Origin of the sequence: Pseudomonas sp. DE0010, from assembly GCF_007680745.1 — a bacterium.
GTDB lineage: Bacteria > Pseudomonadota > Gammaproteobacteria > Pseudomonadales > Pseudomonadaceae > Aquipseudomonas > Aquipseudomonas parafulva_B.
Window position 1 is genome coordinate 170,448 of record NZ_VEJQ01000003.1, and the last position, 90,868, is coordinate 261,315.

Sequence of the window (90,868 nt, forward strand, 5' to 3'; positions counted from 1 at the left end):
GACACTGCCGCGCGCAAGCAGGAAATCTGCAAGCGCAGCTACGACATTCTGGTCAACGAGGTGGGCTTCCCCGCAGAAGACATCATCTTCGACCCGAACATCTTCGCTGTCGCCACCGGCATCGAGGAACACAACAACTATGCCGTGGATTTCATCGAGGCCTGCGCCTATATCCGCGACCACCTGCCGCACGCCTTGACCTCGGGTGGGGTGTCCAACGTGTCGTTCTCGTTCCGGGGCAATAACCCGGTGCGCGAGGCGATTCACTCGGTGTTCCTCTACCACGCCATCGTCAACGGCCTGACCATGGGCATCGTCAATGCCGGTCAGTTGGAAATCTACGACCAGATCCCAGCGCCGTTGCGGGAAAAGGTCGAGGATGTGGTGCTCAACCGCACGCCACAGGGCACTGATGCGCTGCTGGCCATTGCCGACGACTACAAGGGCGGCGGTGCCACGCGGGAAGTCGAGAACGAGCAGTGGCGCTCGCTGCCGGTGGAAAAGCGCCTGGAGCATGCGCTGGTCAAGGGCATCACGGCGTTCATCGTCGAGGACACCGAGGCGTGCCGCCAGCAATGTGCACGGCCGATCGAGGTCATCGAAGGCCCCTTGATGAGCGGCATGAACGTCGTCGGCGACCTGTTCGGCGCCGGCAAGATGTTCCTGCCCCAAGTGGTCAAGTCGGCTCGGGTGATGAAGCAAGCCGTTGCGCACTTGATTCCGTTCATCGAAGCCGAAAAAGGCGACAAGCCCGAGGCCAAGGGCAAGATCCTGATGGCGACGGTCAAGGGCGATGTGCACGACATCGGCAAGAACATTGTCGGCGTGGTGCTCGGCTGCAACGGCTACGACATCGTCGACCTGGGGGTGATGGTGCCCGCCGAGAAGATCCTGCAGACGGCACGGGACGAGAAATGCGACATCATTGGCCTGTCGGGCCTGATCACACCGTCGCTGGACGAGATGGTGCATGTGGCGCGCGAGATGCAGCGCCAGGGCTTCGAGCTGCCGTTGATGATTGGCGGCGCCACCACATCCAAGGCCCACACGGCCGTGAAGATCGAGCCCAAGTACAGCAATGACGCCGTGATCTACGTGACCGATGCGTCCCGCGCCGTCGGCGTGGCGACGCAATTGCTGTCCAAGGAGCTCAAGGCGGGTTTTGTCGAACGCACACGCCAGGACTACGAAGAGGTACGCGCGCGCACGGCCAACCGCAGCGCCCGGACCGAGCGCCTCACCTACGCCCAGGCAGTGGCGGCCAAACCCCAGTACGACTGGGCCGGCTACCAGCCAGCCGTACCCTCCTTCACTGGTACCAAGGTCCTGCATGACATCGACCTGCGCACCCTGGCCCAATACATCGACTGGACGCCGTTCTTCATTTCCTGGGACCTGGCGGGCAAGTTCCCGCGAATTCTCACGGACGAAGTCGTTGGCGAGGCGGCGACTGCCCTGTATGCGGACGCCCGCGAGATGCTCGACAAACTGATCGACGAAAAACTCATCAGTGCTCGCGCAGTGTTTGGCTTCTGGCCCGCCAACCAGGTGGCCGATGACGACATCGAGGTGTACGGCGAAGACGGCGCTGCGCTGGCGACCTTGCACCACCTGCGCCAGCAGACCATCAAACCCGACGGCAAGCCCAACTGGTCGCTGGCCGACTTCGTGGCCCCCAAGGCCAGCGGTGTGACCGACTACGTGGGCGGGTTCATCACCACTGCTGGTATCGGTGCAGAAGAAGTCGCCAAGGCGTACCAGGACAAGGGCGACGACTACAGCTCGATCATGGTCAAGGCCCTGGCCGATCGCCTGGCCGAGGCCTGCGCAGAATGGTTGCATGAGCAGGTGCGCAAGGATTACTGGGGGTATGCCCGTGAGGAGCAGCTGGACAACGAAGCGCTGATCAAGGAGCAGTACCGTGGCATCCGTCCGGCGCCGGGCTACCCGGCATGCCCCGACCACACCGAGAAAGAAACCCTGTTCCGCCTGCTCGACGGCAGCGCCATCGGCGAAACCGGCCCAAGCGGCGTCTTCCTGACCGAGCATTACGCCATGTTCCCGGCCGCGGCTGTCAGCGGCTGGTATTTCGCCCACCCGCAGGCGCAGTACTTTGCGGTGGGCAAGGTGGACAAGGACCAGATCGAGCGCTACAGCACCCGCAAAGGTCAACCCGTGAGTGTCAGCGAGCGCTGGCTGGCGCCCAACCTCGGGTATGACAGCTAAGGCACACCCGAATCCAGTTGTTCCCGTGGGGCCCCGCTGGAAACAAGGCGCGTCAGTGTTGATGCGCCATGTGATCAGTGAGCAGGATTAGGGGTGAGTCCCCCAATACACTGCCGTGATGACGACAAGCGCGACCAGGCACAGGATTGCCCAGGTATCGACGCCATGGCTGGGCTTGCGCAACTTCGTTGGGTTGGTCATGGCATTGCCTCTTGTAGTGATTATGGGAATGCACCGCACAATCGGCAGTTAAGACCAGCAAAGACCTTTGCTCAAGCAGGGTTTTTCAGTATTCGACCGGTGACGTCAGGAACGGGTACTGATAGCCAGCCGTGCGCCCTATCGCGCTGTAAGCCTTGAAGTCCACGCCGTGGTCGGCCAGCTCCAGTCGTTTGAGCCATTGCCCGGCCTTGGCCTGGTCGATGCTCTGCAGCACAGGCAGGCTGTAATTGCGCAGGCCGTCGCGCCCAAACGGCAGGCCGTGGGCATCGTCATACAGCATGACCATGGCCCAGCCCCCAAGGCTGAAATGCCCGCCCATCAGAACACTCAAGCGCCCATCCAGACGCGCACGCAACGCCTCCCCCGAGCTGTTCACCGCACTGAACATCACATCCTTGCCTGGCTTGAGCCCCGCCTCCTCGAATGCCCGCATGGCCCCAAAAGCCATCTCGTCGTTGGCCGACCATACAAGCCGTGTCTGTGGGTAGCGTTCGAGCAGAAATCGCGCCTGCTCGTAGGCGCGCTGCCGGCTCCACCCGCCGTACACCACCTGCCGCAAGCGCACCTGGGGGAAGTCGGCCAAGGCGCGGCGCATGCCTTCTTCCCGGCGCTGCGAGGCAGGCGTAGTCTTCACGCCTGAGAACGCGACCAAATCCACTGGGCCACTGGTGGCAGGCAATTGCGCGATCATTTCACGCAACATCTGGAAACCGGCTTGTTCATCATTGGTGGTCAAAGAACCCAACGGCTGCGCGAATTTGTCAGGCCGAGCGCTGACAGCCCGCGCCTGGCTAGGCGTCAAGCCGTTATTGACCAGCAACAGCTTGACCCCCGCCCCTTGCGACAGGCGCATGATCTCGGGGGCGATGTACTGCTCATTTACCAGTACCAGGTAATCTGGTCGCCTGGGCCCATCGAGGGCCGCCCGGGCCTGGCTCAGGGCAAGATCGGTCCGGCGCTCGCCATACTCCACACGCAAGTCCATGCCCAGTTCGTCAGCGGCGGATTGCATGAACCGGCTGTAGCTGGTCCAGAATGTTTCGTCTGGCGAGCCCGGGTTGAGGAAAACCACTGACACCGGCTGCGCACCTGCGCTCAATGGCAGGGCGAAGCACAGGCAAAGGCAGCGGTACAGGGCCTTGAGCATAGGCTGACGTCTCTGAAGCAAACCCAGGATTATACCCCTCGGGTCAGAACTGGCGCATAAATGGCAGTCAGTCTCACATAGTCCGTTTGGTTCTTTTCATATGCAAAAACATCACTTTTGCGCATAAATACAACCTGCTATGGTGCCCCGGCTCCGAACCGGAGTGCGCGGCCGTGCGCGCGAATAGCTGCATGCCTGAGACAGGACTTTTATGTACGTATATGACGAATACGATCAGCGGATCATCGAGGACCGCGTCAAGCAGTTCCGTGATCAGACCCGCCGCTACCTGGCCGGTGAGCTGAGCGAGGAAGAATTCCGCCCGCTGCGCCTGCAGAACGGCCTATACATTCAACGATTCGCGCCGATGCTGCGTGTCGCCGTTCCTTATGGCCAACTCAATGCCCGGCAGGTGCGTACCCTGGCCAAGATCGCCCGCGATTACGACAAGGGCTACGCGCACATTTCCACCCGCCAGAACGTGCAGTTCAACTGGCCGGCCCTGGAAGATATCCCCGACATCCTGGCCGAATTGGCGACCGTGCAGATGCACGCCATCCAGACCAGCGGCAACTGCCTGCGCAACACCACCACCGATCAGTTCGCCGGTGTGGCTGCCGATGAAGTCATCGACCCGCGCCCCTGGTGCGAGATCGTCCGTCAGTGGACCACGTTCCACCCTGAATTCGCCTTCCTGCCGCGCAAGTTCAAGATCGCCATCAACGGTTCGAAACAGGACCGCGCGGCCATCGAAGTGCACGACATTGGCCTTGAGCCGGTGCGCAATGACGCTGGCGAGCTGGGCTTCCGCGTCCTGGTTGGGGGCGGATTGGGCCGCACACCAGTGGTCGGTTCGTTCATCAATGAGTTCCTGCCCTGGCAGGACCTGATCAGCTACCTGGACGCTATCCTGCGCGTCTACAACCGCTACGGCCGCCGGGACAACAAGTACAAGGCGCGGATCAAGATCCTGGTCAAGGCCCTGACACCTGAAGTCTTCGCCGAAAAGGTCGAGGCCGAAATGGTCCACCTGCGTGGCGGCAGCAGCACGCTGACCGAGGCGGAAGTGCAGCGCGTGTCGCGTCACTTCGTCGACCCGCAGTACCTGGCGCTGGACGATGTCGACTTCAGCGCCCTGGACAGCGAACATCCAGGGTTCGCGCGCTGGCGCTCACGCAACACCCGCGCCCATAAACGCCCTGGTTACGTGGCCGTGACCCTGTCGCTCAAACCCACCGGCGTTGCCCCAGGTGACCTCACCGACAAGCAGCTCGACGCCGTAGCCGACCTGGCAGAACGTTACAGCTTCGGCTTCCTGCGCACCTCGCACGAGCAGAACATCATCCTGGCCGACGTCGAGCAACGCCAGCTGCATGCCCTGTGGCTGGAGCTGCGCGAGAGCGGATTCGCCACCCCGAACATTGGCCTGCTGACCGATATCATCTGCTGCCCAGGCGGTGACTACTGCTCCCTGGCCAACGCCAAGTCGATCCCCATCGCCGAATCCATCCAGCGTCGTTTCGACGACCTGGACTACCTGTTCGACATCGGCGAGATCGACCTGAACATCTCCGGTTGCATGAACGCGTGCGGGCACCACCACGTCGGTCATATCGGCATCCTGGGCGTGGACAAGAAGGGCGAAGAGTTCTACCAGGTATCGCTGGGCGGCAACGCCGCGCGCGACGCCAGCCTTGGCAAGATCCTGGGCCCCTCGTTCGCCCAGGACGACATGGCCGATGTGATCGAGAAGCTGATCGCCGTCTACGTCGAACAACGCACCGAAGAAGAGCGTTTCATCGACACGTACCAACGCATCGGCATCGACCCCTTCAAGGAACGCGTGTATGCAGCGAATCATTAAGCACAACCAGATCGTCGACGAAACCTGGCACCTGCTGCCTAAGGAAACTTCGTTCGACGAACTGACCAACTGCGACGACTACATCGTGCCCTTGCAGATGTGGCGCGACCATGCCCATGCCCTGAAAGCCCGCGACGGTGGCCTGGGCATCTGGCTGGACAGCGATCAGGAGGCTGAGGAGATTGGCGAGGACGTCCAGCACTTCCAGGTCATCGCCCTGAATTTCCCTGCCTTCACGGACGGGCGCAGCTATTCCAATGCGCGCCTGCTGCGCGACCGCTACGGTTACAAGGGTGAGTTGCGCGCCATCGGCGATGTGCTGCGCGACCAGCTGTTCTTCATGGCCCGTTGCGGTTTCGATGCATTCGCCATCCGCGCCGACAAGGACCCCGAAGACGCCCTGCAGGGCTTGAAGGACTTCTCGGTCACCTACCAGGGTGCCACGGACCAGCCGCTGCCTTTGTTCCGCCGGCGCTGAGCCCATTGTTCGTCACGGCCGTGCACCTGCCACGGTCGTGACGGGCAGCCCCCACACTCGACCACACCGATACTCCGCACACATCGACATTGTTGTCGCCGACGCAATTGTGAAGTCTGCCCGGTGATGATTCTCGCTTAGCCCCAGGCACGCTACGCTTTTCGGACACATTCATGCCGAGGAGTCGAGCAATGTCCCGTCCACCCCTGCCACCTTTCACCCACGACAGCGCCATTGAGAAAGTCCGTCTGGCCGAAGACGGCTGGAACAGTCGCGATGCTGCCAAGGTGTCGCTGGCCTATACCCCCGATACCGTATGGCGCAATCGCGCCGAGTTTCCCCGCGGGCGCGCCGAGGTTGAGGCTTTTCTGACCCGCAAATGGAACCGCGAGCTCGATTATCGGCTGATCAAGGAGCTTTGGGCCTTTACCGAAAACCGTATCGCCGTGCGCTATGCCTACGAGTACCGCGATGACAGCGGCCAATGGCACCGGGCGTATGGTAACGAGAACTGGGAGTTCGCCCCGGACGGGCTGATGCACTCTCGGCACGCGAGCATCAACGAGCACCCAATCGCAGAAAGCGAGCGCAAGTTCCATTGGCCGCTCGGCCGACGCCCTGATGATCATCCGGGCCTCAGCCAGTTGGGGCTCTGAACCACGGCCAGGCGCACAGGGGCGCTTTGAGGCCTGGAAGCGGTGTACAGTAGCTGCACAACAACATCGCCGAGGAGCCCGCCCATGACCGTGACGCTGTCACCGCTGCATATCGATTGCGACTTCGATTCTGGCAACATCGAAGTCATCGACGCCAGCAATCCTGCCCAGGTCCGCCTCGCCATCCGGCCGGACACCCACAGTGGTCACTACCAGTGGTTTCACTTTCGCGTCAGCGGCCTGACGCCTGGGCAGAAACACCGGTTCAGCCTCGACAACGCTGCTGGCTCGTCCTACAAGAATGCTTGGACTGGCTACAACGCCGTGGCCTCTTACGACCAGCAGGCCTGGTTTCGGGTGCCCAGCCAATTCGATGGTACCGCCCTGGGCTTCGAGATCACGGCGCAGCAACCGCAGATCTGGTTCGCCTACTTCGAGCCCTACCCGCGTGCACGCCACAATCAACTGATCGAACGTGCGCTCGCCCTCCCCGGCATCACATTGCTGGCCAGCGGCCGCAGCATCCAGGGTCGCGACATCCCGCTGCTGCGCGCAGGCGACGGTGCAGCGGGCAAGCGCAAGGTATGGTTCATCGCCCAGCAACATCCCGGTGAGCACATGGCCGAGTGGTTCATGGAGGGGCTGATCGACCGTTTGCAGGCTGGCGACGCCACTGTCCAGCAACTGCTGAGCCGCGCTGATCTGTACCTGATTCCTAACATGAACCCTGACGGTGCCTTCCTGGGCCATCTACGCACCAATTACGCCGGCAAGGACCTTAACCGCGCCTGGCAGGACGCCAATGTCGAGCTCACTCCGGAGGTGTTCTTCGCCCAGGCGCAGATGAAACAATATGGCGTGGACGCCTTCATCGACGTGCACGGGGATGAAGAAATCCCCCATGTATTCACTGCCGCCTGCGAGGGCAACCCAGGTTACACAGCCCGCCTCGCCCACCTGGAAGAAACCTTCCGCAACACGCTGATGAGCCTGACGGCAGACTTCCAGACCACCCATGGGTACACCCGTGACGCGCCAGGTAAGGCCAACACGACGTTGGCATGCAACGCCGTGGGGATGGCGCACGACTGCTTGTCACTGACCCTGGAGATGCCGTTCAAGGACCACGACGATGCCCCCGACCCGCGCACGGGCTGGTCAGGGCTGCGCTCCAAGGCATTGGCGAGCGCCGTATTGGATACGCTCGCCGCGATGGTAGACGACCTGCGCTGAGCCTGTGCCTGCCCTCAGAACTGGACGTCCAGTACCACGCTGTCCGAGTAGCCGGCCGCCGGCGGCGTGGCCTGGTCGGTATAGACTCGCGCATTGTAGTTGAATACCTGACTGCCAGTGCCCGTGCCCATGCCCGGGTTGACGTCGGCCTCGGCACTGGCCCGCCTGGCGCTACCGCTCGCGCCCCAGCGAACGGTGCCTGCGCCCTTGTAGATGTCGTACGCCAGGTAATTGTTGGCAGCCGACTTCATGCGCCGCCGCCCGCTCAGCACGTTCTGCCCATCGCTGAGCCCGACGCTGTAGGCACTGCCTTTGGTACAGGAAACGCTCAGGCTCTGGTTGACCGTTGCGAAGGCGCTGACCACAGGCGCAGAACCGAAGTTGATATTCGGGGTAATGATCTGGCAATCATTGGTCACCGTCAGGCTGACGGTCAGGTACTGGGTGCCTGATCCGGTATCCCGCCCGATGCACAACCCGCCAAGCGAAATACCTTCACAATAGTTCCAGGTCCAATCCAGCTTGAGGCTCTCCTGATAGAGACCTGCCGCCACGTTACTGCCGATCTGGGTGCGAAGGTACAACGGTACAGTCTTGGGCGTACCGTTGAGCAAGCCCAGCAGGTCGAGGATACCCGTGCGTCCGTACTCGAATGCAACACCGCGGCTGATGGGAAAGTTGGTGGTGGCATCGGCGTAGAGCGTATACGGGATGACATCCCCTGTAGGGCCAAGCAACCCCCCCGTGGACGGCTGTACCGTCAGCTTGAACGAGTCGGCGTTGCTGAGCACGCTCAATACCGTGCCATTGCACTGTAAACCGGCGTTCGCCGTGGATGCTGTCTGCACGGCGGTGCGAACCTGCGTTGAATTGAGGGCGCCAAACAGAGCGGGCGCGGTGGCCACCGACGCGCACTTGGCCAGGGCAGGGTCTGCGCAGAGCGCTAGAAGCCCTGCGCAGAGCCAGGCTTGATGGCGGCTCACTTGCACACCAACGGCCCGATCAGTGGGATCGAGCCGGTGCTTTCTGGCAGGGTGAAGTCGACCTCGCACTGCCCTCCCCCCGCCAGTTCGACCTGCAAGCGGTTAGTAGCCTGCAAATTTTCCAGGTAGACCAGACCATCCCAGCCCACCACGGCCTGCGCGCCGCTTTGCACGTGTCTGACGCGGCTGCCCAGGCTCAGCGGTCGCTGATTGACATCCACCAGTTCCAGGCTGGCTGCCTGCACCTGCTTGAGTTCGAAGTCGAGCAGATAACCGCTGCCACGGCGAACGGCAACGCGTTGCTCGACTTGCGGCGCCAGAATGTCAGGCGGCAGATCCATCGGGTCTATTTCATATTTGCCTCGGTAGTAGGCACTGCTGTAGGGCACAAGCAGGTGACCCCGTTTATCGGTGCGGCCTACCGGCTGGTTTTCGTAACGCACGGGCACATCGGCGTAGCCAGAGGTGCTGACCACGACGAACGCATCATCGATGCGGTTGGCCGCGAACAGGCCGGCGTCCATCCACACGATCGAGCCGCTGGCATCAGCCCACCGGGTCATTTCTCCACTGCTGCCGTAGACACCCGCCTGCAGCTGGACCGACTGCAGGCGCCAGGTGGCGTCGGCCTGGCGGTAAGCCTGGCGATCGCTACCGGTGGCATACCCGAGGTTGTAGCCCACCCCGGTGCCCACCGGAACCGCCCGGCTGTAGTTGACCCGCTGCTGGTGCTGGCCGTCTTTGTTGCGTTCGATGCCCAAGGCCAGGGTGCCGGTCATGTCGAACGGAATCACCAGTTGCGCCTGCGCCGCCCATTGGCGATCACCCACCTCTCGGTTAGCAGAGAAGTAAATACTGCTGTTGCCCCACAGGGGCCTGCTGTAACTGAGGTTGATCAAACGCGTGCGGGTGCCGTCACCGGCGCGTACATCGAAATAACCGGCGCCGAGGTTCCCATACTGGTTGAGGTTCAAACTCAGCGTCACCTGCTCACTGCTCCTGCTCAGCTGCATGTCGCGCCGGTCGATGCGCGTGAGATCAGCGTAATCGCCATGGCGTTGCAGCCGCTGGTAGCTGAACCCCAGGCGTTGACTGTTGTATTGGTAACCCAGGGCGGTTTGCTGACCTTGGTTGCCTTCCAAACGGCTTTGGGCAAGTGCAGCATTGAGCACCCCGAACTGCCCTAGGCGCATGTTCGTCCCCAGGCCCCCGAGCATCAGGGACTCGGCCGTTTGCGCATGGGCCTCCAGCGTGAAGGTATCGCTCAGGCCGTGGCGCAGGCTGGCCGAGGCCACGCCCGGGCCGTATCCGAAGTCGCGCACCCCGTAGTCACGCCTGAGACTGCCGGCTGCCACCGCATAGTCGGTCAACCCTTTTTGCAACAGGCTGCTGGTCACATAGAACGGCAGGGTCGTGGACACTTGCCTGCCCAGGGTGTCGGTGGTCACCACCACTGCCTCGCCGGCACCGTTTATGAAAGGGACGTTGGTCAGGGTATAGGGGCCAGGCTGCAACTCGGTGGTGCTGGTCCGGTAACCATTGATGAAAAGCTCAAGGGACGTTGGCACGGCTGCTTCGCCTGCAAAGGCGGGCAACGGGTAGGTCACAAGGTCTGGCCGGGCGGCAAAATCCCTGGATAGCTGCAGCCCGCCCAGGCGCACTGAGCTACTCCAGGGCAATGCGGCGGTGATCAGGTCACCGGCCTCGACGGTCAGCATCCGTTGCTCGTCGGTGAAGCGCCAGGTGGTGTCGTAACGCAGGAATCCATCACCGGTGCCACTGCGCGTAACGCCGTTGAACGAGCGCCGCAACTGGCCAGTGCTGGATACGGTCCCCCAGCTGTCGAACACGCGTAGCTCATTCCAGGCGGCGAGATAGGTGCCGCTGTCATCGGTATCGTTCAGGTACAGGTCATAGTTGAACAAGGCACCGAAGCTGCTGCGCGCATCGGTAGGTGGGTAAAGCGTGCGCTCACCGACTTGCTGGTCCGGCAACCAGCCTGGGGGCACATCCAGCCGCAGTTGCTGGTTCTGGCTGTCGTATTCGGCATGCATTCCAGCAACGGCGTCCAGGGCTACGTCGCCCAAGGGGTCGCCGGGCAACGCAAGGCCTGCTGCGCGCAGCACGTCACTTTCTATGTAAAGGCGCCCGGCCCTTTGCTGCACCGGCACCAATTCAGCCTTTGGCATCTGGTTCACCGTGAGGTCCAGGTACAAGGTGGCATCGGCAACCGCCGAAAGCTCGGTTGGCGGTGGCGGCAGGTCGTCCGCCAGCACCAGGGTAGAACCGGCCAGTGCCAGCCCCAGGCACCCCAGGCGCTTCGTTGCGAACCTCTTCACGCATCGGTCCTGACCATTGCCGGGCCCTCCCTGGCCCTATCACTTGCCTGTAACTTATCGACCCTGGTTGATGACGGCCGCCTCACCCTGGCCGTTGATCCGACCTTTGAGTATTCCACCGGCCCCCACGGCCAGCGGGGCCGGCCAGCGCATGCTGGCCCCGGGCAGTACATAGCCCAGTAGCCCTTCTGCAACAGGTTTGGCCTGGTTGCCTTGCTGCACCACCACATCCGTCAGGCGTGCATGCACAGGGCCAGTGTTTCGCAACTCGATGTACGGCTTGCCCTGTACCATCACCGGCTGCCAGGTCAGCTGGGGCTTGCCTACACCTTGCTCGTTGCGCTCGCCGTTCGGGTCCGGGCGGCCCCACAGGCCTTCCCCGTAGACGAATAGCGGCACCGAGTAGCGCATCTGCAGGCGGATCGCGGCCGTGGTCCCGGCCTCTGCCTTGTCCACGGGCACTGCGGGGGGAATTTCGTCGATGATGATGCGGTAGGCCTGTTCCTGACCGGCGGGTGCCGCACCTGTGCGCGTCAGGCGAATGAGTTGCTTCTGACCGGGTGCGATAGTGGCCACCGGCGGGCTGCCGATGATTTCACGTTGTGCGCTGAACTGCTCCTCGAAGCGGCCCTGACGCCAGGCAAATACACGCACTTGAAGGCTTGCCGCCGCGGTCCCGCGATTTTCCAGCCACAGCGCCCCTGCCTTCTGTCCCGCTTCCAGCACAGGGTCAATGGGCCAGATCAGTACCGACGTGGCGGCTAACACCGGCTGGCCAGCCACGCTGCACATCAGCAACAAGGCTCGGATCCATTTGCTGCGTTCTCTCATATAGCCCTCCCTGGACGGTATGTTGGCGAATCGACCGGTCACCAGGTCAATGTCACTTGGACTACGTCGGTGTAGGTGCCGGCAGGCACCGTTCCGGGTAGTTGGAGCCTTCCGTAGACTGGCAGCCTTACCGCTGCAGGGTCGGCATAACTCACGTTCACGTTTTGCCCAATGCCTATGCCCTGCGCCAACGCAGCATCCTGGTACAACTGGTAGGGCACTACCTGCGTGCCTCCCGTACGCTTGAGGTTGCGCACGCCTGCGTTCGCGTTCTGGCCAGCATCCAGGCTCATGCTCAGCACTACCCCCGGCGTGCACTGCAGCGTCACGCTCGAACCGCCCAATGCCGTATTCAGCACGGCCGTGGACAAGGCTGACTGCGTGCCGTAGTTCAGGGTGCCGTACTGCGTGGCGCCCCCTATGACCAGGCAACCGGCGACAACTTGCGCATTTACCGCGAAGGTACTGGTGGTGGCCGCACCCAGGGGGCCAGCCAGCATCAGCATGCACCCGGCAACGCTCCCTGCACGCCAAACGCGCATGCCTCAGAACGACAGCTCGACGGCGACGGTGTCGGTATAGACCCCCGCGGGCAGACCTGCCTTGCCACGTGCCTGCCCATAGAGGTTGACGGTTTGCGCAACCCCGGTGCTGGTCGGCAACGTGATCGTGCCGTCGATGGCCAGCAACTGCGTGCGCCCCGCATCGGTATAGAAGTCATAGGGAACGAAATTGCCGGCGCCGTCTGCCAGAGCACGGGTGCCCCCGGTGGACTGACCATCGTGGGCGCCTGCGCGTACCCGAATGGCCGGCACCGTGCCCGCTGAACACAGCACACTCAGCGCCCCGCCGCTGCCGCCGAGCACCTGCGCGTTGGCCGTACCGAACAAGGCATCCTGGGTACCGAAGTTCAGGCTGCCGAAATTCAGGCCCGAGGTGCCTGAGCTGCCGTTGACCTGGCAAGCCGCAATCAGGGTCAGTGTCGAGTTGATGGTACCGGTGACGGTGGCTGCCGGCGCCTGGGACGCCAGCGCCATGCCCAGCCCGGCGAGGATGCAGCGTGAGAGGTGGGTTCGCATCGATATCTCCTTGATGGGTTACCAGTCCAGGGTCACTCTGAGGGTGTCGCGATACAGGCCAGCGGGTAGCGCACGGGGCTGTGCGACCAGCACGCCATATATGGGAATGGGCATCTGCCGGGTGCTGCTGATGACGAAGGGCCGAGCCTGCCCGACTGGATAGTGGCTGCGGCCGGCAGGATCGACGGCCAGTTGGTAAGGGATCAACTCGCGCCCATTGCTCAGGCGGCGTATCCCGTCGTCGCCGTTCATGCCCGCATTGATGCTCACCTTGAACGCACGCACTTCAGGCGTGCAGCTGATCTGCAAGCTGCCCTGGGTGCCGACGTCATCCACCCGACTGCGCACGGGCTCGTCCCAATTGGGGCCTCGGGCACCGAAATCCATCAATCCAGGGTTGGCCAGTGTCGCCGGTTGCGTTTCATCGCTGCTGATCTGGCAAGCAGCACTGATGATCAGTTGCGCCTGGATGAAACCGGTGCTGGTGCCGTGCGCCGCGCCGCCCGGTACGAGCAAGGGACTCAGGGTCAGCAGCAGCATCGAGGATCGGTTCATGGCCTCACGTCCTTGTGCATGGGTTGACCTACCAGGTGACCGTCACTTTGAGCATGTCGCCATACCGCCCTGCTTCAGGGACCCAGGCCAGCTTGTCCAGCCTCGCGTACAACGGCAGGTCGACCCAGCCGCTGCCAGGCACCCGTGATGATTGCGGCTCATCGACCATCAACGGCTGGCGTCCGGCCGCATCGCGGAATAACCGGTAGGGAATGGGCCTGGCGCTGGAGCCTGACATGGCCAGGAACCGCACCGCCCCGCTCCCACCATGCTGGCCAGCGTCCACGCGTACCTGATAGGGCGTGTCCGGGTTGCACTCCAGCCGCGGCACAGAAGGCCCCAACAGCGTTCCACTTCGAGGTGCTTGCGGGCCATCCAATCGTGACACTGCACCAAAGTCGATGCGCCCCAGCGCCTGTGCTCCCGCCTCCCGGGCAGGGTTGACGAGCATGCAGCCGCGCTCCACCAATACCCTCACTTCGACCAGAAAATCTGCCGCCAGGGCACCGCCAACTGGCAGCAGGCCCACAAGCGCGGCAAACAAGCGATTGTTCACGTTAGCGTCCCTGCCATTCAACACTCGTTTCAAGCCTAGCAGCGGGCTCACCTTCGAACCGGCCGACACGCCTGTTTTTTGGTATTAGCAAAAAAGCAGTAACGGCCATGGCAAGACCTGGACAGCGCGAATCAGCCTTCATGCAAGGTGGGTTTCAACGGCCAAAGCACGGCAGGCGAAGCGATATTCTGATAGGGTGTATCACCATCATCCTGCCCCAGACTCGTGCGGCTTGCAGGGTCCCAAATGACAGGAGCGTTTTCTTCGATGACCACCGACCGAACACTTGCACAGGCGATCGAACGCTGCGCTCAAGAGCCCATTCAAGTGCCGGGTAGCGTTCAGCCTCACGGTTTTGTTCTGGTGCTCGATCCGGAGCATCTGCAGGTCCTGCAGGCAAGTGACAACATCGTGCAGTGGCTGGGAGCGCCCGCCGAATCGGTGCTCGGTTGCAGCTTCGGCGAAATCGTCCAGGCCGGCTTCGACCTGCGCCAGCACTTGGCGAGGCTGCCGGAGGACGAGGTCTTTCCTTTTCATATCGGTGATGTGCGCTTGCACGACAGGGCATCTTGCCGGGAGGAGCTCCATCTGCTGGCGCACCGGCACGACCAGGTGCTGATCGTCGAGTTCGAGCCGCTCAGAGTGCCCGAGGACCTGACTGCTCAAGGTGACTACTACCCATTGGTGCGCACCTTTGTCAGCAGCCTGCACCTAGCGGGTAGCCTGGAGGAATTGCTGCAGCAGACGGTTGTACAGCTCAAGCGCGTGACCGGCTTCGGACGGGTCAAGGCCTATCGCTTCGATGCCGACGGCAATGGTGAGGTATTGGCCGAGGTTGCCGACGCAGGTTATCCAAGTTTCCTGGGCCTGTGCTTCCCTGCCTCGGACATACCGCGCCAGGCGCGTGAGCTCTATCGGGTCAACCGCATCCGCGTCATCGAAGATGCCAACTATCAGCCGTCACCCTTGGTACCGCCACTCAACCCGATCACTGGCAACCCCCTGGACATGAGCTTCACGAGCCTGCGTAGCGTATCGCCCGTACACCTGCAATACATGCGCAACATGGGCACGCTGGCATCGATGTCCTTGTCCATCGTGGTGGATGGCAAACTGTGGGGACTCATTTCGTGCCATCACGCACAACCGCGATCGGTGGCCTTGCGCACACGTACCGCTTGTGAACTGCTGGCCAGCGTCCTGTCCCTGCAGATCGAATCCCGTGAAGCCCATGCCAGCACTCAACAGTTACTGGAATTGCGGCGGTACATCGTGCGGATGATTTCTTCCATGGCCGACCACGACAGTGTCAGCGAAGGCCTGCGTACGTTGCCCGATGTGCTCCTGGCGTTTGCAGGTGCTCAAGGCGCTGCGATCATTTCTGCCGAGCATTGCGAGCTGGTCGGAATCACCCCGCCAGAGGCACAGGTCAATGCGCTGGTCCATTGGCTGGCGCGCCAAGGTGAAGATGTTTTCCAGACGGATAATGTACGCCGTGACGTCAGCGAGCTGCCCGAACTTGCCGAGCATGCCGGCGGCGTATTGGCAGTGGCCATCTCTAAAATCCACTCGCACTACCTGCTGTGGTTCCGCCCCGAGCAGGTGCGCAGCGTACAATGGGCCGGGCAGCCTACCAAGGAAGTGGCACCGCTGGGCAACCTCGCGCCTCGCCATAGTTTCGAAAGCTGGCAGGAGCAACTGCACGGTTACTGTGCACCCTGGGACCCGTTGGTCATCGAGGGCGTAATGGAGTTGCGCAATGCGGTCCTGGGTATCGTGCTGCGCAAGGCTGAAGAACTGGCGCAGATGGCCAACGAATTGCGCCGCTCCAACAAGGAGCTCGAGGCATTCTCGTACAGTGTTTCCCACGACCTGCGTGCGCCCCTGCGCCATATTGCGGGCTATACAGAGTTGCTCGGCGAAATGGAAGGCGCCGGTTTGAGTGAACGGGGCAAGAGGTTCTTGCAACACATCGGCGAAGCGGCGCATTTTGCCGGCAACCTGGTCGACAATTTGCTACATTTCTCGCACATGGGCCGCTCTGCCCTGCGCATGTCGGAAGTGGACCTCAACGCTCTGGTCGAAGCCATTCGCGCTGAACTGGCACCCGACTACGCCGGGCGTGAGATCATCTGGGACATCGCGCCGCTGCCCCGGGCCTATGGCGACCCGGCATTTATCAACCTGGCATTGAACAACCTGGTGGCAAATGCCATCAAATACACCCGTGGACGGACACCTGCCCGCATCGAGATCACAGCAGTGCAGCACCCAACCGAGACCGAGGTCTGTATCCGGGACAATGGCGTGGGCTTCGACATGGCGTATGCCAGCAAGCTGTTCGGCGTCTTCCAGCGCTTGCATCGCATGGAGGATTTCGAAGGCACGGGCATTGGCCTTGCCAGTGTTCGCCGCATTATTGAAAGGCACGATGGCCGTGTCTGGGCCGAAGGCCAGATCGACAAAGGCGCCAGTTTTCATTTCACTTTACCGCGCCCATCCGCGACACACTGAGGTACCGCACCTATCATGCTAAAACCCATCCTGCTGGTCGAGGACAACCCTCGGGACCTGGAGCTGACGCTCCTGGCCTTGGAGCGCAGCCAGTTGGCCAACGAAGTCATCGTGCTGCGCGACGGCGCAGATGCCCTGGATTACCTGTTGCGCCGCGAGGCCTACGCCGACCGCGACGACGGCAACCCTGCCGTGATCTTGCTCGACCTCAAGCTGCCGAAAGTCGATGGGCTGGAGGTACTGAAGGCGCTGCGTGCGTCCCCGGAGCTGCGCAGTATTCCGACCGTGATGCTGACCTCGTCCCGCGAAGAACCCGACCTGCTGCGCGCCTACGAACTGGGCGTCAACGCCTATGTGGTCAAACCCGTCGAGTTCAAGGAATTCGTTGCCGCCATTTCCGACCTGGGCATCTTCTGGGCGGTACTCAACGAGCCTCCACCCGGCTCGTTGCGCCTGAACCGTCGCGGCAACTGAGGCCTGCACCACGATGCAGTCTACCCCGCTGAACCTACTGATGGTCGAAGACAGCTCGATGGACGCCGAGCTCACCCTGATGCGCCTTGAGCGCAGCGGTCTGCGCATCCAGTCTCACCTTGTCTTCGATCACAACGGCGTCGAGCATGCCCTTCGCCAAGGGCGCTATGACCTGATCCTGTGTGATTGCGTACTGCCTGGTTCATCCGGCACCGAAGTGCTCTCGATCGCCCAGCGCCTGGCCCCTGATGTGCCCTTCATTTTCCTCTCCGGCATCTACGGAGAGGAACATGCGGTAGAGATGATCCGCCTGGGCGCCACCGATTACGTGCTCAAGAAAAACCTGCCGTTGTTGCCCAAGGCGGTGCGCCGTGCGCTCACCGAGGTGCAGGAGCGCCAGCGCAGACGCCGCGCCGAAGAGGCCTTGGCGGAGGTGGAGGCACGCGCGCGCATTGCTATCACCGCTGCGGGCATGGGGACCTGGGACTTGAGGCCCCAAGAGGGATTGCTGGCGTGGGATGAACGCTGCAAGGCATTGTTCGGCCTGCCACTGGACACCGAGATGAGCCTGGAGGTGTTCTACGCTGGCATCTATCCAGACGACGTAGAGATGGTTCGCAAAGCTGTCGACCAGGCCATGCTCCCGGAAAGTGGCGGCAACTATCGCGCGGAGTTTCGCATCGTGCCGCCCGATGGCCAGGAGCCCCGGTGGGTGCTGAGCAGTGGCCAGAGCCAGTTCGTCGACGGCAAGTGCGTACGTTTTTCCGGCGTTCTTCAGGATATTCACACCCAGCGCGTGGCCACCCAGGCATTGCGCCAACTCAACGAAATGCTCGGCGAGCGTGTCGAGCGACGTACCCGCGAGCGCGACCGTGCCTGGGAGCTCTCCCAGGACCTGCTGGCCGTGCTCAACCACGACCTGACTCCGGTGGCGCTAAACCCAGCCTGGGAAGCCAGTCTGGGCCTGTCGCGGGAACGCCTGAGTCAGTCTTCGCTGCTGCACCTGCTGCCGGAGGCGGATCAGGAACTGCTGCTGACCGAACTGGCGTCCCTGGCCCATGGGCGCACCAGCGCGCGGTTTGTCGGCCGGATTCTTCACGCAGGCGGCCAGCAGCGTTGGCTGTCGTGGGTTGTGGTACCCGAAGACACCCTGCTCTATGTGGTCGCGCGGGACATTACCAGTGAGCGTGAAACGGCAATGGGTTTGGCCGAGGCCAATGCCCGCTTGCGCGAACAAATCAGCGAGCGTGAGCGAATCGAGGCCGCCCTGCAACAGATGCAGCGTCTGGAGGCTGTGGGCCAGCTTACCGCGGGCGTGGCCCACGACTTCAACAATTTGCTGACCGTGATCCTGACTGGGGCGAGCTTTCTGGAGCGCGACCTGGTGAAAGCCGATGTCGAGAAGGCACGAACCAGGCTTACTCACATCAGGGAAGCGGGTGAACGAGGAGCCAAGCTGACCTCGCAATTGCTGGCATTTTCCAGGCGCCAACGGCTCGAACCCGTGCCGCTGAACCTGAACCGCACGCTTGATGGACTCGAAGAACTGCTACGCCGCACCCTGGGCGGCAATGTCTCTGTACGCCTGGATCTGGACAAATCACTCTGGCAGGCGCTTACGGACCCGACCCAGACCGAGATGATCATCCTGAACCTGGCGATCAACGCCCGCGACGCCATGCCGGAGGGCGGGCAACTGACTTTGTCCACGCGCAACACGCGCATCGATGACTTGCCACGCCGCCCGGAAGATCCAGACCCTGGCGAGTACGTCATGATGAGCATCCGCGACACGGGGTGCGGCATGAGCGAGGAGGTACTGGCCAAGGTCTTCGAACCGTTCTTCACCACCAAGGACATCGGCAAAGGCTCCGGCCTGGGCCTGGCGCAGGTCTTCGGGTTTGCCAAGCAGTCGGGCGGCGGGGTGCGCATTGATACCGCACCGGGTAGAGGCACCGAAGTGGCCGTCTATTTGCCTGCGGTGAAGGATCAGGTCGTGAGCGAACCGGAACCGCTGCCATTGACCCATACCATCACCGAGAGCGGCTACAACCGTAATGTGCTGCTGGTGGATGACGACCATCTGGTACGCGACATGCTAGGCGATGTCCTGCGTCAATATGGGTATCAGGTTCGCCAGGCACACAGCGGGGAGCAGGCACTGGCCCTGCTGGACGATGATATCGACTTGCTTCTCACCGACTTCGCCATGCCTGAGTTCAATGGCGCTCAGCTGGCCATGGCGGCGAGAGAGCGCTACCCCAACCTGCGCGTGGTGTTCCTGACGGGTTATGCGGAGCTCCAAGGGCTGGACTTGCCCGATAGCCTGGTCATTCAAAAGCCGGTACAAGCTGACGAACTTGCCAGGGCACTGAACGAGATGCTGGGTACAGCGAGCTGACGCATAGGTTGAGGATCCGCCATGGACGGCTTTTGAGAAGAGGCGTTTTGCAGGATGCGCCTCTCGATCAAAGGCAATCTGCCGGAAAATCGCGAATCTCAGAAACGACGAATTCAGCGCTGGCTGCCCATGCACTGAAAATAGAAATGTAGAAAATGGCAGGGGCGGCTGGATTCGAACCAACGCATGGCAGGATCAAAACCTGCTGCCTTACCGCTTGGCGACGCCCCTGTATCGGATGCAGCTGAAGCTGCTCTGACAACCCCAAGTAACTGACAACGCGTTGTTGTCTTGGAATGCGCGGCACTTTATCAACAATGTTGGAGCTTGGGAAGCCCTCTGTTAAAAAAATTACCAAAAAACAGCGAGTTAGTCGTCAGCAACAATGCGGCACTACCGTTCGTCGCATTCCTGCCCGTTCTCGTCAACGCAATCGCAAACCTTCATTCCAATGGTTATCGCCACCGTCATGCCCATGGAGGATGCCATGCCTGTTTCACACGATCTGTATCAAGACCTGCACTACCCTCGTGAAATCGTTCAACAACGTCGTCAGACCGATAAAACCCTGGACCGCTTGCTCGACGAATATGTCGACATCGACAACCAGGTGCTGGCGGCCGAATCCATCTCGGCAGGCAATTTCGAGGACGAAGACCTTCGTCGTCTCAAGGAGCGCCGGTTGACCGTGAAGTACATGATCGAGCGTCAACTGCAACCCAAGGCATAAGGTGCCCGGGTGCTGTGACCTATCGCAGCAAGTGATCACTGGCGGTCACTTTCTCGATTGGTCATACAGCCAAGGCTAGTGCAAGATTCTCGCTACCGTCTGTTACAAGGAAACGAGCCTTTGCCCGCCTGGATACCTGCCCCGCTGCGCCACCTTGGCAAGCGCTTTAGTCACTGTGCAGCAGCGCCCAGCAATGACTTGGCTGCCGCTTTCGATGACAAGGCCCGCCGATGCGGCTTTACGCTCAGCGAGAGTCAACGGCAGGCCATCACCTGCATGTCGCAGCAGGTTGAACAGCACAGAGCGGGGCACGCTACGGGCGTGTACCTGCACGGCCCGGTCGGTCGTGGTAAAAGCTGGTTACTCGATGGCTTCTTCCAGTGGGTGCCCAGCCCAGCCAAGCTGCGCTGGCACTTCCATGATTTCTTCGCCCGCTTGCATCAGGGCGTGCATCGTCACCAGGCAAGTGGTGACGCCATCGGCATCACGCTCGACGAATTGATCGGACAGAACGACATCCTGTGTTTCGATGAATTTCATGTGCATGACATTGGGGATGCCATGCTGTTGACGCGGTTATTCGAGGCCCTGTTCGCACGGGGCACATTGCTGGTGCTGACCAGCAACTACGCACCTGAAGGGCTGTTGCCTAATCCGCTTTACCACCAGCGATTCCAGCCTGTGATCGACCTGATCAACCACTGCATGGTCATCAAGGAAGTCGGCGGTGAAACGGACTTTCGTAGCCTGCCGGCTAACCGTGCACTGCAACGCTTCACGCAGGGCCGTTACATCTGGCCCGGTACCGATATGCAGCGCCAGTCCCTGCACATGCCGACGGCCCAAGGCGATACCCTCATGGTCAACAATCGTCCGCTACGCCTGCAGGGCGCTGAGGGCAACCAGATCAGGTTCACTTTCGAAGACCTGTGCGAGCAGCCCACAGCCGTGATCGATTACCTGGCACTGGCCCGGCAATACTCCCACTGGATCATCGAAGGCCTGGGCGACCTGGGGGCATGCTCGCTCGCTGCCCAGCAGCGTTTCGTCAACGTGGTCGACGTGCTCTACGACCAGGATCGACAACTGACTCTCATTGGCTCGCGCCCGCTGGCAGAAAGTCTTGAGGGATCGCTTGCAGACCTGATGCGCACGCGTAGTCGCCTGGGCCAGCTACAGCAAGTGGGCCCCGCAGGCGCCGAAAGCTGAGCGGGGCCGGACTAGCCGTCTTAGCTCGCCCTCGCAAGCCCTGAGAGCACCGCTTCGATTTCTTGGAGGACTGCCGGATCGTCCACTGTAGAGGGAGGCGTGTACGCTTGGCCGTCGGCGATCTTGCGCAGTACCGCGCGCAGAATCTTGCCTGATCGGGTCTTGGGCAGACGCTTGACCAGCCGGACCTGATTGAAGCAGGCCAATGCGCCAATCTCTTCCCGTACGCTGGCCACAAGATCGACGAGCAACTGCGATTCCACAATGCCGGCACCGTCCTTGAGCACCACCAACGCGAGTGGCACCTGCCCTTTTATGTCATCGTGAACGCCGATCACTGCGCACTCGGCGACAGCAGGATGACGCGCGACCAGATCCTCCATCTCGCCCGTGGAAAGACGATGTCCGGAAACATTGATCACATCATCTGTGCGACCCATGATGTAGACGAACCCGTCCTCATCCAGATAACCGCCGTCACCTGTGTGGTAGTAGCCGGGGTACGTACTTAAGTAAGCCTGGACATAGCGCGGGTGATCACCCCACAACGTCTGGCTGCAGCCTGGCGGCAACGGCAGTGCGATGACGATTGCGCCCTGGTGATTGGGCCCGACCAGATGGCCGTCGTCATCGAGCACCTGCACATGGTACCCGGGCACCGCGCGATTGCTCGACCCTGCTCTTGCTGCGCTACCCTCGAGGCCCACGCAGGGCGCAGTCACCGGCCAGCCGGTCTCGGTCTGCCACCAATGATCATGCACCGGCTTGCCGCTTACCCGCTCCAGCCATTGATGGGTACTGGAATCGAGTTTTTCGCCTGCCAGGAACAACTGGCGCAACGAACTCAGGTCATGCTTGCGTAGCAGTTCGGCGTCAGGGTCCTCCTTGCGGATGGCACGCATGGCAGTGGGCGCACAGAACAGCGCATTGACCTTGTACTGCTCCACCACCCGCCAGTAGGCAGAAGCATCCGGCGTGCGGATGGGCTTGCCTTCGTAAAATACACTCGTGCAGCCGCACATCAGCGGCCCATACACGATCAAGGAGTGCCCCACCACCCAGCCCACGTCGGAGATGCCCCACCAGACATCGCCTGGCTGCATGCCGTAGACGGTGCGCATGGCATAGTTCAGCGCGACGGCATTGCCGCCATTCTCGCGAACGATGCCTTTGGGTTTGCCGGTGGTACCTGAGGTGTACATGATGTACAGCGGGTCTGCCGCACCCAGTTCAACAGGTGCCACTGGCTGCGCATCGACTACGGCCTGAGCCCAATCCAGGTCTCGCCCTGCCTGCAATGGCGCTTGCGCCTGGGGCCGCTGCCAGACCAATACGTTGCGCGGGCGGTGGCGGGCCAGCGCCAGGGCGCGATCAACCAATGGCTTGTACTCGATGACCCGCTCGAACTCCAGCCCACAGGAAGCGGTCAGCAGCAACACCGGGCGCGCGTCATCGATGCGCAACGCCAGCTCATTGGCCGCAAACCCGCCGAATACCACCGAGTGAACAGCACCAATGCGCGCGCAGGCCAACATGGCCATGGCGGCCTGGGGCACCATCGGCATGTAGATGATGACGCCATCGCCCTTTTGTACTCCAAGCTGGCGCAGCAAGCCGGCCAACCGCGCGACCTCTTCGCGAAGCTGAAGGTAGGAGAATGTCTGCTGTGTGCCGGTCACCGGGGAATCGTAAATCAGCGCCAGCTGATCTCCCCGACCCTGCTCGATCTGATGATCCAGAGCCAGGTAGCAACTGTTCAAGCTTGCGTCAGGGAACCACTGGTGAGTGCCATCGGCATTGTTCTCGAGGACTACGGTGGGTTCGCGGTACCAAGCCACCGAGCGCGCCTGCTCTGCCCAGAAGGCGGCGGGGTCGGCAATGGATTGGGCGTAACTGTGCTGATAGCTCATGGTGAGTTGACCCGATGTTGTTGTTCTTGAAGGGCGAACGCTGAGTATGGATGCCCTGCACCCAGACGCCAGGCGCGATATGGCCTAACCGACCTGCATTTTTGCAACGTGGGCAAAAGTCGTTCAATGCGGCGACGAACTCACTAGAATAGCGACCAGTTTTTTACGGTGAGCACCTCAATGGACATCGATCAGGCCCGCACTTTTCTGGAAGTGGTGCGCAGCGGCAGCCTAGTGGCGGCTGCAGAGCGCCTGTACGTATCGCAGACAGCGGTCACCGCCAGGTTGCAGCGGCTTGAGCAGCAACTGGGCTGCACCCTGTTCACAAGAAGCCGAAGTGGCGCCCGCCTGACCAGCCACGGTGAGGCCTTCGTCGGGTATGCCAATCAGCTGGTGCAGACCTGGGAGGCGGCACGACGCGACTTGCCCTTGCCGCCTGGCTACCAGCAGGTACTGCACCTTGGGGGCGAGGTGAGCCTTGGTAACCCGATGATGCTTGACTGGGTCACGGCGCTGTATCAGGAACTGCCTGGCCAGAGCATCCACAGCGAAGTGAGCGACGGCGAGTCATTGCTGCGCAAGGTGGAGATGGGCCTGCTCGACGCCGCTCTGGTGTACCAGCCGATCTACGGGCCGGGCTTGCAGGTCGAGCAGCTGATGGAAGAAAAGCTGGTGCGAATCCGGCGGGTCGAACGGCCGGAGCCGTACATCTATATCGACTGGGGCGAGGCCTTCCGCCGGCAACATGACGCCGCCCTGCCCAACTGCGCCCGTGCCGCGCTGCGTTTCAACCTGGGGCCGCTTGCCTTGCAGTTCATCCTCGACAAGGGTGGTAGCGGCTATTTTCGCACGCGGGTGGTGCAGGCTTATCTGGACAGTGGCGTCTTCGAGCGCGTACCGCATGCGCCGGAATTCACCTACCCCACCTTTCTGGTCTACGCCCGCGAGCGTGACAGCGAAGCGTTGCAACAGGCCCTTGGCATCCTGCGCCGGCTTATCGCAGCCGAGGCCAGCGACTGGTCACAACGCTGGGACCCGACGCTCTGAGGCATTGGCGCTGCTTAGCAACTGGCGCTTGAGCCCGGCGATCAGGTCAGTCTGGGTGACCACCCCTACCAGCACGTCACCGTCGAGCACCGGCAGGCAGTGCAGCCCCTGCTCGCACAGCAGCGGCAACAGGCGCTCCAACGGGTGCTGGCTGCTGACACTCACGACCCGGCGGCTCATCACCTGTGCCATGCGCACGGGCTTGCGCCCGAACAGGCCCCGCCAGCTCAAACGCGCCTGCTGCATGGCCGGGCCTACCAGGTCGCTCAGGCTGACGATCCCCACCAAGGCGCCGTCCTGCAGCACCGGCAGGGTCTTGACATGGTGGCTGTCGAGCAGCTTCCAGGCTTGCTGCAAGGTGGTCTCGGGGCTGACGAACTGCACGTCCTTCGACATCACCGACGCCGCCGTTATGCCACCGAGACTGCGCTGCAGCGCGTGCTGCTCGGTGGCCAGAATGATGCGCTCCAGCTCGTCGCGGGTAACGTCGACGAACTCGCCCAACTCTTCCAGCGCCTGATCTAGGTCCTCACTGCGGATGCCGACGCGCTCACTTGGCAGCGGGTCGTGAGTGTGGTGCAAATCCTTGCGCGGTGCAGCCCCTTTGGGGTAGCGCACACCGGTCAAGCGGTTATAGACAATGGCCACCGCAACAAGAATCAGCGCGTTGAGCAGCACCGGCTCAAGCAGATGGTCACCCAAGGCGGTCAGCCCTGGGTCGGCCAGAACCGCACTGACCGCCACTCCCCCACCGGGTGGGTGCAGGCAGCGCAGCAAGCACATCACCAGGATGGACAGACACAGGGCAGCGGCGGCGACCCAAAGCCCTGGACCAAAACCGTCTCGCATTGCCAAGCCAACGATCGCGGCCAGGGTATAGCTGCCAAGCACGGGCCAGGGCTGTGCAAGGGGACCTGAATGAACGGCGAACACCAGCACCGCGGAGGCCGCCAACGGCCCGAGCAGGTGCAAGGCGATATCCGGGCCATACGCCAGGCTCGTCAGCCAGCCTGCGAGAAACAGGCCGGCCAATGCGCCGATACCGGCACGCAGCCATTGGGTGGGAGGGATGTTCAGGGATGGCGGTAATAACCACTGCAAAAGACGTTCGGTACGCGAGGCAGGCATGTCGTTTCGGGTTCTGTAGGTCTGGACGGAAGAGGAAACGTAGGCCTTGGCCCGTCGGCCAGTGAAGGCTACATGCAGCGATTCTGCCGAGCGACGTCCATTTGGGCTAATTCAAAAAAATGTGGCAGTAGTGCATTTTTTTTGCAGTACAGCCGTTTGCCAGCGGCAACGGGGCCGACCTGTGGGACGCCGCGCTGGTCACAGGCTCCGGCGCGGCAACTGGATATCCACACGCAATCCACCCATAGGACTCTCAAGCAGTTGCAGTTTCCCGCCCCAAGCCTGGACGATGTCACGCACGATCCCCAACCCCAGACCGTGCCCATCGACTTCCTCGTCAAGGCGAGAACCCCGTTCAAGCACTTGCACACGCTGCTGGTAAGGGATACCAGGGCCGTCGTCGTCGACCCACAGCTGATAGTGTTCCTCGGTGGCTGCGATGCCCAGGTGCACCTCGCTGTCCGCCCATTTGCAGGCGTTGTCCAGCAGGTTACCCAGCAGTTCCAGCATGTCTTCGCGATCCCAGGGCAGCAGCAGGCCAGGTGGCACGGAATGGCTCAGCAGCAGGCCCTCGCCATGGATCATGCCCAAGGTGCTCAGCAACCCCGGCAACTCGTCATCACAGGCAAATTGCGCACCCGGCAACGCATCGCCGGCCAGGCGTGCGCGGTTGAGCTCACGGGCCAGGCGCTGCTCGATCTGCTGCAACTGCTCGCGCATCTGTGCGCGAACCTCAGGCAAGCCCTGCAGGCGTTCGCTGGACGCCAGGCTAAGCAGCACCGCCAGCGGCGTTTTCAGGGCATGGCCCAGGTTACCCAGTGCATTGCGCGAACGTCGCAGGCTGTCTTCGGTATGGCTGAGCAAATGGTTGATCTGCCCAACCAGCGGCACCAGCTCACTGGGCACTTGGGCGTCGAGCTGGGAACGTTGCCCCTGCTGCAACTGGGCGATTTGCTGGCGCGCCCGCTCCAGCGGGCGTAGCGAGCGGGTGACGGTCATGCGCTGAAGGACCAGCACCAAGGCCAGCGCGACCAGGCCCATGCCCAGCCCAATTTGCTGAAGACGCCGGAAGCCTTGTCGCACAGGTGAGTAATCTTGGGCGACACTGATGGATATGTCCTGCCCCAGGCGCCGGTAATCGGCACGCAGCGTCAGCAACTCCTGCCCCTCTGGCCCAAGCTCGTGCCGGTCCGACAGACCAGGGGCCGACGGTTTGGGCAGGTTCATGTCCCACAGGGAGCGTGAACGCCACGTGCCCTGGGCAAAGTCGATGCGAAAGTAATAGCCGGAAAACGGTCGCTGATAGGCAGCCGAGATGCGTTGCTCGTCGAGCTGCATGCCCGCAGGCCCGCGCACCAGCGCCACCAACAGGTTCTCGCTTTCATTGCGCAGGCCGTTTTCCAGGTAACGTTGCAACCCGGCTTCGAACAGCCACAGCGTCAGTTGCGCCAGTACCACCCCTACTACCACCAACACGGCCACCAGGCCCAGGCTGAGCCGCGCCTGGATCGACTTCACGCAGCGCTCCCGGCATACAGGTAGCCCTGGCCGCGTCGTGTCTCGATCACCGTACGGCCTAGTTTACGGCGCAAATGGTTGACGTGAACCTCAAGCACGTTGGAGTCGCGCTCGGTCTCGCCGTCGTAGAGGTGCTCAGCCAGATGGCTTTTGGACAGGATCTGCTGGGGGTGCAGCATGAAGTAGCGCAGCAGGCGAAATTCTGCGGCCGTAAGCTGGATATCGACGCCCTCGCGGCTTACGCATTGACGACGTTCGTCCAGATGCAAGCCGGCAGCTTCGAGCTTTGGCTGGTTGGCAAGGCCACGCGCTCGGCGCAGCAGCGCCTGGATGCGTAACTGCAATTCTTCGGGGTGAAAGGGTTTGCTGAGGTAATCGTCGGCGCCGGCCTTCAGGCCTTCGATACGCTCGGCCCAGGAGCCACGCGCTGTCAGAATCAGCACAGGTGTCAGCAGCCCGCCTGCACGCCACTGAGCCAGGACTTCGAGGCCAGGCAACCCTGGCAGACCAAGGTCCAGGATGATCAGGTCATAAGGCTCGCACTGGCCCTGATAGACCGCATCTCGGCCATCGGCCAGCCAATCGACGGCGTACCCCTGACGCTGCAGCGCAGTGGTAAGTTCGTCGGCCAGCGGGACATTATCCTCGACAAGCAACAGGCGCATTCAGTCATCTTCCTCGTCTTTGAGCAGGGCACCGGTGGCAGCATCGAGCTTGATTTCCCGTACTACGCCGTCCACCGTTAGCAACTCGACCTCGTACTCATAGCGGTCGTCGTCTTCTTCAAGCTCTGCCTCCAGCAAACGCGCCCCTGGGTGACGGGCCATGGCCGTTTCCAGCAAGTGTTCGAGCGGTAGAATCACACCCTTCTGGCGCAAAGCCAGTGCCTCATCCTGGTCCAGGTCACGGGCAGCGGCCAGCGAGCACGCTGCCAGCAGGGCGAGGGCCAGGTAGCGCGCCGCCCGTGGTGGTGGGTTCATCAGTTGTCTCGCTCATCCTTCAGCAGTTCACCGGTCTTGGCATCGAAAGCCACGTCCCACTCCACATTCTGGGTATCGCGCAGTTCGACCTTGTACACGTAGCGGCCGTATTCGTCTTCAAGTTCCGAGTCCGTGACGGTGGAACCCGGGTGCTTGGCAATGGCGGCCGCCTTGAGTTCGTCCAGGGACTTGATGGTCTTGGTGTTGACCAGTTTGACCACTTCATCAGGCTGCACATCCTTGGCGAATGCAGCATTGGCACCCAGCGACAGGGCAGCGGCGGTGAACAGTGCAGTCAAGGTTTTCATCGTTCGTTTCTCCATAATGCTGTACACGTTGTCTACGCAATCAACATTAACCAGCAGTCCTTAACTCAACCTGAAAACAGCTGGCCGCATGATAGCGTAGCCGGCAGGTCAACAGGGCACGTCTCGAACGGCTGCATCACTCTATAATGCGGCGCCCGTCGCCGCAGAGGTCCGCCATGAGCGCTATACACGTCAAGTACCCCGCCCTTACCCTGAAGGCTGGCCAACGCGCCTTGAGCCAAATTAGAGAGCGCGGGCTGCAGGCGGCTGACGTCGGCGTGCTCCCGGGCGCAGCAGGTGGGCCAAAACCGCTGGGCATTCAGGGCCTGGACCTGGCGCTGTTCGGCCAGTTCCTGCCATCGGCCCCTCGCCAGCGCGCACTGATTGGCGCATCGATTGGCGCCTGGCGCTTCGCAAGCGCCTGCCTTGACGACCCGGTTGCCGGGTTGCGGCGGCTGGGAATGCTCTACACCGAGCAGGATTTTGCAAAAGGCGTTACCCCAGCCCAGATAACACGCAGTTGCCAGCGCATGCTCGACGAGCTGTTGCAGGGTCGCGACGGCCAGGTGCTGGCGAGCCCGGCGTACCGGTTGAATATCCTGGTCGTCAAAAGTCATGGCCAGCTCGCTCACGATCATCGCGGCCGACTGGGTATGGGCCTTGGCTCGGTGATCGCCAGTAACCTGTTGGGCAGATCCCGCCTGGCCCGCCATTTCGAGCGGATCATTCTGCACGACAGCCGCAGCCTGCCACCGCTTGATGCCCTGACGGATTTCCCGACGCGCTGCCTGCCGCTGGACCTGGCAAACCTGCGCCATGCCCTGCTTGCCTCGGGATCGATCCCCATGGTCATGGAGGGGGTACGGGACATCCCAGGGGCCGGGACCGGCATGTACCGCGATGGCGGGCTGCTGGACTATCACCTCGATCTGCCCTACGGCGGCGATGACCTGGTGGTTTACCCGCACTTCACCGACAAGGTCGTCCCTGGCTGGTTCGACAAGGCCCTGCCATGGCGCAAGGGCGATGCCAGGCGCCTGCAGAACGTACTGCTGCTAGCACCCTCGCCGGCCTACCTGGCAACCCTGCCTCACGGGAAGCTGCCCGATCGAAACGACTTCAAACGCTTCATGGGCGACGCACCGGCGCGCAAGCGCTACTGGTACAAGGCCATCGATGAAAGCCAACGCCTGGGCGACGAGTTTCTGGAATTGGTCGCCACCGGGCGGCTGCATGAACGACTGCAAGCCTTGTGAGAGGCATGCTGGTAAACTGCGCGCATTACTGATTCAGACAGAGTTTGACTGCGTGGAAATCTTCAAGGAATTTACGTTCGAATCCGCCCACCGCCTTCCCCATGTGCCCGAAGGCCATAAATGCGGGCGTCTGCATGGGCACTCGTTCAAGGTCGGCCTCCATCTGACGGGTCCGCTCGACCCGCATACCGGCTGGATTCGCGACTTCGCCGAGATCAAGGCCGTGTTCAAGCCCATCTACGAGCAGCTTGATCACAACTACCTGAACGACATTCCTGGCCTGGAAAACCCCACCAGCGAAGTCATCGCCAAATGGATCTGGGATCAGGTCAAACCGTTGCTGCCAGAGCTGTCCAAGGTGCGTATCCACGAGACTTGCACCAGTGGCTGCGAATATAGCGGCGACTAGGCCCAAAGGCAGGTTTTTCAAGCGCTGACGCCTACGTCCACGGCGCCTTGCCCAGCCTGGTTTCGCCGCGCAGTTGCACCGCGGCGAATCTGAGCATGGCAACGCATTACCCGATCAGCACCGGGCAGCCGTCTCAAGCACATGGATCATTAGCGAACCCTGATGGCCCTGGCTGCCAGCGATTAACCGACGACGGTGTTGGGGCAAATGCAACGTCACAGGTCCGCTATTCACGTGCTGCAACTGCACATTGTGGACAGGTGTCCCTTCTTCCAGGATGGTGGGATCAAGCCCCTCGAGCTTCCAGAGAAAGTCTGGGAGAGCTCGCCTGCTGGTCCAGCGCTTGGCCAGGCTTGTTGTCCAACCGCGTTGTTCTCTAAGGGTAAAGTCAAGTCGCCTGCCGTGACTGTCGAGCGGCCACAGCTCGTAGACATGGCTTTCTCCATCACCGTAGGCGGCAAACCAGAAGCGGTCGCATGCCATGCGCCATTCGCCGATGTGCCAGCGATCCTTGAAGAAATCGGTAGTCTCAACGGTTAACCCGGCCCTGGGAGACCATTCGCTGCCTTCGTCGAACCTTGCCGTGACCAAGCCTTGTTCCGTTGATTCACCTTCAGGCCGCCACCAGGCACGTCCAATGAAACTGTATTGAGGCTGGAATGTGTACCGGGCACCAGCACTTTCCTGCCCTGCTCCCCACGCCCACTCGCGGGCCTGATGCGCATAGTCGAGTATCTCCAGCGCTATCCGGCCAGGTTGGCCGCTGACCGTATTGATCAGCGATGCGCCGCCTTTTTCATAGCGCCTTACGCCATGCCCTTGAGCATTTTTCAAAATCAGGTTGCACAGTCGTGCACCGCGCTTGATGCCGGCATAATATTGCTTCCACGGACCATAGATGGGTGGGATTGGCAAGCCGAGGCTGCCCGGCGCTCGGCTCATTCGCGCCCTTGACCGCCGCATAGCCCGACAATGAGGATGGGTTGTTGTAGAGGATTCGGTTCAACGGTCGCCAGTCTCTGTCATAAGGTCGGATCTCATAGCACAGCGTGGCCTCTTCCTCCCCTGAAGCGGCAACGTAAGCCCCGAACCAGAACAGCTCGCCGTACTGATGACCGTCCTTGGTATAGTCCTCTGGCGACAGACGCAGTGGTCCTTGCCCCTCGGGCTCGGCTCGCCAGTAGTTGTACCAATGATCGTTGTGGATGCCCGCGCCATCGACGTGAAGCCACATGGGTGCGAGCTTGTCCTGGCAGTCCCACCATTGATCCGGATGAATCAGCTCTTCGGTCAACTGCCACCAGCAGCGGGCAAGAAACGAGAGTTCAGGGTGATAAATGTAGTCGGTCATGATGGCTCACTCTTGAGACGGAATGTAAGCCAAACGCTAAGCAACGCCGGCCGCGCGTTGCAGAACGAAGCGTTCTACATCAAGCCAGCCGAATCGATCGACATGTGTAGACCTAACTCGCCCTGACCGTAGGGGTTATTCCAACGGCCTGCGATGAGGAGGTACAGGGCGGCCGACCACCTCGAGACTGAGTGCACCCCGTCGCCCCTGGTGGGTGGCGAGGTAAGGGCGACCAAACTGCTTGTATCGCCTGACTGCTGCCCCGGCAGGGTCAAACAACAGTAGATTGCTTTTACGCTGCCCAACCTCCAGATGCCGGGGATCAAGGCCATCAATGCTCCACAGCGGCGCGCTCTCCGTTCCTGCCGCCTGGGGACTACCGGACATACCTATAAAGCCGAAGTCTTTGGTCATGACATATTCGAGCCTGGGCCACAGATCAACGGTGGACTCGAAATAGGCCGGCCTGATCTCGTAACTGAACAGATCGTGAATCTCGTAGACCCCAAACCACAGGACAGGGCACAAGATGCCGACGTTCCTGAAAGGCGGGCTGGGTGACGGTTCCAATGCGCCTTCAGGTTCTGTCCGCATCCAGCCATCATCACCGTCACCACTTTCGAAACGTACCCACAGCGGCGCCAGATGCTCCAGGGCCGTGTCCCACGCTCCATCTGCAATGCGGGCACCGTCTACCTGCCACCAGCAACGTGCGTGAAAGCACAGATCGGGCTTGAAGGTATAGCTGTCCATCGAGATGCTCCACTCAATCGTCGGACGCACAACACTAGTGGCCAGCCAAGCAGCGAAATAGAGGGAAAGGTGGCTACTCCAAAGCGCTATTGAGAAACGAGGGCGCGATGTAGCGCTGGTAATGCGCCTCTGACAACAGAAAGAACTCACGATCAATCGCATCGCGCAGTTGTGGCAGTTCCCAGTCGCGGAACTCGGGCAGCAAGGCCATGCCGTAGGCCTCCAGGTCCCGAATCATGCGCGCGCCCCTGGCGATGAGCTGGTAGGCCCAGCAGTACTCGGACTGCTGCTCGACATACCGTATGGCACGTTGTTCCAGTTGCTGGCGCAACAAGCCTTTGTCGAACACCTCGAGTTTGGCCATCATCACCTGAACCAGCAGTTGCTCCAGGCGTAACCAGACCGCGCGCTTTTGCGCATCGTCATAGCCATTCCAGTGGATGACCTCATGGTGGAAGCGCTTGCACCCTCGGCATACCGTGTCTCCGTAAACCGTGGAACACAGGCCGACGCAGGGCGTTTTGATGGACTTGTTGGACATGAAATACAACGGCTTGAAGGAGGAGTACGCGGCCATGTTAGCCCTTTGTCTAACCAGGGTCACCCGTTAAAGTCATCATCGCCGCCTTACCTTCCAGCGTTTTTTACCGTAGAATCATCCGGCCTTTTCGAAGGCAACAATGTCCGTTGGAAGCTGTTTTCAAAGCGTCACGAGCACAGTTGATCCGGCAGAACGACGTTGGTTCGGGCCTGCATCCCCGCAGGCCCGAACCAGCCCTCATCAGATGTTCGTTCTGCAGGCGTAAAACTTTGAAAGCAGCTTCCGCAAGGATTCCTTGCGACCCTGGCCAGGCGGCCCAAGAAGCCATGACGGCGCCTGGGTGCAAGGAATGCTGGATGAGCGTCCCGGACCCCTTAAAGGGGCCACTGATGAGGGAAATAACTGTGCTTGAAGCCTACCGCAAACACATCGAAGAGCGCGCCGCTCTGGGTATCGTGCCCCAGCCGCTGAACGCCGAACAAACTGCAGGCCTGGTCGAGTTGCTGAAAAACCCGCCGGCCGGCGAAGAAGCCTTCCTCGTAGACCTGCTCACCAACCGCGTACCGCCTGGGGTCGATGAGGCCGCCTATGTCAAGGCTGCCTTCCTTTCGGCCGTCGCCAAGGGCGAAGCCACCTCGCCGCTGATCGATCGCAAGCACGCCACCGAACTGCTGGGCACCATGCAAGGCGGCTACAACATCGAGACGCTGGTCGCGCTGCTGGATGACGCCGAGCTGGGCGCCGTCGCGGCCGAGCAGCTCAAGCACACCCTGCTGATGTTCGATGCCTTCCACGACGTGGCTGAAAAAGCCAAGGCCGGCAATGCTCATGCAAAGGCCGTGCTGGAATCCTGGGCTGCCGGCGAGTGGTTCACCTCGCGCCCGGCCATCGCCGACAAATACACCCTGACCGTGTTCAAGGTGCCTGGCGAAACCAACACCGACGACCTGTCCCCTGCCCCGGATGCCTGGTCGCGCCCTGACATCCCGCTGCACGCCCTGGCCATGCTGAAAATGGCCCGCGACGGTATCGAGCCGCAGCAGCCGGGCTCAGTAGGCCCGCTGGCTCAGATCGAAGCGGTCAGGGCCAAGGGTTTCCCAGTCGCCTACGTAGGTGACGTGGTAGGTACCGGTTCTTCGCGCAAATCCGCCACCAACTCGGTGCTGTGGTTCTTCGGCGACGATATCCCGTACGTGCCCAACAAGCGTGCCGGCGGTTTCTGCTTCGGCACCAAGATTGCCCCGATCTTCTACAACACCATGGAAGACGCCGGCGCCCTGCCGATCGAGTTCGATTGCACCGACCTGGCCATGGGCGACGTGATCGACGTCTACCCGTTCAAAGGTGAAGTACGCCGTCACGAAAGCAATGAGCTGGTCACCACGTTCGCGCTCAAGACCGAAGTGCTGCTCGACGAAGTGCGTGCTGGTGGCCGTATCCCACTGATCGTCGGCCGTGGCCTGACCGAAAAAGCCCGTGCCGAGCTTGGCCAGGGCCCATCGGACCTGTTCAAGAAGCAAGAGCAGCCTGCCGACACCGGCAAGGGCTTCACCCTGGCGCAGAAGATGGTCGGCCGCGCGTGTGGCCTGCCGGAAGGCCAAGGCGTACGTCCAGGCGCCTATTGCGAGCCGAAGATGACCACCGTGGGTTCCCAGGACACCACTGGCCCCATGACCCGTGACGAGCTCAAGGACCTGGCCTGCCTGGGCTTCTCCGCTGACCTCGTGATGCAGTCGTTCTGCCACACCGCGGCCTATCCGAAGCCCATCGACGTTACCACCCACCACACCCTGCCAGACTTCATCCGCACCCGTGGCGGCGTGTCGTTGCGCCCAGGGGACGGCATCATCCACAGCTGGCTGAACCGCATGCTGATGCCCGATACCGTGGGTACCGGTGGCGACTCGCACACCCGCTTCCCGATCGGCATTTCCTTCCCTGCAGGCTCCGGCCTGGTAGCCTTCGCGGCCGCCACCGGCGTGATGCCGCTGGACATGCCAGAGTCGATCCTGGTGCGCTTCAAAGGCAAGCTGCAACCTGGCATCACCCTGCGTGACCTGGTGCATGCCATCCCTTACTACGCCATCCAGCAGGGCCTGCTGACCGTCGAGAAGAAGGGCAAGAAAAACGCCTTCTCCGGTCGCATCCTTGAAATCGAAGGCCTGGACGAGCTGACCGTCGAGCAGGCCTTCGAGCTCTCGGACGCTTCGGCTGAACGCTCCGCCGCCGGTTGCACCATCAAGCTGCCGGAAAAAGCCATTGCCGAGTACCTCAAGTCCAACATCACCCTGCTGCGCTGGATGATCGGCGAAGGCTACGGCGATGCACGCACCCTGGAGCGTCGCGCCCAGGCCATGGAAGCCTGGCTGGCCAATCCAGAACTGCTGTCGGCCGACGCCGATGCCGAATACGCCGAAATCATCGAAATCGACCTGGCCGACGTCAAGGAGCCTGTGCTCTGCGCCCCGAACGACCCGGACGATGCTCGCCTGCTGTCCTCGGTACAGGGTGAGAAGATCGACGAAGTGTTCATCGGTTCGTGCATGACCAACATTGGTCACTTCCGCGCCGCTGGCAAGCTGCTGGAAAAGGTCAAGGGTGGTATCCCGACCCGTCTGTGGCTGGCTCCGCCGACCAAGATGGATGCTCATCAGCTGACCGAAGAAGGCTACTACGGCATCTACGGCAAAGCCGGTGCGCGGATGGAAATGCCAGGCTGCTCCCTGTGCATGGGTAACCAGGCGCGGGTGCAGACCGGTTCGACCGTGGTGTCGACCTCGACCCGTAACTTCCCGAACCGCCTGGGCGACGCCACCAACGTGTACCTGGCATCGGCCGAGCTGGCTGCGGTGGCTTCGATCATCGGCAAGCTGCCGACCGTCGAAGAGTACATGCAGTACGCCAAGGACATCGACAGCATGTCTGCCGACGTCTACCGCTACCTGAGCTTCGACCAGATCGCCGAGTTCCGCGAAGCGGCCGCTAACGCCAAGATCCCAGTGGTCCAGGCGTAAGCCAGGCAGCCATCCACTGGCTGCATGAAAAAAGCCCCGGCAGTGATGCCGGGGCTTTTTTTTCATTCAGAACAGTCAGGCACCGACTGAATCACGCCCAGACGCCTTCTTGAACGTGACGGGCCGGCGATGGCGAGCACGCCTGTCAGAAACTATCGCCAGGAACGCGCACCCAGCCCTCCATCAACACACGCGCGCTGCGACTCATGATGGCCTTGGTCACCGACCACTGCCCATCGATCAGGCACGCCTGCGCACCTACCCGCAAGGTGCCCGATGGATGCCCGAAGCGTACAGCGCTGCGCTCACCGCCGCCTGCAGCAAGATTCACCAGTGTCCCCGGAATGGCCGCAGCCGTACCGATCGCGACGGCGGCAGTACCCATCATCGCGTGATGCAGCTTGCCCATGGACAAGGCGCGCACCAGCAAGTCGATATCTCCTGCCCCCACGTGCTTGCCACTTGAGGCGAGATAAGCCTGTGCCGGCGCCACGAATGCCACCTTGGGGGTATGCTGGCGTGCGGCAGCCTGCCCTACATGTTCGATCAGCCCCATGCGCAGCGCACCATGGGCCCGTATCGCCTCGAACCGCTCAAGGGCAGCCGGATCCCCATTGATGGCATCCTGCAATTCCATACCGCTGTAACCAAGATCGGCTGCATTGAGAAACACCGTTGGGATACCGGCATTGATCAACGTCGCCTTGAAGGTGCCAACCCCCGGCACTTCAAGCTCGTCGATCAGGTTGCCGGTAGGAAACATCGCCCCGCCTTCCCCATCATCATCGGCGGCCGGATCAAGAAACTCCAGCTGCACTTCGGCGGCAGGGAACGTGACGCCATCAAGCTCAAAGTCGCCGGTCTCCTGCACCTGACCGTCGCTCATCGGCACATGAGCAACGATAGTCTTGCCGATGTTGGCCTGCCAGATACGCACCGTGGCGACACCGGTGTCGGGTACCTGCGCGGGTTCTATCAGGCCGCTGCCGATGGCGAACGCACCCACTGCTGCGGAAAGGTTGCCGCAGTTGCCGCTCCAGTCTACGAAAGGCTTGTCGATACTGACCTGGCCGAACAGATAGTCCACATCATGATCAGGGCGCTTGCTGGCGGACAGGATCACGACCTTGCTGGTGCTGGACGTCGCACCGCCCATGCCGTCGATCTGCTTGCCATAGGGGTCGGGGCTGCCGATCACCCGCAGCAGCAAGGCATCGCGTGCCGGGCCGGGCGTTTGCGCCTGCGCCGGGAGGTCCTGCAAGCGGAAGAACACGCCTTTGCTGGTGCCGCCACGCATGTAAGTAGCCGGAATCTTGATTTGAAGTGCATGTGCCATGGATTGAAGCCTCTTGGATGGCCCGGTGGCCCGAGCCAGTGCGGGCGACTGGGGGCCGCAAGGCGGCCCCGTTGCGTTAAACGGTCGCTTCGAGGAAGTCCTGGGCAAAGCGTTGCAACACCCCGCCCGCTTCGTAGATCGACACCTCTTCGGCTGTATCCAGGCGACAGGTCACCGGTACGTCAAAACGCTCTCCTGTGCGGCGGGTCACCGCCAGGGTCAAGGTGGCGCGGGGAGTACGGATGCCTATCACGTCATAGGTTTCGCTGCCGTCCAGGCCCAGCACCTTACGGTCGGTACCCGGCATGAATTCGAGGGGCAAGACGCCCATGCCCACCAGGTTCGTGCGGTGGATGCGTTCGAACCCCTCGGCGACGATGGCCTCCACGCCCGCCAGACGAACCCCTTTGGCAGCCCAGTCGCGTGAAGAGCCCTGACCGTAATCGGCACCGGCCACGATGATCAACGGCTGCTTGCGCTGCATGTAGGTCTCGATCGCTTCCCACATGCGCATGATCCGCCCTTCGGGTTCAAGGCGTGCCAGCGAACCCTGCCTTACGCTGCCATCTTCATTGCGCACCATCTCGTTGAACAGCTTGGGGTTGGCGAAAGTGGCGCGCTGAGCCGTGAGGTGGTCCCCACGGTGGGTGGCATAGGAGTTGAAGTCTTCTTCAGGCAAGCCCATTTTGGCCAAGTACTCCCCCGCCGCGCTGTCGAGCATGATGGCATTGGAGGGCGACAGGTGATCGGTGGTGATGTTGTCCGGCAGCAACGCCAGCGGGCGCATGCCACGCAAGGTGCGTTCTCCCGCCAGGGCCCCTTCCCAGTAGGGCGGGCGACGGATGTAGGTGCTCATGGGGCGCCAGTCGTACAGCGGCGCTACCTTGGGTCCACGGTCTTGCTCCACGGCGAACATGGGGATGTAGACCTTGCGGAACTGTTCGGGCTTGACCGCAGCGCGGACCATCGCATCGATTTCTTCATCGCTGGGCCAGATGTCCTTGAGGCGAACTTCACGGCCATCCGATGCCACGCCCAGTACATCTTTCTCGATATCGAAACGGATCGTACCCGCGATGGCATAGGCCACAACCAAGGGCGGGGACGCCAGAAACGCCTGTTTGGCATACGGGTGAATACGGCCATCGAAGTTTCGGTTACCCGACAACACCGCGGTGGTATACAGGTCCCGTTCGATGATTTCCTTCTGGATGGCCGGGTCGAGGGCGCCGGACATGCCGTTGCAGGTGGTGCAGGCGAAGGCGACGATGCCGAAGCCCAACGCTTGGAGCTCCGCCTCCAGGCCCGCCTCTTCCAGGTACAGCTGCACTGCCCTTGAACCAGGGGCGAGGGATGACTTGACCCAAGGCTTGCGCGTTAGCCCCAGCCTATTGGCATTGCGCGCCAGCAACCCGGCAGCGATCACGTTGCGCGGGTTGCTGGTGTTGGTGCAACTGGTGATGGCTGCAATGATCACCGCCCCGTCCGGCATCTGACCGGGTACCTGCTCCCAGGCACCTGCGATCCCCTTGGCGGCCAGCTCGCTGGTGGCCACCCGGGCATGGGGGTTTGAGGGGCCCGCCATGGTGCGCACCACGCTGGCCAGATCGAAGTCCAGCGTGCGCTCGTAGACCACCTCGGTAAAGCTGTCAGCCCACAGACCCGCGGTCTTGGCGTACGTCTCTACCAGTGCGACCTGCTGTTCCTCGCGGCCTGTCAGGCGCAGGTAGTCGATGGTTTGCTGATCGATGGCGAACATGGCCGCAGTGGCGCCATATTCAGGGGCCATGTTGGAGATGGTGGCGCGGTCGCCGAGCGTCAGGGCACGTGCGCCTTCCCCATGGAACTCGAGGTAGGCGCCGACCACCTTCTGCTTGCGCAAAAATTCGGTCAGGGCCAATACCAGGTCGGTTGCCGTCAGGTTGGGCGCCAGTTTACCAGTGAGCTGGACGCCAACGATTTCCGGCAGGCGCATCCAGGAGGCGCGCCCGAGCATGACGTTCTCGGCCTCAAGCCCGCCCACGCCGATGGCGATGACCCCCAAGGCGTCCACATGCGGGGTGTGGCTGTCGGTGCCGACACAGGTGTCCGGGTAGGCCACGCCGTCATCGCTGTGTACCACGGGCGACATCTTCTCCAGGTTGATCTGGTGCATGATGCCGTTGCCAGGCGGGATGACATCGACGTTCTTGAACGCTTTCTTGGTCCAGTTGATGAAATGGAAACGGTCTTCGTTACGGCGATCCTCGATGGCCCTGTTGCGTTCGAACGCCTGGGGGTCATAGCCGCCACACTCGACGGCCAGTGAGTGATCGACGATCAATTGCACTGGCACCACCGGGTTGACTTGGGCAGGGTCACCGCCTTTGTCGGCGATGGCATCGCGCAAGCCGGCCAGGTCGACCAGCGCGGTCTGACCCAGGATGTCATGGCAGACGACCCGGGCCGGATACCAGGGGAAATCGAGGTCGCGCTTGCGCTCTATCAGCTGGGCCAATGACGCCTGGAGCGTGCCAGGGCTGCAGCGGCGCACCAGGTTCTCGGCCAGCACACGCGAGGTGTAGGGCAAGCCCTGATAGGCGCCGGGCTTGATGGCCTCGACGGCAGCGCGGGCGTCGAAGTAATCCAGGTCAGTGCCTGGCAAGGCTTTGCGGTAGGCAGTATTCATATCGTTATCAGGCTCGGTCACGGATGGCGTTCAAGGGTGCGCGTGCGGGCAGACATGCTGGGCCACCCCGCGAGGCCAACACGACCTACGCGGGGTGGGCGACCATCAGCGTTGCTCGATCAGCACGAACTGACGCTGTTCGACGCCGATGTATTCGGCACTCGGACGGATGATGCGATTGTTTTCACGCTGCTCGAACACATGCGCTGCCCAGCCGGTAAGCCGCGAACAGACGAAGATCGGGGTGAACAGCTTGGTCGGTATGCCCATGAAGTGATACGCCGAGGCATGGTAGAAGTCGGCGTTGGGGAACAAGCGCTTCTGCTCCCACATGGTCTTGTCGATGGCTTCGGACACCGGGTACAGCACCGTGTCGCCCACTTCATCGGCAAGGCGCTTGGACCACCCTTTGATCACCTCGTTACGCGGGTCGGACTCTTTGTAGATGGCATGGCCAAAGCCCATGATCTTGTCTTTGCGCTCAAGCATGTGCAGCAACTCGGTCGTCGCTTGTTGCGGGCTCTGGAAGCGCTCGATCAGCTCCATGGCCGCCTCGTTGGCACCGCCATGCAGCGGGCCGCGCAGCGAGCCGATGGCGGCGGTGACGCAGGAGTACAGGTCGGACAAAGTCGAGGCACACACGCGAGCGGTGAACGTGGAGGCGTTGAACTCGTGCTCGGCGTAGAGAATGAGCGATACGTTCATCACCTTCACATGCAGCTCACTGGGCTGCTTGCCATGGAGTAACTGCAGGAAGTGGCCGCCCAAGGTGTCCTGGTCACTGACACAGTCGATGCGCACGCCGTGATGGCTGAAGCGGTACCAGTAACACATGATCGCCGGGAACACGGCCAGGAGCCGGTCGGTCTTGTCGCGCTGGGCATCGAAGGTGAGCTCGGGCTCCAGGGTTCCGAGCACGGAGCAGCCCGTGCGCATCACGTCCATCGGGTGAGCGTCGCGCGGGATGCGCTCCAGTACTTCTTTCAACGCCTGGGGCAGGTCGCGCAGGCCCTTGAGCTTGTGCTTGTAGTCGGCAAGCTCGGCCTGGCAGGGCAGCTCGCCATACAACAACAGGTAAGCCACCTCCTCGAATTCGGCGTGGGCAGCCAGGTCGCGGACGTCATACCCGCGATAGGTCAGCCCTGCGCCGGCCTGACCGACCGTCGACAGGGCCGTCTGACCGGCAACCTGACCGCGTAGGCCTGCGCCGCTGAGTACTTTTGCTTCGGCCATGGTGCTTCTCCTTTCTTGAACTTGTTATGGAATGCAGGCTGGCTAACCCTCATCTACCCCTGAACCAGGGCGCTGCAGCGCGCGCAGTGGGCAGGTCAGCCTTTTTTCTGGGCAAACAATGCATCGAGACTTTGCTCGAAAGCGTGATAGCCAATGGCGTCGTAAAGCTCCATGCGTGTCTGCATGGTATCGATCACGTTCTTCTGGGTGCCATCACGGCGCAGGGCGGCGTAGACGTTCTCGGCAGCCTTGTTCATGGCGCGGAACGCCGATAGTGGATACAGCACCAGCGACACATCGACCGAGCACAGCTCTTCGGTGGTGTACAAAGGCGTGGCACCGAACTCGGTGATGTTGGCCAGGATGGGGGCCTTGACCCGGTCGGCGAACGTCTTGTACATCGCAAGTTCGGTGATGGCTTCGGGGAAAATCATGTCCGCGCCGGCCTCGACACAGGCGGCCGCCCGATCCAGCGCAGCATTGAGCCCCTCGACCGCCAGCGCATCGGTACGGGCCATGATCACGAAGCTGTCATCAAGGCGGGCATCGACCGCCGCCTTGATGCGATCGACCATCTCCTGCTGGGTGACGATTTCCTTGTTCGGACGGTGGCCACAACGCTTGGCGCCCACCTGATCCTCGATATGAATGGCGGCGGCGCCGAACTTGCTCATGGCGCGCACGGTACGGGCAACGTTGAAGGCCGAGGCACCGAACCCGGTGTCCACGTCCACCAGCAGTGGCAGGTCGCACACATCAGTGATGCGCCTGACATCGGTCAGCACGTCGTCCAGGCCACTGATGCCCAGGTCAGGCAAACCCAGGGAGCCTGCTGCCACACCGCCGCCGGACAGGTAGATAGCCTTGAAACCGGCACGCTTGGCCAGCAAGGCGTGGTTGGCATTGATGGTGCCGACCACTTGCAGCGGGCGCTCGGCGGCCACTGCGTCGCGAAAACGTTGGCCTGGGGTACTCTGGACGGTCATTGTTCACCTCGTGTGCTGTGGGTGTGGTCGCCTTGGTAATGGCGCTCGATGTTGCGCTTGGACGCAGCGATGTGACGACGCATCAACAGCTCGGCCAACTCGCCGTCACCCTCGGCGATGGCGTCCAGGATGCGGTGGTGCTCGGCGAAGGCCTGACGCGGCCGATTGGGCGTAGCCGAGAACTGGATACGGTACATACGCACCAGTTGGTACAGTTCGCCGCAGAGCATCTTGACCAAGGTCTGGTTGCCGCTGCCCTGAATGATGCGATAGTGAAAATCGTAGTCACCTTCCTGCTGGTAGTAGCCCACGCCCGCCTGGAAGGCAGCATCGCGCTCATGGGTTTCCAGCACCTGGCGCAGCTCGTCAATGTCGGCGCGGCCCATGCGCTCGGCCGCCAGGCGGCAGGCCATGCCTTCGAGCGACTCGCGGATTTCATAGAGCTCGATGAGTTCGGCGTGACTCAGTGAAACAACCCGTGCGCCCACATGGGGCACACGAACCAGCAGGCGCTGGCCCTCGAGGCGGTGAATGGCTTCACGCAGCGGGCCTCGGCTGATGCCATAGGTGCGGGCAAGCTCCGGCTCGGAAATCTTGCTCCCTGGGGCTATATCACCCCGTACAATGGCCGCCTGAATTCGCCTGAAGACATGCTCGGACAGGGTTTCCGTTTCCTCGTTGCCAGTAGAGCTACCCGTGGAGAGCGCCTGCATATTGTTGACACCTTTCACAAAACATGGCGTTAAATCTAACGAAAGGTCTCGTAATAGTCAAAGCCATAAACCACATTGTCAACAATTCAGCCAACAAGAAACTACCCCCCGATCAAACTGTCAGATCGCGCACCGCTGGCGTCAATACGTCGGCGTGATAGAATGCCGCGCCTTCGATGGAGTATGGATAGCCCGTCTGCCCCGCCCGCATGGTGCCGGCAGATCAACGAGGAAGCTTGTGCAGCCGTTGCCAGTCGCCTTACCCCGAACTTTGCACAATACCGCGCCAGGACTATGAAACTGACACCCTTTGCTTTGCTGATTAGCCTCCTCCTGTTGCCGGCCCTGAGCCAGGCAGCCGGCAAGACCGTGTACGGTCTGAACGAATATGCTCGCCTGGGCGACCTCGACCTCGAAGTGGCGGCCAAGCTCGACACCGGGGCCAAGACAGCCTCGCTCAGCGCCCGTGACATCAAGCGTTTCAAGCGCAATGGCGAAAGCTGGGTGCGCTTCTACCTGGCCATAGATGCTGCCCATTCCCACCCCATCGAACGCCCGCTGGCGCGCGTGAGCAAGATCAAGCGCAGGGCGGGCGACTACGACGCCGAATCGGGCAAGGCCTACACCGCACGCCCCGTCATCGAGCTGGACATCTGCATGGGCCAGGCCAGGCGCACCATCGAAGTCAACCTCACCGATCGCAGCGCTTTCCAGTTCCCACTGTTGATCGGCTCGGAGGCCTTGAAGCATTTCGACGCCCTGGTCGACCCAAGCTTTAAATATGCGGCCGGCAAACCTGCCTGTGCCACCGACGCTCCCAAAGCAGAGTAATTCCGATGCGCTCTCTTACCCTCCATCTGAAAGTCCTGATCACCGTCCTGGTGTTGCTGGGCGTAGCGGTCACGGCTTATCAGATCTTCGTACTTGGCATCCCGGTGACCGAGGATGAAACGGACGATCTGTGGAACATCGATGCCAAGATCGAATTTGTGGCCAGCACCAAGGACCCGGTAAAGGTCCAGATGTTCGTGCCGCCCCTGAATCGGGATTACGTGAGCCTCAACGAAAGCTTCATTTCCAACAACTATGGTGTGAGCGTCAACCGCGCCGACGGCAACCGCAAGGTCACCTGGTCCGCGCGGCGCGCCAGCGGCAACCAGACCCTTTACTACCGGCTGGTGCTGACCAAGCGCTATAGCACCGAGAAAGCCAAGGTCAAGGGCCCGACCTTCCGCGACAGCCTCGCAGTAGAAGGCCCCGAGAAGATCGCCGCTGAAGCCTTGATGGCACCGATTCGCCAACATTCGGCCGATGTCGAAACGTTCGTTGGCGAAACCATCAAGCGCGTCAACAACCTCAACGACGACAACGTCAAGCTGCTGCTGGCAGGCGATACCTCACCGATGAAGAAGGCGCAGGTCATTGACCTGCTGCTGTCCATCGCCCACGTGCCGATGGAGAAAGTGCACACGATCCGCCTGGTGGCCGACACCCCGCAAACCCCGGAACTGTGGTTGCGCAGCTTCAACGGCAATGACTGGCTGTATTTCAACCCCGAGACCGGTGAGCAAGGCCTGCCCAACGATCGGCTATTGTGGTGGACCGGTGATGACAACCTGATCACGGTCGATGGCGGCAAGCGGGCCAACGTCACCTTCAGCATGAACAACAGCGAGATGAACGCCATCCGCCTGGCCAAGCTGACAGACGAGAACACCGACGCCGACTTTCTCGAATACTCCCTGTACGGGCTGCCGCTGCAGACCCAGCAAACCTTCATGATCATGGTCATGATTCCCATCGGCGTGCTGGTGATTCTGGTGCTGCGCAACCTGATCGGCATCCAGACCCTGGGTACCTTTACACCGGTCCTGATCGCCCTGGCCTTCCGAGAAACACAGCTGGGCTTCGGGATCGTGCTGTTCACCGTCATCACCGCGCTGGGGCTATCGCTGCGCTCCTACCTCGAACACCTGAAGCTGCAGATGCTGCCCCGCCTTTCGGTGGTGCTGACATTCGTCGTGGTATTGATTGCCGCCATCAGCCTGTTCAGCCACAAACTGGGCCTTGAGCGCGGCTTGTCGGTCGCGCTGTTCCCGATGGTGATCCTGACCATGACCATCGAACGTCTGTCGATCACCTGGGAAGAACGCGGCGGCGGTCATGCCATGAAAGTGGCCATCGGCACCTTGTTCGCCGCCTCTCTCGCGCACCTGCTGATGATGGTACCGGAGCTGGTCTACTTCGTGTTCACCTTCCCGGCCGTGCTGTTGATTCTGGTGGGCTTCATGCTGGCAATGGGTCGCTATCGCGGCTACCGCCTGACCGAGCTGGTCCGCTTCAAGGCATTCCTGAAGAAGGCGGACGCCTGATGTTCGGCCTGATCAAGACGTGGAAAGCCCTGGAGGCCCGGGGCATCATGGGTATCAATCGGCGCAATGCAGACTATGTACTCAAGTACAACAAGCGCCACCTGTACCCGATCGTCGACGACAAGATCATCACCAAGGAGCGCGCCCTGGCAGCCGGCATCCATGTGCCGGAAATGTACGGCGTCATCGAGACGGAAAAGCAGATCGAGAAGCTTGACGAGATCATCGGCGGGCGCAGCGACTTCGTGATCAAGCCGGCTCAGGGCGCCGGGGGTGATGGCATCATGGTCATCGCCGACCGTTTCGAAGACCGTTACCGGACGGTGTCCGGCAAGATCATCAGCCATGAGGAAATCGAGCACCAGATTTCCAGCATCCTCACCGGGCTGTACTCGCTCGGCGGCCATCGCGACCGCGCCCTGATCGAGTACCGCGTCACCCCGGACCAGATCTTCAAGAGCATCAGTTATGAAGGCGTACCGGACATCCGCATCATCGTCCTGATGGGCTATCCGGTCATGGCCATGCTGCGCCTGCCCACCCGCCAGTCCGGCGGCAAGGCCAACCTGCACCAAGGCGCCATCGGTGTGGGCGTGGACTTGGCCACAGGCGTGACGCTGCGTGGCACTTGGCTGAATAACATCATTAGCAAGCATCCCGACACCACCAACGCAGTGGACGGCGTACAGCTGCCGACCTGGGACGGGTTCATGAAGCTGGCCGCCGGCTGCTATGAGCTGTGCGGCCTGGGCTACATTGGCGTGGACATGGTACTGGACCAGGAGAAAGGCCCACTGATCCTCGAGCTCAACGCTCGCCCAGGGCTGAATATCCAGATCGCCAACGATTGCGGCCTGACGCAACGCACCCATGCGATCGAGGCGCATCTTGAGGCACTGGCCAAAGAGGGTGTGACCGAAGATGCCGAGCAACGCGTGCGCGTTGCCCAAGGCCTGTTCGGCCACAGGCCCGGTCACTAAGGACCGGGGTTGGCCACCAGCCCCGGCCAGATGAAGATGGCGAATGTCGCCCTGATGCTAGGCGCAATGCCTGCACCGGACTACAATCGCCGTCCTCGCTTTTAATCGCCGTCCCTACTGATGCCGACCTGCACGTTGTACGCCCTGCCCTACCAGCCTGACCCGGCTACCTACTTTTCCTGCTTGCGTGATGCTCCAGGCGCCATTTTGCTCGACAGCGCTCGCCCCGGCGCTGAACGCGGCCGCTTCGACCTGCTGAGCGCGTGGCCAGTGCAGCAGTTGCAGGTGCTGGCGGACGAAACAGGGCGCGCCTTCCTGCAGCGGTTGCGCGCTGCGCTGGCTCGCTTGGGCGCTGCACATCTACCGCCAGAGAGCGAGCTGCCGTTTGCCGGTGGATTGATCGGTTACCTGAGCTACGATTTTGGCCGTCGGCTGGAACACTTGCCGACCCAGGCAGTGGACGACCTCGGTCTGCCGGATGCCCAACTGGGCGTGTACGCATGGGCGTTGGTTACCGACCACGCCACCCGTACCAGCCAACTGGTGTTTCACCCAAGCCTGGACCGTGAAGAGCGTGAGCGACTGGTGCGCCTGTTCGAGGGGTGTGAACCTCGGGCCAGCGGGGCTTTCAAGCTGCTCGCCCCGATGACTGGTGACCTTGCGCCCGAGCAGTACCATGCAGCCTTCAAGCAGGTTCAACGCTACATCCAGGCAGGTGACTGCTACCAGATCAACCTGACCCAACGGTTTCGCGCTGCTTGCCAGGGCGATCCCTGGCGAGCTTATCAAGCCCTTCGCCAGGCATGCCCAACGCCCTTCTCCGGGTTCCAGCAATTGGCAGACGGCAGCGCCTTGTTGAGCTTCTCGCCCGAGCGGTTCATTCGGGTCAGCAAGGGTCATGTGGAAACCCGTCCGATCAAGGGCACCCGTGCGCGGGGTCACGATGCGGCCGAGGATGCGCGCAATGCCGAGCAACTGCAGCAAAGCCCCAAGGACCGGTCGGAAAACCTGATGATCGTGGACTTGTTGCGCAATGACCTGGGCCGCACGTGCGAGATTGGCTCCGTCAAAGTGCCTGAGCTGTTCAGCCTGGAAACCTACCCCAACGTGCACCATCTGGTCAGCAGCGTGACAGGCACGCTGGCGGCCGGCAAGGACGCACTGGATCTGATCGGCGACAGCTTTCCTGGCGGCTCGATCACCGGCGCGCCCAAGATCCGCGCGATGCAGATCATCGATGAGCTTGAACCCACTCGCCGAGCGCTTTACTGCGGATCGCTGCTGTATGTCGATGTACGCGGCGAGATGGACAGTTCTATCGCCATCCGTAGCCTGTTGATCAAGGACGGCCAAGTCAGTTGCTGGGGCGGTGGCGCCGTGGTGGCCGACTCCGAATGGCAGGCCGAGTACGAGGAGTCCATTGCCAAAGTGCGGGTGCTGATGCAGACCTTGCAGGGGCTTTGAAAGCTGGTTTACCCGTGAACCGCTGAACGCAGCTTGGCGTGTCCCGCAACCAGGATGGGTTTTTTGTTACCATTGCCTCACTACGAGCGCCCAGCGCCACAGCCAAGATGGAAACCGCCTGATGAGCCAACCTTTCGATGTCGCTGCCCTGGCAGCGGCCTACGCGAACAAGTCCCCACAGGACATTCTCAAGCTCGCCTTCGAGCATTTCGGCGACGATCTGTGGATCTCCTTCAGCGGTGCCGAAGATGTGGTACTCGTGGACATGGCCTGGAAGCTGAACAAACAGGTCAAAGTCTTTAGCCTCGACACCGGGCGCTTGCATCCGGAGACCTATCGCTTTATCGAGCAGGTGCGCGAGCAGTACAACCTGCCCATCGAAATCCTCAGCCCCGATCGCAGCAAGCTCGACCCGTTCGTCAAAGACAAAGGCCTGTTCAGCTTCTACCGTGACGGCCACGGCGAGTGCTGCGGCATCCGCAAGATCGAGCCCCTGCGCCGCAAGCTTGCGACCGTCAGTGCCTGGGCCACGGGGCAGCGCCGCGACCAGAGCCCCGGCACGCGCAGCCAGGTCGCAGCCCTGGAGATCGACACCGGCTTCTCCACTCCGGAGCGCACGCTCTACAAGTTCAACCCTCTGGCTCAGATGACCAGCGAAGAAGTCTGGGGCTACATCCGCATGCTCGAGCTGCCCTACAACAGCCTGCATGAGCGCGGTTTCATCAGCATCGGTTGCGAGCCCTGCACGCGCCCTGTGCTACCCAATCAGCACGAGCGCGAAGGCCGCTGGTGGTGGGAAGAGTCGACCCAGAAGGAATGCGGCCTGCACGCCGGCAACCTGATCACCAAGGCCTGAAACGCGGGCGATACCTTTGAGAAGGGCCGCGTGGCGGCCCTTGCGTCCGAGGATCAGTGCACCGGTAACTCGACACCTTCGAACAACACCTCCAGCTCCTGCTTGTTGTGACACTGGATGGCCTTGGCCATCACTTCACGGGTCAGGTGCGGCGCAAACTTCTCGATGAAGTCGCACATGAACCCGCGCAGGAAAGTGCCACGCCGGAAGCCGATCTTGGTGATGCTGGCTTCGAACAGTTCGCTGGCGTCCAGGGCTACCAGGTCACCGTCCAGCTTGGCGTCAACTGCCATGCCTGCAACGATTCCCACGCCCAAACCGAGGCGGACGTACGTTTTGATCACGTCCGCGTCCGCCGCCGTGAACACCACCTTGGGCGTCAGGCCGCGGTTGCTGAAAGCTTCGTCCAGCTTGGAGCGCCCAGTAAAGCCGAACACATAGGTAACGATGGGATATTCGGCCACCGCTTCGAGGGTCAGCTTGGGAAGCTTGGCCAATGGATGGCCCTGCGGAACCACCACGCAACGGTTCCACTTGTAGCACGGCATCATGATCAGGTCGCCGAACAGCTCGAGCGCTTCTGTGGCGATAGCGAAATCCACTGTACCGTCTGCGGCCATCTCGGCGATCTGCATCGGGGAGCCTTGATGCATGTGCAAGGACACTTCCGGGTACTGCTTGATGAAGCCACTGATCACCGGAGGCAAAGCGTAGCGAGCCTGGGTATGGGTGGTAGCGATGGAGAGCGTGCCCTTTTTCTCGTTGGAGAACTCCTGGGCGATCTGCTTGATGCTCTCGACCTTGCGCAGGATTTCGCCAGCGGTGTTGATGATGCGCTCCCCTGCTGGGGTCACACGCGTCAGGTGCTTGCCGCTACGCGCAAATACCTCGACGCCCAACTCGTCTTCGAGCAGTCGGATCTGCTTGCTGATCCCCGGCTGCGAGGTATACAGGCTTTGTGCTGTCGCAGAGACGTTGAGGTCATGGTGCGCTACTTCCCAGATGTAGCGCAGTTGTTGAAGCTTCATAAGGTTCCCTCAGTTCAGCGTGGGTCAGCGGCAGCGGGCAGCGACGATATATAACTATATTAGTGGTAATCGTAATAAATCTAGAACTATTTTGTTACATCGCCCGGAATATTCCCACAGCGTAATTCAGCCTTTCCTACGGCCTAGATGCTGTGCCAAGGGGACCATGTAGACCGGTACAGGCGAGAGCTGGAGCAACCTGACCGCCGTCCTACCCAAGGGCACGTCCACGCCCGCCCCGGCGCTGTGACTGCCGAAGACAAGCAGGTCGACACTCAGGCGCTGGGCCTGATCCAGGATGACTTGCGCAGGGTCGCCCTGGCGCACGCGCACCGCCTTGAGCACCGCTAGATCGGCTTGTTCCCCCAGCTCCTCACGAAAATTTTCCAGTACACGCTGCTCGATGTTGGCCATCACCGTACCCACACCCTGGCTGTGCAGCTGGTCCAGGGTGTGTTCGTCCAGGTAACTTTGCAGGAGGGATTCGGCAAACTGGCCCATCGGTTCGACCGCATGAATGACGTACAACTCGGCACCGAATGTGCGCGCCAACGCTAGCGCATGCTGCATCACGAATGGCGCATAGACGCCGAGATCTGTGGCGTACAGCAGAGAGCGGATCATTCGACCTCCTCGACTGCCATGGCGGCAGGGCAAACTTGAGCTTAGCAGTGCATCGGCGCCTCGCTTGCCCAGCCTGGTGCATGACTGCGCCTAAAGTATGGCCCCTTCACTGTTTTTACCGAGGAACCTCAGCGACTGGTACAACATCTCCATGCGGGGCAAATGGCAACCCGCGGATTGGGCGCGGACCAGAGGCGCTGCATAGATGGCCTCTGTCTCTAGAGGTCGATGATGAACGTGGTCGTGGTACATGCTGGGCCAGTAATCAGGCATGCGCTCGGTCATGCTCAGCAGTTGCTGAGCATAGCCTGCGGGCATGGCATGACCACAAGCGACAGCGCCCACCATCACCTCCTCCATCAAGGCTTGCACCAGCGTGCGAGCATGGCTGTCGCCCAGCAGCTGGGCCGTGCTGGCGCCGAGCAACACTGACAAGCCGTTGAAAGGGACGTTCCACACCAACTTTTGCCACCGGGCGCCAGCCAGATCAGGCATGCCCACAGAACTCACCCCCGCAGCCTGGAACAATGAAACCCCCTGCTCCACCAGGCGGCGCCCGCCATCGTCACTAGGACCACTGTGATAACCCACGTTCACGGTACCCAACGCCTGATGGCGAATCACTCCGGGTGCCTGACGCTCGGCGCAGACGAAGCACAACCCGCCAAGCAGGTGCATATCAGCCCGCAGTAACGGGCGCAGTTGCGCTTCGACATCCAGTCCGTTCTGCAGCAGCACCACTTTCGCATCCGGTGCAGCGGCCTGTACGATCAACGGCGCCAGTTGGGAGTTGCCGGTGGCTTTGGCGCCTATCAATAGCCAATCGCACGGCGGCATTTGCGCCGCGTCGGCGTAGCAATTTACGTTGGCGTGCAGCCGACCATGGACAGCGCTCTGGACGGTCAGCCCGTAATGACTGACCGCTTCATACTCGCTTCTGAGCAAAAAGTGCACATCGAAGCCGGCCTTTGCCAGCAGCAGCCCGTAAAAGCCGCCTATGGCACCGCTGCCGATGATGCCAATCCGGGGGTTGCGCGCGTGCATGCGGTTCTCCTTCTCTTGTCAGCCTGTTTATTACACCGGTTGGGCACCTTCGCGCAGATCGATGCTCGCCGTCGACCCCTGCTACCCGGAAAAACCCCGCCTGCACGGGGCAATGCCCATTGTGGCGCAAACGCTAACGCGCTAAGGTTCGGCTCCCCGCTGCGATTATTCTTGCTGCTGGGCCGCACGGGGGTAGCTGGCGGCCGGCACCCGTGACCTGACGAGTAACACGATGGCTGATTTACCGATCGATGACTTGAACGTTGCATCCAACGAGACGCTGATCACCCCCGACCAGCTCAAGAAGGAAATCCCCCTTAGCGCCCAGGCCCTGCAGACCGTGACTGCTGGCCGTGACGTGGTGCGCAATATTCTCGATGGCAAGGATCACCGCCTGTTCGTCGTGGTCGGCCCCTGCTCCATCCACGACATCAAGGCCGCGCATGAATACGCAGCGCGCTTGAAGGCCCTGGCCGAAGAAGTGTCCGACACGTTGTACCTGGTGATGCGGGTGTATTTCGAAAAACCGCGTACCACCGTGGGCTGGAAGGGCCTGATCAACGACCCGTACCTGGACGACTCCTTCAAGATCCAGGATGGTTTGCATATCGGTCGCAAGCTGCTGTTGGACCTCGCCGAAATGGGCTTGCCCACGGCCACTGAGGCACTGGATCCAATTTCGCCACAGTACCTGCAGGATCTGATCAGCTGGTCAGCCATCGGTGCCCGTACCACCGAGTCTCAGACCCACCGCGAAATGGCCTCTGGCCTGTCGTCGGCCGTCGGCTTCAAGAACGGTACGGACGGTGGCTTGACCGTCGCTATCAACGCCCTGCAGTCGGTGTCCAAGCCGCACCGGTTCCTGGGGATCAACCAGGAAGGTGGCGTCTCCATCGTGACCACCAAGGGTAACCCCTACGGGCATGTCGTGCTTCGCGGCGGTAATGGCAAACCCAACTACGACTCGGTCAGCGTCGCCCTGTGCGAACAGGACCTGGCCAAGGCCAAGATCAAGGCCAACATCATGGTCGATTGCAGCCATGCCAACTCCAACAAGGACCCGGCCTTGCAACCGCTGGTGATGGAAAACGTGGCGAACCAGATTCTGGAGGGCAACCAATCGATCATTGGGTTGATGGTCGAGAGCCACCTGAACTGGGGCTGCCAATCCATTCCCAAGGACTTGTCCCAGCTGCAGTATGGCGTTTCCGTGACGGACGCCTGCATCGACTGGTCAGCGACCGAGAAGACGCTGCGCAGCATGCGCGCGAAGTTGAAGGACGTACTCCCTCAGCGCAATCGCGCCTGAGACCTTGGGGGGCCGTTCAGGCCCTAGTGTTCAAAGCAGCGATCACACCTTGCTGGCGTGACGCTGCTGACGCTCCATGTAACGCTCTACGTACGAGCACGACGGTATCACCGTATAGCCCATCTGCTCGGCATACTGCAGCGCGCGCTCGGTAAGGGCAGCGGCGATACCACGCCCGCGCAAGGCGTTGGGTACGAACGTGCGGTAGATGTCCAGCGTCTGCTTACCCAGGTCCATGTAGGTCAGATACGCACGATGACCGTCCACATTGGTCTCGAACTGATGACCCGCCTGGTCATGGTGGATGGTCAGCGCTTCGCTCATCACTACTCCTTGCGGGCCTTTCTGGCAGACCCATAGCCTAACCGATGGTCAATACCCGGTACACTTGGCACATGCATCGTCTATTGCGCGTTGGACCGCTGGACGTCTGCGTTCGTTCGGGTTTTCTGTAGACCGACATACTAGGCGCATACCCGTGGATTGCTCAAGTGAAGCGCTTTGAATGAATGCAAGCTACCGACGGCTTGCGCTGTTAAGTGTGACGTTAGCTTTGCCGACAAATGATGTAGGACTAAGACGCACAAAGACAGTAGAAGTCACCCTTAGTTCAACATGAAAGTTGCCGTTAGTACTGAGTTGACCTGCTGGCTCAGGGCGATGAGCCGCGCTCCTCTGCGGGCGCAGAAACTGCGCACTGTTTTTTTTGCAGTTCTTGCGTTCAGTCAGTTTACTTACTACAAGTAATGGGTACTATGTACGCCGGCCAGTTTCTCTTTTCTGAGAGATGGCTCATTAATAGAAAGTCCTTGAAGGGGAACACGATGAACAACGTTCTGAAATTCTCTGCTCTGGCTCTGGCCGCAGTTCTGGCTACCGGTTGCAGCAGCGTCTCCAAAGAAACCGAAGCTCGCCTGACTGCAACTGAAGACGCAGCAGCCCGCGCACAAGCTCGTGCCGATGAAGCCTACCGCAAGGCTGACGACGCACTGGCAGCCGCTCAGAAAGCTCAGCAGACCGCTGACGAAGCCAATGAGCGCGCACTGCGCATGCTGGACAAAGCCAGCCGCAAATAATAGTCCCTTGGGGCTGTTATGAAGCCGACCCCCTTGGGGTCGGCTTTTTTTTGGATTTCGAAATCGCCCCTGATCGCGCGATACGCCGCCAAGGATGCCCGGCGCGGCTTGGCAACGCAGTTCGTACAGAGGGTTACTGCATCTCCTCCGGAAGCGTCGAAACCATGGGCGTAGCGCCCTGATTGTCGAGGGGCACAGCAATCTCCACCGGCATGCCATCTTCGGCAGCCACGACGTCGCGGACCATGTCCCAGTTCATGCGCAGGTTATTGGCTAGGTCTTCACGCTTGAGCAACGCGTTGATGACCGCCGTATGCTTGTCGACCACCGACGGATTGCCTTGATCATCCAGCGGCGTGTGGGCTTCGAGGTATACCTTGCCCCCGCTCAACCCGAACTTGTACGGTTCGTTGATGATGCGAACAGGAGTGCCCACCGGCACCATGCCCGACAGTTCCAGCACGTTGTTGTTGAGCATGCGGAAGCAGCCATGGCTGGTACGCATGCCGATCCCGAATTTCTTGTTTGAGCCGTGGATCAGGTAACCCGGTACACCCAGGGTGAACTTGAAGGGCCCAAGCGGGTTGTCCGGACCTGCCGGAACCACGGCAGGCAAGATGTCGCCATCGGCTGCATGCTCGGCGCGGATCGACGCCGGCGGCGTCCAGGTAGGATTTGGCGTCTTGGCGATGATCTTGGTATTGGCAATCGGCGAGCCCCAGCCTTCGCGACCGATCCCCAACGGGAAGGTGTGCACCACATTCTCGCCTTTGGGGTAGTAATACAAGCGGTACTCGGCAAGATTGATGACGATGCCTTCACGAGGACCCGGTGGCAGGATGTAGCGCGTGGGCAAGATGATTTCGGTGCCTGCGCCAGGCAGCCAGGGATCGACACCCGGGTTGGCGGCGATCATCTCCAGATAGCCCAGGTCATTGGCCGTACCGATATCGGCGAATGTATCTTCGTACTTGGCCTTGATCACATGCACCTGACCGACGATGTCGTCCCCAGGTGGCGGCAGTGGCAGCTCCAGTGCGACAGCGGGCCCCGCTACCAGCAAGGCGGCCAGGGACAGGCTACGAGTGACGGCGGGAAAGCGCGGCGACATCCGGTAAATCCTTTGGAAGGTGGGACGAAAGGCATGATTGTACACCCCCACCCAAGACAGCGGGAGGCATCCTAGGCCGGACGCGGTTACAGATGATGAAAGGTGCGCGCCTCAGACCGCCTGCAATTGTGGCCAGACCGGCCGCATACCTCGCCGCTGCGCATCAAGAATGGCGCGGCACAGCTCGCACAGCCGGGTATCGCGATAGATGGTGCGTGGCACGCCGGACCAGCGGGGGTGCGCAGGCAACAGCCCCCCGCACAATGTTCTGTCCACCGGCACGCCGAGTTCGAGCTGCCGCGCGACCAGGTGAACGCGACTTTCCTGGCAGGCGAACAGGTCAAGCTGTTCGTCGGGCTCGATCAATTGGTAGGCGAAAAGGGACCAGGCAGGGCGCGGCATCGGGGGTACTCGGAACGGGGGGCGCAACATTAGCCCAAACCCGCCCCCGTTTAAAGCGTCAGAGCAAGGGTTTAAGCGCCGGCCAGGCGTTTTCCAGCAGCCGCTGCTGGGCGCCTTGGGCAGGATGGATGCCGTCTGCCTGCATCAACTCAGGAACGCCCCCTACCCCTTCCAGGAAAAACGGCACCAGTGCTACTTGCTTGTCCTTGGCCAACTCCTTGTACACCTCGGCAAAAGCGGTGGTGTAGCGAACGCCATAGTTGGGAGGCAGCTGCATGCCCAGCAGCAAGACCTTGGCACCTGCCTGGCGCGACTGATCGATCATCGCGGCAAGGTTCTGTCGCAATTGCGCCGGCGGCTGGCCGCGCAACCCATCATTGCCTCCCAACTCGAGCACCACCACCTCAGGCGTGTGCGCCGCCAGCAATGCTGGCAGCCGCGCTTGCCCGCCGGCACTGGTGTCGCCACTGATCGAGGCGTTGACCACCTTGTCGTCGAAACCTTCCTGACGCAGGCGGGTCTGCAACAAGGATGCCCAACCGTCGCGGGTATTCAGGCCAAAAGCTGCGCTGATACTATCACCGACAATCAGCACCGTTCCCGCAGTCGCGCTCTGGGCCAGGCAATACAGGGCCAGACCGGCACTCATCAACCATATTCGCATCGGATTCTCCATGGGCCCCAGCATGCTCGTTGCGCAGCACCTTAGCAAAGTGGTCACCAGCGCGGAAGGTGAACTCACCATCCTGCACCCCATGTCGCTGGAACTGGCCGCAGGGGACAGCCTTGCCATCGTCGGCGCCTCAGGTTCAGGCAAGTCGACCCTGCTTGGGCTGCTGGCCGGGCTCGATCAGCCCAGCCAAGGTTCGGTGACGCTCGCCGGGCACGACCTAGGCGCGCTCGATGAGGACCAGCGGGCCCGCATCCGGGCCGAGCACGTGGGCTTTGTGTTCCAGTCGTTCCAGTTGCTCGACAGCCTCAATGCACTGGAAAACGTGATGTTGCCGTTGGAGCTGCATGGTCGCGCAGACGCGCGCGATCACGCGCGCACCTTGCTCGAACGCGTAGGGTTAGGGCAACGGCTTACCCATACGCCTCGGCAGCTGTCGGGCGGTGAGCAACAGCGGGTGGCCCTTGCCCGTGCTTTTGCTGCTCAGCCCGCCGTACTGTTTGCCGACGAACCGACGGGCAACCTCGACAGCCATACGGGCGAGCGCGTCAGCGACCTGCTGTTCGAACTGAATCAGGAGCGCGGCACCACCTTGATCCTGGTGACCCATGACGAGCGGCTGGCGCGCCGTTGCCACCGCCATATCCGCCTGGATGGTGGCCAGTTGGTCAGCCCCTTGGAGGCCGGATGAAGGGCATGCCGGCGGCGCGCCTGCTGGGGCTGGCCTGGCGACAGCTGCTGCGCGATCTTCGGGCCAGCGAAGTGCGGGTATTGTTCTTCTCGCTCCTGGTCGCCGTGGCGGCCAGTACCGCCATCGGTTATTTCGGTGCCCGGCTCAACGCCGCCATGCAATTGCGCGCCAGTGAGTTCCTGGGCGCGGACCTGGTACTGCAGGGCAGCGCCCCGGCCGCGGCGCCACAGATTGCACTCGGCGAGTCTTTGGGGCTGCATCACGCGCAGGTGGTCGAATTCACCAGCGTGGTGGGCGCAGATAACGGTATCCAGCTCGCGGGGGTCAAGGCCGCCGATAACGCCTACCCATTGCGCGGCCAGGTGCGCAGCGCCGCCGAGCCTTATGCCGAGGAAAGACCAGGCGGCGGGCCGGCAGCCGGCGAGGTGTGGGTGGAACCACGGCTGCTGGTGGCATTGGGCATGAACATCGGCGACAGCATCGATGTGGGCATGAAGGCCCTGCGCATAAGCCGCGTGCTGACCTATGAACCGGACCGGGCAAACAACTTCTATAGCTTGACCCCACGGGTGATGATGAACCTGGCGGACCTGCCAGCGACCGGCGTGGTGCAACCCGGCAGCCGCGTGACATACCGTGACCTGTGGAGCGGCCCTGCCGAGGCATTGGCGCAATACCGCGCCAGCGTCGAGAACACACTTTCGGCCAGCCAGCGGTTGCGCGACACCCGCGATGGCAACCAGCAGATCGGCGGCGCATTGGGCAAAGCCGAGCGTTACCTGAACCTGGCCAGCCTCGTTGCAGTATTGCTGGCCGGTGTTGCCGTGGCGCTGTCTGCCAGTCGCTATGCCGCCAGGCGCCTGGACGCCAGCGCCCTGCTGCGTTGCCTGGGCCTATCGCGGCGCCAGGCGCTGCTCCTGTACAGCCTGCAGCTGGCCATGCTCGGGCTTGCAGCTGCGATCGTGGGCGCCGCAGTGGGCTGGCTTGCGCAGCTGGGTTTGTTCAAGCTGCTGCACGGATTACTGCCCAGCGACGTACCGCCAGGGAGCCTGTGGCCGGCCTTGGCTGGCGTCGCCACGGGGCTGGTCGCGCTGGCAGGCTTTGCCCTGCCGCCGATTGCAGCCTTGGGTAAAGTGCCCCCGTTGCGGGTGCTGCGTCGTGACCTGCTCCCTGTACCTCCCAGTAGCTGGCTGGTCTACGGTGCAGCCCTGTTCGCCTTGGGGCTTATCATGTGGCGGTTGAGCCTTGACCTGCTGCTCACCTTCGCACTCCTGGCAGGCGGCCTGGCGGCAGCCCTGGTGCTGGGCGGGTTGCTGTGGCTGGGTTTGCGCAGCCTGCGTCGGCTCCTGTCAGGGGCGCCGCTGGCCTGGCGCCTGGGGCTGGGGCAGCTGCTTCGCCACCCCACGGCCGCCGCCGGGCAGGCCTTGGCTTTCGGGCTGATCCTGCTCGCCATGGGCCTGGTCGCGCTGCTGCGTGCGGAGCTGCTCGACACCTGGCAGGCACAGCTGCCTGAAGATGCCCCGAATCATTTCGCACTCAATATTCTGCCTGACGACCAGGACCGCTTCGCCCAACAGCTCAAACAGATCAACGCCGCTGCGGCCCCCCTGTACCCGGTCACACCTGGGCGGCTGATCGAGATCAATCAGCAGCCGGTCCAACAGATCGTCACGAAGGACTCTGCAGGCGAACGCGCGGTGCAACGGGACCTGAGCCTGACATGGGCGGCGCAGTTGCCTGACGGCAATCAATTGACCGGTGGTCATTGGTGGCAAGGATCACCAAGCGATGACGATGTACCTGGCGTATCGGTGGAGGCCCAGCTCGCCGAAAGCCTTCAGCTGAAGCTGGGGGACAGGCTCACGTTCGATATTGGGGGCCAGCAGCGCCAGGCCAAGGTGACCAGTCTGCGCAGCGTGCACTGGGACAGCTTTCAGCCCAATTTCTACATGATCTTCCAACCCGGTACGTTGCAAGGGCTGCCTACCACCTATCTGACGAGTTTTTACCTCGCACCCGGGCATGATCAGGAAATCGTCGCCCTGTCGCGCGCATTTCCTGCGGTGACCATCCTTCAGGTCGATGCATTGCTCGCCCAGCTACGCAGCATACTTGCTCAGGTCACGCTGGCTGTAGAGTACGTGCTGCTGTTCGTACTGGCCGCAGGAATGGCCGTTTTGTTCGCAGGCCTTCAAGCCACGTTGGATGAGCGCATTCGTCAAGGTGCACTGTTGCGTGCCCTGGGAGCCCAACGCCAATTGCTGACCAAGACACGGCGCATCGAATTCGGCTTGCTGGGAGCACTGAGCGGTTTGCTGGCGGCGCTGGGGTGCGAACTGATCACCTTCGTCTTGTACCACTACGCTTTCGCACTGCCGTGGAGCCTGCACCCGTGGTTGCTGCTGATGCCCGTTGCAGGCGCGCTGCTGGTCGGCTGCGCGGGTGTGCTCGGCACTCGCCGCGCACTTAACGCCTCACCGCTGGCGGTTCTGCGTGAAGGGTGATCTTCACGACATCCTTGGTTGGCGATCAGCTGCGCCACCCCGTCCCTTTAGCATTCAAGGGTAGATTAGCCAAGCCGTGAAGCCCCAACGCCGGCCTCATCCATCAGCGCGTTTCAAGCGGCCTTGCAACCCAGGCTTCGCATCAGATCGCGGGTTGCGTCGAGAAAGACGTCGTTAATCGCCTCGGCACACTCTGGCGTCAACCGGCTCGAAGGGCCTGACAGCACCAATGCACCGACCAATTCATCACCTGCCCCGTAGACGGGAAAGGCTACCGAAGCCGCATGCGGGTCCGTGGCTCCCATCGAGAAGAACGGCTGCTGCATGGTGATGCCGCTGGCAAACGGTGTACGCAATGCCTGGGCGCCGGCAGCATCGTCCATCGGACGCATATCGCCAGGTTGAACGTGCATGCGTAGACGATGGGGGGAATTCACCCGGTACTGACACATGCGGTAGGCCCCGTGGCGTACGTAGAACGACGCCGTTTCACCCGTACGTTCGGCCAGAAGGTGCAGCCTGGGCATCACGTGCCGCTCCAGATCGATACCCTCTTCGTACACGGCGTTAAGCCGCATCACTTCACTGGCCAGTTGATAGCGACCGTCGGCCATGCGGTTGACATAGCCGTGATTCTCAAGCGAAACCATCAGGCGCATGATGGTACTTTTGATCAGCCCGGTACGCTCGACAAGCTCGACAAGCGTCAGCGCCGTGTCCCCCACCTGAAACGCAGAAAGCACCGTCAGCACGCGGTCGGCCGAAGCCACTCCATTAACCGCTGGACGCGGCCGGACATTTACCATCGAGAGTTCCTCACCTGTGAATGATGAAAGTCATTGTCGGCATTGAAAGCGTCCATTATCTGGCAATGTGCTGACAACTGCCACGGCATCCCTGATCAAGCGCTTGAAAAACCAGCATGCCCAGAGCTACGAAGGGCCGCAGCTAGCATCGAACCGCGCAATGACCGCCTCGACCAGGCAATTGTCCTCTTTCCTATTTTGGAATGGCGTTTTCTTTAATCGAAAATATGGCTCTGAAATCCGCGTAAGCAGCCGATAAACGACATGAAGGCTATCTATTTTTTTGATCTTATGATTTATTTTGAAACGACGTTGCGTAAAAAATAAGATCCAAAATCCTGTTCCCTTCGCGCCCTTTGCGGCCAGGAGCCTGAGCATGAGCTTTTTCGCTGCCCCACCGACTGTCGAGACCACCGTTTTCACCCGCCTGCCCGATCATTTCCGACGCCCACGGCCTACCGCCTGGGCCAACGCCAATCGCCAGGGTCGGGCCATCGATTCGTTCCTTGAAGGCCCCTCGTTTGATCGATCAGGTCGGCTTTACGTGACGGACATACCCAACGGCCGGATTTTCCGCATCTCACCTCAAGGCGAGTGGGAATTGGTGTGCCAGTACGACGGCTGGCCAAATGGCCTGAAAATCCATCAGGACGGACGAGTCTTCATCACGGACTACAAGCGCGGAATCATGGTGCTCGACCCGCACTCCGGGACCATCGAACCGCTGCTCGATTCGGCCGGTTCCGAAGGGTTCAAGGGCGTCAACGACCTCGTGTTTGCGCCCAACGGCGACCTGTACTTTACCGACCAAGGCCAGACTGGCTTACAGGACCCTACCGGACGGGTCTACAAACTCGATGCCCGAGGCAATCTGAGCTGCCTGCTCAACACTGTTCCCAGCCCCAATGGCATCGTCTATGACCCCAATCTGAACCACCTGCTGATAGCGGTCACCCGCGCTCAGCAAATCTGGCGCATCCCGCTGGGCAACGGTTCGATGATCGGCAAAGTTGGCGTTTTCGCGCAGCTCCACGGTGGGCTCGGGGGCCCGGACGGTCTGGCCCTGGATGCCCAGAGCAATCTGTACATCGCCCATACCGGGTTCGGCTCGGTGTGGAAGCTGTCCAGGGTCGCCGAGCCCCTGCAACGCATCGTCTCCTGCGCAGGTATCAGCAACACCAACCTGGCATTTGGTGGCGACGATGGCCAGACGCTGTTCATCACCGAATCCGAGACCGGCAGCATCCTGCAGGTCCGTACCCACGCACCAGGATTGCCGATGTTCTCCCACAGCTGAACGCGCCTGTCAGCGCACACCACAACTACAAAAAGAGTGACGACATGACTTACGAAAACCCTAGCGCACAAGCGCCGCTCAGTGACGCCGAGGGTGAACGCCTGATGCGCCGGATCCTCTGGCGCCTGGTGCCATTCATCTTCATCTGCTACGTGATCAGCTACCTCGACCGCACGAACGTGGGTTTCGCCGCCATCAGCATGAACCAGGACCTGGGCCTGACAGCGACGATGTTCGGTTGGGCGGCGGGCCTGTTCTTCTTCGGCTATTTCATGTTTGAAATCCCCAGCAACCTACTGATGCAGCGCTTTGGCGCGCGGGTATGGATCGCACGGATCATGATCACCTGGGGACTGATCTCGATGGCCACCGCATTTGCCACCGGGCCCATCAGCTTCAGCATCGCACGGTTCCTCCTGGGGCTGGCCGAAGCGGGCTTCACCCCTGGGGTCTACCTGTATTTCACCTACTGGTTCCCAGGCAAGTGGCGGGCCAAGGCCACGGCGGCATTCCTGCTGGGCATCCCTGTGGCCAACATTGTCGGCTCACCGTTGTCGGGCTGGCTGATGGAGCAGCACGGTGTCTGGGGGCTCAAGAACTGGCAGCTGCTGCTGGTGACCGAGTCAATGCCGGCAGTGCTGCTGGGCATTGCCTGCCTGTTCGTGTTGGTCGACACCCCGGCCAAGGCCAAGTGGCTCAAGCCCCGGGAGAAAGCCTGGCTCACTCAGCGCCTGGCTCAGGAGCAACAAGCGATAGGTGCGTCCCACGGCACGACCCTGCGCGCTGCACTGACCAATCCGAAGGTGTTTACGCTGGCTGCGATCAATTTCTGCTGCATCGTGGGCTCCATTGGCATCGGCCTGTGGCTTCCACAAATCATCAAGAGCCTGGGTATTTCCAGCGGGACCGTAGGTTTCGTGGTAGCACTGCCTTACCTGCTGGGTGCAGCGGCCATGACCCTATGGGCACGCCTGGCCAACCGCAGCGAGCACCGTCTTCCTTACGTCGCCAGTGCGCTCGCTTTCGCCGCCTTGGCATTGGTGGGCGCAGCGTTGATTGAGCAGCCGGTGATGAAGATCGCCTGCCTGTGCATGGCGGTCTCCGGGATTTTGTCTTTCCAGGCGACCTTCTGGGCGATTCCATCGACCATTCTGACCGGCCGTGCGGCAGCTGGCGGCCTGGCCATGATCGTCTCGATCGGCAATCTCGGCGGGTTCACCGGCCCATTCCTGATCGGCCTGATCAAAGATGCCACGCAAAGCTTCACGCTGCCTTTTTTCGCGGTTGCATCGATTCTGTTGATCGGTACCTGCCTGATGCTGTGGCTGGGTGATCCTGCCAAGCGCCAGACGCCACAAGGCCACGGCCAAACGGCTTGATGCCCTGGATCTGCGCCCTGACCGCCCCCGTCCGCAGTAAGCGGACGGAGACTCTGCCGGCCCAAGCCATCGCCCCTTCTTCCAACCACAGTACCCAGTGCTTGAACATGGCGCTGCTGGGCGGTTAACGTCTGTAGCCTCCCGGCTACCCTGCGCCGCCTCCCCGTGCGCGCAGCGACCCTGTCGGCCAGGTTCGAATACGGAAAAAGGCACACATGGCGACTGACCTCATCACCGAAGCAGGCTACCAAGCCCTTAAAGATGAACTGGACTGGCTTTGGCGCGATGAGCGACCGGAGATCACGCGCAAAGTGACCTGGGCAGCGTCCCTGGGCGATCGCAGTGAAAACGCGGACTACCAGTACAACAAGAAACGGTTGAGGGAAATCGACCGGCGTGTGCGCTACCTTCGCAAGCGCATCGAGAACCTGCGCGTGGTGCCCTACTCGCCCGCGCAGGAAGGAAAAGTGTTCTTTGGGGCGTGGGTAACCATCGCCAACGAGGAGGACGAAAGCAAACGGTTCCGAATCGTCGGCGCGGATGAAATCTACGACCGCAAGGACTTCATTTCCATCGATTCACCGATGGCCCGGGCCTGCATAGGCAAATGCGTCGGGGACGAGATCACAGTGCGCACGCCAACGGGGGAAGCCTACTGGGACGTCACCGACATTCAATACGATGCACACGAAACCGCGCCCCGGTTCGTCAAACCCTGATTCTTGTGCACCGCCGCGGGACGGCAGGCTTTTCAGCGTGCCGTGATCAGGCCTTGGCGTGCGATACGCACCAGGTGGCCGATCACTTCGGCCGAGGCCTCGGCCGCGGGTGCTTGAATCACGGCAAGGTCAAACCGGTCATTGGCGTACTGGGCGAAATGCTCGCCGGTCTCGGCGAACTGAATCAGGAATGCGCGGGCCTGGCCCCTTCGACGGGACAAACCTTCGAGGTGGCGCAAAAGTGTGGGCTGGTGCGGCCCCCCAAGCAGGATGCGCGGGGTACGCGATGCCTGACTGACAGGCAGCGGGCTTAGACAGACGCTGGTACGTGGGCAACTCATGGTGCATTCTCCGCCTCGCCAATCTCGCTGGGCAGCGGTGGGAGGCGTCACCGAACCAGCGCTTTAGCGGTATTTCGAAACACCCCTGGGGCGTCTCTGCGCCCCGCAAGTAGCTGTTTAAATCGGCGCAGGCGTCATGCTAGAGCGATTGAACCGAACATGCAAGCGCCCGATTCTGGCCAATTGCCCGCTCCGGTGCGGCCCCGCTTAGTGTTTGCCCTTGGGCTCCAGCACCCGCCGCTCCCGATTGAACGCCAGGAAGTACTTGTTCACGCTGTTGACGAAGTTGACCGGCCCCATGCCCACCTGCTCCATGGCGATGCGTTCGGTCTGGAAGAACCATTGGTTACCGTTGAGTCCACGCTTGCGCGCTTCGGCGCGCATGGCTTGCACGCGCTCGGGGCCCAGGTTGTAGGCGGCCAACACGAACGCCATGCGCTCACGCTCATTGATGCGGGGGCTGGAAAAGAACTTGCGCCGGATCAGGGCCAGGTAACGCGCGCTGGCCTGGACATTGCCGTCCACCGTCTTGATGTTGCTGACCCCGACCCGCTGGGCAGCTGCCGGCGTGATCTGCATCAACCCATGTGCGCCCCCTGCCCCGCGCGCGGCCGGGTTGAGGGTCGATTCCTTGAATGCCAAGGCGGCAAGGTTGAGCCAGTCGATCTGCTGCGCTTGGCCATGCTTTTTCAACACGGCACTCACCGAGGCCAACCGCTGGCGGTCCTGACGGGCGAGCGGGTTGTGTACCCGGTACTGACGCCGATAGATGCGCTCGAACGCTGCATCCTCGTTGTCAGGGGCACGATAGTTTTGTAGGAAGCGGTCGACCGATGCCTGCAACTGCGGCGAGTTACGCCCAACGTACCAGCGCATGGCTTGCGGGGGCCCCAGGTGCACGCGTGGGTTGACACGTAGCTTGGGCATGACCTTTGACCAGCGGCGGGCGATTGGCTGCTCGACCACGGTCAAGTGATAGATCCCGGCCTGGACCATCTCCAGCACATCCTCGATGGCCAGGGTCGGATCCACCCACTCGACCTTGACCGCAGGGCGCTTGCGCAAGGCCAGGCGCTGGTTCAGTTGCTCGATCACCGGGCCCGCGGCACTTGCGCTGGTCAGCGCGATGGTGCGGCCTGACAACTGTTCTGCCTGGCTGAAGGTGCGCTCCCCCTTGCGTCCGACCAATACCAGCGCCACCTGATCACGTACTGGGGCAGTCGCCACGACATTACGCACCGTGGCAGGATCGAGCAGTTCGCCTGGGGCGGCCAAATCGCCCTCCCCGCGCCCCAGTGCGCCCAGGAGTTGCTCCTTGGCGCGGGGGATCAGTTTGAGTTCGATGCGCTGGCTGTCCTGTGCCCGGGCATTGAGGAAGTGCTCGAGCGCGCGCAGGCGGTAGTACTCGACGCCCACCGGCTCGCCCTTTACCTCGCCAGAGCTGTTGCGGCTTTGATTGACCAGCACGCGCAAGACCTTGCTGCTGCGAATGTGCTGGAGATCGCGGGCATTGGCCGGCGGGATGTGGTGCTGCGGGCCCGGTGGACGTACCTGCGTCTGCGCCTGGCTGGCCAGGGGCAGGCCTAACAGCAGCATGAACATGAGCCAGTAGCGTGGCATTCAAGGGATCCGTCGTGAGTGGGTAGCCAACAATGACGTTCGCCACGTTTGGGCTTGAGGTCAAAAAGACCATGCCCTGGACTTGAAGTTCTTGGACAACCAGTTCGGCACGGGCTTTTGCTATGCTGGCGTCCCTGCGGCACGAGGTAGCACCATGCAATTGATCGATATTGGCGTCAACCTGACCAACAGCAGTTTCCATGACCGCCAAGCGGAAGTGGTCAACCGCGCCTTGGAAGCGGGCGTCGCGCAAATGGTTCTGACAGGCACAAGCCTGCCTGTGAGTGAACAGGCAATTGACCTCTGCCAGCAACTGGACAGCGCGCAAACTCACCTGTTCGCGACGGCCGGGGTTCACCCGCACGATGCAAACAGCTGGAACAGCCAGAGCGAAGCGCACGTGCGCCAACTGCTCGCCGAGCCGCGGGTGCGCGCTGTAGGCGAATGCGGCCTGGACTTCAATCGTGACTTCTCTCCACGCCCTGCTCAGGAAAAGGCCTTGCATGCCCAGCTGGCATTGGCCGTGGAATGCCAGCTACCGGTGTTTCTCCATGAGCGCGACGCCAGCGAGCGCCTGCTGGCCATCCTGAAAGAGTATCGCGACCAGTTGAAAGCAGCCGTGGTCCATTGCTTTACCGGGGAACGCGCTGCCCTGTTCAGCTACCTGGACCTGGACCTGCACATCGGCATCACCGGTTGGATCTGTGACGAACGACGTGGGACGCACCTGCATGGACTGGTGGGCAGTATCCCAACCGGCCGCTTGATGCTGGAGAGCGATGCGCCATATTTACTGCCGCGCAGCCTGCGCCCTAAGCCCAAGAACGGGCGTAACGAGCCGGCGTACCTGCCTGAAGTGCTGCGAGAAGTGGCGCTGCACCGCAGGGAAACCCTGCAAGAAACCGCCGCGCACACCACTGCCACGGCCAAGGCATTCTTCAAGTTACCGTAGCTACCCTGATATCTCTTGATACATATCAACACCCTCCGAGTCGCTCTGGGCACAATGATGGCACCTTGCCAATATTGTTTTCGCTCAACTCAGAGAAGACCTGCCCATGGGTGCCTGGCTTAGCAATGTTTCACTGAAATACAAGTTCTGGGCGGTCAACGCCGTAGCCTTCGTGACCACCTTGCTATTGGTGCTGTACGCGGTTCACCTGGAGCAACGCGCCCGTGCTGAAGGGGCTGTACACCAAGCCACCGCCCAGGCAAGCCTGCTGGCGGCGTGGCCCGAAAGCCAGCCTTTGCCTCTTTCGCCAAGCATCATCACCTGGCGTGCTGGGCAGACGCCCTCCTTCGCCGGCGAGCCCCTGGAGGCCCTGCGCGGCGCACAGGGCTGGGTAGCACTGCCCTCCAGCCAACTGTTGGGACAAGACCCATTACAGGGTGCTCATGTGCTGCAAAGCGGTGATCATTACGTCGCAGTACTTGCCCAGTCACCCAGCCTGCGCCAAGTCTTCATCGATCGATTCTCGCATTATGCGGTGTGCGTGCTGATTCTGATGCTGGCCATGCTCGCCGCTTCGCAACTGCTGATCCGCTTTCTACTCAGCCAGCTCAACACACTCAAGGACGTGATGCTGCATGTGGAAAAAACCGGCGACCTGGCCGCTCGCGTACCCCTGGCCGGCGGTGACGAAGTCGGTCAGATGGCGGGCGCCTTCAATGCCATGCAGGGTACCTACCACCGTATCGTCAGCACCGTTGCCACCACTGCAGCACAGCTCGACTCAGGTGCTGCGCGTCTTGCGGCCAGCATGAACGACGTGCGCCACGGCATGCTGGGGCAGCAGAGCGAAACCGACCAAGCCGCGACAGCCATCAATGAAATGTCCGCCACCGTCTACCATATCGCCCAGCATGCAGGGGCGACCCGCGATCTTTCCCAGACTGCCGACACGCTCGCCGGCAGTGGAAAGGACGTGGTCAATCGCGTGCAGACGTCCATTGCCGGGCTTTCCAGCGGCGTCCAGCAGACCGCCGAAATGATCCGTCAACTGGCCGAAGACAGCCAGAAGATCAATGGGGTGGTCAGCGTCATTCACAGCATTGCCGAGCAGACCAACCTGCTGGCACTGAACGCGGCCATCGAAGCGGCCCGTGCCGGTGACCTGGGCCGCGGGTTCGCCGTGGTGGCCGATGAGGTGCGCAACCTGGCCAAACGGGTTCAGTCATCAACCGACGAGATCACCACCATGGTGTCTGCCCTGCAGTCAGGCACGCGGGATGCGGTCGAGTTCATGCAGGAAAGCTCCTACAAAGCCGACGATTGTGTAAAACAGGCCCAGGAAGCAGGTGCGGCATTGGCCGAGATCACCGGCGCAGTGGCGCAGATGCGTGAAAGCAACACCCAGATCGCCGTGGCTGCCGAACAACAGAGCCAGGTGGCAGAGGAGATGAACCGCGCCGTGGTCAGCATCCGTGATGTCACTGAGCAAACCGTGCAGCAGACCGTAGGTTCGGCCACCACCAGTTCGGAACTCGCGACCCTGGCCGGCGCGCTTAACAAGGCCATAGGTCAACTGAAGCTATAAGGTTCATAGCCAGCGCCGATTGGCTCTGCGCGCGCCTGCACACTAAGCTTTGGGCATGACCGAGAGGAAGTGCCCATGAACAAACGCCTACCCAATCTGCTCGCCTGGCAATGGCGCGGCTACCCGCACAGCCACCGTCACCCTGCAAACCTGGTGCTGCATTTGATAGCGGTTCCGCTGTTCATCTTAGGTGCGCTGTTGATCGTGTCTGGCTTGTTAGGGCTGGACATCGTGCAGCTGGCCGTCGGTCTACTCGCCCTGGTCGCGGCCATTGCGCTTCAACGTCACGGCCACCGCCTGGAGGCGGATACTCAAGAGCCCTTCATCGACCGAACTGACCGTGTTCAACGCGTGCTCAGCGAACAGTTCATCACATTCCCGCGTTTCGTCCTGAGTAGCGCGTGGTGGCAGGCCTGGCGCGACCGTCATAAGCCTCGACGGTGATGGGCTTTACGCAAATACCGTCACCGTTTGCCTGCTCAAGGCCAACAACGCGCCATCGTCACTCCATAATGCGGCGGCGGCATGGCCATAGCCCTCGTGTGCGTATTCGGTCTCCACACGGTACTGGCACCAATCGCCAGCGTTCAGCGAGCGTACAGGCTGCACGAACTCGATGGTCCAGGTAAGCGTACTGCCGGCCGCTGGCTGTTTCAGCATGGGCAGTACGCTAGGTGGCCATGCGTCTACCAATGCCAGCAGGTGCGCCTCGCTCATTACCCCGCCCTGCACGTCACGCAAGCGCACCCAGCCCCCCATGACGCGCGAGTCATTGCCGCTGAACGGCAGCCCACCGATTGCCCAGCGCAACTCCAGGTTCTTCATGAATTCCGGGGTCACTCCCGGGATGTGAGGCAAGGCTGCCGCGCTTTGCTCAAGGGCTGGCATCTGCGGCGCAGGCAGGGGCAGTACGGACACCGCAGAGCTTCGTGCGGCGCCGAAACTGCCCTGTACCAGCGTCACCACCTGCCCCTGCTGCACGGCGCGACCCAGCAGCGTGCTGACACCCGTGCCCTGGCGCAATACTTCGACCTCCAGACGAATCGGGGTATCTGACGAAGCAGGGGCCACAAAGGTAATGGCCAGCGAGCGCACCGGGCGGTCATGGCCTAACCGGGCACGCATCGCCTCGAACACCATGGCAGCCATCAGGCCGCCAAAGATCGCTCGTCCCTGGCCCCACCCTGCCGGTACGCATACGCTGTCGGGGTGAGCTCTGGCAGCCTCAAGCACTTGTTCGAACGTCATTGGGCAGCTCCTGGACGGGTAACGGATGTCCATCCTAGCCGGCCCTAGCCCCCGCGGCAGCCTTCATATCGGTCATTGTCCGGGCTTGTGGTGGGCCAACGCCTCACCCAACGCGTCCAGCGTGCTGTCCGACCGACGCTCGGCCTCTTCCAGTTCGTGTGCCCATCCGCTAACGCAGCCAGCCAGATCGGCATGCTGTTGCGCTTGCAGCAGCCATTGCAGACGGTCATGCCAATCCCCCAGATCGCCCTGTGCGCGTTTCAGGGTGCGCTGAAGCTTCTTCGAGGCGTGGCCAAACTGGGGGTAGGCTTCGTCTGCGTACCGCGCCCGTTTGATCAGCAACCGCAACCGGTGGCGATCGTGCTCGGGATCTTGCAAGGCCGCAGCCAGTTTGCGCCACTGTTTGCGCAGGCGTTTCTCGATATGCTTGTCCAACCCCTGAATCAGGCCATCGCGCTCTGCACCACGCACAAACCCGGGGAACGCATCAACCGTAGCCAGCAGCCGGGTCAGCTGCGGGCTGCGTGCGACGCTGGCATAAGATGGTCCTCGCCCTTGCAGACGCCTGCGGCCCGCTTGCTCGGCCCCCTGGGCAATGAGGGCGGCGCCCAGCACCTCGCCATCGCGCAGCGGCGTGGTGAGCGTTCCAAGAGCCTTGGCAGCACTTTCGAGTGGCTCCACACCCGGCAGCCCGCGTAGCGGTCGCACCAGGCTGCGCAGGCGGCGCACGCTGGTGCGCAGGTCGTGCAAGGCTTCACTGTCGGTGTCGACCGCCAGGCGTTCGCGGCACGCCAGGAGCTTGACGTGCAAGGTGATGATCTGGGCGATGAGGTGGTCAATCATGTCAGACACGTGGCAACCCTCGATCAACGGCCGGCACGGGACTCACGGATGTAGAAGCGTGCTTTTTCAGCCTTGCGCGTGCAGCTTTCGTAACCCTCGAATTGCTGTTGCGTCTTGGCGCCAGTGAGCAGCGACAGCGCCTTGGAGTAACTCACGGCCCCGGCAAAGCCTTCAGCCTTGGCCAGATCAAGCTCCTTCCAGGCGGCGTCCAGTTGTGTGGCACAGCTGTCACGGTACGCCGTCTTGCCAGCGCAACCGGCAAGGGTCAGGGCAATCAACGGCAGGCAGATCCAGGCTTTCATCGGTTAAACCTCTGAGGGAAAGAAACAATGCACGTTCGACGCCAACCCGTTGCAAAAGTGCCCGCTTGGCTTCGGCAAGGCTAGTGTTCGACAGGTTGCGCATTGATGCCGAGGGTGCGATGCGTGCATTGTAGGGTTTAAGTCGCGAATGCTGAGGGAAGTTGATGAACAAACGCGTGGCATTGGTGCTCGGATCAGGCGGGGCCAGAGGGTATGCGCACATCGGCGTAATCGAGGAACTCGAACGTCGCGGATACGAAATCGCCTGCATCGCCGGGTGCTCCATGGGAGCGGTCGTTGGCGGCATCTACGCTGCAGGCAAGCTTGAGCAATACAAGCGCTGGATCGAGAGCCTGGACTACCTGGATGTCCTGCGCCTGGTGGATGTGAGCTTCAGTCTGGGCGCCATCCGAGGCGACAAGGTCTTCGGCCAGATCCGCAAAATAGTAGGCGACATCGACATCGAGCAATTGCGCATTCCCTATACCGCCGTTGCCGCTGACCTGACCAACCAGCAGGAGATCTGGTTTCAGGAAGGCTGCCTGCACCAGGCCATGCGCGCCTCGGCTGCCATACCCAGTCTGTTCACGCCTGTCGTTCAGGGTAACCGCATGCTGGTCGACGGCGGCATCCTCAATCCGTTACCCATCGTGCCCGTGGTATCGAGCCATTGCGACCTGATCATTGCAGTCAACCTCAACGCGACCAACCAGAAGCACTATCAACTTCCGGTGATAGAGCGGCCTGCAGCCTTCAAGATGCGATTTGATGCACTGATCAACTCGCTTGGCTCGCACCTGCCATTTCGCCGCAAGCCCGCCGAAGAGTTGGTCCGTATCGAAAAAGGCATGACGCGCGACCGTTTTCCGCCTGTGAACCCTTGGCTGGCCGACTCGGCAGATCCACAGGCACAGCAGCCCACGGCTGCACCCGAAAGCGAAGGCGCGCCCAAGTCTGCCACCGGCTCGTTCATCATCGACAACGTAGGGCCCGCCTCGCTGCTGGACTTGATCAACCAGAGCTTCGAAGTCATGCAGACTTCACTGGCGCAGTACAAGATCGCCGGCTATCCGCCTGACGTACTGATCAACGTGCCCAAACGTGTGTGCCGCTTCTTCGAGTTCTACAAGGCACCGGAGCTGATCGCACTAGGGCGCGAGATTGCACGCGACACCTTGGACAATCATGAGGGTGTCAAACGCTAGCGGCGCCTTCGCTCAGGTAAAAAAACAGGCCGCTTGCGGCGGCCTGTCGGGTGTTTCCAAACGGCTTTTAGTAACGCGTGATTTCCGCGTTGGCCTCCAGCTGTTTGCGGTAGGCGGCGAAGTCCTGCTGGCCAGCACGAGACGCCAGGTAGCGGCGGATCTGCTGCTTCTCTTCATCCGTGGCCGCAGCACCGTCATTGACGCCCTTGAGTTGCAGCACGACCAGGCTGCCATCACGCAGCACGACGCTGCCATAGACGGGTTTGTCCTTGGCTTGCGGCTTGCCGAGACGGAACAATGCCTGCAGCTCGACAGGGTCGATACCATCCTGACCACGCGAGACGGCTTCATAGGGCTTCCAGCCCTGGCCTTCCTGAACGCTCGCAGGGGCGATGGAGCCATCCCGCAGACCCGCGATCAGCTTGTCCGCCTTGGTCTTGAGGGCAGCGGTGGCTTTCTCCTTGGCCAGGTGCTCGCGAATGTTCTTGGCAACCGTTTCCAGTGGCAGCTGCGCAGGCTTGCGGTGTTCCTTGACGCGCAGTACCACCGTCGTCTCAGGATCAAGCTCGATGGCGGTGCTATTGGCACCCTCTTCCAGCACTTCCTCCGAGAACGCTGCCTGCACTACGGAGCGGTTAGCAGTGATGCCGTCGCCGCCTTCGCGACCGAACGGAGCGGACGTTTGAACCTTGAGGTTCAAGTCCTGGGCCGGCTGTACCAGGTCAGAGGCCTCGTAAGCGGCGTCCTGCAACTGCTTGCTGGCGTCCACATAGCGCTGCTCGACCAGTGGCGTCTTGAGGTCGCGGGTCAGCTTGTCTTTCAGGCTAGCGAAGCTCGGCACCTCGGGCGCCTCGACGCCAAGCAGCTTGATGATGTGATAGCCGTATTCGGTACGAACCGGAGCTGAGACCTGACCGTCGCGCAGCTGATACAGCGCCTGTTCGAACGCCGGATCGTACACACCAGGGCCGGCAAAGCCGAGGTCACCGCCGTTATTGGCCGAACCTGGATCCTGGGAAAATTCCTTCGCCAACGCGGCAAAATCTTCACCCTTGGCCAGGCGCTGTTCGATTTCGTCAGCACGCGCTTTGGCCTGGGCATCGGTCGTCTTGTCGTTGACCTCGATGAGGATATGCGCCGCGCGGCGCTGTTCGGCAAGGTTGGCGATCTCCTTCTCGTACTGAGCCTTGAGCGCCTCGTCAGTGACCTTGGCTTGGTCGAAGAAGGACGATTTCTTGAGCTCTACGTAGTCGATGACGACTTGGTCGGGCGACATGAACTCCTTGGCATGGGCGTCATAGTGCTGCTTGACCTCTTCGTCGCTGACCTTGATCGCAGCCGGGTCGGCCTTGAAGGTCAAGGACGCGAAATCGCGGGTTTGCTTTTCAAGGCGTGCGAAAGCGTCGACTTGCTGATCGGTTACGAAGCTACTGCCGGCGATTCCGGCACGTAACTGCCCGATGAGCATTTCCTCACCGAGCATCTCGCGAAACTGCATACGCCCATAGCCCATCTGGCGGATGACCTGATCGAAACGGTCGCTGTTGAACTTGCCGTCAACCTGGAATTCCGGCGTTTGCAGCATGACCTGATCCAGCGCAGCATCGGAAAACGCGAACTTGGCGTCTTTGGCACCCTCGAGCAACAGCTTGCGGCTGATCAGCCCCTTGAGGGCCTCTTCACGCAGCAGCTTGTCGTCAAGCAGCGCAGGATCGAAGTCCTTACCCAGCTGTTGCACCAATTGGCGGCGCTGCATGTCGGCCGCCTGGCTCAACTCGTTCTGGCTGATCGTTTCGCCGTTGACCTTGGCAGCATCCTGACTGTGGCTGGCGGCTTGGAAAATGGCTTCGAACCCGGTCAATGCCATCAGCACGACAATGAGACCGATGATGGTTTTGGCAATCCAACCTTGTGAATTGTCCCTGATATTTTGCAGCATGCGTCCCCCAGAGACGGCTGTACCACTGCGTCGACAACCGCGGAGCGTGGGTAGAGTCCTGATAAAAGAAAGGCGCATCCGAGGATGCGCCTTTTCTTAGCATACGAATCAGGCGGTAACGTTTGCGTCCCGCCTTCAGCGTGCTCGGACCTGGCCAGGCCGGGTCCGGCTGAAAGAGACGACTTAGTTGACGGCGTCTTTCAGGCCTTTACCTGCCTTGAAACCTGGCACCTTGGCGGCAGCGATCTTGATCGCCTTACCGGTCTGCGGGTTGCGGCCGGTACGCTCAGCACGATCCTTGACAGTGAAGGTGCCGAAGCCGACCAGAACGACATCGTCGCCTTGCTTCAGGGCGCCGGTGACGGATTCGATCACTGCGTCCAGCGCTTTGCCAGCGGTGGCTTTCGAAATGTCAGCTTGTGCGGCGATAGCGTCAATCAGTTCCGACTTGTTCACTCGTAAGTCCCCTTGTGCTCTATTGAGTATGTTTCTAAGTATGTAAAGAAAGCGTGTGAAAACGGTGCTGGGTGGCCTGATGACAATAACGTGCCGCTTTATAGCAAGGCGCCGAAAATACTGTCAAGAAAGCCCCCCAGGCTAAAACTGCTAGTGCGTGCTAATTCTTTCCTTTGCATCAGTGTCGCGCTTATCGTCCTTCGCGACAATGTCGGAAGCCACATCTGGCAAGGGCTCCGGGGCGTATTGCAGCGCAATTTGCAGGACTTCGTCAATCCATTTGACCGGTTTGATCTGCAGATCCTGTTTAATATTTTCTGGAATTTCCTTGAGGTCGCGTACGTTCTCCTCAGGAATGATCACCGTCTTGATGCCGCCCCGGTGAGCGGCCAGCAGTTTTTCCTTGAGCCCGCCAATGGCCAGAACCTGGCCACGCAACGTGATTTCGCCTGTCATCGCCACATCCGCACGCACGGGTATTTGAGTCAGGGCCGACACCAGCGCGGTGCACATGCCGATACCTGCACTCGGGCCATCCTTGGGGGTGGCGCCTTCGGGCATATGAATGTGAACGTCGTGCTTTTCATGGAAGTCGGCTGCGATCCCCAGGCTGCGGGCGCGGCTACGCACCACTGTCTGCGCAGCCGTAATCGACTCGACCATGACGTCACCGAGCGAGCCGGTTTTGATCAACTGACCTTTGCCAGGAATGACCACGGACTCGATGGTGAGCAACTCGCCCCCCACTTGCGTCCACGCCAGACCCGTCACCTGGCCGATCTGGTCCTGCTGCTCGGCAAGGCCGTAGCGGAACTTGCGCACGCCCAGCAGGTGTTCGAGCTGCTCGCCGGTGACCTTGACCTTGACCTGCTTCTGTCCTGCGTGTTCCTTGACGACCTTACGGCAGACCTTGGCAATCTGACGTTCAAGACCGCGCACACCCGCCTCGCGCGTGTAGTAACGAATGATGTCGCGGATGGCCGAGACATCGATCTCCAGCTCTTCTTTTTTCAGGCCGTTTGCCTTGACCTGCTTGGGCACCAGGTATTTGACTGCGATGTTGATTTTTTCATCTTCGGTGTAACCCGGCAGACGAATGATCTCCATCCGGTCCAGCAATGCTGGCGGGATATTCATCGAGTTGGAGGTGCACAGGAACATCACGTCCGACAGGTCGTAATCGACCTCCAGGTAGTGATCGTTGAAGTTGTGGTTCTGCTCGGGGTCCAGCACCTCCAGCAGTGCCGAGGCCGGGTCGCCGCGCATGTCGCTGCCCATTTTGTCGATTTCATCGAGCAGGAACAGCGGGTTACGCACGCCCACTTTGGTCATCTTCTGAATCAGCCGCCCGGGCATGGAGCCGATGTAGGTCCGGCGATGGCCACGGATTTCAGCTTCATCCCGTACCCCGCCCAAGGCCATGCGCACGAATTTGCGGTTGGTCGCAGCGGCGATGGATTCGGCCAGGGACGTCTTGCCCACGCCAGGTGGACCAACCAGGCACAGCACCGGACCACGGATTTTCTTGACGCGCTTTTGCACGGCAAGGTACTCGAGAATACGGTCCTTGACCTCTTCCAGACCATAGTGGTCTGCATCGAGAATGTCTTCGGCCTTGGCAAGGTCCAGGCGCACTTTGCTCTGCGCTTTCCAAGGCACCTGAACCAGCCAGTCCAGGTAGGACCGCACCACGGTGGCCTCAGCCGACATCGGCGACATCTGCTTGAGCTTGTTCAGCTCTGCCTGGGCCTTGGTCATGGCGTCCTTGGGCAGGCCAGCGGCTTCGATACGCTTTTTCAGCTCCTCGAGCTCGTTGTGACCCTCATCACCATCGCCAAGCTCTTTCTGAATGGCCTTCATCTGCTCATTCAGGTAGTACTCGCGTTGGCTGCGCTCCATCTGCTTTTTCACCCGGCCGCGGATGCGCTTTTCGACCTGCAGCAGGTCGATCTCGGCATCGAGCAATGCCAGGACATGCTCGACCCGCGTTGGCAGGTCGACGATTTCCAGAATTTCCTGTTTCTGCTCGATCTTCAGGGCCATGTGGGCAGCCATGGTGTCGACCAGGCGCCCGGGCTCATCGATGCTATTGAGCGAGGACATCACTTCGGCAGGCACTTTCTTGCCCAGTTGCACGTACTGCTCGAACTGCGAAAGCAGTGTGCGCACGAAGACTTCCGATTCGCGCTCGACAGCCTCGGTCTCGTCGATCAGAGACACTTCAGCGCGCACATGGCCGTGGACTTCACTGAAGCGCTCGACAGTGCCCCGCTGCTCGCCTTCGACCAGCACTTTGACGGTACCGTCAGGCAGTTTCAGCAGCTGGAGCACGGTGGCTACGGTACCAACGCGGTATAGCGCGTCTTCGCCCGGATCGTCATCAGCCGGGTTTTTCTGGGCGAGCAGGAGAATCTGCTTTTCGCCCGTCATCGCGGCTTCGAGGGCCTCGATGGATTTCTCACGCCCCACAAACAGCGGGATGACCATGTGCGGGTAAACAACGACGTCGCGCAATGGCAAAAGAGGCAAGTCGAGGGTGGTCTTCATGATTTCGCCTCTACAGCGGCCTTAGTGGCCGGAAACCGTGGAATTGATGTTTGGACCTAATGTGGGGGTACACCCGCGAAATTACAAGCGCTGGCGCAGGAAAAGCAAAAAGGGGGCCCAAGGCCCCCTCTGTGCTACGCGGTCAGGCGACCTGCCCCATAATCAGGCGTCAGGTGCAGCCTTGGCTTGCGGCTCGCTGTTCTCGTAGATCATCAGCGGCTGCGAGGTACCCTCGATGACGCTTTCATCGATCACCACCTTGCTGACTTCCTTCGCGGAAGGAATCTCGTACATGGTGTCGAGCAGCACCCCTTCCAGGATGGAACGCAGGCCACGGGCGCCAGTCTTGCGCTCCAAAGCTTTGCGAGCAACGGCCTTGAGCGCATCGCTGCGGAACTCGAGGTCGACGCTTTCCATCTCGAACAGCTTGGCATACTGCTTGGTCAGCGCGTTCTTGGGTTCGGTCAAGATCTGGATAAGCGCTGCTTCGTCCAGCTCATCAAGCGTTGCCAATACGGGCAAGCGCCCCACGAACTCGGGGATCAGGCCAAACTTGACCAAATCGTCAGGCTCGACCTCACGCAGAGATTCGCCGACTTTCTTGCCCTCCTCCTTGCTGCGCACTTCAGCACCAAAGCCCATACCACCTTTGGTGGAGCGGTTCTGAATGACCTTTTCAAGGCCGGAGAACGCACCACCGCAGATGAACAGGATGTTGCGGGTATCAACCTGCAAGAATTCCTGTTGCGGGTGCTTGCGACCGCCCTGTGGAGGTACGGAGGCAACGGTGCCCTCGATGAGCTTGAGCAAGGCTTGCTGCACACCTTCACCCGAAACATCACGGGTGATGGACGGGTTATCCGACTTGCGCGAAATCTTGTCGATTTCGTCGATGTAGACAATACCCATCTGGGCCTTTTCCACATCGTAGTCGCACTTCTGCAGCAGTTTCTGAATGATGTTCTCGACGTCCTCACCCACATAACCAGCTTCGGTCAGGGTGGTGGCGTCCGCGATTGTGAACGGTACGTTCAACAAGCGCGCCAGGGTTTCGGCGAGCAAGGTCTTACCCGAGCCCGTCGGGCCGATGAGCAGGATGTTGCTCTTGCCCAGCTCGACATCGTCACCCTTCTTGTCACGCTGGTTCAAGCGCTTGTAGTGGTTGTAAACCGCCACGGCAAGCACCTTTTTCGCGCGTTCCTGACCAATGACGTACTGGTCGAGGATACCGCTGATTTCTTTCGGCGAAGGCAATTTGTGCGCGCTGCTTTCGGCCTGAGCTTCCTGCACCTCCTCGCGGATGATGTCATTGCACAGGTCGACGCACTCGTCGCAGATAAATACCGAGGGCCCGGCAATCAGTTTGCGCACTTCGTGCTGGCTTTTGCCGCAGAAGGAGCAATAAAGCAATTTGCCGCTGTCCTCGCCGTTACGGGTGTCAGTCATTCGATCGATCCAATCCGGTAGGCTTGCAACACAAGATGAAGGCAATTGCGGGCTTTTTCAAGTCCGCAGGCAGGCGCATCATGCGCCTACCTGCCCTGGCCTCCCGCTTCAGGAAGCCAGTTGCCGCTTGTCGTATACCGAGTCGATCAGGCCGTACTCGGCTGCGCGCGAGGCGCTCATGAAGTTGTCACGCTCGGTGTCGCGCTTGATGGTCTCCAGATCCTGACCGGTGTGGTAGGCCAGAAGCTCGTTCAGGCGCGCCTTGATGTTCAGGATTTCCTGGGCATGGATTTCGATATCGGTAGCCTGGCCCTGGAACCCGCCCAAGGGCTGGTGAATCATCACGCGCGAGTTCGGCAGGCAGTGACGCTTGCCCTTGGCACCGGCGGCGAGCAGGAACGCACCCATGCTGCAGGCCTGGCCGATGCAGATGGTCGATACGTCCGGCTTGATGAACTGCATGGTGTCGTAGATCGACATGCCGGCGGTTACGGACCCACCCGGCGAGTTGATGTACAGATGGATATCCTTGTCCGGGTTTTCCGCCTCAAGGAACAGCATCTGTGCGACGACGAGATTGGCCATGTAGTCTTCGACCGGGCCAACCAGGAAGATCACGCGCTCCTTCAGGAGGCGCGAGTAGATGTCGTAGGCGCGTTCGCCACGGGCGGACTGCTCGATAACCATAGGGACCAGGCCGCCTGCAGCCTGGATGTCAGAGCTCTGCTGAATAAAAGAATTGCGGGACATGTCCTGCGCTCACTCCCAAATAGTCATGGCTTGAATACACACAAGCCAGCGCGAAGGCTGGCTTGTGGGGGCTTCCTGCGAAAAGACCGCTTACTCGGCTTCGTCAGGTGCCTGAGCTGGCTTGACGGCCTCTTCATACGAGACCGACTTGTCAGTCACAGTCGCTTTCTGCAGAACAGTATCCACAACTTGTTCTTCAAGCACAACCGAACGCACTTCGTTCATCTGCTGGTCGTTCTTGTAGTACCAGGCGATGACTTGCTCAGGCTCCTGGTAGGCCGAAGCCATCTCCTCGATCATCTCGCGAACCTTGGCATCGTCTGGCTTGAGGTCGTACTGCTTGACCACTTCTGCCACGATCAGGCCCAGCGCAACACGGCGCTTGGCTTGCTCTTCGAACAGCTCGGCCGGCAGTTGCTCAGGCTTGATGTTGCCACCGAACTGCTGAACAGCCTGCACGCGCAGACGATTGACTTCGTTTTCCAGCAAAGCCTTTGGCGCTTCGATCGGATTGGCAGCCAGCAGACCGTCCATGACCTGGTTCTTGACCTTGGTCTTGATGGCCTGGCGCAGCTCACGCTCCATGTTCTTGCGAACTTCGGCGCGGAAGCCTTCCAGGGTCGATTCCTTGATACCGAACTGGGCGAAGAACGCTTCGTTCAGCTCAGGCAGCACAGGGGCCGACACGCTGTTGACGGTAATGGTGAACTCGGCGGCCTTGCCGGCCAGGTCCAGGTTCTGGTAGTCCTCTGGGAAGGTCACGTTGACGACGCGCTCTTCGCCAGCCTTGGCGCCGACCAGGCCGTCTTCGAAGCCTGGGATCATGCGGCCGGAGCCCAGTACCAACTGGGTACCTTTGGCCGAGCCACCGGCGAACGTTTCACCGTCAACCTTGCCAACGAAGTCGATGTTGAGCTGATCATCGGTTTGCGCGGCGCGCTCGACGGCTTCGAAGCGCGTGTTCTGCTTGCGCAGCACTTCCAGCATTTTGTCCAGATCGGAATCGGCGACTTCGGCGCTCAGGCGCTCGACGTTGATCGACTCAAGGCCGGCAACGGTGAACTCCGGGAATACTTCGAAGACCGCGACGAATTCCAGGTCCTTGCCTTTTTCGAACGACTTGGGTTCTACGGACGGCGCGCCGGCAGGGTTGAGTTTTTGCTCGACAATGGCTTCGTAGAAGGAAGCCTGAACCAGATCACCGAAGGCTTCCTGGCGGGCATCGGCCTCGAAGCGCTGACGGATCACGCTCATGGGCACCTTGCCGGGGCGGAAGCCGGCAACCTTGGCGCGCTTGGCAGTCTGCTGCAGACGCTTGTTGACTTCGTTCTCGACGCGCTCAGCCGGAACGGCGATGGTCATGCGGCGCTCGAGAGCGGAAGTGTTTTCAACAGAAACTTGCATGGATATTCCTCGTTGCACAGACGTTAGCCGGCGTTAGCCCGACTCCAGAATCAAGGGCAAGCATTCTAGTGAGTCGCGCAGCAGAAGTCACCCCACTCGGGACGACCTGAAACAACGCCGGTCGATTAACTTTCAAGGGCCGCACGGCGAACCGCGCGACCTGATTCCAAGAAGCCTGGCCAGACATTGCAACGATCACTTGCCGCAACATCTTGCTCAACAAATACACCTTGAACTGCACGCCCCTTATTCGGGCTCTATCTCGTTGAACTCGCAGTACTCCTCCCAGGACAACCCCAGCGCATCGGCCACCTCCCGGTGGGTCTCAAGGCGCATGACCCGCAATTGCTCCGGGGTTTCGGCGATCAGCTCAAGTGCGAGCTCCCAGGGCTGGATACCTTGCTGTTCAGCGGCATCCTCGAACGCCCACTGAATTTGCTGCGCCTGCTCACGGGCATCCAGCGCGCGGATCTCTTCGAGCAAGTGAGGGTTCGCTTCGGCGAAACGCTGCAGCGCGGCAGCCTGGCGGGCTTCTTTTGCGATCATTGGCTATGTCCTGGTACTTCCCGCTTCACCGGGTTTCAACCGGCTGAAATCTATCAGCTTTTATTGGGACGAAACCAGCGGATTGCAAGGGCGACCTGCAATAAATACTGGCTCCACGCTTCAGGTCAGCGGCTCGCGTGACAGGCATGGCCAGCAGCGCTGCCGAGCCGGCGCCTGGGGAGCGCGAGTCGAGCGCATGGATCGCCCGCGCTGACCACCACAGGATCGGCCGCGTCGTGCACCCATTGAGGATCGGGGCGCACCAAAAAACAAAAGGCGCCCGATCTCGCGATCAAGGCGCCTTTCGTATTAAAGATGGGGTGGACGATGGGAATCGAACCCACGACAACTGGAATCACAATCCAGCGCTCTACCAACTGAGCTACGCCCACCATATTGCGGTGTAACGGTACTGCCTTACTGAAGCATGGTGCGGACGAAGAGACTCGAACTCTTACAGCTTGCGCCGCTGGAACCTAAATCCAGTGTGTCTACCAATTTCACCACGTCCGCGTAACGCTTAAAACAAAGGCGCCAGTTACCGCGCGGCGCCTTCGAAGAATATGGGGTGGACGATGGGAATCGAACCCACGACAACTGGAATCACAATCCAGCGCTCTACCAACTGAGCTACGCCCACCATAACGCGTTCAAACACCTTGCTTGCCAAAGCTGCCTAAGTGGCGCACCCGGCAGGACTCGAACCTGCGACCATCCGCTTAGAAGGCGGATGCTCTATCCAGCTGAGCTACGGGCGCTTAAGCTTGAAGCCTAACCGAACAAGGCACTGACAGCTCACTGCCAAACGACTCATTCTGCCCGACTTCGCCAACCAGTGCTAGGCTGTGCCCGACAAGTGCGGCGAATCTTATAGCCGACCCCTGGGGTCGTCAACAACTTTCTAAAAAAAATTTAAATTATTGAAGGGGTTAGGGCATTTGCCCGACCGCCCGCCTTTGCCCTCCGGCCATGTCGTGCGAGAATACGCGTTCTTTATTGTTTTCCTTCCGATGGTTAATCACGCGTCTATGACTGCACAACTAATCGATGGCAAGGCGATTGCCGCCAAGCTGCGCCAGCAAATCGCTCAACGTGTCGCGCAGCGGCGCCAGGAGGGCCTGCGCACGCCGGGCCTGGCAGTGATTCTGGTAGGCACCGACCCTGCCTCCCAGGTCTACGTCTCGCACAAGCGCAAGGATTGCGAAGAAGTAGGCTTCCTGTCGCAGGCCTTCGACCTGCCCAGCCACACCACGCAAGAAGCGCTTACTGAACTGATCGATCGCCTCAATGATGACCCGTCCATTGACGGCATCCTGCTCCAACTGCCGCTGCCTGCGCACCTCGACGCGTCGTTGCTGCTCGAGCGCATCCGCCCGGACAAGGATGTGGACGGCTTCCATCCCTACAACGTAGGTCGCCTTGCACAGCGCATCCCGCTGCTGCGCCCCTGCACACCCAAGGGCATCATGACCCTGCTCGAGAGTACCGGGCAGGACCTGTACGGCATGAATGCCGTGATCGTCGGGGCCTCGAACATCGTTGGCCGGCCAATGGCGCTGGAGTTGTTGCTCAGCGGCTGTACGATCACCGTGTGCCATCGCTTCACCCAGGACCTGGCAGGGCATGTCGGACGCGCGGACCTGGTGGTCGTTGCCGCCGGCAAGCCTGGGTTGGTCAAGGGTGAATGGATCAAGGAAGGTGCCATCGTCATCGACGTCGGTATCAACCGTCAGGAGGATGGCAAGCTAGTGGGCGATGTCGTCTACGAAACCGCCCTTCCCCGTGCTGGCTGGATCACTCCGGTGCCGGGCGGCGTGGGGCCGATGACCCGCGCCTGCCTGTTGGAAAACACCTTGTATGCGGCCGAAACGCTTCACGGCGATTGAGGCAGGCGAGCATGGCGGCCCTGCCGTCATTGCTTGAGCGACGGGCGGTTATCTACCGCCCCATCCTCATTCAGGCGAATTCGATTATTGGCCAGCCTGCCCGCCCTGCCGCTGCGTTTAGTCACCGCTAATCGCGCACCTCTGATATCGAACGCCAGACTCATCTCGGCTCCTCCTGCCAACGCGTGACAATTCGCAGTGCATGGGTCAGCTAACAATCCATTGCCCCATTGGGTTTCCAGTAAATACAGATGCGCTAAACCCGCGGGGCTGCGCAAGCCTCATGCCCCCCTGTGGCCTGGTTCTAAAACTCTTTGGCGTTGAATGCCGCGCACCATGGCAAGCTTATTGCTGCCTGTAGCATGTTGCCTGAGCGCTAGGCGCTCTGATGGGTGAGCTGACACTTACTGCACTCCAACAGAGCATCGAGCGTTTGCATGCACTATGACTGGTCAGACCGGTAAGGCCAAAAAAGCTTGCACTGCGCTGAAAATAGGCGTTTTATGGTCAAGCGCTGAACAAACCGGTAAGACCACAATAATTAAGTCCTGCGCTCATTCGCCCCGTGCGGCCAACGAAGCAAGGACACCGACCTGAGATCACTCCCATGCTCAAATGGTGCTCGCGTTCGATCTTCCTTCAAGTCGTGCTGGGCCTGGCCCTTGGCGTTGCCTGCGGCCTGAGTTTCCCCGACCTTTCCTTGCAGCTCAAACCCCTCGGCGATGGCTTCATCAAGCTGATCAAGATGCTGATCGGCCTGATCGTCTTTTGCGTAGTGGTCAGCGGCATTTCCGGTGCCGGTGACCTGAAGAAGGTCGGTCGCATCGGCCTCAAGTCGGTCATCTATTTCGAAGTGCTTACTACGCTGGCTCTGGTCATCGGCCTGGTGTTCGCGTTCACCAGTGGTATCGGTAGCGGCGCCAACATCCACCTCGACCAGTTGTCCGGCGCTGATGCCAACAGCCTGGCCGAGCGTGGTCAGCATATCCATGGCGCCACAGCGTTCTTCATGGACCTGATCCCCACCTCGGTGGTAGGTGCCTTTGCTGACAACAACATCCTGCAGGTACTGTTGTTCTCGGTACTGTTCGGCAGCGCGCTCAACCTGGTGGGCGATTCGGCTGCGGGCATTTCGCGGCTGATCAACGAGCTCAGCCATGTGATCTTCCGCATCATGGGCATGATCGTGCGTCTGGCGCCCATTGGCGTGTTCGGCGCCATCGCCTTCACGACCAGCAAGTACGGCCTGGAGTCGCTCCAGCATCTGGGCGGCCTGGTGGCGTTGTTCTACCTCACGTGCGCAGGGTTCGTGCTGATCGTGCTGGGTACCGTCATGCGTTTGTCGGGGCTGAAATTGCTGCCCCTGATCAAGTATTTGCGCGAAGAGCTCACCATCGTCCTGGGTACGGCTTCTTCCGATGCCGTGCTGCCGCAGATCATGCGCAAGCTCGAACACCTGGGCATCGGCAGTTCAACGGTCGGGCTGGTGATTCCAACTGGCTATTCCTTTAACCTTGACGGTTTCTCCATCTACCTGACCTTGGCCATCGTCTTCATCGCCAATGCCACCGGTACGCCCCTGGCGATGACAGACCTGCTGACGATCTTGCTGGTTTCACTGGTAACGTCCAAGGGCGCGCATGGGATTCCCGGCTCGGCGCTGGTGATTCTTGCCGCGACACTGACTGCAGTCCCTGCGATCCCGGTGGTGGGCCTGGTACTGGTACTGGCTGTGGATTGGTTCATGGGCATCGGACGCGCGTTGACCAACCTGATCGGCAATTGCGTTGCCACCGTGGCCATCGCCCGCTGGGAAAAAGACATCGACCTGGAGCGCGCTCAGAACGTGCTCGACGGCAAGCCTGGCTTTGCGCACAACCCGCGTAAGCAGCCTGCAGCCCACCAACAGGAATTCTGAAAGAAAAGGGCCGGCTCGCATGCCGGCCCCTGAAGGAGCGAAACGTGATCAGCTCATCAACCGTCGTCAACGCTGTGGTGGAAAAGCTGCGTCAAGCCCTCGCCCGTGGCCAATGGCGCAGTGGCGACATGCTCCCTGGCCAGCGAGAATTGGCCGAACAATTGGGCATCAGCCGCCCGAGCCTGCGTGAGGCGGTCATCGTGCTCGAGACCCTTGGGCTGGTGCGCGCTTTGCCAGGCAAAGGTGTGCTGGTGCTGGATGCCGATACAGCTACCTCGGCTTCGGCGCCCACTGCCAGTGCACAGGCCAGCCTCGCCGATGTGCTTGAACTGCGCTATACCCTTGAACCCTTCATCGTCGGACTGGTGGCCCAGTCGGCCAACAGCCAGGACATCGGTCAGTTACGGTTGACCTTGATGGACATGCGTGAAGCCCTTGAGGCCGATGACAGCGAAGCAGGCATGAACGCTTACATTGCATTCCATCAGGCGCTATTTGCCCTGACCACCAACCCCATTTTCCAGAGCGTCGTGCAGCAAACGGGCATTGCCCTGAAGCAAAGCGCCGACATGCTGCGCAATTCACCCGAGCACCTGGCTGCCCGTCTCAAGGAAAACGAAGCCGTGGTGCGGGCGATTCGTGAGCGCAATAGCACACAGGCCAGCACGCAGATGCGGCAACACATTCTCGCCGAGGGTTTGCGCATGGGCATTGCGCTCAATGTGCCGGACGAACATCGGCACCCATAATCCAGGAGAGCAATCATGAAGGGTGCACATCACCTGCCCGACCTGCTTGCAGCCGGTGAGACCCGGCTTTGCGCCGAACAGATCTACCCACGGTTGTTCGATGCCATTCTGGAGCAACGCCTGCCGCCTGGCACTTTGCTGCCAGAGCAAGCGCTGGGCCAGGCATTCGGCGTGAGCCGTACGGTCATCCGCCGAGTGCTAGGCCGCTTGAGCGACCAGCAGGTAGTGGTACAACGCCCAAGCCATACGGCTCATCTGGTTGCGCCCGATCCCAATCAGGCGCGCCAGGTACTGAGCGCACGCCGGCTTGCCGAAACCACGCTGATAACCCTGGCCGTCGAGCGCGCCCGTCCCGGGCAACTCAAGCAGCTGCGCCAATTGGTCGAGCGTGAACGCGTGCATCATGAAAAGGGCGAACGCTGCGCCGCTATACGTCTGGGTGGTGAGTTTCATCTGAAACTGGCCCAGGTGGCTGACAATGCTCCTTTGTCGCGCTTTCTCAATGGGTTGGTGCCCATGACGTCCCTTATCATTGCGCGCTACGAGTCACCGTGCTGCGACCATTGCGCCTGGCAAGAACATGCAGCGCTGATCGAGGCGCTCGAGCGAGGCGATGCACAGTCCGCCCACGCCCTGATGAACGAGCACCTTGACCGGCTTGAAGCCAAGCTTCGACTGGACTGAGCCAGGTGATTTCAGAGACCTGCTGACAGCGGCGCTTTAAGTGGCTGCCATTGCCGAACTGGGCAGGCCGAACATTTTGTCGAAAGCCCAGTTGTAGGCAAAGGTGTAGCAAGGCACCAGCACGATGAATGCCATGTCCACCAGCAGCGCATCGAGCAGGCTCATGTCCAACCACCACGCGATCAGCGGGATCAGGTAGATCACGAGGGTCAGCTGAAACCCTACTGCGTGCACTACGCGCCGAGCCACGCTGCGCCCTCGTGTGGCTTGCCGGCTTTCCCAATATTCAAACAGCGTGTTGTAGACCAGGTTCCAGATCATGGCGATGGTGGTGATCATCACCGCGAGCGGTCCCGTGTGAGAAGCCTGGGTGTCGGACAGGTAGGCCAGACCCAAGGTGGACATGCACAGGCCGATCAACTCGTAAAACGTCACATAAATCAGTTTGCGCTTTAAACCCTGCACTGCATCGACCTCATCTAAATGGCTTGGGCCGGGTATAGTGCGTCATTGCATCTGACAGCAAAAGTCAGCAGCTTTCAGTCTGACTGACAGGAGAAGCGTGTGTCATTCACCAGTGAAACTATCCAGGTTTTTCTCACCGTGCTGGACAAAGGCTCATTCTCTGCCGCCGCGCGCAGCCTGCAGCGCGTGCCCTCGGCGGTCAGCATGGCAATCGGCAACCTGGAGGCCGAGCTGGGCTACAGCCTGTTCCAGCGCGGAGCTCGCGATGTTCGACCCACAGCCCAAGCCCTTGCGCTTGAGCCCCATGCGCGGCTGATTGCCGAGCAGTTGGGTTTGCTGCAAGTGCATGCCGTAGAGCTCTCCGAGGGCCTGGAAAGCAACCTGACCCTAGCGGTGGTGCCGGACGTCGATCAGCAGCTGCTAATAGCGGCCATTGCCGAGCTCGGCAAACGTTATCCATTGCTTGAAGTCGCGATACTGAGTGCGCCGCAAGAACAAGCGCTGGATTTGCTGGACAGCGGTCGGGCCGACCTGTGCGTGGCATTTGCAGGTCTTCACGTTGACCCGCAGCGCGGGTTTCAGCTGATTGGCGTCGAGTCTCTGGTGGCGACCCTTGCTCCCCATCACCCGGCCGCACGGCCGGGTGCAATCCAGAACCTCGAAGACCTTACAGGCGTGCGGCAGATCCTGGTACGCAGCCGCGACCTGCCGTTGACCGACCCGCGCATGGTCATTGGTGCCACGCATTGGACGACCGACAGCTTCGACCTCGCCTTGCAGATGGTCGAGGCAGGCCTGGGCTGGGGTGATCTGCCGCTGTCCAGGGTCGCGCCGCTGTTGGACGCAGGCCGCCTGAAACGTTTGGCCTTCCAGAACACGCGCAACGAGCTGCAACTCCCGGTGCATGTGTTCTGGCGCAAGCAGCAACCGCTGCTCAAGGCTGCCAGGATGCTGGTCGAGCGGCTGGCCTTGAGGTGATCGCCGCTTGTCGAAAGCTGTGAGAAATTTCCGTAAGCGTATCAACCTTTTACCCGTCACGCCGATACCCCTTTCGACAGGGCTGACAGCTCACCACACCCGCGCTGTACCCTCCCGTTAATGGCTCAAGGTCTCGAAACATGAACCTGAAATTTCGCCACAAGATTCTGCTCAGCGCCAGCGGCGTAGTGGTATTGGCATTCGCCTTGTTCACGCTGTACAACGATTACCTGCAACGCAATACGATCCGGCAGAACATCGAGGCATCGGTGGAACAATCCGGCGCATTGACCGCCAGCAGCGTGCAGAACTGGATGAGCGGGCGCATTCTCGTGCTGGAAAACCTGGCGCAAGATATTGCCCAGCTCGGAACGGGGGACACCCTCGCTGGCCTGGTGGATCAGCCTTCCTATACGCGCAACTTCCTCTTCACCTACATGGGCCAGGCCAACGGGGTATTCACGCAGCGCCCGGATGCGCAAATGCCTGCAGACTATGATCCACGCAAACGCCCTTGGTACAGCGCAGCTGCCAACGCCGGCCAGACCTTGCTGACGCCGCCCTATCAAGCGGCTGTGGGTGGTTTGGTAGTGACGGTAGCCATCCCGGTCAAAAGCCGATCCAACGGCGAGCTGCTGGGTGTAGTGGGCGGCGACGTCAGCCTCGATACGCTGGTCGAAATCATCAACAGTGTCGACTTTGGCGGCATAGGCCACGCCTTCCTCGCCGACAGCGATGGCCAGGTGATCGTCAGTCCTGACAAAGACCAGGTCATGAAAAACCTCAAGGACATCTACCCTGGCACCAACCTGCGCGTTGCACCGGGTATGCAGGACGTCGTGCTCAATGGCCAGGAACGCTTGATCTCATTTGCGCCAGTAGCCGGCCTGCCCTCGGCCAAGTGGTACATCGGTCTTTCGATCGACAAGGACAAGGCTTATGCAGCCCTGAGCCAGTTCCGTACTTCGGCGCTGATCGCCATGCTCATCGCGGTCGCCGCCATCGCAGGCCTGCTTGGCTTGCTGATTCCTGTACTGATGCGCCCCCTGACCACCATGGGACGCGCCATGCGTGACATCGCCGAAGGCGAAGGTGACCTGACCCGCCGCCTGGCGGTGCAGCATCAGGATGAGTTCGGTGAGTTGGCTACCTCTTTCAACCGCTTCGTTGAACGTATCCATGCCTCCATCAGCGAGGTGTCCTCGGCCACACGGCTGGTCCACGACCTGTCTGAAAAAGTCGTCAGCGCTTCCAATGCCTCCATCAACGGTTCTGAAGAACAAAGCATGCGCACCAACAGCGTGGCGGCAGCGATCAATGAACTGGGTGCCGCGACCCAGGAAATCGCGCGTAACGCAGCCGATGCATCCCAGCATGCGAGCGGCGCCAGTGAGCAGGCCCACGATGGACGTGCCGTGGTGGAGGAAGCGATCAGCGCCATGACCTCGCTGTCGCAGCGCATCAGCGAATCTTGTGCACAAATCGAAACCCTGAACGCCAGCACCGACGAAATTGGCAAGATTCTGGATGTGATCAAGGGCATTTCTCAGCAAACCAACTTGTTGGCCTTGAACGCGGCCATCGAAGCCGCTCGCGCTGGCGAGGCCGGCCGTGGCTTTGCCGTTGTGGCTGATGAAGTGCGAAATCTTGCCCACCGTACGCAGGAGTCAGCCGAGGAAATCCATCGAATGATTACCGGCCTGCAGGTAGGCTCACGCGAGGCGGTGCATACGATGAATACCAGCCAGGTTTCCAGTGAGCAAACGGTCCAGGTAGCCAACCAGGCTGGTGAACGCCTTGCCAGCGTGACTCAGCGCATCGGCGAAATCGACGGCATGAACCAGTCGGTGGCCACCGCCACCGAAGAGCAGACTGCCGTGGTGGAAAGCCTCAACCTGGATATCACCCAGATCAATGCGTTGAACCAGCAGGGTGTGGAGAATCTCAACGAAACGCTGCGCCATTGTGATCAATTGGCCCAGCAAGCCGGCCGGTTGAAGCAGCTGGTGGGCAGTTTCCGGATCTGATTGTTTAGCGTCGTATGGGGGCAGTGCCATGATGCGGGCTGCCCCCAGTTATAACCTAATAACGAACAAGTCTATTTGGCTATAAAAAAATCTATATGCTGGCTGCATCCGATAACGGGCAAAGCTGGGCAGTCGAGTAGCGTATGGATGTAGGTTCTTTCGGTTTTACCATTGCAGGATTGGTCGTAGGGTTCATCGTTGGCATGACGGGTGTAGGCGGTGGCTCGCTGATGACGCCAATCCTGCTGTGGTTCGGGATCAACCCAGCAACGGCAGTGGGTACCGACCTGCTTTATGCGGCGATCACCAAGGCCAGCGGCGTATGGGTACATGCGCGTAACAAGAACATCGATTGGAAGATCACGGGGCTCCTCAGCCTGGGCAGCGTTCCCGCGGCTGCACTGACGCTGTGGTTCCTCAGTACGCTGCACACCGACACCACGGCCGTAAACGCGATCATCAAGCAGGGCTTGGCCGTTGTATTGATCCTCACAGCCTTGGCTATCTTGTTCAAATCGCGTTTGCAGGCCTTCGCTAGCCGCCACGCCGGTGACCATTACCATCTGAGCGATCGTAGCCTTAATACCCTGACTGTCCTGACCGGCGTCGTATTGGGTGTCATGGTAACGCTCACCTCCATCGGCGCTGGCGCACTGGGTACCGTCGCCCTCTTCCTGCTCTACCCTTTCCTGATTACACGTCGCCTGGTTGGCACCGAGATAGCCCACGCCGTCCCGCTCACATTGGTGGCTGGGCTGGGTCATGCGGGCATGGGTAACATGGACTGGTCATTGCTCGGCTACCTGCTGCTGGGCTCATTGCCGGGTATTTACCTGGGTAGCCACCTGACCGGGCGCATATCGGACCGGGTGCTGCGCCCGTGCTTGGCCACGATGCTGCTATTGATTGGCTATAAGCTGGCGTTCTGAGGGCAGTTGATCCTCAACCGCCACTGTCCGCTGAAGCTCAATTCGATGCGGGACAATGGCAGGACATCGATGCGTTGGGCTGCCACCATTGGGCAGCCCAGCACCTGTACCAATACTGCACGCATGACCATTGGGTGAGTGACAGCGAACCATTCACCCGGCAGCTCAAAATCCTTCAGCCAAACGCTCAGACGATGGCAGAGCGCTTGAAAAGACTCCCCTCCATGCACCTCGCTCGCGGGGTTCTCCAGCCAGTCGGCCAAGGCCGACGGCTGCTCGGCTTGTACGCGCTTTAAGGCCAGCCCTCGCCATCGCCCCATATCGCAATCCGCCAATCCTGACGCAATCGTGGCATCGCCCAAGGCCAGGGCGGTTTGCTGAGCGCGCTGTTCCGGCGCTGTCAGGATCTGAACTTTACCGTGCGGTACGCTGCGGTGGGGTACGGACAGCAGTGGCTCTTCCGGCACAGGGAAATACCCTCGCTTTTGGGCCAGGGTTAGTCCATGGCAGATCAGAGTCAGGCGAGTGGCTTTCACCTTTTGGGCCTCGGTCGTAGGAATGAAGAGGTGAATGAGGAGGAGGATTGTCCTTATGCCCTATCGAGAAGCGGCATAGCGTACACGAGGTGACTCATTAGCCTCACGCAATCATGCTGTCAAACCGTCTGAGCAAGGGCGGAAGAGCACGCAATGTGAAGATTTTTGCACAGCCCAAAGACAAAACCCCTACCTGCATGCGCAGATAGGGGTTTTGCGAAATGAATCTTGACGATGACCTACTCTCACATGGGGAAACCCCACACTACCATCGGCGATGCATCGTTTCACTACTGAGTTCGGGATGGGATCAGGTGGTTCCAATGCTCTATGGTCGTCAAGAAATTCTGTAGCCAGAATGTCCTGTTGGACAGCCCAGCGAATTCGGATATGTGATGTTTGTGATGCGTTGCGAACTTTCGGTTCATGTCATCTTCACCACCGCAATCTGCAGAAGCAAATTGCTTGGGTGTTATATGGTCAAGCCTCACGGGCAATTAGTATTGGTTAGCTCAACGCCTCACAGCGCTTA

Annotated in this window: 83 protein-coding genes, 5 tRNA genes, 1 rRNA gene and 1 pseudogene (1 of these 90 running past the window's edge); 38 read left to right on the forward strand and 52 right to left on the reverse strand. The window is 61.0% G+C overall.

Features of this window, described 5'->3' with window-relative positions:
* Nucleotides 1–2,226 carry the 3' portion of a methionine synthase gene (metH, locus tag FS767_RS03720; protein ID WP_144964235.1) on the forward strand. 1,482 nt of this gene lie to the left of the window's left edge, so the window shows 2,226 of its 3,708 coding nt (coding positions 1,483–3,708); the start codon falls outside the window, past its left edge; it ends in the stop codon at nt 2,224–2,226.
* Nucleotides 2,227–2,512: 286 nt separating this feature from the next.
* Here metH and FS767_RS03725 read toward each other — a convergent pair whose 3' ends face one another.
* The gene (locus FS767_RS03725) at nt 2,513–3,595 is read right to left on the reverse strand and encodes an ABC transporter substrate-binding protein (protein ID WP_144964236.1); all 1,083 of its coding nucleotides are present in this window, start codon (nt 3,593–3,595) and stop codon (nt 2,513–2,515) included.
* A gap of 211 nt (nt 3,596–3,806) precedes the next feature.
* On the opposite strand from FS767_RS03725, the gene FS767_RS03730 reads away from it, so the two are divergent.
* From FS767_RS03730 to FS767_RS03745, 4 genes are all read left to right on the forward strand, one after another.
* Nucleotides 3,807–5,459 carry a nitrite/sulfite reductase gene (locus tag FS767_RS03730; protein ID WP_144964237.1) on the forward strand — a complete coding sequence of 551 codons (1,653 nt, stop codon included), beginning with the start codon at nt 3,807–3,809 and terminating at the stop codon, nt 5,457–5,459.
* Nucleotides 5,443–5,937, forward strand: coding sequence for a DUF934 domain-containing protein (locus tag FS767_RS03735; RefSeq protein ID WP_027914639.1), 495 nt, complete (start codon nt 5,443–5,445; stop codon nt 5,935–5,937). Before FS767_RS03730 ends, FS767_RS03735 begins: the two co-directional genes overlap by 17 nt.
* Nucleotides 5,938–6,128: 191 nt before the next feature.
* Nucleotides 6,129–6,593: a nuclear transport factor 2 family protein gene (locus tag FS767_RS03740; RefSeq protein WP_144964238.1), complete on the forward strand. Its 465-nt coding sequence runs from the start codon at nt 6,129–6,131 to the stop codon at nt 6,591–6,593.
* Between the two features lie 84 nt (nt 6,594–6,677).
* Nucleotides 6,678–7,826 carry a carboxypeptidase family protein gene (locus FS767_RS03745; RefSeq protein ID WP_144964239.1) on the forward strand — a complete coding sequence of 383 codons (1,149 nt, stop codon included), beginning with the start codon at nt 6,678–6,680 and terminating at the stop codon, nt 7,824–7,826.
* Between the two features lie 14 nt (nt 7,827–7,840).
* Here FS767_RS03745 and FS767_RS03750 read toward each other — a convergent pair whose 3' ends face one another.
* The 7 genes from FS767_RS03750 to FS767_RS03780 form a co-directional block, all read right to left on the reverse strand.
* Nucleotides 7,841–8,809 (reverse strand): spore coat U domain-containing protein, encoded by a 969-nt coding sequence (locus FS767_RS03750; protein ID WP_144964240.1) that lies wholly within the window; start codon nt 8,807–8,809, stop codon nt 7,841–7,843.
* Entirely contained in the window at nt 8,806–11,103 is a 2,298-nt protein-coding gene (locus FS767_RS03755; protein WP_144964303.1) for a fimbria/pilus outer membrane usher protein, read from the reverse strand. The genes FS767_RS03750 and FS767_RS03755 overlap by 4 nt, the downstream gene beginning before the upstream one ends.
* A gap of 99 nt (nt 11,104–11,202) precedes the next feature.
* Complete coding sequence (locus FS767_RS03760; RefSeq protein WP_144964241.1) at nt 11,203–11,979, reverse strand: molecular chaperone; 777 nt, start codon at nt 11,977–11,979, stop codon at nt 11,203–11,205.
* A gap of 38 nt (nt 11,980–12,017) precedes the next feature.
* The gene (locus tag FS767_RS03765) at nt 12,018–12,521 is read right to left on the reverse strand and encodes a spore coat U domain-containing protein (protein WP_144964242.1); all 504 of its coding nucleotides are present in this window, start codon (nt 12,519–12,521) and stop codon (nt 12,018–12,020) included.
* Between the two features lie 3 nt (nt 12,522–12,524).
* Entirely contained in the window at nt 12,525–13,058 is a 534-nt protein-coding gene (locus tag FS767_RS03770) for a spore coat U domain-containing protein (RefSeq protein ID WP_058603835.1), read from the reverse strand.
* An 18-nt stretch (nt 13,059–13,076) separates the two neighbouring features.
* Entirely contained in the window at nt 13,077–13,613 is a 537-nt protein-coding gene (locus tag FS767_RS03775) for a spore coat U domain-containing protein (protein ID WP_144964243.1), read from the reverse strand.
* A gap of 28 nt (nt 13,614–13,641) precedes the next feature.
* A complete protein-coding gene (locus FS767_RS03780; protein ID WP_144964244.1) occupies nt 13,642–14,169 on the reverse strand; it encodes a spore coat U domain-containing protein in 528 nt (175 codons plus the stop codon).
* Nucleotides 14,170–14,436: 267 nt separating this feature from the next.
* On the opposite strand from FS767_RS03780, the gene FS767_RS03785 reads away from it, so the two are divergent.
* The 3 genes from FS767_RS03785 to FS767_RS03795 are packed head-to-tail and all read left to right on the forward strand — an operon-like array spanning nt 14,437 to nt 19,558.
* Entirely contained in the window at nt 14,437–16,683 is a 2,247-nt protein-coding gene (locus tag FS767_RS03785) for an ATP-binding protein (protein WP_144964245.1), read from the forward strand.
* A 15-nt stretch (nt 16,684–16,698) separates the two neighbouring features.
* Entirely contained in the window at nt 16,699–17,157 is a 459-nt protein-coding gene (locus tag FS767_RS03790; protein ID WP_027914629.1) for a response regulator, read from the forward strand.
* Between the two features lie 13 nt (nt 17,158–17,170).
* Nucleotides 17,171–19,558: a hybrid sensor histidine kinase/response regulator gene (locus tag FS767_RS03795; protein WP_144964246.1), complete on the forward strand. Its 2,388-nt coding sequence runs from the start codon at nt 17,171–17,173 to the stop codon at nt 19,556–19,558.
* 156 nt (nt 19,559–19,714) lie between these two features.
* Here FS767_RS03795 and FS767_RS03800 read toward each other — a convergent pair.
* A tRNA-Gln gene (locus tag FS767_RS03800) sits at nt 19,715–19,789 on the reverse strand.
* 256 nt (nt 19,790–20,045) lie between these two features.
* On the opposite strand from FS767_RS03800, the gene FS767_RS03805 reads away from it, so the two are divergent.
* Nucleotides 20,046–20,288: a DUF465 domain-containing protein gene (locus FS767_RS03805; RefSeq protein ID WP_144964247.1), complete on the forward strand. Its 243-nt coding sequence runs from the start codon at nt 20,046–20,048 to the stop codon at nt 20,286–20,288.
* A 120-nt stretch (nt 20,289–20,408) separates the two neighbouring features.
* The gene (zapE, locus tag FS767_RS03810; RefSeq protein ID WP_144964248.1) at nt 20,409–21,497 is read left to right on the forward strand and encodes a cell division protein ZapE; all 1,089 of its coding nucleotides are present in this window, start codon (nt 20,409–20,411) and stop codon (nt 21,495–21,497) included.
* A 20-nt stretch (nt 21,498–21,517) separates the two neighbouring features.
* Here the strand turns inward: zapE and FS767_RS03815 are convergent, their stop codons facing one another.
* Nucleotides 21,518–23,407, reverse strand: coding sequence for a propionyl-CoA synthetase (locus FS767_RS03815; RefSeq protein WP_144964249.1), 1,890 nt, complete (start codon nt 23,405–23,407; stop codon nt 21,518–21,520).
* 180 nt (nt 23,408–23,587) lie between these two features.
* Between FS767_RS03815 and FS767_RS03820 the strand changes: the two genes are divergently transcribed.
* Nucleotides 23,588–24,454 (forward strand): LysR family transcriptional regulator, encoded by an 867-nt coding sequence (locus FS767_RS03820; RefSeq protein WP_144964250.1) that lies wholly within the window; start codon nt 23,588–23,590, stop codon nt 24,452–24,454.
* Here FS767_RS03820 and FS767_RS03825 read toward each other — a convergent pair.
* From FS767_RS03825 to FS767_RS03845, 5 genes are all read right to left on the reverse strand, one after another.
* Nucleotides 24,428–25,582, reverse strand: a complete 1,155-nt coding sequence (locus FS767_RS03825; RefSeq protein ID WP_144964251.1) for an HPP family protein — start codon at nt 25,580–25,582, stop codon at nt 24,428–24,430. The two genes, FS767_RS03820 and FS767_RS03825, sit on opposite strands and share 27 nt — an antisense overlap.
* 198 nt (nt 25,583–25,780) lie before the next feature.
* A complete protein-coding gene (locus FS767_RS03830) occupies nt 25,781–27,100 on the reverse strand; it encodes a sensor histidine kinase (RefSeq protein ID WP_144964252.1) in 1,320 nt (439 codons plus the stop codon).
* Entirely contained in the window at nt 27,097–27,765 is a 669-nt protein-coding gene (locus tag FS767_RS03835) for a response regulator transcription factor (protein WP_058637381.1), read from the reverse strand. Before FS767_RS03835 ends, FS767_RS03830 begins: the two co-directional genes overlap by 4 nt.
* Nucleotides 27,766–28,080 (reverse strand): PepSY domain-containing protein, encoded by a 315-nt coding sequence (locus FS767_RS03840; protein ID WP_027914620.1) that lies wholly within the window; start codon nt 28,078–28,080, stop codon nt 27,766–27,768.
* Complete coding sequence (locus tag FS767_RS03845; protein ID WP_058637382.1) at nt 28,080–28,388, reverse strand: PepSY domain-containing protein; 309 nt, start codon at nt 28,386–28,388, stop codon at nt 28,080–28,082. The genes FS767_RS03840 and FS767_RS03845 overlap by 1 nt, the downstream gene beginning before the upstream one ends.
* A gap of 176 nt (nt 28,389–28,564) precedes the next feature.
* On the opposite strand from FS767_RS03845, the gene FS767_RS03850 reads away from it, so the two are divergent.
* A complete protein-coding gene (locus FS767_RS03850) occupies nt 28,565–29,644 on the forward strand; it encodes a patatin-like phospholipase family protein (protein WP_144964253.1) in 1,080 nt (359 codons plus the stop codon).
* Nucleotides 29,645–29,696: 52 nt separating this feature from the next.
* On the forward strand, nt 29,697–30,053 hold the full coding sequence (gene queD, locus FS767_RS03855) for a 6-carboxytetrahydropterin synthase QueD (protein ID WP_033695042.1): 357 nt from the start codon (nt 29,697–29,699) through the stop codon (nt 30,051–30,053).
* A gap of 114 nt (nt 30,054–30,167) precedes the next feature.
* On the opposite strand, the gene FS767_RS03860 is transcribed toward queD, so the two are convergent.
* The 4 genes from FS767_RS03860 to FS767_RS03870 form a co-directional block, all read right to left on the reverse strand.
* Nucleotides 30,168–30,968, reverse strand: coding sequence for a hypothetical protein (locus FS767_RS03860; protein ID WP_178102708.1), 801 nt, complete (start codon nt 30,966–30,968; stop codon nt 30,168–30,170).
* Nucleotides 30,850–31,404 carry a hypothetical protein gene (locus FS767_RS22800; protein ID WP_178102709.1) on the reverse strand — a complete coding sequence of 185 codons (555 nt, stop codon included), beginning with the start codon at nt 31,402–31,404 and terminating at the stop codon, nt 30,850–30,852. The genes FS767_RS03860 and FS767_RS22800 overlap by 119 nt, the downstream gene beginning before the upstream one ends.
* 135 nt (nt 31,405–31,539) lie before the next feature.
* The gene (locus FS767_RS03865; RefSeq protein ID WP_144964255.1) at nt 31,540–32,157 is read right to left on the reverse strand and encodes a hypothetical protein; all 618 of its coding nucleotides are present in this window, start codon (nt 32,155–32,157) and stop codon (nt 31,540–31,542) included.
* A 73-nt stretch (nt 32,158–32,230) separates the two neighbouring features.
* Nucleotides 32,231–32,698: a DUF1289 domain-containing protein gene (locus FS767_RS03870; protein WP_100852605.1), complete on the reverse strand. Its 468-nt coding sequence runs from the start codon at nt 32,696–32,698 to the stop codon at nt 32,231–32,233.
* Between the two features lie 404 nt (nt 32,699–33,102).
* Here FS767_RS03870 and acnB point away from each other — a divergent pair, with 404 nt between their 5' ends.
* The gene (gene acnB / locus FS767_RS03875; RefSeq protein WP_058603818.1) at nt 33,103–35,712 is read left to right on the forward strand and encodes a bifunctional aconitate hydratase 2/2-methylisocitrate dehydratase; all 2,610 of its coding nucleotides are present in this window, start codon (nt 33,103–33,105) and stop codon (nt 35,710–35,712) included.
* Between the two features lie 145 nt (nt 35,713–35,857).
* Here acnB and prpF read toward each other — a convergent pair whose 3' ends face one another.
* The 5 genes from prpF to FS767_RS03900 form a co-directional block, all read right to left on the reverse strand.
* On the reverse strand, nt 35,858–37,048 hold the full coding sequence (prpF, locus tag FS767_RS03880; RefSeq protein ID WP_144964256.1) for a 2-methylaconitate cis-trans isomerase PrpF: 1,191 nt from the start codon (nt 37,046–37,048) through the stop codon (nt 35,858–35,860).
* A gap of 76 nt (nt 37,049–37,124) precedes the next feature.
* Nucleotides 37,125–39,716, reverse strand: coding sequence for a Fe/S-dependent 2-methylisocitrate dehydratase AcnD (gene acnD / locus FS767_RS03885; protein WP_144964257.1), 2,592 nt, complete (start codon nt 39,714–39,716; stop codon nt 37,125–37,127).
* A gap of 105 nt (nt 39,717–39,821) precedes the next feature.
* Entirely contained in the window at nt 39,822–40,949 is a 1,128-nt protein-coding gene (gene prpC / locus FS767_RS03890; RefSeq protein ID WP_144964258.1) for a 2-methylcitrate synthase, read from the reverse strand.
* Between the two features lie 95 nt (nt 40,950–41,044).
* A complete protein-coding gene (gene prpB / locus FS767_RS03895) occupies nt 41,045–41,935 on the reverse strand; it encodes a methylisocitrate lyase (protein ID WP_144964259.1) in 891 nt (296 codons plus the stop codon).
* A complete protein-coding gene (locus FS767_RS03900; RefSeq protein ID WP_144964260.1) occupies nt 41,932–42,648 on the reverse strand; it encodes a GntR family transcriptional regulator in 717 nt (238 codons plus the stop codon). Before FS767_RS03900 ends, prpB begins: the two co-directional genes overlap by 4 nt.
* 294 nt (nt 42,649–42,942) lie before the next feature.
* Between FS767_RS03900 and FS767_RS03905 the strand changes: the two genes are divergently transcribed.
* The 5 genes from FS767_RS03905 (at nt 42,943) to FS767_RS03925 (ending at nt 48,320) form a co-directional block, all read left to right on the forward strand.
* Entirely contained in the window at nt 42,943–43,479 is a 537-nt protein-coding gene (locus tag FS767_RS03905) for an ATP-dependent zinc protease (RefSeq protein WP_144964261.1), read from the forward strand.
* A gap of 5 nt (nt 43,480–43,484) precedes the next feature.
* Entirely contained in the window at nt 43,485–45,020 is a 1,536-nt protein-coding gene (locus FS767_RS03910) for an inactive transglutaminase family protein (protein ID WP_144964262.1), read from the forward strand.
* Nucleotides 45,020–46,000, forward strand: coding sequence for an alpha-L-glutamate ligase-like protein (locus tag FS767_RS03915; RefSeq protein WP_023536214.1), 981 nt, complete (start codon nt 45,020–45,022; stop codon nt 45,998–46,000). The genes FS767_RS03910 and FS767_RS03915 overlap by 1 nt, the downstream gene beginning before the upstream one ends.
* Before the next feature lie 120 nt (nt 46,001–46,120).
* Nucleotides 46,121–47,464 carry an aminodeoxychorismate synthase component I gene (gene pabB, locus FS767_RS03920; protein ID WP_144964263.1) on the forward strand — a complete coding sequence of 448 codons (1,344 nt, stop codon included), beginning with the start codon at nt 46,121–46,123 and terminating at the stop codon, nt 47,462–47,464.
* 121 nt (nt 47,465–47,585) lie between these two features.
* Nucleotides 47,586–48,320 carry a phosphoadenylyl-sulfate reductase gene (locus tag FS767_RS03925; RefSeq protein WP_144964264.1) on the forward strand — a complete coding sequence of 245 codons (735 nt, stop codon included), beginning with the start codon at nt 47,586–47,588 and terminating at the stop codon, nt 48,318–48,320.
* A gap of 53 nt (nt 48,321–48,373) precedes the next feature.
* Here FS767_RS03925 and cysB read toward each other — a convergent pair whose 3' ends face one another.
* From cysB to FS767_RS03940, 3 genes are all read right to left on the reverse strand, one after another.
* A complete protein-coding gene (gene cysB / locus FS767_RS03930) occupies nt 48,374–49,348 on the reverse strand; it encodes an HTH-type transcriptional regulator CysB (RefSeq protein ID WP_144964265.1) in 975 nt (324 codons plus the stop codon).
* A gap of 126 nt (nt 49,349–49,474) precedes the next feature.
* Nucleotides 49,475–49,972: a universal stress protein gene (locus tag FS767_RS03935; protein ID WP_058603808.1), complete on the reverse strand. Its 498-nt coding sequence runs from the start codon at nt 49,970–49,972 to the stop codon at nt 49,475–49,477.
* 90 nt (nt 49,973–50,062) lie between these two features.
* Entirely contained in the window at nt 50,063–51,016 is a 954-nt protein-coding gene (locus FS767_RS03940; RefSeq protein WP_144964266.1) for a putative 2-dehydropantoate 2-reductase, read from the reverse strand.
* A 232-nt stretch (nt 51,017–51,248) separates the two neighbouring features.
* Here FS767_RS03940 and FS767_RS03945 point away from each other — a divergent pair, with 232 nt between their 5' ends.
* Nucleotides 51,249–52,325: a 3-deoxy-7-phosphoheptulonate synthase gene (locus FS767_RS03945; RefSeq protein ID WP_058603806.1), complete on the forward strand. Its 1,077-nt coding sequence runs from the start codon at nt 51,249–51,251 to the stop codon at nt 52,323–52,325.
* Nucleotides 52,326–52,367: 42 nt separating this feature from the next.
* On the opposite strand, the gene FS767_RS03950 is transcribed toward FS767_RS03945, so the two are convergent.
* Entirely contained in the window at nt 52,368–52,649 is a 282-nt protein-coding gene (locus tag FS767_RS03950; protein ID WP_023536046.1) for a GNAT family N-acetyltransferase, read from the reverse strand.
* Between the two features lie 500 nt (nt 52,650–53,149).
* Between FS767_RS03950 and oprI the strand changes: the two genes are divergently transcribed.
* Nucleotides 53,150–53,401, forward strand: coding sequence for an outer membrane lipoprotei OprI (oprI, locus tag FS767_RS03955; RefSeq protein WP_003259780.1), 252 nt, complete (start codon nt 53,150–53,152; stop codon nt 53,399–53,401).
* Nucleotides 53,402–53,534: 133 nt separating this feature from the next.
* Here oprI and FS767_RS03960 read toward each other — a convergent pair whose 3' ends face one another.
* The 3 genes from FS767_RS03960 to FS767_RS03970 form a co-directional block, all read right to left on the reverse strand.
* Entirely contained in the window at nt 53,535–54,512 is a 978-nt protein-coding gene (locus tag FS767_RS03960) for a L,D-transpeptidase family protein (protein WP_144964267.1), read from the reverse strand.
* A 111-nt stretch (nt 54,513–54,623) separates the two neighbouring features.
* The gene (locus FS767_RS03965) at nt 54,624–54,914 is read right to left on the reverse strand and encodes a hypothetical protein (protein ID WP_058603804.1); all 291 of its coding nucleotides are present in this window, start codon (nt 54,912–54,914) and stop codon (nt 54,624–54,626) included.
* Between the two features lie 58 nt (nt 54,915–54,972).
* Nucleotides 54,973–55,578 (reverse strand): arylesterase, encoded by a 606-nt coding sequence (locus FS767_RS03970; protein WP_144964268.1) that lies wholly within the window; start codon nt 55,576–55,578, stop codon nt 54,973–54,975.
* 10 nt (nt 55,579–55,588) lie between these two features.
* Between FS767_RS03970 and FS767_RS03975 the strand changes: the two genes are divergently transcribed.
* Nucleotides 55,589–56,275: an ABC transporter ATP-binding protein gene (locus tag FS767_RS03975; protein ID WP_144964269.1), complete on the forward strand. Its 687-nt coding sequence runs from the start codon at nt 55,589–55,591 to the stop codon at nt 56,273–56,275.
* Nucleotides 56,272–58,779 carry an ABC transporter permease gene (locus tag FS767_RS03980; protein WP_144964270.1) on the forward strand — a complete coding sequence of 836 codons (2,508 nt, stop codon included), beginning with the start codon at nt 56,272–56,274 and terminating at the stop codon, nt 58,777–58,779. The genes FS767_RS03975 and FS767_RS03980 overlap by 4 nt, the downstream gene beginning before the upstream one ends.
* Before the next feature lie 113 nt (nt 58,780–58,892).
* Here the strand turns inward: FS767_RS03980 and FS767_RS03985 are convergent, their stop codons facing one another.
* Nucleotides 58,893–59,585: an IclR family transcriptional regulator gene (locus FS767_RS03985; RefSeq protein WP_144964271.1), complete on the reverse strand. Its 693-nt coding sequence runs from the start codon at nt 59,583–59,585 to the stop codon at nt 58,893–58,895.
* 376 nt (nt 59,586–59,961) lie between these two features.
* On the opposite strand from FS767_RS03985, the gene FS767_RS03990 reads away from it, so the two are divergent.
* From FS767_RS03990 to greB, 3 genes are all read left to right on the forward strand, one after another.
* A complete protein-coding gene (locus FS767_RS03990) occupies nt 59,962–60,882 on the forward strand; it encodes an SMP-30/gluconolactonase/LRE family protein (RefSeq protein WP_144964272.1) in 921 nt (306 codons plus the stop codon).
* A 44-nt stretch (nt 60,883–60,926) separates the two neighbouring features.
* The gene (locus FS767_RS03995; protein ID WP_058637408.1) at nt 60,927–62,261 is read left to right on the forward strand and encodes an MFS transporter; all 1,335 of its coding nucleotides are present in this window, start codon (nt 60,927–60,929) and stop codon (nt 62,259–62,261) included.
* 215 nt (nt 62,262–62,476) lie between these two features.
* A complete protein-coding gene (gene greB, locus FS767_RS04000) occupies nt 62,477–62,980 on the forward strand; it encodes a transcription elongation factor GreB (protein ID WP_058603791.1) in 504 nt (167 codons plus the stop codon).
* Between the two features lie 32 nt (nt 62,981–63,012).
* Here greB and FS767_RS04005 read toward each other — a convergent pair whose 3' ends face one another.
* Together FS767_RS04005 and FS767_RS04010 are read right to left on the reverse strand one after the other, a co-directional pair.
* The gene (locus FS767_RS04005; protein ID WP_144964273.1) at nt 63,013–63,321 is read right to left on the reverse strand and encodes a hypothetical protein; all 309 of its coding nucleotides are present in this window, start codon (nt 63,319–63,321) and stop codon (nt 63,013–63,015) included.
* A gap of 207 nt (nt 63,322–63,528) precedes the next feature.
* On the reverse strand, nt 63,529–64,941 hold the full coding sequence (locus FS767_RS04010; RefSeq protein WP_144964274.1) for a transglycosylase SLT domain-containing protein: 1,413 nt from the start codon (nt 64,939–64,941) through the stop codon (nt 63,529–63,531).
* A gap of 154 nt (nt 64,942–65,095) precedes the next feature.
* Here FS767_RS04010 and FS767_RS04015 point away from each other — a divergent pair, with 154 nt between their 5' ends.
* From FS767_RS04015 to FS767_RS04025, 3 genes are all read left to right on the forward strand, one after another.
* Nucleotides 65,096–65,893, forward strand: a complete 798-nt coding sequence (locus tag FS767_RS04015; protein WP_144964275.1) for a TatD family hydrolase — start codon at nt 65,096–65,098, stop codon at nt 65,891–65,893.
* Nucleotides 65,894–65,999: 106 nt separating this feature from the next.
* The gene (locus FS767_RS04020; protein ID WP_144964276.1) at nt 66,000–67,478 is read left to right on the forward strand and encodes a methyl-accepting chemotaxis protein; all 1,479 of its coding nucleotides are present in this window, start codon (nt 66,000–66,002) and stop codon (nt 67,476–67,478) included.
* A gap of 75 nt (nt 67,479–67,553) precedes the next feature.
* Nucleotides 67,554–67,922: a terminase gene (locus FS767_RS04025; protein ID WP_144964277.1), complete on the forward strand. Its 369-nt coding sequence runs from the start codon at nt 67,554–67,556 to the stop codon at nt 67,920–67,922.
* A 6-nt stretch (nt 67,923–67,928) separates the two neighbouring features.
* On the opposite strand, the gene FS767_RS04030 is transcribed toward FS767_RS04025, so the two are convergent.
* The 3 genes from FS767_RS04030 to FS767_RS04040 all read right to left on the reverse strand — a co-directional run bounded on the left by FS767_RS04030 (nt 67,929) and on the right by FS767_RS04040 (nt 69,871).
* A complete protein-coding gene (locus FS767_RS04030) occupies nt 67,929–68,726 on the reverse strand; it encodes an acyl-CoA thioesterase II (RefSeq protein WP_144964278.1) in 798 nt (265 codons plus the stop codon).
* Between the two features lie 72 nt (nt 68,727–68,798).
* Nucleotides 68,799–69,578: a CHAD domain-containing protein gene (locus tag FS767_RS04035; protein ID WP_144964279.1), complete on the reverse strand. Its 780-nt coding sequence runs from the start codon at nt 69,576–69,578 to the stop codon at nt 68,799–68,801.
* A 14-nt stretch (nt 69,579–69,592) separates the two neighbouring features.
* Complete coding sequence (locus FS767_RS04040; RefSeq protein ID WP_023536014.1) at nt 69,593–69,871, reverse strand: hypothetical protein; 279 nt, start codon at nt 69,869–69,871, stop codon at nt 69,593–69,595.
* A 164-nt stretch (nt 69,872–70,035) separates the two neighbouring features.
* Here FS767_RS04040 and FS767_RS04045 point away from each other — a divergent pair, with 164 nt between their 5' ends.
* Nucleotides 70,036–71,076 (forward strand): patatin-like phospholipase family protein, encoded by a 1,041-nt coding sequence (locus tag FS767_RS04045; RefSeq protein ID WP_144964280.1) that lies wholly within the window; start codon nt 70,036–70,038, stop codon nt 71,074–71,076.
* A 67-nt stretch (nt 71,077–71,143) separates the two neighbouring features.
* On the opposite strand, the gene FS767_RS04050 is transcribed toward FS767_RS04045, so the two are convergent.
* The 11 genes from FS767_RS04050 to FS767_RS04100 all read right to left on the reverse strand — a co-directional run bounded on the left by FS767_RS04050 (nt 71,144) and on the right by FS767_RS04100 (nt 80,922).
* The gene (locus tag FS767_RS04050; protein WP_144964281.1) at nt 71,144–73,015 is read right to left on the reverse strand and encodes a SurA N-terminal domain-containing protein; all 1,872 of its coding nucleotides are present in this window, start codon (nt 73,013–73,015) and stop codon (nt 71,144–71,146) included.
* Between the two features lie 183 nt (nt 73,016–73,198).
* Nucleotides 73,199–73,471 (reverse strand): nucleoid-associated protein HU-beta, encoded by a 273-nt coding sequence (gene hupB, locus FS767_RS04055; protein ID WP_058603781.1) that lies wholly within the window; start codon nt 73,469–73,471, stop codon nt 73,199–73,201.
* A gap of 150 nt (nt 73,472–73,621) precedes the next feature.
* Nucleotides 73,622–76,018 carry an endopeptidase La gene (gene lon, locus FS767_RS04060; RefSeq protein WP_144964282.1) on the reverse strand — a complete coding sequence of 799 codons (2,397 nt, stop codon included), beginning with the start codon at nt 76,016–76,018 and terminating at the stop codon, nt 73,622–73,624.
* Nucleotides 76,019–76,180: 162 nt separating this feature from the next.
* A complete protein-coding gene (gene clpX / locus FS767_RS04065; protein ID WP_023536000.1) occupies nt 76,181–77,464 on the reverse strand; it encodes an ATP-dependent Clp protease ATP-binding subunit ClpX in 1,284 nt (427 codons plus the stop codon).
* Between the two features lie 108 nt (nt 77,465–77,572).
* The gene (gene clpP / locus FS767_RS04070) at nt 77,573–78,214 is read right to left on the reverse strand and encodes an ATP-dependent Clp endopeptidase proteolytic subunit ClpP (RefSeq protein ID WP_023536171.1); all 642 of its coding nucleotides are present in this window, start codon (nt 78,212–78,214) and stop codon (nt 77,573–77,575) included.
* 90 nt (nt 78,215–78,304) lie between these two features.
* Nucleotides 78,305–79,618, reverse strand: a complete 1,314-nt coding sequence (gene tig, locus FS767_RS04075; protein WP_144964283.1) for a trigger factor — start codon at nt 79,616–79,618, stop codon at nt 78,305–78,307.
* A 246-nt stretch (nt 79,619–79,864) separates the two neighbouring features.
* Nucleotides 79,865–80,164, reverse strand: a complete 300-nt coding sequence (locus FS767_RS04080) for a DUF6388 family protein (protein WP_144964284.1) — start codon at nt 80,162–80,164, stop codon at nt 79,865–79,867.
* 316 nt (nt 80,165–80,480) lie between these two features.
* A tRNA-His gene (locus FS767_RS04085) sits at nt 80,481–80,556 on the reverse strand.
* A gap of 36 nt (nt 80,557–80,592) precedes the next feature.
* Nucleotides 80,593–80,677: transfer RNA gene (locus FS767_RS04090), tRNA-Leu, on the reverse strand.
* 51 nt (nt 80,678–80,728) lie between these two features.
* Nucleotides 80,729–80,804: transfer RNA gene (locus tag FS767_RS04095), tRNA-His, on the reverse strand.
* A gap of 41 nt (nt 80,805–80,845) precedes the next feature.
* A tRNA-Arg gene (locus FS767_RS04100) sits at nt 80,846–80,922 on the reverse strand.
* Between the two features lie 270 nt (nt 80,923–81,192).
* On the opposite strand from FS767_RS04100, the gene folD reads away from it, so the two are divergent.
* Nucleotides 81,193–82,050, forward strand: a complete 858-nt coding sequence (gene folD / locus FS767_RS04105) for a bifunctional methylenetetrahydrofolate dehydrogenase/methenyltetrahydrofolate cyclohydrolase FolD (RefSeq protein WP_027914581.1) — start codon at nt 81,193–81,195, stop codon at nt 82,048–82,050.
* Nucleotides 82,051–82,076: 26 nt separating this feature from the next.
* On the opposite strand, the gene FS767_RS22805 is transcribed toward folD, so the two are convergent.
* Nucleotides 82,077–82,214 (reverse strand): hypothetical protein, encoded by a 138-nt coding sequence (locus tag FS767_RS22805; RefSeq protein WP_178102710.1) that lies wholly within the window; start codon nt 82,212–82,214, stop codon nt 82,077–82,079.
* Nucleotides 82,215–82,657: 443 nt separating this feature from the next.
* Here FS767_RS22805 and FS767_RS04110 point away from each other — a divergent pair, with 443 nt between their 5' ends.
* The 3 genes from FS767_RS04110 to FS767_RS04120 are packed head-to-tail and all read left to right on the forward strand — an operon-like array spanning nt 82,658 to nt 85,401.
* Nucleotides 82,658–83,968 (forward strand): C4-dicarboxylate transporter DctA, encoded by a 1,311-nt coding sequence (locus FS767_RS04110; protein ID WP_058603776.1) that lies wholly within the window; start codon nt 82,658–82,660, stop codon nt 83,966–83,968.
* A 44-nt stretch (nt 83,969–84,012) separates the two neighbouring features.
* The gene (locus FS767_RS04115) at nt 84,013–84,717 is read left to right on the forward strand and encodes a FadR/GntR family transcriptional regulator (RefSeq protein WP_058637419.1); all 705 of its coding nucleotides are present in this window, start codon (nt 84,013–84,015) and stop codon (nt 84,715–84,717) included.
* Nucleotides 84,718–84,732: 15 nt separating this feature from the next.
* Nucleotides 84,733–85,401 carry a GntR family transcriptional regulator gene (locus FS767_RS04120; protein ID WP_144964285.1) on the forward strand — a complete coding sequence of 223 codons (669 nt, stop codon included), beginning with the start codon at nt 84,733–84,735 and terminating at the stop codon, nt 85,399–85,401.
* Between the two features lie 36 nt (nt 85,402–85,437).
* Here the strand turns inward: FS767_RS04120 and FS767_RS04125 are convergent, their stop codons facing one another.
* On the reverse strand, nt 85,438–85,866 hold the full coding sequence (locus FS767_RS04125; protein WP_144964286.1) for a PACE efflux transporter: 429 nt from the start codon (nt 85,864–85,866) through the stop codon (nt 85,438–85,440).
* A 99-nt stretch (nt 85,867–85,965) separates the two neighbouring features.
* On the opposite strand from FS767_RS04125, the gene FS767_RS04130 reads away from it, so the two are divergent.
* The 4 genes and pseudogenes from FS767_RS04130 (at nt 85,966) to FS767_RS04140 (ending at nt 89,800) form a co-directional block, all read left to right on the forward strand.
* On the forward strand, nt 85,966–86,844 hold the full coding sequence (locus tag FS767_RS04130) for a LysR family transcriptional regulator (protein ID WP_144964287.1): 879 nt from the start codon (nt 85,966–85,968) through the stop codon (nt 86,842–86,844).
* Nucleotides 86,845–86,984: 140 nt separating this feature from the next.
* A pseudogene (locus FS767_RS23380) lies at nt 86,985–88,016 on the forward strand (cache domain-containing protein); the annotation flags it as partial.
* Between the two features lie 114 nt (nt 88,017–88,130).
* Nucleotides 88,131–88,871, forward strand: a complete 741-nt coding sequence (locus tag FS767_RS23385) for a methyl-accepting chemotaxis protein (protein ID WP_371259668.1) — start codon at nt 88,131–88,133, stop codon at nt 88,869–88,871.
* A 143-nt stretch (nt 88,872–89,014) separates the two neighbouring features.
* Entirely contained in the window at nt 89,015–89,800 is a 786-nt protein-coding gene (locus FS767_RS04140; protein WP_144964291.1) for a sulfite exporter TauE/SafE family protein, read from the forward strand.
* Here FS767_RS04140 and FS767_RS04145 read toward each other — a convergent pair.
* The gene (locus tag FS767_RS04145) at nt 89,782–90,336 is read right to left on the reverse strand and encodes a histidine phosphatase family protein (protein WP_144964292.1); all 555 of its coding nucleotides are present in this window, start codon (nt 90,334–90,336) and stop codon (nt 89,782–89,784) included. The two genes, FS767_RS04140 and FS767_RS04145, sit on opposite strands and share 19 nt — an antisense overlap.
* Nucleotides 90,337–90,562: 226 nt before the next feature.
* Nucleotides 90,563–90,678: ribosomal RNA gene (rrf, locus tag FS767_RS04150) — 5S ribosomal RNA — on the reverse strand.
* Nucleotides 90,679–90,868: the final 190 nt, after the last annotated feature.

Bases quoted from the DNA above. Each gene is read 5' to 3' on its own strand.
- folD (WP_027914581.1), top strand. From the start codon at position 81,193: ATGACTGCACAACTAATCGATGGCAAGGCGATTGCCGCCAAGCTGCGC.
- FS767_RS22805 (WP_178102710.1), bottom strand. From the start codon at position 82,214: ATGAGTCTGGCGTTCGATATCAGAGGTGCGCGATTAGCGGTGACTAAA.
- FS767_RS03970 (WP_144964268.1), bottom strand. From the start codon at position 55,578: ATGCGAATATGGTTGATGAGTGCCGGTCTGGCCCTGTATTGCCTGGCC.
- FS767_RS03805 (WP_144964247.1), top strand. From the start codon at position 20,046: ATGCCTGTTTCACACGATCTGTATCAAGACCTGCACTACCCTCGTGAA.
- FS767_RS03740 (WP_144964238.1), top strand. From the start codon at position 6,129: ATGTCCCGTCCACCCCTGCCACCTTTCACCCACGACAGCGCCATTGAG.
- FS767_RS03950 (WP_023536046.1), bottom strand. From the start codon at position 52,649: ATGAGCGAAGCGCTGACCATCCACCATGACCAGGCGGGTCATCAGTTC.
- FS767_RS03870 (WP_100852605.1), bottom strand. From the start codon at position 32,698: ATGTCCAACAAGTCCATCAAAACGCCCTGCGTCGGCCTGTGTTCCACG.
- FS767_RS04040 (WP_023536014.1), bottom strand. From the start codon at position 69,871: ATGAAAGCCTGGATCTGCCTGCCGTTGATTGCCCTGACCCTTGCCGGT.
- FS767_RS03990 (WP_144964272.1), top strand. From the start codon at position 59,962: ATGAGCTTTTTCGCTGCCCCACCGACTGTCGAGACCACCGTTTTCACC.
- FS767_RS04030 (WP_144964278.1), bottom strand. From the start codon at position 68,726: ATGACGTTCGAACAAGTGCTTGAGGCTGCCAGAGCTCACCCCGACAGC.
- tig (WP_144964283.1), bottom strand. From the start codon at position 79,618: ATGCAAGTTTCTGTTGAAAACACTTCCGCTCTCGAGCGCCGCATGACC.
- FS767_RS03995 (WP_058637408.1), top strand. From the start codon at position 60,927: ATGACTTACGAAAACCCTAGCGCACAAGCGCCGCTCAGTGACGCCGAG.
- FS767_RS04110 (WP_058603776.1), top strand. From the start codon at position 82,658: ATGCTCAAATGGTGCTCGCGTTCGATCTTCCTTCAAGTCGTGCTGGGC.
- FS767_RS03850 (WP_144964253.1), top strand. From the start codon at position 28,565: ATGAGCGCTATACACGTCAAGTACCCCGCCCTTACCCTGAAGGCTGGC.
- FS767_RS03820 (WP_144964250.1), top strand. From the start codon at position 23,588: ATGGACATCGATCAGGCCCGCACTTTTCTGGAAGTGGTGCGCAGCGGC.
- FS767_RS04015 (WP_144964275.1), top strand. From the start codon at position 65,096: ATGCAATTGATCGATATTGGCGTCAACCTGACCAACAGCAGTTTCCAT.
- FS767_RS03845 (WP_058637382.1), bottom strand. From the start codon at position 28,388: ATGAAAACCTTGACTGCACTGTTCACCGCCGCTGCCCTGTCGCTGGGT.
- FS767_RS03795 (WP_144964246.1), top strand. From the start codon at position 17,171: ATGCAGTCTACCCCGCTGAACCTACTGATGGTCGAAGACAGCTCGATG.
- FS767_RS04120 (WP_144964285.1), top strand. From the start codon at position 84,733: ATGAAGGGTGCACATCACCTGCCCGACCTGCTTGCAGCCGGTGAGACC.
- FS767_RS03765 (WP_144964242.1), bottom strand. From the start codon at position 12,521: ATGCGCGTTTGGCGTGCAGGGAGCGTTGCCGGGTGCATGCTGATGCTG.
- FS767_RS03915 (WP_023536214.1), top strand. From the start codon at position 45,020: ATGTTCGGCCTGATCAAGACGTGGAAAGCCCTGGAGGCCCGGGGCATC.
- FS767_RS04010 (WP_144964274.1), bottom strand. From the start codon at position 64,941: ATGCCACGCTACTGGCTCATGTTCATGCTGCTGTTAGGCCTGCCCCTG.
- prpC (WP_144964258.1), bottom strand. From the start codon at position 40,949: ATGGCCGAAGCAAAAGTACTCAGCGGCGCAGGCCTACGCGGTCAGGTT.
- FS767_RS03935 (WP_058603808.1), bottom strand. From the start codon at position 49,972: ATGATCCGCTCTCTGCTGTACGCCACAGATCTCGGCGTCTATGCGCCA.
- FS767_RS03760 (WP_144964241.1), bottom strand. From the start codon at position 11,979: ATGAGAGAACGCAGCAAATGGATCCGAGCCTTGTTGCTGATGTGCAGC.
- FS767_RS03735 (WP_027914639.1), top strand. From the start codon at position 5,443: ATGCAGCGAATCATTAAGCACAACCAGATCGTCGACGAAACCTGGCAC.
- FS767_RS03980 (WP_144964270.1), top strand. From the start codon at position 56,272: ATGAAGGGCATGCCGGCGGCGCGCCTGCTGGGGCTGGCCTGGCGACAG.
- prpF (WP_144964256.1), bottom strand. From the start codon at position 37,048: ATGGCACATGCACTTCAAATCAAGATTCCGGCTACTTACATGCGTGGC.
- FS767_RS03835 (WP_058637381.1), bottom strand. From the start codon at position 27,765: ATGCGCCTGTTGCTTGTCGAGGATAATGTCCCGCTGGCCGACGAACTT.
- FS767_RS04020 (WP_144964276.1), top strand. From the start codon at position 66,000: ATGGGTGCCTGGCTTAGCAATGTTTCACTGAAATACAAGTTCTGGGCG.
- FS767_RS04025 (WP_144964277.1), top strand. From the start codon at position 67,554: ATGAACAAACGCCTACCCAATCTGCTCGCCTGGCAATGGCGCGGCTAC.
- FS767_RS03745 (WP_144964239.1), top strand. From the start codon at position 6,678: ATGACCGTGACGCTGTCACCGCTGCATATCGATTGCGACTTCGATTCT.
- greB (WP_058603791.1), top strand. From the start codon at position 62,477: ATGGCGACTGACCTCATCACCGAAGCAGGCTACCAAGCCCTTAAAGAT.
- FS767_RS04045 (WP_144964280.1), top strand. From the start codon at position 70,036: ATGAACAAACGCGTGGCATTGGTGCTCGGATCAGGCGGGGCCAGAGGG.
- FS767_RS03770 (WP_058603835.1), bottom strand. From the start codon at position 13,058: ATGCGAACCCACCTCTCACGCTGCATCCTCGCCGGGCTGGGCATGGCG.
- FS767_RS04050 (WP_144964281.1), bottom strand. From the start codon at position 73,015: ATGCTGCAAAATATCAGGGACAATTCACAAGGTTGGATTGCCAAAACC.
- prpB (WP_144964259.1), bottom strand. From the start codon at position 41,935: ATGACCGTCCAGAGTACCCCAGGCCAACGTTTTCGCGACGCAGTGGCC.
- FS767_RS03960 (WP_144964267.1), bottom strand. From the start codon at position 54,512: ATGTCGCCGCGCTTTCCCGCCGTCACTCGTAGCCTGTCCCTGGCCGCC.
- FS767_RS03925 (WP_144964264.1), top strand. From the start codon at position 47,586: ATGAGCCAACCTTTCGATGTCGCTGCCCTGGCAGCGGCCTACGCGAAC.
- clpX (WP_023536000.1), bottom strand. From the start codon at position 77,464: ATGACTGACACCCGTAACGGCGAGGACAGCGGCAAATTGCTTTATTGC.
- FS767_RS03790 (WP_027914629.1), top strand. From the start codon at position 16,699: ATGCTAAAACCCATCCTGCTGGTCGAGGACAACCCTCGGGACCTGGAG.
- oprI (WP_003259780.1), top strand. From the start codon at position 53,150: ATGAACAACGTTCTGAAATTCTCTGCTCTGGCTCTGGCCGCAGTTCTG.
- cysB (WP_144964265.1), bottom strand. From the start codon at position 49,348: ATGAAGCTTCAACAACTGCGCTACATCTGGGAAGTAGCGCACCATGAC.
- FS767_RS03825 (WP_144964251.1), bottom strand. From the start codon at position 25,582: ATGCCTGCCTCGCGTACCGAACGTCTTTTGCAGTGGTTATTACCGCCA.
- FS767_RS03975 (WP_144964269.1), top strand. From the start codon at position 55,589: ATGGGCCCCAGCATGCTCGTTGCGCAGCACCTTAGCAAAGTGGTCACC.
- FS767_RS23385 (WP_371259668.1), top strand. From the start codon at position 88,131: ATGCGCACCAACAGCGTGGCGGCAGCGATCAATGAACTGGGTGCCGCG.
- clpP (WP_023536171.1), bottom strand. From the start codon at position 78,214: ATGTCCCGCAATTCTTTTATTCAGCAGAGCTCTGACATCCAGGCTGCA.
- FS767_RS03840 (WP_027914620.1), bottom strand. From the start codon at position 28,080: ATGAACCCACCACCACGGGCGGCGCGCTACCTGGCCCTCGCCCTGCTG.
- lon (WP_144964282.1), bottom strand. From the start codon at position 76,018: ATGAAGACCACCCTCGACTTGCCTCTTTTGCCATTGCGCGACGTCGTT.
- FS767_RS04140 (WP_144964291.1), top strand. From the start codon at position 89,015: ATGGATGTAGGTTCTTTCGGTTTTACCATTGCAGGATTGGTCGTAGGG.
- FS767_RS03985 (WP_144964271.1), bottom strand. From the start codon at position 59,585: ATGGTAAATGTCCGGCCGCGTCCAGCGGTTAATGGAGTGGCTTCGGCC.
- FS767_RS03965 (WP_058603804.1), bottom strand. From the start codon at position 54,914: ATGCCGCGCCCTGCCTGGTCCCTTTTCGCCTACCAATTGATCGAGCCC.
- FS767_RS03865 (WP_144964255.1), bottom strand. From the start codon at position 32,157: ATGGACAGCTATACCTTCAAGCCCGATCTGTGCTTTCACGCACGTTGC.
- FS767_RS04005 (WP_144964273.1), bottom strand. From the start codon at position 63,321: ATGAGTTGCCCACGTACCAGCGTCTGTCTAAGCCCGCTGCCTGTCAGT.
- FS767_RS03725 (WP_144964236.1), bottom strand. From the start codon at position 3,595: ATGCTCAAGGCCCTGTACCGCTGCCTTTGCCTGTGCTTCGCCCTGCCA.
- FS767_RS03940 (WP_144964266.1), bottom strand. From the start codon at position 51,016: ATGCACGCGCGCAACCCCCGGATTGGCATCATCGGCAGCGGTGCCATA.
- pabB (WP_144964263.1), top strand. From the start codon at position 46,121: ATGCCGACCTGCACGTTGTACGCCCTGCCCTACCAGCCTGACCCGGCT.
- FS767_RS03900 (WP_144964260.1), bottom strand. From the start codon at position 42,648: ATGCAGGCGCTCTCCACGGGTAGCTCTACTGGCAACGAGGAAACGGAA.
- FS767_RS03815 (WP_144964249.1), bottom strand. From the start codon at position 23,407: ATGAGCTATCAGCACAGTTACGCCCAATCCATTGCCGACCCCGCCGCC.
- FS767_RS03945 (WP_058603806.1), top strand. From the start codon at position 51,249: ATGGCTGATTTACCGATCGATGACTTGAACGTTGCATCCAACGAGACG.
- FS767_RS03910 (WP_144964262.1), top strand. From the start codon at position 43,485: ATGCGCTCTCTTACCCTCCATCTGAAAGTCCTGATCACCGTCCTGGTG.
- acnD (WP_144964257.1), bottom strand. From the start codon at position 39,716: ATGAATACTGCCTACCGCAAAGCCTTGCCAGGCACTGACCTGGATTAC.
- FS767_RS03905 (WP_144964261.1), top strand. From the start codon at position 42,943: ATGAAACTGACACCCTTTGCTTTGCTGATTAGCCTCCTCCTGTTGCCG.
- FS767_RS22800 (WP_178102709.1), bottom strand. From the start codon at position 31,404: ATGACCGACTACATTTATCACCCTGAACTCTCGTTTCTTGCCCGCTGC.
- FS767_RS04080 (WP_144964284.1), bottom strand. From the start codon at position 80,164: ATGATCGCAAAAGAAGCCCGCCAGGCTGCCGCGCTGCAGCGTTTCGCC.
- FS767_RS03775 (WP_144964243.1), bottom strand. From the start codon at position 13,613: ATGAACCGATCCTCGATGCTGCTGCTGACCCTGAGTCCCTTGCTCGTA.
- FS767_RS03785 (WP_144964245.1), top strand. From the start codon at position 14,437: ATGACCACCGACCGAACACTTGCACAGGCGATCGAACGCTGCGCTCAA.
- FS767_RS03730 (WP_144964237.1), top strand. From the start codon at position 3,807: ATGTACGTATATGACGAATACGATCAGCGGATCATCGAGGACCGCGTC.